The sequence below is a fragment of the Streptomyces chiangmaiensis genome (assembly GCF_036281785.1).
GTDB lineage: Bacteria > Actinomycetota > Actinomycetes > Streptomycetales > Streptomycetaceae > Streptomyces > Streptomyces chiangmaiensis.
On the sequence record NZ_JAYWVC010000011.1, the window covers coordinates 1 to 89,341 of the forward strand.

The 89,341-nt window shown below is 70.1% G+C and carries 67 protein-coding genes, 5 pseudogenes and 2 riboswitches; of the genes and pseudogenes, 28 read left to right on the forward strand and 44 right to left on the reverse strand.

Annotated features, from left to right (window positions below; genetic code table 11):
- Positions 1-67 precede the first annotated feature (67 nt).
- Positions 68-1,009: a 2-hydroxyacid dehydrogenase gene (locus VXC91_RS05740; RefSeq protein ID WP_329505573.1), complete on the reverse strand. Its 942-nt coding sequence runs from the start codon at positions 1,007-1,009 to the stop codon at positions 68-70.
- A 75-nt stretch (positions 1,010-1,084) separates the two neighbouring features.
- Here VXC91_RS05740 and VXC91_RS05745 point away from each other — a divergent pair, with 75 nt between their 5' ends.
- Positions 1,085-2,083, forward strand: coding sequence for an aldo/keto reductase (locus tag VXC91_RS05745; protein ID WP_329505575.1), 999 nt, complete (start codon positions 1,085-1,087; stop codon positions 2,081-2,083).
- Positions 2,084-2,210: 127 nt separating this feature from the next.
- Positions 2,211-3,377 (forward strand): PQQ-dependent sugar dehydrogenase, encoded by a 1,167-nt coding sequence (locus tag VXC91_RS05750; protein ID WP_329505576.1) that lies wholly within the window; start codon positions 2,211-2,213, stop codon positions 3,375-3,377.
- 14 nt (positions 3,378-3,391) lie between these two features.
- Here VXC91_RS05750 and VXC91_RS05755 read toward each other — a convergent pair.
- From VXC91_RS05755 to VXC91_RS05820, 14 genes and pseudogenes are all read right to left on the reverse strand, one after another.
- Positions 3,392-3,745, reverse strand: a pseudogene (locus tag VXC91_RS05755) (helix-turn-helix domain-containing protein); the annotation flags it as partial.
- A 627-nt stretch (positions 3,746-4,372) separates the two neighbouring features.
- Positions 4,373-4,561 (reverse strand): hypothetical protein, encoded by a 189-nt coding sequence (locus VXC91_RS05760; RefSeq protein ID WP_329505577.1) that lies wholly within the window; start codon positions 4,559-4,561, stop codon positions 4,373-4,375.
- Positions 4,562-4,760: 199 nt separating this feature from the next.
- Positions 4,761-5,315: a hypothetical protein gene (locus VXC91_RS05765; RefSeq protein WP_329505578.1), complete on the reverse strand. Its 555-nt coding sequence runs from the start codon at positions 5,313-5,315 to the stop codon at positions 4,761-4,763.
- A gap of 35 nt (positions 5,316-5,350) precedes the next feature.
- Positions 5,351-5,925 (reverse strand): annotated as a pseudogene (locus VXC91_RS05770) (GNAT family N-acetyltransferase).
- A complete protein-coding gene (locus VXC91_RS05775; RefSeq protein ID WP_329505579.1) occupies positions 5,903-8,143 on the reverse strand; it encodes an MMPL family transporter in 2,241 nt (746 codons plus the stop codon). Before VXC91_RS05775 ends, VXC91_RS05770 begins: the two are co-directional and overlap by 23 nt.
- Positions 8,144-8,416: 273 nt before the next feature.
- On the reverse strand, positions 8,417-9,931 hold the full coding sequence (gene gatB, locus VXC91_RS05780) for an Asp-tRNA(Asn)/Glu-tRNA(Gln) amidotransferase subunit GatB (RefSeq protein WP_329505580.1): 1,515 nt from the start codon (positions 9,929-9,931) through the stop codon (positions 8,417-8,419).
- A gap of 15 nt (positions 9,932-9,946) precedes the next feature.
- Positions 9,947-10,189 carry a hypothetical protein gene (locus VXC91_RS05785; RefSeq protein ID WP_329505582.1) on the reverse strand — a complete coding sequence of 81 codons (243 nt, stop codon included), beginning with the start codon at positions 10,187-10,189 and terminating at the stop codon, positions 9,947-9,949.
- A complete protein-coding gene (gatA, locus tag VXC91_RS05790; RefSeq protein WP_329505583.1) occupies positions 10,186-11,688 on the reverse strand; it encodes an Asp-tRNA(Asn)/Glu-tRNA(Gln) amidotransferase subunit GatA in 1,503 nt (500 codons plus the stop codon). The genes VXC91_RS05785 and gatA overlap by 4 nt, the downstream gene beginning before the upstream one ends.
- A 6-nt stretch (positions 11,689-11,694) precedes the next feature.
- Positions 11,695-11,991: an Asp-tRNA(Asn)/Glu-tRNA(Gln) amidotransferase subunit GatC gene (gatC, locus tag VXC91_RS05795; RefSeq protein ID WP_329505585.1), complete on the reverse strand. Its 297-nt coding sequence runs from the start codon at positions 11,989-11,991 to the stop codon at positions 11,695-11,697.
- A gap of 141 nt (positions 11,992-12,132) precedes the next feature.
- Positions 12,133-14,403: a putative bifunctional diguanylate cyclase/phosphodiesterase gene (locus VXC91_RS05800; protein ID WP_329505587.1), complete on the reverse strand. Its 2,271-nt coding sequence runs from the start codon at positions 14,401-14,403 to the stop codon at positions 12,133-12,135.
- Positions 14,404-14,630: 227 nt separating this feature from the next.
- Entirely contained in the window at positions 14,631-16,826 is a 2,196-nt protein-coding gene (gene ligA / locus VXC91_RS05805; protein WP_329505588.1) for an NAD-dependent DNA ligase LigA, read from the reverse strand.
- Positions 16,827-16,841: 15 nt separating this feature from the next.
- On the reverse strand, positions 16,842-17,849 hold the full coding sequence (locus VXC91_RS05810) for a methionine synthase (RefSeq protein WP_329505589.1): 1,008 nt from the start codon (positions 17,847-17,849) through the stop codon (positions 16,842-16,844).
- A 30-nt stretch (positions 17,850-17,879) separates the two neighbouring features.
- A complete protein-coding gene (locus tag VXC91_RS05815) occupies positions 17,880-18,578 on the reverse strand; it encodes an SDR family oxidoreductase (RefSeq protein WP_329505591.1) in 699 nt (232 codons plus the stop codon).
- 15 nt (positions 18,579-18,593) lie between these two features.
- A pseudogene (locus tag VXC91_RS05820) lies at positions 18,594-19,165 on the reverse strand (LOG family protein).
- A gap of 50 nt (positions 19,166-19,215) precedes the next feature.
- On the opposite strand from VXC91_RS05820, the gene VXC91_RS05825 reads away from it, so the two are divergent.
- On the forward strand, positions 19,216-19,539 hold the full coding sequence (locus tag VXC91_RS05825; RefSeq protein ID WP_329505660.1) for a DUF427 domain-containing protein: 324 nt from the start codon (positions 19,216-19,218) through the stop codon (positions 19,537-19,539).
- A gap of 36 nt (positions 19,540-19,575) precedes the next feature.
- Entirely contained in the window at positions 19,576-20,355 is a 780-nt protein-coding gene (locus VXC91_RS05830) for an alpha/beta fold hydrolase (RefSeq protein WP_329505592.1), read from the forward strand.
- 10 nt (positions 20,356-20,365) lie between these two features.
- Here the strand turns inward: VXC91_RS05830 and mnmA are convergent, their stop codons facing one another.
- On the reverse strand, positions 20,366-21,490 hold the full coding sequence (gene mnmA, locus VXC91_RS05835; protein WP_329505593.1) for a tRNA 2-thiouridine(34) synthase MnmA: 1,125 nt from the start codon (positions 21,488-21,490) through the stop codon (positions 20,366-20,368).
- A gap of 61 nt (positions 21,491-21,551) precedes the next feature.
- Here mnmA and VXC91_RS05840 point away from each other — a divergent pair, with 61 nt between their 5' ends.
- A complete protein-coding gene (locus VXC91_RS05840; protein WP_329505594.1) occupies positions 21,552-22,217 on the forward strand; it encodes an N-acetylmuramoyl-L-alanine amidase in 666 nt (221 codons plus the stop codon).
- Between the two features lie 265 nt (positions 22,218-22,482).
- On the opposite strand, the gene VXC91_RS05845 is transcribed toward VXC91_RS05840, so the two are convergent.
- The 3 genes from VXC91_RS05845 to VXC91_RS05855 form a co-directional block, all read right to left on the reverse strand.
- A complete protein-coding gene (locus tag VXC91_RS05845) occupies positions 22,483-23,646 on the reverse strand; it encodes a cysteine desulfurase family protein (RefSeq protein ID WP_329505595.1) in 1,164 nt (387 codons plus the stop codon).
- A gap of 116 nt (positions 23,647-23,762) precedes the next feature.
- Positions 23,763-24,059, reverse strand: a complete 297-nt coding sequence (locus VXC91_RS05850) for a DUF4190 domain-containing protein (RefSeq protein ID WP_408057337.1) — start codon at positions 24,057-24,059, stop codon at positions 23,763-23,765.
- A 38-nt stretch (positions 24,060-24,097) separates the two neighbouring features.
- Complete coding sequence (locus VXC91_RS05855; RefSeq protein WP_329505596.1) at positions 24,098-24,265, reverse strand: hypothetical protein; 168 nt, start codon at positions 24,263-24,265, stop codon at positions 24,098-24,100.
- 128 nt (positions 24,266-24,393) lie between these two features.
- Between VXC91_RS05855 and VXC91_RS05860 the strand changes: the two genes are divergently transcribed.
- The gene (locus VXC91_RS05860; RefSeq protein ID WP_329505597.1) at positions 24,394-25,020 is read left to right on the forward strand and encodes a TetR family transcriptional regulator; all 627 of its coding nucleotides are present in this window, start codon (positions 24,394-24,396) and stop codon (positions 25,018-25,020) included.
- 157 nt (positions 25,021-25,177) lie between these two features.
- Here the strand turns inward: VXC91_RS05860 and VXC91_RS05865 are convergent, their stop codons facing one another.
- Complete coding sequence (locus tag VXC91_RS05865) at positions 25,178-26,041, reverse strand: thioesterase family protein (RefSeq protein ID WP_329505598.1); 864 nt, start codon at positions 26,039-26,041, stop codon at positions 25,178-25,180.
- Between the two features lie 217 nt (positions 26,042-26,258).
- Between VXC91_RS05865 and VXC91_RS05870 the strand changes: the two genes are divergently transcribed.
- Complete coding sequence (locus VXC91_RS05870; protein WP_329505599.1) at positions 26,259-27,485, forward strand: alpha/beta hydrolase; 1,227 nt, start codon at positions 26,259-26,261, stop codon at positions 27,483-27,485.
- Here the strand turns inward: VXC91_RS05870 and VXC91_RS05875 are convergent.
- The 10 genes from VXC91_RS05875 to VXC91_RS05920 form a co-directional block, all read right to left on the reverse strand.
- Positions 27,394-28,050, reverse strand: a complete 657-nt coding sequence (locus tag VXC91_RS05875; protein ID WP_329505662.1) for a trimeric intracellular cation channel family protein — start codon at positions 28,048-28,050, stop codon at positions 27,394-27,396. The genes VXC91_RS05870 and VXC91_RS05875 overlap by 92 nt on opposite strands.
- Before the next feature lie 68 nt (positions 28,051-28,118).
- Complete coding sequence (locus tag VXC91_RS05880) at positions 28,119-29,510, reverse strand: M1 family metallopeptidase (RefSeq protein WP_329505601.1); 1,392 nt, start codon at positions 29,508-29,510, stop codon at positions 28,119-28,121.
- Between the two features lie 97 nt (positions 29,511-29,607).
- Positions 29,608-31,041 (reverse strand): ABC transporter ATP-binding protein, encoded by a 1,434-nt coding sequence (locus VXC91_RS05885; protein ID WP_329505602.1) that lies wholly within the window; start codon positions 31,039-31,041, stop codon positions 29,608-29,610.
- A gap of 14 nt (positions 31,042-31,055) precedes the next feature.
- Positions 31,056-32,177 carry an ABC transporter ATP-binding protein gene (locus tag VXC91_RS05890; RefSeq protein WP_329505603.1) on the reverse strand — a complete coding sequence of 374 codons (1,122 nt, stop codon included), beginning with the start codon at positions 32,175-32,177 and terminating at the stop codon, positions 31,056-31,058.
- Complete coding sequence (locus VXC91_RS05895; RefSeq protein WP_329505604.1) at positions 32,174-33,175, reverse strand: ABC transporter permease; 1,002 nt, start codon at positions 33,173-33,175, stop codon at positions 32,174-32,176. Before VXC91_RS05895 ends, VXC91_RS05890 begins: the two co-directional genes overlap by 4 nt.
- A gap of 115 nt (positions 33,176-33,290) precedes the next feature.
- Positions 33,291-35,024 carry an ABC transporter substrate-binding protein gene (locus VXC91_RS05900; RefSeq protein ID WP_329505663.1) on the reverse strand — a complete coding sequence of 578 codons (1,734 nt, stop codon included), beginning with the start codon at positions 35,022-35,024 and terminating at the stop codon, positions 33,291-33,293.
- A 136-nt stretch (positions 35,025-35,160) separates the two neighbouring features.
- Positions 35,161-36,153: an ABC transporter permease gene (locus VXC91_RS05905; protein ID WP_329505606.1), complete on the reverse strand. Its 993-nt coding sequence runs from the start codon at positions 36,151-36,153 to the stop codon at positions 35,161-35,163.
- A 332-nt stretch (positions 36,154-36,485) separates the two neighbouring features.
- Positions 36,486-37,286, reverse strand: a complete 801-nt coding sequence (locus tag VXC91_RS05910) for an enhanced serine sensitivity protein SseB C-terminal domain-containing protein (protein WP_329505608.1) — start codon at positions 37,284-37,286, stop codon at positions 36,486-36,488.
- A gap of 268 nt (positions 37,287-37,554) precedes the next feature.
- Entirely contained in the window at positions 37,555-38,346 is a 792-nt protein-coding gene (locus tag VXC91_RS05915; RefSeq protein WP_329505610.1) for an enhanced serine sensitivity protein SseB, read from the reverse strand.
- Between the two features lie 63 nt (positions 38,347-38,409).
- Positions 38,410-39,087: an AAA family ATPase gene (locus VXC91_RS05920; RefSeq protein WP_329505611.1), complete on the reverse strand. Its 678-nt coding sequence runs from the start codon at positions 39,085-39,087 to the stop codon at positions 38,410-38,412.
- Positions 39,088-39,256: 169 nt separating this feature from the next.
- A riboswitch (glycine riboswitch) is annotated at positions 39,257-39,357 on the forward strand.
- Positions 39,358-39,469: riboswitch (glycine riboswitch) on the forward strand.
- A gap of 69 nt (positions 39,470-39,538) precedes the next feature.
- Between VXC91_RS05920 and gcvT the strand changes: the two genes are divergently transcribed.
- The 4 genes from gcvT to VXC91_RS05940 all read left to right on the forward strand — a co-directional run bounded on the left by gcvT (position 39,539) and on the right by VXC91_RS05940 (position 43,885).
- Positions 39,539-40,660 carry a glycine cleavage system aminomethyltransferase GcvT gene (gene gcvT / locus VXC91_RS05925; RefSeq protein ID WP_329505612.1) on the forward strand — a complete coding sequence of 374 codons (1,122 nt, stop codon included), beginning with the start codon at positions 39,539-39,541 and terminating at the stop codon, positions 40,658-40,660.
- Between the two features lie 111 nt (positions 40,661-40,771).
- Complete coding sequence (gene gcvH, locus VXC91_RS05930) at positions 40,772-41,149, forward strand: glycine cleavage system protein GcvH (protein WP_329505613.1); 378 nt, start codon at positions 40,772-40,774, stop codon at positions 41,147-41,149.
- A gap of 16 nt (positions 41,150-41,165) precedes the next feature.
- The gene (glyA, locus tag VXC91_RS05935; protein ID WP_329505615.1) at positions 41,166-42,428 is read left to right on the forward strand and encodes a serine hydroxymethyltransferase; all 1,263 of its coding nucleotides are present in this window, start codon (positions 41,166-41,168) and stop codon (positions 42,426-42,428) included.
- A gap of 89 nt (positions 42,429-42,517) precedes the next feature.
- Positions 42,518-43,885, forward strand: coding sequence for an L-serine ammonia-lyase (locus VXC91_RS05940; protein ID WP_329505617.1), 1,368 nt, complete (start codon positions 42,518-42,520; stop codon positions 43,883-43,885).
- A 202-nt stretch (positions 43,886-44,087) separates the two neighbouring features.
- Here the strand turns inward: VXC91_RS05940 and VXC91_RS05945 are convergent, their stop codons facing one another.
- From VXC91_RS05945 to VXC91_RS05955, 3 genes are read right to left on the reverse strand one after another with little or no spacing between them, the layout of a single operon-like run.
- Positions 44,088-45,788, reverse strand: a complete 1,701-nt coding sequence (locus VXC91_RS05945; RefSeq protein WP_329505618.1) for an FAD-binding oxidoreductase — start codon at positions 45,786-45,788, stop codon at positions 44,088-44,090.
- Positions 45,785-46,513 carry a lysophospholipid acyltransferase family protein gene (locus tag VXC91_RS05950; protein WP_329505620.1) on the reverse strand — a complete coding sequence of 243 codons (729 nt, stop codon included), beginning with the start codon at positions 46,511-46,513 and terminating at the stop codon, positions 45,785-45,787. Before VXC91_RS05950 ends, VXC91_RS05945 begins: the two co-directional genes overlap by 4 nt.
- Before the next feature lie 36 nt (positions 46,514-46,549).
- Positions 46,550-47,356 (reverse strand): SDR family NAD(P)-dependent oxidoreductase, encoded by an 807-nt coding sequence (locus VXC91_RS05955; RefSeq protein WP_329505622.1) that lies wholly within the window; start codon positions 47,354-47,356, stop codon positions 46,550-46,552.
- A gap of 808 nt (positions 47,357-48,164) precedes the next feature.
- Here VXC91_RS05955 and VXC91_RS05960 point away from each other — a divergent pair.
- The 4 genes from VXC91_RS05960 to VXC91_RS05975 all read left to right on the forward strand — a co-directional run bounded on the left by VXC91_RS05960 (position 48,165) and on the right by VXC91_RS05975 (position 52,856).
- Positions 48,165-48,992: a hypothetical protein gene (locus VXC91_RS05960; protein WP_329505624.1), complete on the forward strand. Its 828-nt coding sequence runs from the start codon at positions 48,165-48,167 to the stop codon at positions 48,990-48,992.
- Complete coding sequence (locus VXC91_RS05965; RefSeq protein ID WP_329505664.1) at positions 48,992-51,304, forward strand: HAD-IB family phosphatase; 2,313 nt, start codon at positions 48,992-48,994, stop codon at positions 51,302-51,304. The genes VXC91_RS05960 and VXC91_RS05965 overlap by 1 nt, the downstream gene beginning before the upstream one ends.
- Positions 51,304-52,095, forward strand: a complete 792-nt coding sequence (locus tag VXC91_RS05970; RefSeq protein ID WP_329505626.1) for a ferritin-like domain-containing protein — start codon at positions 51,304-51,306, stop codon at positions 52,093-52,095. Before VXC91_RS05965 ends, VXC91_RS05970 begins: the two co-directional genes overlap by 1 nt.
- Before the next feature lie 206 nt (positions 52,096-52,301).
- On the forward strand, positions 52,302-52,856 hold the full coding sequence (locus tag VXC91_RS05975) for a glycoside hydrolase family 25 protein (RefSeq protein WP_329505628.1): 555 nt from the start codon (positions 52,302-52,304) through the stop codon (positions 52,854-52,856).
- A gap of 72 nt (positions 52,857-52,928) precedes the next feature.
- Here VXC91_RS05975 and VXC91_RS05980 read toward each other — a convergent pair.
- The 9 genes and pseudogenes from VXC91_RS05980 to VXC91_RS06020 form a co-directional block, all read right to left on the reverse strand.
- Positions 52,929-53,052, reverse strand: a pseudogene (locus VXC91_RS05980) (NADP oxidoreductase); the annotation flags it as partial.
- A 91-nt stretch (positions 53,053-53,143) separates the two neighbouring features.
- On the reverse strand, positions 53,144-53,356 hold the full coding sequence (locus VXC91_RS05985) for an EF-hand domain-containing protein (protein ID WP_329505630.1): 213 nt from the start codon (positions 53,354-53,356) through the stop codon (positions 53,144-53,146).
- A gap of 59 nt (positions 53,357-53,415) precedes the next feature.
- Positions 53,416-54,327, reverse strand: coding sequence for a MerR family transcriptional regulator (locus tag VXC91_RS05990; RefSeq protein ID WP_329505632.1), 912 nt, complete (start codon positions 54,325-54,327; stop codon positions 53,416-53,418).
- Positions 54,328-54,436: 109 nt separating this feature from the next.
- Entirely contained in the window at positions 54,437-55,612 is a 1,176-nt protein-coding gene (locus tag VXC91_RS05995; protein WP_329505633.1) for a YncE family protein, read from the reverse strand.
- Entirely contained in the window at positions 55,612-56,445 is an 834-nt protein-coding gene (locus VXC91_RS06000; protein ID WP_329505634.1) for a polysaccharide deacetylase family protein, read from the reverse strand. The genes VXC91_RS05995 and VXC91_RS06000 overlap by 1 nt, the downstream gene beginning before the upstream one ends.
- 323 nt (positions 56,446-56,768) lie before the next feature.
- On the reverse strand, positions 56,769-57,272 hold the full coding sequence (locus VXC91_RS06005; RefSeq protein WP_329505636.1) for an ATP-binding protein: 504 nt from the start codon (positions 57,270-57,272) through the stop codon (positions 56,769-56,771).
- A 335-nt stretch (positions 57,273-57,607) separates the two neighbouring features.
- Positions 57,608-58,375, reverse strand: coding sequence for an enoyl-CoA hydratase/isomerase family protein (locus VXC91_RS06010; RefSeq protein ID WP_329505637.1), 768 nt, complete (start codon positions 58,373-58,375; stop codon positions 57,608-57,610).
- An 85-nt stretch (positions 58,376-58,460) separates the two neighbouring features.
- Entirely contained in the window at positions 58,461-59,702 is a 1,242-nt protein-coding gene (locus tag VXC91_RS06015; protein WP_329505639.1) for a L,D-transpeptidase, read from the reverse strand.
- 188 nt (positions 59,703-59,890) lie between these two features.
- The gene (locus VXC91_RS06020) at positions 59,891-61,096 is read right to left on the reverse strand and encodes a L,D-transpeptidase (RefSeq protein WP_329505641.1); all 1,206 of its coding nucleotides are present in this window, start codon (positions 61,094-61,096) and stop codon (positions 59,891-59,893) included.
- Positions 61,097-61,295: 199 nt separating this feature from the next.
- On the opposite strand from VXC91_RS06020, the gene glgX reads away from it, so the two are divergent.
- The 8 genes and pseudogenes from glgX (at position 61,296) to VXC91_RS06060 (ending at position 74,123) form a co-directional block, all read left to right on the forward strand.
- Positions 61,296-63,557 (forward strand): glycogen debranching protein GlgX, encoded by a 2,262-nt coding sequence (gene glgX / locus VXC91_RS06025; RefSeq protein WP_329505643.1) that lies wholly within the window; start codon positions 61,296-61,298, stop codon positions 63,555-63,557.
- A 255-nt stretch (positions 63,558-63,812) separates the two neighbouring features.
- Complete coding sequence (locus tag VXC91_RS06030) at positions 63,813-65,606, forward strand: ABC transporter ATP-binding protein (RefSeq protein ID WP_329505645.1); 1,794 nt, start codon at positions 63,813-63,815, stop codon at positions 65,604-65,606.
- Positions 65,603-67,489: an ABC transporter ATP-binding protein gene (locus VXC91_RS06035; protein WP_329505647.1), complete on the forward strand. Its 1,887-nt coding sequence runs from the start codon at positions 65,603-65,605 to the stop codon at positions 67,487-67,489. Before VXC91_RS06030 ends, VXC91_RS06035 begins: the two co-directional genes overlap by 4 nt.
- Complete coding sequence (locus VXC91_RS06040; protein WP_329505648.1) at positions 67,486-69,204, forward strand: ABC transporter ATP-binding protein; 1,719 nt, start codon at positions 67,486-67,488, stop codon at positions 69,202-69,204. The genes VXC91_RS06035 and VXC91_RS06040 overlap by 4 nt, the downstream gene beginning before the upstream one ends.
- Positions 69,201-71,003: an ABC transporter ATP-binding protein gene (locus VXC91_RS06045; RefSeq protein ID WP_329505649.1), complete on the forward strand. Its 1,803-nt coding sequence runs from the start codon at positions 69,201-69,203 to the stop codon at positions 71,001-71,003. Before VXC91_RS06040 ends, VXC91_RS06045 begins: the two co-directional genes overlap by 4 nt.
- Positions 71,004-71,288: 285 nt before the next feature.
- Positions 71,289-73,325 (forward strand): M4 family metallopeptidase, encoded by a 2,037-nt coding sequence (locus VXC91_RS06050; RefSeq protein WP_329505650.1) that lies wholly within the window; start codon positions 71,289-71,291, stop codon positions 73,323-73,325.
- A 72-nt stretch (positions 73,326-73,397) separates the two neighbouring features.
- Positions 73,398-73,508: pseudogene (locus VXC91_RS06055) on the forward strand (hypothetical protein); the annotation flags it as partial.
- A 108-nt stretch (positions 73,509-73,616) separates the two neighbouring features.
- Positions 73,617-74,123, forward strand: a complete 507-nt coding sequence (locus VXC91_RS06060) for a DUF1990 family protein (RefSeq protein ID WP_329505665.1) — start codon at positions 73,617-73,619, stop codon at positions 74,121-74,123.
- 91 nt (positions 74,124-74,214) lie between these two features.
- On the opposite strand, the gene glgP is transcribed toward VXC91_RS06060, so the two are convergent.
- Positions 74,215-76,839, reverse strand: a complete 2,625-nt coding sequence (glgP, locus tag VXC91_RS06065) for an alpha-glucan family phosphorylase (protein WP_329505667.1) — start codon at positions 76,837-76,839, stop codon at positions 74,215-74,217.
- A gap of 439 nt (positions 76,840-77,278) precedes the next feature.
- Here glgP and VXC91_RS06070 point away from each other — a divergent pair, with 439 nt between their 5' ends.
- The 5 genes from VXC91_RS06070 (at position 77,279) to glgB (ending at position 86,789) form a co-directional block, all read left to right on the forward strand.
- Positions 77,279-78,421 (forward strand): S8 family peptidase, encoded by a 1,143-nt coding sequence (locus tag VXC91_RS06070; protein ID WP_408057338.1) that lies wholly within the window; start codon positions 77,279-77,281, stop codon positions 78,419-78,421.
- A 257-nt stretch (positions 78,422-78,678) separates the two neighbouring features.
- Positions 78,679-80,802: an alpha-1,4-glucan--maltose-1-phosphate maltosyltransferase gene (locus tag VXC91_RS06075; protein ID WP_329505653.1), complete on the forward strand. Its 2,124-nt coding sequence runs from the start codon at positions 78,679-78,681 to the stop codon at positions 80,800-80,802.
- Positions 80,799-82,499, forward strand: a complete 1,701-nt coding sequence (treS, locus tag VXC91_RS06080; RefSeq protein WP_329505655.1) for a maltose alpha-D-glucosyltransferase — start codon at positions 80,799-80,801, stop codon at positions 82,497-82,499. Before VXC91_RS06075 ends, treS begins: the two co-directional genes overlap by 4 nt.
- A gap of 86 nt (positions 82,500-82,585) precedes the next feature.
- Entirely contained in the window at positions 82,586-83,986 is a 1,401-nt protein-coding gene (locus tag VXC91_RS06085; protein WP_329505657.1) for a maltokinase N-terminal cap-like domain-containing protein, read from the forward strand.
- A 31-nt stretch (positions 83,987-84,017) separates the two neighbouring features.
- Positions 84,018-86,789 (forward strand): 1,4-alpha-glucan branching enzyme, encoded by a 2,772-nt coding sequence (gene glgB / locus VXC91_RS06090; RefSeq protein ID WP_329505658.1) that lies wholly within the window; start codon positions 84,018-84,020, stop codon positions 86,787-86,789.
- A 64-nt stretch (positions 86,790-86,853) separates the two neighbouring features.
- Here the strand turns inward: glgB and VXC91_RS06095 are convergent, their stop codons facing one another.
- On the reverse strand, positions 86,854-89,238 hold the full coding sequence (locus VXC91_RS06095) for a HelD family protein (RefSeq protein ID WP_329505659.1): 2,385 nt from the start codon (positions 89,236-89,238) through the stop codon (positions 86,854-86,856).
- Positions 89,239-89,341: the final 103 nt, after the last annotated feature.

Consider the following 89,341-nt stretch of genomic DNA (forward strand, 5'->3'; position numbering starts at 1 on the left):
CTCACATCATGCGCCGTCCGGACCGCGTGCACGCCCCGCGACTCCCCCGTGCCCGCGCCCGGTGGCTCTAGGCGCCGGTCGTCAGCACCACGTTCTGCAACGGCTCCCCCTGCGCGAATCGGTTCAGCTGGGAGCTCAGGAGGCGCTTGACGCGGGGCCAGAACGCCGAGGTGGGACCGCCGACATGCGGACTGATCAGCACGCGGGGCGCATGCCACAGGGGGTGCCCCTTCGGCAGCGGTTCGGGGTCCGTGACGTCGAGGGCGGCCATGAGGCGGCCGGTCTCCAGCTCGGCGAGCAGCGCCCCGGTGTCGACCACCGCCCCGCGCGCCATGTTCACCAGCAGCGACCCGTCCTTCATACGGGCCAGAAAATCGGCGTCGGCCAGCTCTTTCGTTTCTTCCGTGAGCGGCGTGACGAGCACCACGACATCGGCATCGGGAAGAAGTTCCGACAATCGGGAGAGAGGATGCACGGGACCGCGCGCTGTCTCGCGCTCGCGGCGCGCGACGCGCGCCACCCGCGCGACCTCGAACGGCACGAGCCTGTCCTCGATGGCGGCGCCCACGGCCCCGTAACCGACGATGAGGACGGACTTGTCGGCGAGGGCGGGACGGAACCCGGCCCGCCACTCCTCGTGGTCCTGTCCCCGGACGAAGTCGGGGATGCCGCGCAGCGAGGCGAGGATCAGGGCGAGGGCGAGTTCGGCGGTGCTGGCGTCGTGCACTCCGCGCGCATTGCACAACCGCACGCCCTCGGGCAGCCGGGACAGGCCCGGCTCGACGTGGTCGACACCGGCGGAGAGCGTCTGCACGACACGGACGGACGTCATCGCGGCCATGGGGCGCACCGCGACCTCGCTGCCCTTCATGTAGGGAACGGCGTAGAACGCGCAGTCGGCCGGGTCCGCGGGATAATCCGGGCCGCCGTCCCAGAACCGGTACGTGAGGCCCTCGGGCAGACCCTCGATCTCGTCGGTACGGAACGGAAGCCAAACCTCGACAGTCATGGCCAGGAGGCTATGCGAAGCCTCGGACACCGCATTCGTTAGGTTGGGGTGCCAGGAAAGGGAGGGCACGGCCAGGTGGAGCGCAGGACGATCGGCGCCGCGACGCTCGAAGTGGGGGCGGTGGGACTCGGGTGCATGCCGATGAGCTGGGCCTACTCCGGTTCGCGGCAGCGCGGCGACGAGTCCGCACGGACGGTGCACCGGGCACTCGATCTGGGGATGTCGCTGCTCGACACGGCGGACATGTACGGGCCGTTCACCAACGAGCTGCTCGTGGGCCGGGTGCTCAAGGAGCGGCGCGCCGAGGCCTTCGTGTCGACCAAGGTCGGCCTGCTGGTGGGCGAGCAGCACATCGTGGCCAACGGCAGGCCGGGCTACGTGAAACGTGCCTGCGACGCGTCGCTGCGCCGGCTGCAGACGGACGCCATCGACCTCTACCAGCTGCACCGCGCGGATCCCGAGGTCCCCGTCGAGGAGACCTGGGGCGCCATGGCGGAGCTGGTGCGGGCGGGCAAGGTCCGGGCGCTGGGGTGGTGCGCCATGGGTGTACGGGGCGGACGGCGGTCCGGGGCCCGGCTGTACGACGACACGATCCGGCAGCTGGAGCGGGTCCAGCAGGTTTTCCCGGTGAGCGCGGTGGAGGCCGAACTGTCGGTGTGGTCGACGGAGGCCCTGGACGCGCTGCTGCCGTGGTGCGCGGCGCGCGGGGTCGGCTTCCTGGCGGCGATGCCGCTCGGCAACGGCTTCCTGACCGGCACCCTGACACCGGGCGAGGGCTTCGAGCCCGACGATCTACGTGCCCGGCACCCGCGCTTCACGGCCGAGATGATGGCGGAGAACCAGCCGATCGTGGCCGGACTGCGGCAGGTGGCCCGGCGACACGGCGAGGATGTCACCCCCGCGCAGGTGGCACTGGCCTGGGTACTGGCACAGGGACCTCACGTGGTGCCGGTACCGGGGGCCAAGCAGGAGCGCTGGGTCACCGAGAACGCGGCCGCGTCCGCACTGTGCCTGAGCCCGGAGGACCTGTCGGACGTGGCGGTCCTGCCGGCGGCACAAGGGTCGTGGGACTGACACCGGATCCCGCCCTGCACCCGGGCGTGCATGCGACGAGGGCGCCACGGTCTCGATCGCCGCGGCAGGGAACCGTCAAAGGCCCGGGCGGTGTAGGAAAGGAAGAGGGCACCGCGTCGAAGGGACCGTGATCGTGCAACGTCGAGCTGTGACATCCGTGTTGGCCGCGTCCGCACTGCTGCTCGCGGCGGGCTGCTCCTCCGGTGGCGGGGACACGCCGGGCGGCCGGAGCGGCTCGTCGAGCAGCACGGCACCGGAGGCCTCGGACTCCCGGCAGGCGGACGGGCAGCCTCCGCCGGCGACCGGTTCGGTACGGGTGGTGCGCACCGTCGCGGCGGACCTCAAGACGCCCTGGGGCCTCGCGCCGCTGCCCGGCGGCGGACTGCTGCTCGCCGACCGTGACGACGGCACGATCACGCGGATCGACGACAAGACCGGGAAGAAGACGGTCCTGGGCACGGTGCCCGGCGTCTCGGCGGCCGGCGAGGGCGGGCTGCTGGGTCTCGCCCTCTCCCCCGACCATGCCTCGGACCACCTGGTCTACGCGTACCTCACGACGGACTCGGACAACCGCATCGTGCGCATGCTGTACGACCCGAAGAAGCCGTCCGGTGAGCAGCTCGGGGCGCCGGACACGGTCTTCAAGGACATCCCGAAGGGAATGATCCACAACGGCGGCCGGATCGCGTTCGGCCCGGACGGGATGCTCTACGCCGGCACCGGCGAGTCGGGCGACCGGGGTCTGTCCCAGGACCGCGACTCCCTGGGCGGCAAGATCCTGCGCATGACCCCCGAGGGCGAGCCGGCGCCCGGCAACCCCTTCGGGAACTCGGTCGTCTACTCCTACGGTCACCGCAACGTCCAGGGGCTCGCCTGGGACGGCAGACAGCGACTGTTCGCCTCGGAGTTCGGCCAGGACACCTGGGACGAGCTGAACGCGATCAAACCGGGCGACAACTACGGCTGGCCGATCGCCGAGGGGAAGTCCTCCGATCCAACGTTCCACAACCCGATCGCCCAATGGCGCACCGACGAGGCCTCCCCCAGCGGCATCGCCTACGCGGAGGGCTCCATCTGGATGGCGGGCCTGCGCGGAGAGCGGCTGTGGCGCATCCCGCTCAAGGGCACCAAGTCGTCCGCGCCGCCGCAGGCGTTCCTGACGGACACCTACGGCCGTCTCCGCACGGTGGTCTCGGCGGGTGGGAACAAGCTCTGGCTCACGACGAGCAACACCGACGGCCGGGGCACGCCGTCCAAGACCGACGACCGAATCCTGGAGGTGGAGGTGTCGTAGACCGGCACCAGGGGTCACCCCGCGGCCAGGCGGTCCCCGGGCTCCGCCGGGAACAGCCGCAGCCGATGGGCCAGCGCGGCGGCCTCGCCCCGCCCCGAGAGGCCCAGCTTCGCCAGGATGTTGGAGACATGGACGCTGGCCGTCTTCGGGGAGATGAACAGCTCCTCGGCTATCTGGCGGTTGCTGCGCCCGGCCGCGACCAGGCGCAGCACGTCCCGCTCCCGGTTCGTGAGCCCCAGGGACTCGGCCGGATCGACCACGGCGGGCCGCACCGCGCACGTCGGGGTGAGCCGGGCGCGACGGCCGAGCAGGGCGACCGACTCCGCGAGCGGCCGGGCGCCGAGGTGGTCGGCCACCGCGGCGGCCATGGTCTTCCCGACTCCCGCCTCACCCCCGATGAGCAGCGCCTGCGGCTCTCCTCCGCTGCCCGACGCCTCGGAGCCACCCCGCCGGCGCGGACCAGCGCGTCGTGCAACGCCTCCAACTCATGGGCGCGACCGACGAATACGGGGCTCACGGACCTGGTCTCCACGCTCCCGAGGATGACACGGGCCTGCGACAATGCGGGACCGAATATCGCCGGCCGCGCACCGGGCACGTGAGACCGCGGCACCGGGAGGTGGGACACCCTGCCCTGCACCGCCGGGTCCGAAGCCGGGGCGGGGGCGGCACGCGGCGGCACCCGCACGGCGGACGGCGCCTGCGGCGCCACGCGCCGCCCGGCCGGATTCCGGGCCCGGGCCGCCTTCGGCGCCGGGGCCGCCACGGACCCGGCGCCGTCACCGGTCGGCGTCGGCGCACGCCTTCCGAGAACCGCTTCGTCCACGGACTCGCAAGCGGCCGCGGACGAGGGCGCCCCCGCCCGTGACGCCGCAACGTGGTCCGGGCCGGTGGCCCGGGTCCTCGTGGGCCTCGGCGGATCGGGACGGCCGTCTTTCGAGCGGCCGTCCCGAGGGAGCGCGGCGCCCGTCCCGCCGCCCTCCGGCGCCGCGCGTTCACGCGGTGCGGGCGACGCGGCGGGGCCGATGCCGGTCGTGGCTATGGTCGCCGCCTTCCCTTTCGGGCTCCTGGCCGGTCCTGCGGGCGTCGCGGCGCCCACGCAGTGCCTCCCGGCTGAGCCGGTAGAGCTCCGCCTGGCGGATCAGCTCCGCGGAACGGATGTGGTGGAGTTCGTGCTCGAACATGGTTCTTCCCCCAGAGGACGAATCGGTTGTCGATCTCGCTCGTTGCGAGGCCTCAACTTTCGTCCCCCAGGGGGCTACGCCACATCGGGAGAGTGCCGCATCTATCGCGGTGCACGGGGCCTTAGATGCGCGCAGGGGGTCCCAGGGCCTGCGTAAGGATGCGCCGCAAGCCCTAGGACCCCCTCGGGTCTGTCCCGGCTCAGCCGGCGGACGGCAGCCCGAGCAGGACGTCGGTGTACTTCAGTACGGCCAGGAGCAGACCGATGACGCCCAGCGCCACACCGGCCCAGGCCGCCGACTTGATCCAGGCGGCCTGCGGCCGCCTCGGCACCCCGAACGCCGGACGGGCCAGGACCACGACACCCACGAGCAGCGCGGCCAGTGCGAACAGGCCGCCCCACAGCGCGGTGGCCTGCCAGGCGTCGCCGTACACCTCCTGGATCTGCTTGGCGACGCTCGCCGAGGACGAGGTCTGCAGCTGACCCACGAGGTTCTCGCGGGCGGAGGCCACGGTGCCGACCCAGCTGCCGGTCAGGGAGACGATGCCGAGCCCGGCGGACACCACCGCTCCGGCACCCTGGCCCACCCCCGACGGCCCCTCGGGCGCGGTCTCGTCGGACACGTCTTCGTTCCCGGGCTCCTCGACCGTGTCGCCGGCCGTCTTCTCGGCCTCGATGGCCTCCCCCTTCTCCTCGTCGTTCGTCGCCTCGGCGCCGATTACGGCCCCGGCCTCGTCAACTGTCTTGGTTCCCATGCCTCGCACCGTACGGACGCTGTCTGAGAGGTCTCTTAACGATCGTCGCGGGCGCCTCGCGCGCGTGCCGCCCGCCACTCGGGCGCGAGCACCGACCACACTTCGGTGTCCTGGCGTACGCCGCGGTACACGTAGTTCTGCCGCAGCACGCCGTCTCGGCTCATGCCCAGCCGCCGCGCCACATTGATGCTCGGTACGTTGGCGGACGACGCGTACCACTCCACACGGTGGATACCGCGCTCGTCAATCGCCCAGTCGACAAGCACCCGCATCGCACGTGTGATCGGCCCCCGCCCGGTCCCGGCGGGCTCGAGCCGGCAGCCGACCTCGCAGGTGCCGCCCGCCGCGTCGAAGACGCGGAAGAGCACGCCCCGAGGGCTTCCCGTCCAGCCACAGCCCGTGCAGGCTTCCGTTGTCCGCGGCGCACCTGTCGGCGTACGACTGGAGGATCTCCCTGGCGGAGCCCACGTCCGTGGCGCCCGCACCGCACGGGATGTGCTCGGTGATGAAGTCCCGCCCGCGGTCAATGTGCACCAGGAACTCCTCGGCGTGCCACGGCTCCAGCGACCGCAGTCCGGCCCCCGTCGTCATCCAGGGATATCGCGTACATCCCTGTGCGGCTCGTTCGCCAGGACGCCCACCAGCGCGTCCTCGTCCGCGCACTGCTCCGGAATCGTCGCACGGCATTCCGCCGGCTCGATGCACAGACGCGGCAGCCGGCGCTCCAGCCAGGTCGGCAGCCACCAGTTGGCGCCGCCGAGCAGGTGCATCAGGGCGGGGACGAGGAGCGTGCGCAGCACAAAGGCGTCGAGGGCGACCGCCGAGGCGAGCCCGATGCCGAACATGGTGATGACCCGGTCACCGCTGAGCACGAAGGCGAGGAAGACCGAAATCATGATGACGGCCGCAGAGTTGATCACCCGGCCGGTCTCGGCGAGGCCCACGCGCACCGCGCGCCGGTTGTCGCCGGTCTCCAGCCACTCTTCGTACATGCGGCTGACCAGGAACACCTGGTAGTCCATGGAGAGCCCGAAGAGCACCGAGACCATGATCACGGGGAGGAAGGGCTCGATCGGCCCGGCCCGGCCGAGTCCGAGCAGTTCGCTCCCCCAGCCCCACTGGAAGATCGCGACGACCACGCCGAACGCGGCGGCGACCGCGGCCAGGTTCATCACGGCGGCCTTCAGCGGGATGGCGAAGGACCGGAAGGCCAGCAGGAGCAGCACACAGCCGAGGCCGATCACCACGCCCACGAACAGCGGCAGCTTGCCGACGATCACATTCGCAAAGTCGTCATAGACGGCCGTGATCCCGCCGATGTGCAGATCGAGGCTCGTGCCCTGCTCGGCGCGCGGCAGCACCTCGGAGCGCAGCCGTTTCACCAGTTCACTGGTCTGCTGCGACTGCGGGGCGGAGTCCGGTACGACGGTGAGGTAGGCCGTGTTGCCACCGGTGTTGTACGTCACCGGGGTCACCGAGGCGACGCCCGGGGTGGCCGCGAGCGTGCTGTCGAGGTTGTCGAGTGCGAGCTTGTCCTCGGCGCCTCCCACCGGGGTGACCAGGGTGAGCGGGCCGTTGACGCCGGGCCCGAAGCCCTCGGCCATGAGGTCGTAGGCCTGCCGGGTGGTCGACGACTTCGGGTCGTTGCCCTGGTCGGAGGTGCCGAGATGGAGGGAGAGCGTGGGCAGCGCGAGCATGGCCATGACGGCCAGGGCGACGACGCCGAGTTTCTTGGGGTGGCGTTCGACGAAGGCGGACCAGCGGGCGGAGAGCCCGGTCGGCACCTCGGGTTCCGGCCCGTGTTCGTGCAGCCTGCGCCGCTCACGCCTGCTGAGGGCGCGCGGGCCGATGAAGGACAGCAGCGCCGGCAGCAGGGTCACCGAGGCGGCGACCGTGAGCAGGACGGTCAGACTGGCGGCGATCGCGACGCCGTTGAGGAAGCCGAGGCGCAGGATCAGCATGCCGAGGAGTGCGATGCACACGGTCGCACCCGCGAAGACCACGGCCCTTCCAGTGGTGGCGACGGCGTCCTCGGCGGCCTCGTCCACCGGGGTGCCGCGCTTCAGGCTGCGGCGGTGCCGGGTGACGATGAACAGCGCGTAGTCGATGCCGACGCCGAGTCCGATGAGCATGCCGAGCATGGGTGCGAAATCGGCGACGGTCATGGCGTGCCCGAGCAGTCCGATGCCGGAGTACGCCGTGCCGACCCCGATCAGCGCCGTGGCGATGGGCAGCAGGGAGGCGACCAGCGATCCGAAGGCGAGGAACAGGACCAGGGCGGCGACGGCCACTCCGACGATCTCGGCGAGGTGCCCGCCCGTCGACTCGGTGACCCCGACGGCGCTGCCGCCCAGCTCGACCCTCAGGCCGTCGGTCCGGGCGGACTCGGCGGTGTCGACGACGGTCTTGGCCTCGCCCTTACCGATGTCCTCGGCCGACCGTTCGAAGGTGATGGTGGCGTACGCCGTGCGGCCGTCGCGGCTGATCTGGTCGCTGTGGCCGTCCTTGTAGGGGCTGGTGACGGCGGCGACGCCGGGAAGGTCCGCGATCCGGTCCAGGGTGTGGGTCATCGTCTGCTCGACGTCGGCGGCACGCACGCCTTCGGGGCCGGTCTGCCAGACGACGGTGTCACTGTCGCCGCCGAGTCCGGGGAAGCCCTGGTCGAGCAGCCGGGCGGCACGGTGGGACTCGGTGCCCGGGATGCCGTAGTCGCCCGAGTACGAGGAACCCGCCGCGGTGGAGGCGGCGGTGACACCGGCGAAGGCGACCAGCCAGAGCAGAAGGGTGACGAGGCGGTGGCGAACACACCAGCGTGCGAGGTCTGCCAACGGACGTGCCCCCCTGGGAGCGATTCGTGGATCTTTGACCGGGAACAGTCGGCAATGAACTGAACATCCCGGAAAGAACGCATGAGCAATACCCATCACTCTGGCAGCCGGAAGAGATCGTTTGTCGCTTTCGTGGGCTTCGTCACAAAGACAGGAGCAGAATCACAGGAACAATCGCCGCGTCTTCCTTGCTAAATAAGGTTTCAGTAAGCGACACAGGGGCGGCCCATCTCATGCGATGGACCGCCCCTGTAGGCCGTTCTGCGACTGATCTCAGCCCTCGCTGACGCCCAGCTTCTCCAGGATCAGCTCCTTGACACGCGCGGCGTCTGCCTGGCCGCGGGTGGCCTTCATGACCGCGCCGACCAGGGCGCCGGCCGCGGCCACCTTGCCACCGCGGATCTTGTCCGCGATCGCCGGGTTGCCGGCGATCGCCTCGTCGACGGCGGCGGTCAGGGCGCCCTCGTCGGAGACGACCTTCAGCCCGCGCTTCTCGACGACCTCGTCCGGCGTGCCCTCGCCCGCGAGGACGCCCTCGATGACCTGGCGGGCGAGCTTGTCATTCAGATCACCGGACGCCACCAGCTTGGCGACACGGGCGACCTGCTCCGGCGTGATCGGCAGCTCCTCCAGGGTCGTGGCCGACTCGTTCGCGTGGCGGGCGAGCTCGCCCATCCACCACTTGCGAGCGGAGGCCGCGTCGGCGCCCGCCTCGATGGTGGCGACGATCGGGTCGAGCGCACCGGCGTTGAGGATCGCCTGCATGTCGATGGCCGAGATGCCCCACTCCCCGAGCAGCCGGGTGCGGCGCACGAGGGGCAGCTCCGGCAACGAGGCCCGCAGTTCCTCGACCCACTCGCGCGGGGGGGCGACGGGCACCAGGTCGGGCTCGGGGAAGTACCGGTAGTCCTCGGCCTCCTCCTTGGTGCGGCCCGAGGTCGTTGTGCCGGTGTCCTCGTGGAAGTGGCGGGTCTCCTGGATCACCTTGCCGCCGCCGTCGAGCACGGCGGCGTGGCGCTGGATCTCGAAGCGGGCCGCGCGCTCGACGGAACGCAGCGAGTTGACGTTCTTCGTCTCGGAGCGGGTGCCGAACTTCTCGGCGTCCTTCGGCATCAGCGACAGGTTCACGTCACAGCGCATCTGGCCCATCTCCATACGGGCCTCGGAGACGCCGAGCGCCCGAATGAGCTCGCGCAGCTCACGGACGTACGCCTTCGCCACCTCGGGCGCACGCTCGCCCGCGCCGACGATCGGCTTGGTGACGATCTCGATCAGCGGGATGCCGGCGCGGTTGTAGTCGAGCAGCGAGTGGGAGGCGCCGTGGATACGGCCGGTGGCGCCGCCGACGTGAGTCGACTTGCCGGTGTCCTCCTCCATGTGGGCACGCTCGATCTCCACGCGGAAGGTCTCGCCGTCCTCCAGCTGCACGTCGAGGTAGCCGTTGAAGGCGATCGGCTCGTCGTACTGGGAGGTCTGGAAGTTCTTCGGCATGTCCGGATAGAAGTAGTTCTTCCGGGCGAAGCGGCACCACTCGGCGATCTCGCAGTTCAGTGCGAGACCGATCCGGATCGCGGACTCCACGCCGATCGTGTTGACGACGGGGAGCGCACCGGGCAGGCCGAGGCAGGTGGGGCAGGTCTGCGAGTTCGGCTCGGCGCCGAGCGCCGTGGAGCAGCCGCAGAACATCTTGGTCCTGGTGCCGAGTTCGACATGGACCTCAAGGCCCATGACGGGGTCGTACGACGCCAGCGCGTCCTCGTACGACACCAGGTCGGTCATGGTGGTCACGGTGAAACTTCCCTCTCAGCCCAGCAGGACGTCGTCGTCGCCCAGCCGCTTCAGCTCGCGGTAGAGGATCGCGAGGCCGGTGACGATGGCGGCGGCGGACACGGCCGCGTCGAGCAGTCGCAGCGTGTCGTTCTCGAGGCGGGCCTTCTTGGCCTGCTTCGCGACACCGATCGCGCCGAACGCGGTGGTGGCCATGGACAGGTACATACCGGACTTGGACTTCTTGAAGCCCTTGGCCTTGGACAGTGCCGTACTCACAGCGACGGAGCCTCCTCGAGAAGCGGGTGCCCCCACTTTTCCACGAAGGCGGCCTCGACGGCGGCGCCGACCTTGTAGAGGCGTTCGTCCTTCGTCGCCGGGGCGATGATCTGCAGGCCCACCGGGAGGTTGTCCTCCGGCGCGAGGCCGCAGGGCAGCGACATGGCGGCGTTGCCGGCCATGTTGACCGGGATGGTGCACAGGTCCGCCAGGTACATGGCCATCGGGTCATCGGCACGCTCGCCGATCGCGAAGGCGGTGGTCGGGGTCGTCGGCGAGACGATCACGTCGACCTGTTCGAAGGCCTTCTCGAAGTCGCGGGTGATGAGCGTACGGACCTTCTGTGCGGAGCCGTAGTACGCGTCGTAGTAGCCGGAGCTCAGGGCGTACGTGCCGAGCATGATCCGGCGCTTGACCTCGGGGCCGAAGCCCTCCGCACGGGTGAGGGAGGTGACCTCCTCGGCGGAGTGCGCGCCGTCGTCGCCGGCGCGCAGGCCGTAGCGCAGACCGTCGAAACGCGCCAGGTTACTGGAGCACTCGCTCGGGGCGATCAGGTAGTACGCGGCCAGCGCCAGATCGAAGGAAGGGCAGTCCAGCTCGACGATCTCGGCGCCCAGCTCCTTGAGGAGGGCGACGGACTCGTCGAACCGCTGGATGACACCGGACTGGTAGCCCTCGCCGCGGAACTGCGTGACGACACCGACGCGCATGCCCTCCACGCTGCCGCTGCGCGCGGCCTCGACGACCGGCGGGACCGGGACGTCGATCGAGGTGGAGTCGAGCGGGTCGTGTCCGCCGATGACCTCGTGCAGGAGAGCGGCGTCCAGGACCGTACGAGCGCACGGCCCGCCCTGGTCGAGGCTGCTGCTGAAGGCGACCATGCCGTAGCGGGAGACTCCGCCGTACGTCGGCTTGACGCCGACCGTGCCGGTGACGGCGGCGGGCTGGCGGATGGAGCCGCCGGTGTCGGTGCCGATGGCCAGGGGCGCCTGGAACGAGGCGAGCGCCGCGCTGGAGCCGCCGCCGGAGCCGCCCGGGATGCGGGTGAGGTCCCAGGGGTTGCCGGTCGGCCCGTAGGCACTGTTCTCCGTCGACGACCCCATGGCGAACTCGTCCATGTTGGTCTTGCCGAGGATGACGACGTCGGCGTCCTTCAGCTTCTTGGTGAGGGTCGCGTCGTACGGCGGGATCCAGCCCTCGAGGATCTTGGATCCGACCGTCGTGGGCACACCCTTGGTGGTGAAGATGTCCTTGAGCGCGAGCGGCACACCGGCGAGCGGGCCGAGCTTCTCGCCCCGCGCCCTCTTCTCGTCGACGGCGCGGGCCTGCGCCAGCGCACCGTCGCGGTCGACGTGCAGGAAGGCGTGCACCTTCTCGTCGACGGCCTCGATTCGGGCGAGGTGGGCCTCGGTGACCGCGACGGCGGTCAGCTCTCCGGAGGAGATCTTCTCCGCGATCTCGGCAGCGGTGAGCCGGATGATGCTGTTCTTGTCCGTCATGGCGGGCTACTCCTCCCCCAGGATCTGCGGCACCTTGAAACGCTGCTGCTCCTGGGCCGGGGCGCCGGACAGCGCCTGCTCGGGGGTGAGCGACGGACGGACCTCGTCCGAGCGCATGACATTGGTCAGCGGCAGCGGGTGAGAGGTCGGCGGTACGTCTTGGTCGGCGACCTCGCTGACGCGGGCGACCGCGCCGATGATGTCGTCCAGCTGGCCTGCGAAGTGGTCGAGCTCTTCGGGCTTCAGCTCCAGACGCGCCAGCCGGGCGAGGTGGGCGACCTCCTCGCGCGTGATGCCAGGCATGCAGCGATCCTCTGGGGTGAGTGTGTGTGGTTTGGGCCCAATCCTATGGCGCCGGTCCGGATGCCCGCGCCTGGGTTTACCCGTGGCCCACCGCCCGGGGTCCGCTTGCCGCTCGCGGCCGGCCCGCGGACGGGAACCCGGCTACTCGTCGCTCGTCGCCGCGGGAAGTGCCGCCCGGGGCCGTCGCCAGCCCTGCGCGCCGCGCGCGAGCAGCCATGTCGTGGTCTCCTCCGCCGGCATCGCCGCGGCCACCAGCCAGCCCTGCACCGCGTCGCACCCCAGATCGCGCAGCCGCTCCCATGTCTCGTCGTCCTCGACGCCCTCGGCGATGACGAGCAGGCCCAGCGAATGCGCGAGGTCGACCGTGCAGCGCACGATCTCCCCGTCCTCGGCGTCCACCGCCAGCCGTGCCACGAACGAGCGATCGATCTTCAGCTCGCTGACGGGCAGCCGCCGCAGATGCACCAGCGACGAGTACCCGGTGCCGAAGTCGTCCAGCGACATCTTCACGCCGTGCCCGGCCAGCGCGGCCAGCGTGTCCGCGGCCCGCTGCGGGTCCTCCAGGAGCACGTGCTCCGTTATCTCCAGCTGCAGGGCGCCCGCGGGCACCCCGTGCCGCGCCAGCCGGGCGGCCACCGCGCCCGCGAAGCCGGGGGTGTGGACGTCCCGCGGCGAGACGTTGACGGCCACCGGGACCTGCAGCCCCTGCGCCCGCCACCGCGCCACCTGTCCGAGCGCGGTCTCCAGCACGTACTCCGTCAGGTGGGGCATCAGCCCCGAGGACTCCGCTATCGCGATGAACTCGTCCGGCGGCACCTTGCCGCGCTCGGGGTGCACCCACCGCACGAGCGCCTCGAGCCCGGCGACATGCCCGTCGAAGCGCACCTTCGGCTGGTAGTGCAACTCCACCTCGTGCGCTTCCAGCGCGCGCCGCAGATCTCCCAGCAGCCCGAGCCGGTCCGGAGTGTTCGAGTCCCGCTTGGACTCGTACACCTCCACGCCCGTACGGTCCCGCTTCGCCTGGTACATGGCCACGTCGGCCCGCCGCAGCAGTCCCTCCGCGTCGAGCGCATGGTCGGGGAAGACGGCGACGCCGGCGCTGGCCTCCAGGACGAGCGTGAGTCCGTCGAGGTCGAGCGGCGAGCTGAGGGCCGCGACCAGGTTGCGCGCCACCCTCGACGCCGACGTGGTGGAGTCCGCGACGGGCAGTAACACGGCGAACTCGTCGCCTCCGAGCCGCGCGGCCTCCGCCCCGCGCGGCAACGCCAGCCGCAGCCGCTCCGCTATCTGCAGGAGCAGCCGGTCGCCGGCGAGATGGCCCAGCGTGTCGTTCACGGAACGGAAGCGGTCGAGGTCTATCAGCATCAGCGCGGCCCGTGCCCCGATCCGCTCGGCGTCGTCGAGCGCCGTCCAGGTGCGCGCCAGCAGCCACTGCCGGTTCGGCAGCCCGGTCAGCGGATCACGCAACTGCTCCTCGGCGCGGGCCCGGGCTATCCACAGGGTGGAGTCCAGGGCGATGAGCGGTATGGAGAACAGTGGCAGCAGGACCGGGAGCGCGACGGCCACGACACAGATCAGCGGCGCGATGCCGAACAGCGCGACGGCCACAAGTCCCTGGCGGACCAGCGCCGTGCGCTCGACGGCGGGCAGCCCGTCGGTGTGCGGCGCGTGCGCGTACCACAGCAGCAGCCGGGTCACGGCCAGGTACGCGGTGGCCACGAGCACGACCTCGGGCGCGGTGAAGGCAGTCCAGTTCTGCGGGTACCAGGGCGCCTCGACGGTCGGCACACGGCCGAAAAGGGCCAGGACAAGTGCTCCGGCACCTATGCCGAGGATGTCGACCGCACCGTGCAGGATGCCTTGCCGCCAACGGCCCAGCCGGGCTATGCCGACCAGCATGACCACGGTGAGGCTGACCATCCCCGCGGGCAACCAGCCGTACAGCAGCAGGACGGCAAGGGTCAGGGCGGCGCCGGAACCGGTGCCGCCCCACCAGCGGGCGCGCCCGAGCGCGACCAGATGGCCGACGATGATGCCGGTGAGCACGGCCAGCGACCAGCCGACGGTGCCGGAAGGAAAGAGCGCGTGGTGTCCGTCGAACGCGTGATAGACACCGGCCACGAGGACGAGGCCGGCGGTCGCGACGATCGCGGTGGGCAGCGCGGGCCAGGAGCCGTGCTGTTCGCCGTCCTGCCCGTGCAGTGCCACCATCTGCCCGACGACCGGCGTTCCTGCCAGGGCGGGCACTCCCGGTCCGAGTGCCGTGCCGGAGATCCTCCCCTGCACGGCACTCGACGCGGGCGCACCCACGGGCCCCGACGGGCGCGCTGTCCGGCGGCCCGCCCGCCAGGTGCCGGTGATCCGGCATGCGGGCAGCCGTGAGTCCGGGGCGGCGCTCTCGGTCGGTTCCATTCCCGTCCCTCTCACAGCCGGCGGTGCCCACGCCACGCGGCCCGATACCCGACATTCCGTCAGGACCACCGCGTCTGAAAACCCACCACGCCTCCGGGCACGGCAGGCGCACACCTCAACAGTAGGCCGCAGAAGGCTTCCACGGGCAGCGGTCGTCGACGGTTGCCCGAATGCGCCCCGGCCACCCGTATGCATCTGATATGCGTCGAACGGGTGACCTTCGACCACTACTCCGCGGTCGGAAGGGCGACTTCCGCGGCCGCTTCCGGTCCTTGTTCCAACAGAACGGCGAATCCGGCCTCGTCGAGCACGGGAACCTTCACCTGCATGGCCTTGTCGTACTTCGATCCGGGGTTCTCGCCCACGACGACGAACGACGTCTTCTTGGAAACCGAGCCGGTCACTTTCGCACCCCGGCTCTGCAGGGCGTCCGTGGCTCCGTCGCGGGTGAAATGCTCCAGAGTGCCGGTGACGACGACCGTGAGCCCCTCCAGAGGGCGCGGGCCCTCGTCCTGGCCGGAGCCCTCCTCCTCCATGCGGACACCCGCGGCCTTCCACTTGCGGAGGATCTCGCGGTGCCAGTCCTCGGCGAACCACTGCTTGAGGGAGGCGGCGATGATGGGCCCGACCCCGTCGGTGGCGGCCAGCTCCTCCTCGCTCGCCTGCTCGATGCGCTCGATCGAACGGAATTCGCGGGCCAGCGCCTCCGCTGCCACCGGGCCGACGTGACGGATCGACAGGCCGGTGAGCACGCGGGCGAGCGGACGCTCCGTGGCCGCCGCGATGTTGTCCAGCATCGCGATGGCGTTCTTCTTGGGCTCACCCTGCTGGTTGGCGAAGACCATGGCGACCTTCTCTTCGCCGGTCTTCGGGTCACGCTTGGGCAGACCGCTGTCCTGGTCGAGGACATACGCCTTGATGGGCAACAGCTGCTCGACGGTGAGGTCGAACAGATCGCCCTCGTCCTTCAGCGGCGGCTCGGCCGGCTCGAGCGGCTTGGTGAGGGCCGCTGCGGCCACGTACCCGAAGTGCTCGATGTCCAGTGCCTTGCGCCCGGCGAGGTAGAACAGGCGCTCACGCAGCTGGGCCGGGCACGCGCGCGCGTTCGGGCAGCGGAGGTCGATGTCGCCCTCCTTCATCGGCCGCAGGGGCGTACCGCACTCGGGGCACTCAGACGGCATCACGAACTCGCGCTCCGTGCCGTCGCGCAGGTCGACGACCGGGCCGAGGATCTCCGGGATGACGTCACCGGCCTTGCGCAGCACCACCGTGTCCCCGATGAGCACGCCCTTGGCCTTGACGACGTCCTGGTTGTGCAGGGTGGCGAACTCGACCTCCGAGCCCGCGACCGTCACCGGCTCGACCTGCGCGTACGGCGTGACCCTGCCCGTACGGCCCACGCCCACACGGATGTTGATGAGCTTGGTGTTGACCTCCTCGGGGGCGTACTTGTACGCGATCGCCCAGCGGGGGGCGCGCGAGGTGGAGCCGAGACGGCCCTGGAGCGGGATCTCGTCGAGCTTGACCACCACTCCGTCGATCTCGTGCTCCACCGAGTGGCGGTTCTCGCCGAAGTACGCGACGAACTCCCGTACGCCGTCGAGGTCGTCGACCACCTTGTTGTGCTTGGCGGTGGGCAGGCCCCAGGAGTGCAGCAGGTCGTATGCCTCGGACAGACGGGTGAGGCCGTCCTCGAAGCCCTCCAGCGCGCCGATGCCGTGCACCACCATGTGCAGCGGGCGGGTGGCCGTGATGCGCGGGTCCTTCTGGCGCAGGGACCCGGCCGCTGCGTTGCGCGGGTTGGCGAAGGGCTTGTCACCGCCCGCCACGAGGCGGGCGTTCAGCTCCTCGAACTTCTCCATCGGGAAGAAGACCTCGCCCCGGATCTCCACGAGGTCGGGGACGCGGTCGCCGTCGAGGCGGTCCGGAATCTCCGCGATCGTACGGACATTGGGGGTGATGTCCTCGCCGGTGCGGCCGTCGCCGCGGGTCGCCGCGCGGGTGAGGCGGCCGTGCTCATAGGTGAGGTTGACCGCGAGGCCGTCGACCTTCAGTTCGCACAGGAAGTGGTACGCGGAGGTGCCCACCTCCTTGGCGACGCGATCGGCCCAGGCGGCGAGTTCCGCGTCGTCGAAGGCGTTGTCGAGGGAGAGCATGCGCTCGCGGTGCCGGACGGCCGTGAACTCGGTCTCGTACGCGCCCGCGACCTTCTGGGTCGGCGAGTCGGGTGTGCGCAGCTCGGGATACTCCTCCTCCAGTGCCTCCAAGGAGCGCAGGAGCCGGTCGAACTCGGCGTCGCTGACGATGGGGGCGTCCTTCACGTAGTACCGGAAGCGGTGCTCCTCGATCTGCTCAGCGAGCTGCGCGTGCTGCTTCCGTGCCTCGGCGGGCACCGTGGTCTCCGCTTGCTTGTCGCCGGCCACCGTGTTGTCCTCCCGTTACTCTGGGTTGTCCGCGAGGGATCTCGCCGCCCGGACGCAGTGGGCGAGGGCCTTGCGGGCGTAGTCCGGGGAAGCGCCCGCCAGGCCGCACGTCGGCGTGACCGTGACCGCCTTCGCGAGAAGCCCCGGATGCAGTCCCAGCCTGCGCCACAACGTCCTGACACCCATGACGCTACCGGCAGGGTCCGACAACGTGCCGTCCGTGCTCGCCACCACCCCGGCGAAGAGCCGGGTGCCCCCTTCCACCGCCTCTCCGATCACGTCGTCGTCACGCTCGGTGAGCAGCGAGAAGTCGAAGGAGACGGCCGCCGCGCCCGCCCTGCGCAGCAGGGCGAACGGAACGTCCGGCGCGCACGAGTGGACCACGACCGGGCCGTCCGCGTGAACCCCGACGATGTCCCGCAGTGCCGCCTCGGCGACCTGCCGGTCGACGGCCCGGTGGGTCCGGTAGCCACTGGCGGTCCCCACCTGCCCGCGCAGGACGGCGGTGAGCGACGGCTCGTCCAGTTGCAGCACGATCCGCGCGCCGGGCACCCGCCGCCGGACCTCGTCGAGGTGGAGCCGCAGCCCCTCGGCGAGCGACCCGGCGAGGTCGCGGCATGCCCCGGCGTCGGAGAGCGCCGCCTCGCCGTTCCTGAGCTCCAGCGCGGCGGCCAGCGTCCAGGGCCCCACCGCCTGCACCTTCAGCGGCCCCTCGTACTCCTGGGTGAACTCCTCCAGCGCGTCGAGGTCCTCACCGAGCCAGGAGCGGGCCCGCCGGGTGTCCCGCCCCGGCCGGTCCGCGAAGCGCCAGCCACTGGGCTCCACGCGCGCGTACAGGTCGACGAGCATCCCCGCGGTCCGCCCGATCATGTCCGCGCCGGGCCCCCGGGCCGGAAGCTCGGGAAGGAACGGGAAGTCCTCGAAGGTCCCGGTGACGGTCTTGGCCGTCTCCCGCGCGTCCTCTCCGGGCATGGACCCGACACCGGTGGCGGCACCGAACCTGAACTCGCTGTTTTCACTCACCCCGGAAGACTACGGAATCCTCCGGTACGGTCAGCGGCCCGGCCGCACCGTCAGGTCGTTGACCTCCGCGTCCCTCGGCAGGTCCAGGCACATCAGGATCGTCGTCGCCACCGACTCGGGGTCGATCCACTGCGACGCGTCGTACTCTTTGCCCTCCTGCCGGTGGACCTTGGCCTGCATCACCCCGGCCGTGCGGCCGGGGTAGACGGAGGTGACCCGGACGCCGTTCGCGTGCTCCTCGTGGCGCAACGAGTCGGCGAGTGCCTTCAGGCCGTGCTTGGAGGCGGCGTACGCCGACCACTGCGCGTGGGCGTTCAGGCCCGCTCCCGAGTTCGCGAACACCACATGGCCGCGCGCGGCGCGCAACTGGGGCAGGAAGTGGCGGGTCAGCTCGGCGGGCGCGATCAGGTTGACGTTGAGCTGCTGGTGCCAGGACTTCGGGGTCAGCTCGTCCACCCGGCCCAGGTCGACCACGCCGGCGATGTGCAGCAGGGAGTCCACCCGGTCCGGCAGGGTCTGGTGGGAGAACGCCCAGGACAGCCTGTCCGGGTCCGAGAGGTCGCCCACCAGGGTCTTCGCCCCCGGGAACGCGGCCGCCAGCTCCTTCGCGCGCCCCGCGTCGCGCACGTGCAGTACGAGGTCGTCCCCGCGCGCGTGCAGGCGGCGGGCCACGGCCGCGCCGATGCCGGAGCCCGCTCCGGTGATCACATGTGTCGCCATGCCCGCCATGCTCGCACCACGGTGTCAGCGGACGCGGAGCGACTCCTCCAGATACGCCAGGGCTCCCACCGGCTCCTCGGCGAAGAACACCAGCTCCCTGAGCGGCCGCGGCAGGAAGCCCTCGTCCTCCATCCGGCGGAACTGCTCCTTCAGACCGTCGTAGAAGCCGGCCGTGTTCAGCAGGGCCACCGGCTTGTCGGTGTGCCCGTGCTTCTTCAGCTCCAGAATCTCGGTCGCCTCGTCGAGCGTGCCGGTCCCGCCGACCATGATCACGATCGCGTCGGCCCTCTCCAGGAGCAGCCGCTTGCTCCCCCACTGCCTCAAGGGCGTGGGGGCACCCCCATGCCGAGGTCCTTCGCGATCACCATCTCGTCGGCGTCCACCCGTGCCGTGGCCGCCAGGAAGTCGACGGAAACGCCCAGCAGCCCCCCACCCGTCTCCTGCACCCCGTCCGCGACCACCTTCATGAGGCCCACGTCGGAGCCGCCCCACACCAGCGTGTGGCCGCCCTTGCCCAGCAGTTCCGCGAACTGGCGCGCGGGGCGCGTGTATCGGTCGGCGAGGTCGGCGGCGGAGAGGAAGACGCAGATGTTCATGCCGTAACCGTATGCGGGAAGAATCGGCGGCCGACGGGCGCTGTTCGAGTATGGCCGAAGGACACACGATCACCATCGAGCAAGGCGACCAGCACGTGCGCGTGGTGCACGGCGGACAGGTCCTGGCGGAGAGCGACCGGGCTCTTGTGCTGCACGAGACGGGCTGTCCCCCGCGGTACTACATCCCCGCCGAGGACGTACGCCTCGACCTGCTGACGCCTTCCGAGACGCACACCGTCTGCCCCTTCAAGGGCACCGCGTCCTACTGGTCCCTCCCCGACGCGGCGGACCTGGTGTGGGCGTACCCCGCTCCCAAGCCCGACGTCACGAGGATCAAGGACCACCTCTGCTTCTACGAAGTAGAGGTGTCGTGAGCGATTAACGCCGTCGTCTGCGGCAGTCTCACAGGTATGGACAAGCAGACCATCTCGCGCGACGGCACCCGCATCGCATACCAACGCACCGGGCAGGGCCCGGCGGTCGTCCTCGTGAGCGGCGCAATGTCCACGGGCGCCACGGTGGCGCCCCTGGCCGCGCAGCTCTCGGACCGCTTCGACGTCATCGTGTACGACCGCCGGGGCCGCGGCGAGAGCGGCGACACGCAGCCGTACGAGGTGGCCCGCGAGGTGGACGACCTCGCGGCGCTCATCGAGACGACGGACGGCGAGACGGCGCTGTACGGCATCTCGTCGGGCGGTGCGCTGGTGCTGGAGGCCGCGGCGAGCGGTCTGCCCGTGCACCGGGCGGCGGTGTACGAGACACCCTTCGCCGACTACGGGGGCGGCGTTCAGGAGCGCGCGGAGTACACCGGGAATCTCACCGAGGCGCTCGAGCAGGGCCGGCGCGGGGACGCGGTGGAGCTGTTCCTCCGGCTCACCGGCCTGGCCCCCGAGATGATCAACAACGCCCGCCGGTCGCCGATGTGGGCCGACATGGAGGCGATCGCCCCGACCCTCGCGTACGACAACGCCGTGATGGGGGACGGGCTGGTGCCCCGGGACCGGCTGGCCGAGGTCACCGTCCCAGTCCTGGCCGTCGCGGGCGCCGCGAGCCCCGAGTGGCTGCGCAGGGCGACGAAGTCGGTCGCGGAGGCGACGCCCGACGGCACGTACCATGTACTGGAGGGCCAGAACCACATGGTGGAACCGCGAGCGCTCGCACCGGTGCTGGCCGAGTTCTTCTCCCGTTAGGGGCGGGCGGTCACGCCATCGCGCTCGCCGCGCGCGTGGTGGACGCGATCGTCGCCGACCCCACCACACGCGTGCCGTCGTACAGAACGATGGCCTGTCCGGGGGCGACACCCCGGACCGGTTCGGTGAAGTCGACCTGGAGTTCGCCGTCGACGAGTTCCGCGGTGACCTCGGTCTCGCCGCCGTGGGCGCGCAACTGAGCGGTGTAGGTGGCGGAGCCGACCGGGGCGGCGCCGCACCAGCGCGGCTTGATCGCCGTCAGGCCGCTGACGTCCAGGGCGGACGCCGGGCCGACCGTGACCGTGTTGTTCACCGGGGAGATGTCCAGGACGTAGCGCGGCTTGCCGTCGGGTGCGGGGGTGCCGAGCCTGAGGCCCTTGCGCTGGCCGATCGTGAAGCCGTACGCGCCCTCGTGCGTGCCCAGCTTGGCACCGGACTCGTCGACGATGTCGCCCTCGGCCTTGCCGAGCCGTCGGGCGAGGAAGCCCTGCGTGTCGCCGTCCGCGATGAAGCAGATGTCGTGCGAGTCGGGCTTCTTGGCGACCGCGAGGCCCCGGCGCTCGGCCTCCGCACGGATCTCGTCCTTGGTGGTGACCGTGTCGCCGAGCGGGAACATCGCGTGCGCCAACTGCTTGTCGTCGAGGACCCCGAGGACGTACGACTGGTCCTTCGCCATGTCGGAGGCCCGGTGCAGCTCGCGCGTCCCGTCCTCGAGGGTGACGACCTTGGCGTAGTGACCCGTGCAGACCGCGTCGAAGCCGAGGGCGAGGGCCTTGTCGAGCAGCGCGGCGAACTTGATCTTCTCGTTGCAGCGCAGGCACGGGTTCGGGGTGCGCCCGGCCTCGTACTCGGCGACGAAGTCCTCCACCACGTCCTCACGGAACCGATCGGCGAGGTCCCAGACGTAGAACGGGATGCCGATGACGTCCGCGGCGCGGCGGGCGTCGCGCGAGTCCTCGATGGTGCAACAGCCGCGCGCGCCCGTACGGAAGGACTGCGGGTTCGCGGACAGCGCGAGGTGGACGCCGGTGACGTCGTGGCCCGCTTCGGCGGCGCGGGCGGCGGCGACGGCGGAGTCGACCCCGCCGGACATGGCGGCGAGGACGCGGAGGGGACGCTGCGGAGTCTCAGTCATAGCCCTTCAAGAGTACGGGGCCGGAGGGAACCGGAGCGCGCGCGTATCCGTTGAAGATCGCATGGGGGATCGCAGGGCGGGGAAGGACGGCGACCGGCGGCTCGGGCGCAGGGCGCTGATCGTCGGAGGTGCGGCGGCCGCGGTGGGCACGGCCGCGCTGGCGCGGGAGGAGCTCGCACATCTGTGGTGGCGGCTTCCCGGCGTCGAGAAGGACCGCGTGGAGGGCGCGGTCGACTTCCGGGGCGCCCGGTGGGTGGCGGCCTCGCCGGCGAACCTGCGGCGCGCCGACCGGCCCGCCGACTACGGCATAGACCGCGTGGTCATCCACGTCACCCAGGGCGGTTACCGCAGCGCGGTGCGGGCGTTCCAGAACCCGGGGCACGGCGCGGCGGCCCACTACATCGTGCGCGGGGACGGCAGCGTCACGCAGATGATCCGCGAACTGGACGTGGCGTTCCACGCGGGCAACCGGTCGTACAACGAGCGGAGCGTCGGCATCGAGCACGCGGGATTCATCGAGCGCGCCTCCTCGTTCACGGACGCCATGTACGAGGCGTCGGCGCGGCTCACGGCCGCGATCTGCGGGCGCTACGGCATACCCGTCGACCGGGAGCACATCATCGGGCACGTGGAGGTGCCGGGCACGGACCACACGGATCCGGGCCCTCATTGGGACTGGGGCCGCTACATGGGGCTCGTACGGCGGACGCGGACGGCCCGGACGTAACGGCGGACCAGCCGGCCAAGGATGTGACACACATCACACCTCACAGATACTGCGGGCGGCCTTCTCGAAACATGGGTCCGAGGCGTCCCACGCTTCACAAACGACCTGGTGAACGTCGAATAGGCTTCAATGCCGTGGAGTGGAGGCGCACAGCCCCGCATCGGCCGGGATCGGCGTGCACGGCTTCCGCCCGACTCGACCCCACGCCTTGCACCGCCCTCAGGTCAAGCGTCGCGGGACGTGACCCACACCACAGACTCCGCCCTCAGGTGAGCCCCGCCGTGCGGGCTCGCTCCACCGCGGGGCCGATCGCCTTGGCGACCGCCTCCACGTCGGCCTCCGTGGACGTGTGTCCCAGGGAGAAGCGCAGGGTGCCGCGGGCCAGGTCCGGATCGGCGCCGGCGGCCAGCAGGACATGGCTCGGCTGGGCGACCCCGGCCGTGCAGGCGGAGCCCGTGGAGCACTCGATGCCCTGCGCGTCCAGCAGCAGGAGCAGGGAGTCGCCCTCGCAGCCGGGGAACGTGAAGTGGGCGTTGGCCGGGAGCCTGAGCACCGGGTCACCTCCCAGGATCGCGTCCGGGACGGCTGAACGGACCGCCGCGATCAGATCGTCGCGCAGGGCGCCGATCTCGCGGGCGAACCACTCCTGCTGCTCGGCGGCGAGCCGTCCGGCAACGGCGAAGGAGGCGATGGCCGGCACATCGAGGGTGCCGGAGCGCACATGACGTTCCTGTCCGCCGCCGTGCAGTACCGGGACGGGGCTGTACTGGCGGCCGAGGATCAGCGCACCGATACCGTACGGACCGCCGATCTTGTGGCCTGAAACGGTCATCGCGGCGAGCCCGGAGGCCTCGAAGTCGACCGGGACCTGACCGAAGGCCTGGACCGCGTCGGAGTGCACCGGGATGTCGAACTCCCCCGCGACTTCCACGAGTTCACGGACCGGCAGGACCGTGCCGATCTCGTTGTTGGCCCACATGACCGTGACGAGGGCGACGTCCTCGGGGTTGCGGGCGATGGCCTCACGCAGGGCCTCCGGATGGACGCGGCCGTAGGCGTCGACGGGCAGGTATTCGACCGTGGCACCTTCGTGTTCGCCGAGCCAGTGCACCGCGTCGAGGACGGCGTGGTGTTCGACGGGGCTGGAGAGGACTCGGGTGCGGGCCGGGAACGCGTCGCGCCGGGACCAGTACAGCCCCTTCACGGCGAGGTTGTCGCCCTCTGTGCCCCCGGCGGTGAAGACGACCTCGCTCGGGCGGGCAACCAGTGCCTCGGCCAGGGTCTCGCGCGCCTCTTCGACGGTTCGTCTCGCACGGCGGCCGGAAGCATGCAGCGAGGAGGCGTTGCCGGTGATGCCGAGCTGTGCGGTCAGTGCCTCTACCGCCTCGGGAAGCATCGGGGTGGTCGCGGCGTGGTCGAGGTAAGCCATGGTGAGTTTGATTCTACGGGCCTGCCCTTCGCGTCCTGAGCCCCGGAGCCCCTGATACGGGCGCCGGCGGTCGGCCCGTCGTCCGCGGGTCCGGCCGTCGGCGTGCGGGCCGCCGCCTACAGGCTCCAGGACACGGTGTGGTCCAGCTGTATGGCTGTCACGAGGACCACCAGGTCCGCGACGCCCAGGCCCAGACCCAGGATCGCGCGGCCCCGGCGCCCGGTACCGCGCCACAGGGCCACGGTGGCCAGGGTGATCGCGATGGGCCCGAGGAGGACGTTCAGTACGAGGAGGCCGAGCAGGCCCAGGATGAAGGACGCGACGGCCATGCCGTCCGCGTCGCGGCTGTCCTCGGCGCGGGCCGGTGCGACGCCGCCCTTGGTGTGTGCGGTTCGTGCGGCAGTGAGGTGCATGATGCGTCAGCTCCCGACGGTCGGTTCGTGTGCGCGGATCAGTGGGCGGACGTCTGGCGCCTGCGGCCGTGCCGCTCGCGGATCGCGAAGATCACGAGCCACACGGCGATCAGGCCGGCGGCGACGAGGGTGACGGGCAGCGGGGTGTGGGCCACGGTGCCCATCACCATGCCCAGCAGCAGGAGTGCGGCGACGAGGAACAGCATCGGATCCCCTCCGGTATGCCTCTCATGACAGTTCGGTGAACGCTTGTGGTAACGCCTGTTCACTGACTCATGAGTCTAGCGCGTCCGGCGGCTGGTCAATTCCAGAGAACAGTTGTTGACTGCATGGCATGAGTCACACCCTCGGCGTCCGGCAGGCCCAGAAGCAGAAGACCCGGCAGGCGCTCCTGGACGCGGCGTTGGGGCTACTGGAGGAACAGAGCCTGAGCAGCCTGGGCCTGCGCGAGGTCACCCGAGCCGTCGGTGTCGCTCCGACCGCCTTCTACCGGCACTTCCGATCGATCGCGGACCTCGGGGTGGAACTGGTCGAGGAGGCGCTCGGCAGCCTCCACCCGATGATCGAGTCCACGGTTTCCGCGACCGGCGACAGCGACGAACGCATCGCACGCGCCGTCGATCTGATCGCCCGTCACGTCGACGCGTACCCCGCCCACGTGCGCTTCATCGCACGTGAGCGGCACGGCGGTGTCCAGCCGGTGCGGGAGGCGATCCGGCACCAACTGGCCCGGTTCTCCGAGGAGGTGAAAGTGGCGCTGGCCGAACACCCCGAGTCCGCGGGCTGGAGCGATGGGGATCTGCTGATGCTCGCGGGTCTGTACGTCGACCAGATGCTCATGACCGCCTCCCAGTTCCTGGAGGCGATGGAGGGCCCCGCCGAGGAGCGGGAGCGGGTGGCCCGGACGGCGACACAGCGATTGCGGCTCGTCGGCATCGGCCGCCACCACTGGCAGGACTGAACGGGGCGCCCCGGACATCATGTGGTCCGGGGTCGCGACCGGCGCCGAGGCCGTCGAGCGCAGCACGGCCCACGCTCGGCCGCCCGCCGACAGCGGGTCGGCACGGCCGCACCCTCCGGGGTGCGGCTCTCGCTCCGGTTCGCGGGCCGGGCGGGGCTCAGGAGGCGAGCCGGACCCGTGCCAGCTGCCGGGACTGGGCGACCAGACGGTCCGCGCTGTCCCAGACCTCGGCGTCCTCCTCCAGGAAGCCGCCGGCGAGGTTACGCGTGGTGATCGAAACCCGCAGCGGGCCGGGTGCCGGGCGGGACCGCACATGCACGGTCAGCTCGACGGTCGGCACCCAGCCCGAGATCCCGAGCTCGAAGGCGGTGGGCGGCAGGGCGTCCACCGCGAGCAGCAAGGACAGCGGGTCCGCGTCACGGCCGTCGGCCAGCCCGAACCACGCCCTCATCTCACCCTTCCCGGACGGCGAGCCGAGCGCCCAGCCGAGCGTCGTGGGATCGAGCTTGAGCATCAGCCGGTCGGTGATGGCCGAACTGCCGGAGACCGGCGCCGGGCCGTCCTCGGGGCCGAAGCACTGGTCCATGGGCGGGAAGGCGGGGGGCTTCGCGCTTGTGCGGACGTCGTCGGGCAGGGAGTCCAGATCGCCGTACGAGGCGAGGACACGGATCCGTTCGACCTCGTTGCCCTCCTCGTCGTACTGGAAGAGGGACGCCTGGCCGGTGGAGAGGGTGCGGCCGGCGCGGACGACGTCCGTGCGGATCACCGCCGGGCCCGGCTGGGAGGCGGTGAGGTAGTGCGCGGAGATGGTGAACGGGTCGGGGTGCGGCAGGGCGTCCGCGAGGGCGCGACCCAGAACGGCCAGCAGATAGCCGCCGTTGACGGCGTTGATGATCGTCCAGCCGGCGGAGAGATCGATCTCGTGGACGCCGGGCTCCCGGAGGGTGACGGCGGTGTCCCGGTCGAACTCGCTGTCACCGATCGTGGCGCGCGCGGCCTGTGCGGTAGCTGCTTCTGGCATGCCTGAACGGTACAACAAGAAATTACTAAGCAGTAGCTTTCACGGTTGCGGCTGGATGACCTTCCGCCGAACCTGCATGGATCCGGCCATCCATAGGTGAGATTTTGGCAATTTCTCGGTAAGTGTCCGAACTCGTCCGTGACCGATGGCCCCCGCTTTCCCTCTCAGAAGACGTACAGCCTGATCCGCACGTTCACAGGAAGAGCCGGATACGCCGATGAGTCTGACCGGGACGCCGTTCCTCTTCACGTCGATCGCCCTTGTGACAGTCGCCCTCGTCCTGCCGCTGCTCCTGTGGTCCCGGATCCGCGGCCCCGTGCTGCTGCGGCACGCCGGCCGTGTACTGATGCTGCTGTTCGCCCAGATGACGGCGGTCACTCTGGTCTTCGTCCTGGTCAACAACGCCAACAACCTCTACGACAACTGGGCGGACCTCCTCGGCACGGGCAACCACGTACAGCAGGCCGCCGACCTCGGCAAGGACGGCACGGGCGGGATCCAGGTCAAGGCGCTGCCCAAGGTGCACCAGACGTTCTCGCCGGCCGACGGCCCCGGCATGCAGGCGGCCGGCGGGGTGCGCGTCACCCAGCTCAGGGGCCGGGTGTCCGGCATCGAGGCCGAGGTCTACGTCTGGCTGCCGCCGCAGTACGACGAGCCCGCCTACCGCAACAGGAAGTTCCCGGTCGTGGAGCTGCTGTCGGGATACCCCGGCTCGGCGAGGGCTTGGTTCGGATCACTGAAGGTGCACGAGCAGCTACTGCCGCTGATGCGCAACAGGCAGGTGGCACCGTTCATCCTCGTGGCCCCGCGCACCAATCTCATCGCCAAGGTCGACACGGGCTGTGCGAACATCCCGGGCACCGTGAACGCCGACACCTGGCTCAGCATCGACGTGCCCAAGATGGTGACGGACAACTTCCGCGCCGAGTCCGCACCCGACGGCTGGGCGACAGCGGGCTACTCCGCCGGTGCGCACTGCGCCACCAAGCTCGTCGTCGCGCACCCCGACCGCTACCGGGCCGCGATCAGCCTGTCCGGCTACAACGACCCGATCGGCGAACGCCGCTCACTGGCCGCACGGAGCCTCCTGCTGCGCCGGGAGAACAACCCGTACTTCCTGCTGAGGGGCTACCGCACCCCGCCCCGCATCTCCCTGTACCTGTCCGGCCAGCAGGGCGACGGTTACCAGGCCGCCTCGGCGCTGCAGGCGATCGCCAAGCCGCCGACGACGGTCCGGGCGGTGCTGATCCCGCGCAGCGCGGGCGGTCACAACATGGCCCTGTGGCGGCCGCAGATCCCGTACGTGTTCACCTGGCTGACCCAGCGGATGACCGGCAAGGCCGCCGCCGGGACTATTCCTCGGCGACCGTGGAGCGGCGGTTCCAGGCCCGCGGCGCTCGCCAGTGGAACCTCATCGCCAGCAGCCGCAGTACGAAAGCGGTGATCACGGCGAGCCCGGAGGTGAAGGGCGTCAGCACGTCGTAGCGGATGCACATCGCCACCATCGCGGCGCCGACGATCGCGGGTACCGCGTACAGGTCCCTGTCCCACCGCAGCAGTGAGGGCACCTCGTTGGCCAGGACATCGCGCAGGACGCCGCCACCCACGGCTGTGGCCAGGCCCAGGGCGGCGGACGAGGTGAGGCCGAGCCCATGGTCGTAGGCCTTCGTCGTGCCGGCGACGCAGAACAGGCCGAGGCCGGCCGCGTCGAAGACGTTGACGGCGACCTGGATGCGCTCCACCTGCGGGTGGAGGAAGAAGACCAGCAGGGCGGCGAGCAGCGGGGTCAGGAAGTACCCCAGGTCGGTGAAGGCGGCAGGCGGCACGGCACCGATGACCACGTCGCGGAACAGCCCTCCGCCCAGCGCGGTGACCTCGGCGAGCACGGCGATGCCGAAGACGTCGAAGTTCTTTCGGACGGCCAGCAGCGCGCCGGATATCGCGAAGACGAAGATGCCGACGAGATCCAGCGTGTGCTGGACGGAGGGGCTGAACAATTGCTGGAGCACCCCTACATTCTCACCCATCGACGACGGCGCGCCTTACAAAGCAAGGTGAAAACAGTGAAACGCCTCGGTTACAGAGCGGGCTTCCCCGTCGTGAAGAGCCACTTCTGGAACAGGTCGTCGAGCTGCTGTCCGGAGATCTTCTCCGCGAGCCGCATGAAATCGGCGGTGTTCGCGTTGCCGTACCGGTGGAGCTCGGCCCAGGCCGGCAGGAGCTTGAAGAACGCGGTGTCGCCGATGCGCTCGCGCAGCGCCTGGAGGGTCATCGCGCCCCGCTGGTAGACCGCAGAGGCGAACATGGTGTCACGCTGCGGGTCGGCCACCGTGACCTGCCAGAACGAGCTGTCGGCGGGGCGGGCGTCGTACCCCGCGAGGAAGGAGTCGTGCGCCGAGGCGGTGCCCCTGTGCTCGGCCCACAGCCACTGGGCGTATGTCGCGAAGCCCTCGTTGAGCCAGATGTCCTTCCAGCGCTCCACCGAGACCGAGTCGCCGAACCACTGGTGGGCGAGCTCGTGCACGATGGTCGACTCCGAGCGGACGGCCGAATACGCCGGCTTCGACTGCACCTCGAGCGAGAAGCCGGCCTCCGGCATGTCGTCGACGATGGCGCCGGTCTCCTCGAAGGGGTAAGGCCCGAAGATCTTGGACCAGTAGTCGGTGGCCTCGGCGGTGACGGCGTACACGTCGACGTTGTTGCTGTTCGCCAGGACGGGGTCGATGGCGACGTAGATCGGAATGCCCGACGGGGTCTTCCCGGTCTTCACGTCGAACCTGCCGATGGTCGCCGTCGCCAGGTAGGTCGCCATCGGCCTGGACTCGCGCCAGTGGGTCACGGTCCGGCCGTCCTTGTCGTACGTCGACATCAGGCGGCCGTTGGAGACGGCGGTCAGGCCCTTGGGTGCCGTGATACGGATGTCGTAGGTGGCCTTGTCCGCGGGGTGGTCGCTGGACGGGAACCAGGTGGAGGCGGCGTTGGGCTCGCAGGCGACGAAGACTCCGTCGGAGGTCTTCATCCACCCGTAGTTGGAGCCGAAGACGATGGGACCGCCGAGCGGTTCCGGGACCCCGCCGTAGGTGACGGTGACCGTGAAGTCCCGGCCCTTGGGCAGGACGCCGCGCGGGGTGATGCGGATCTCGTCGCCCTCGCGCGTGAACGGGGCGCGTCTGCCGTTCACCTCGATCCCCGTGACCTGAAGCTTCTGCAGGTCGAGGTCGAAGGACGAGAGGCTTCGGGTGGCACGGGCCGTGATCGTCGTACGGCCGTCGAGCCGGTCGGTGTCCGGGTCGTACGCCACGTCGAGCGCGTAGTGGCGGGCGTCGAAGCCGCCGTTGCCCAGTTGCGGGAAGTAGGGGTCACCGATGCCGTCGGCTCCCGGACCGGGAGCGGAGGAGGCGGCGATGGCGAGGAAGGAGGCCGCCGCGGTGACGAGAACCCCTAAGCGTGCCGAACGGGAGAGTGCCATGAGTCGTCCCTTCGAGCGTGCTGTCGATCAGACGGACACGCCAGACTCTGCGCTCTCCCGTTCGGTCATGTGCATGACTTTGCCAACTCGTCATGCGTTACTTGTCGGTTGACTCCTGTCCCGCCGATGCCTCGGGCTTGCCGGAGTCGCCGGATGCCTCGGAGACGCCCCCGCCGGCGGCAGGCTCGGACTCGTCGGATTCCTCGGAGGCGTCGGGCTCCTCCGGGGCGTCGGCCGATGCCTCGGCGTCGGACTCAGCCTCGGCCGCGGCGGCCGTGGACTCCTCCGGCTCGGCGGCCGCGGCTCCCTCGGGCCCGTCAGCCGCGGTCTCCTCGGTGGCGCCCTCGGCCGGCTGCTTCGAGGTGGCCTCGGCCTCCACCTCGGCGGCCACCGCCGCCGACGTCTGGGCCGATTCCTCGAGCACCTCCTCCGGCACCAGCTCCGCCGCTTCCTTGGCGTCGGACAGCAGCACCGTGTCCTGCGGGGCCTGGTCCTCGAAGTTCTCCGGGTGGTGGCAGGCCACCCGCTGCCCCGGCTTCAGCTCGAGGAGCAGCGGCTCGGTCGTCCGGCAGATCTCCGTCGCCTTCCAGCACCGCGTGTGGAAGCGGCAGCCGCTTGGCGGGGAGATCGGCGAGGGCACGTCGCCCCGGAGCAGGATGCGTTCGCTCTTGGCACTCTTGCGCTTCGGGTCCGGGATCGGCACCGCCGACATGAGCGCCTTGGTGTACGGGTGCATCGGCGCCCTGTACAGCGAGTCGCGGTCGGCCAGCTCGACGATCTTGCCGAGGTACATCACCGCGATCCGGTCCGAGACGTGCCGGACGACCGAGAGGTCGTGCGCGATGATCACGTACGTCAGGCCCAGCTCCTGCTGGAGGTCGTCGAGAAGGTTGACGACCTGCGCCTGGATCGACACGTCCAGCGCGGAGACCGGCTCGTCCGCCACCACGAGCTTCGGGTTGAGCGCGAGCGCGCGGGCGATGCCGATGCGCTGGCGCTGGCCGCCGGAGAACTCGTGCGGGTAGCGGTTGTAGTGCTCGGGGTTGAGGCCGACCACCGACAGCAGCCGCTGCACTTCCTTCTTGATGCCGCCCTCGGGAGTGACGCCCTGCAGCTTGAAGGGGGCGCCGATGATCGTGCCGATGGTGTGACGCGGGTTCAGCGAGGAGTACGGGTCCTGGAAGATCATCTGCACATCGCGGCGCAGGGGACGCATCCCGCCGACACCGAGATGCGTGATGTCCTTGCCCTCGAACTCGACCGTGCCGGCGGTCGGTTCGAGCAGCCGGGTGATCAGCCGGCCCATCGTCGACTTGCCGCAGCCCGACTCGCCCACCACGCCGAGCGTCTCACCGGCCTTGACCTCGAAGTCGAGGCCGTCGACCGCGCGCACCGCGCCGACCTGCCGCTGGAGCAGGCCCTTGCGGATCGGGAAGTGCTTCTGGAGCCCGGTCACCTTCAGCAGGGTCTCGCCGGGGGCGGCGTCCTTGGTGGTGACCACGCTGCCGTCGCTCTGGCCAGGAATCGTCACAGCTTTGTCCTCGCTCACAGCTTCGGCGCAATCTCTTCGGTCCAGATACGCTCCCGCTGCTCCTTGCTCATGTGGCAGGCGGCCCAGTGCTGGCTGCCGACCTCGGTCAGTTCGGGGCGGACCGTGCGGGTGAGGTCGTCCTTCGGGATGTCCGCGTACGGGCAGCGCGGGTTGAAGGCGCAGCCGGACGGGACGTTGATGAGGGAGGGCGGCAAGCCCTTGACCGGGATGAGGCGCTCCTGCTGCTCGCGGTCCAGGCGCGGCATCGAGCCGAGCAGGCCCCAGGTGTAGGGGTGGCGGGGCTCGTAGAACACCTTCTCGGCGGGGCCGCGCTCGACGCAACGGCCGCCGTACATCACCAGGATGTTGTCGGCCAGCTCGGCCACCACGCCCAGGTCGTGGGTGATCATGATGACCGCGGAGCCGAACTCCTTCTGCAGGTCCCGGATCAGGTCCAGGATCTGCGCCTGCACGGTGACGTCCAGCGCAGTGGTGGGCTCGTCCGCGATGAGCAGCTCGGGGTTGTTGGCCAGCGCCATGGCGATCATGGCGCGCTGGCGCATACCGCCGGAGAACTCGTGCGGGTAGGAGTCCACCCGCTTGTCCGGCTCGGGGATGCCGACGCGGTCGAGCAGCTCGATGGCGTGCCGACGGGCCGCCTTCTTGTCCACCTTGGTGTGGATCCGGTAGGCCTCGATGATCTGGTGGCCGACCGTGTAGTACGGGTGCATGGCCGACAGCGGATCCTGGAAGATCATCGCCATCTTCTGGCCACGCAGCCGGCGCACGTTGTCCGGGCTCGCCCCGAGCAGCTCCTGGCCGTCCAGCCAGATCTCGCCGCTGATCTCCGGGCGGGACCGGGTGTGGCCGGTGCGGTGCAGGCCCATGATGGCCAGCGAGGTGACGGACTTGCCGGACCCGGACTCGCCCACGATGCCGAGCGTCTTGCCGCGCTCGAGGTCGAAGGACAGCCCGTCGACGGACTTGACCAGGCCGTCGTCGGTCGGGAAGTGCACCTTGAGATCGCGGACCGAGAGGAACGCCGGGGTCGGCGGCTCGATGTCCACGACGAGCCCGGCCGCACCGCCGACGACGGGCTCGACGGTGGACTCGGTGGAGGGGTTCTCGTTGCTCATGTCAGCCTCACACGCGGGTCAACGACCGCGTACAGCAGGTCCACAATCAGGTTCGCCACGACGATGAAGAGGGCGGCGAAGAGTGTCACCCCCATGATGACGGGCAGGTCGCCGCCATCAATGGCCGTGACCGCCTGGTATCCGAGCCCTCTCAGGTTGAACGTCTTCTCCGTCAGCACCGCGCCGCCCAGCAACTGCCCCAGGTCCAGGCCAAAGATGGTGATGATCGGGGTGAGCGTGGCACGCAGCGCGTGCTTGCCGATGACGACGTTCTCCTTGAGGCCCTTGGCCCGGGCCGTGCGGATGTAGTCCTCGCCGAGGATCTCCAGCATCGTCGCTCTGGTGAGGCGCGCGTATGTGGCCGCGAACAGGAAGGCCAGGGTGATCCATGGCAGGAGCAGGTTCTTGGCCCATTCAAGGGGCCCCTGTTCGATCGGTACGTAGTCGATCGAGTCCATCCAGCCCAGGGAGTAGACCACGACCGCGCTGGCCACCAGCCCCGTGAAGTAGATGGGGAGCGAGACGCCGGCCAGGGCCGTGATCATGGTCACGCGGTCCAGGACCGTGCGTCTGCGCAGCGCCGAGATGACGCCGGTGGCGACACCGCCGAGGACCCAGAGCACCGCCGCTCCCACAGCCAGCGAGAACGTGACGGGCAGCGCCTCCTTCAGGGTTTCCCACACGGGCTGCTCGGTCTTGAAGGAGTAGCCGAAGCACGGGGCCGGGCAGTGCGTCTTGTCCGAGCCGTTGTCGTAGTCACGGCCCGCGACGATGCCCTTCATGTACTGGCCGTATTGCACATAGATCGGCTTGTCGAAGCCCATCTTGTGACGGATGCCCTCGATGGCGGTCGCGTTGGTCTCCCGGCCCGCGAACATCAGGGCGGGGTCGGTACCGGTCAGTTTCGGCACCGCGAAGAAGATGCCGAAGGTGACCAGGGAGACCACCCAGAGCATGACGACGACGTTGATCAGACGCCGGATGAGATAGACGATCACTGCAGTCGGCCGATCGGCGGGTGGCTGCCGCCCCTTGTGGGGGCGGCAGCCACCCGCCTGCGGCCTTCACCTGCCCTTCGAACTAGCTATGCGTGGTGAAGGACCCGCATGTCGGTCAGTTGACACCCACGACGGCGAGGTCGAGGCGACCGCCCTGGCCCTCGCTGAGGAAGACGTTCTTCAGTCGGGGGTTCACATAGACCAGCGCCTTGTCGAAGTTGATCGGCAGGTAGAGCGCCTTCTCCATGATGTTGTGGTTGATCTGCTTGTAGAACTCGCCCGCCTCTTCGGGGGACTTGGCGGCCGCGGCCTTGTCGAACAACCCGTTGACGGTCTTGTCGTTGAGCATCGAGTAGTTGTTGTTGCCGTTGTCCAGGATGAACCGGCCGTCGACCAGCGCCTGGAGGAAGCCCGCACCGGTCTGGTAGTCGGCGCCCCAGCCCATGACGATGATGCCGTAGTTCTTCTTCTTCACGTTGTCGGGAGCACCGATCACGGAGGAGGAGAGCTTGCCGTCGTACTGGTCGATGGCGGCGTCGATGCCGACCGCCTTCAGCGAGGCCTGCAGCGACTCGGCGGTCTTGACCTCGGGCTCACGGTTGTTGCGGACCGCGATGGTGGTCTTGAAGCCACCCTCCTTGCCGCAGGCCTTGAGCTCTTCCTTCGCCTTGGCGACGTCCGGCTTGCCGTCCGTCAGGCCGTACGGGTCGTAGGACTTGCCCTCGGAGCCCGCGATCCCGGTGGGCAGCATGTTGGCGCCCAGGTCACCGCTGGTGGGGCCGCCACGCGCGGTCTGCAGCGAGGTCGGCTCGGCCGCGTAGATGACCGCCTTGCGGCAGTGGATGTTGTCGAACGGCTTCACCGTCTGCGGGAAGACCATGTAGCGGATGTAACCCGTGTGCGGGTTGCTCGCGTTGGCCTTCAGCTTCTGGTTCTGCAGGATCTTGATCTTGGCGGCCTGCTGCACACCCGAACCGTTGATGTCGTAGTCGATGGAGCCGCTCAGCAGACGGCTGTCCTCGTCATCCGGGTTCGTGGTGGGCGTGAACTCGATCCGGTCGGGCAGGCCCGTGCGGATCGTGTCGGTCTTCGGGTCCCAGTTGGTGTTGCGGACGAAGACGGCACCCTTGCCCGGCGTGAAGGACTCGACCTTGTAGGGGCCGGACGCCACCGGGTGGTTGTTGTACTTGGCGCCGTCGTCCTTGGCCTTGGGCACCGGCGAGGCGCTGCCCATCGCCAGCATGTACGGGAAGTCCGAGTTGGCGTCCTTCAGCTTGAAGACGATCGTCTTGTCGTCCGGCGTCTGGACGGACTTCAGGCCCAGCTTGTCCGGGTCGGTGTCCTTGTACGGGCCGGGGTACTTCTGACCCTGGTCCAGCACGTTGATCAGGTACGTCGGACCGCCGGACAGCACGTCCTGAGCGAACTGGCGCTCGATGCCGTACTTGACGTCCTTCGAGGTGATCGCCGTGCCGTCGTCGAACTTGATGCCGTCCTTCAGCTTGAAGGTGTAGGTCTTGCCGTCGGCGCTGACCTCCGGCATCGCCGCGGCCAGGTCCGGGACCAGCTGGTTGCCGGCCGCGCCCGGCTTGGAGTCGGTGGCGAGCAGCTGGCGCACGTACAGCCGCTGGATGTCCCACACGAAGCCGTAGTAGGCGCGGGTCGGGTCCATGAAGTCGACGTCCTGGGGGGACATCAGCTTCAGCGTCCCGCCCTTCTTCGTCGACGGGTTGAGGACCTTGCCCTTGGTGAGGGCGTCGAACCCCAACGCCTTGTTCGTGGAGGAGGACTTGTCGTCACTCCCCCCGCCGCCACATGCGGCAGCGGTCAGCGACACAGCCGCGACCATTGCCGCAAGGGCGATCGCCTTCCTTTGACGCTTCACTGTGTTGCAACCTCCGTGAATTGGTATCACCCGTGACACGCGGATGCGGTCAGAGGTATTCATTGCTGCCGCCGGCCGGTAGGCAGGCAGATCGGGTGGTTCAGCTGCCCTTCGGGTCGAGGGCGTCACGCAGCCCGTCGCCGAAGAGGTTGAACGCAAGAACGGTGATGAAGATCGCCAGACCGGGGACCACCATGTACGTCGGGTCCGCCTGGTAGGTGTCGATCGCGTCCGAGAGCATCTTTCCCCAGGAGGCCGTGGGCGGCTTGACGCCCGCGCCCAGGAAGCTCAGGGCCGCCTCGGTGAGGATGTTGGTCGGGATGATCAGCGTGGTGTAGACGAGGATCGGCGCGACCAGGTTGGGCAGCAGCTCCCTACGGAGGATGTAGCCGCGGCCGGCACCCAGGCTGCGGGCCGCCTCGACGAACTCCCGCTCACGCAGCGAAATCGTCTGGCCGCGCACGATACGGCCGATGTAGGGCCAGCCGAAGAAGCCGATGACGACGACGAGGACGCCCATCCGAACCCCGGTGCCGGTCAGGCCCCACAGCGAGTTGGGGACCACGGAGACGAGCGCGATGGTGAAGAGCAGCTGCGGGAAGGCCAGCAGAACGTCCATGGTGCGGCTGATGGCGGTGTCGACCCAGCCGCCGAAGAAGCCGGCCGTGGCGCCGAGCAGGCTGCCCAGGAACACGGAGACGGCGGCCGCGAGGAAGGCCACCAGCAGGGATATCCGGGCGCCGTAGACGATCCGGCTGAACACGTCGCGGCCGTTGGTCGGCTCCACGCCTAGCAGGAAGTCGGAACTCATACCGCCGAAGCTGCCCTTGGGCGTACCGAGGTTCGGGTCGATCAGGTTCTCGTGGAACTCGTTCGGCGGGTGGCCGAACAGGTCCACGATCCACGGCGCGAACACCGCGACCAGGATCAGGAACACCACGATCACACCGCCGGTGAGAGCGATCTTGTCGCGCTTCAGCCGGGTCCAGGCGATACGCCCGGGCGACCTGCCCTCGATCTCCTTGGCCGGGACGTCGGCGGTGACATCGGCGACCGCGGTCTCGGCGGCTGCGTCGTGCATTGGTGCCGTCATCTGGCAGGGACCCCTCTCAACCGGCGATAGCCGGCCCGCACTTGCCGCTGTGGCGGCATGATCAGTCCGTCGTACACAGGGGCGAATGCCCCTTGGAGCGGGAGTCTTCAACGCTTTGGCGATCTGTTGCCAGACTTGACGGTGAATGGATGCCTAAACGTGATGCCGTCTGGGACGTTCCGTTATCCGGACAGCGGGTAACGGGCGTCGAACGACGGCTAGTTAGGGCATTCCAAAACAGAACCGGACTCTTCACCCACATCTATGCGCGCAAAGTGGCATCCATACGGCTTCGGTCTGCCCACCCGACCGGCGGTACCGATCCTTGAGGATCAATAGCCGCTGCCGACCGGCGGATAGCCGTAGCCGCCGGCCGCGGGGGCCTGGACCGGGGCCGCGTGGGACTCACGGTCGTAGAACGGGCGGGCACTGGCGCGAAGCCACATCACCACGGGGTCGTACTCGTCGGACATCGCGACGGTCGACACGGGCAGGCCCTCGGGCACGGCGGCGATCGACTGCTGCATCATCGCGCGCACCGAGTCGACGGCGGGCGGCGAGGTGTCGTACACGTCCAGGCCGATCGCCAGGTACGGCGCGCCGAGGGCGGGCTGCACCCAGGCCCGGCGCAGCGAGCGGACGGCCGGCGTACGGTGCGCGTTCTGTGCGAGGAGGGCGTAGAACTGCGGGATCTCGACGGCCGGTTCGGACAGCCGCAGCGGCCCCGCGGGCTGGCGCTCGAGACCGGTGGCGATCCGGCGCAGGTCCAGCCAGGGAATGCCGACGCCGCCGCCCGGCGCATGCGGGTTGAGCCACAGCCCGTAGTGGTCGGGGTAGAGGGTGCGGGCGACGTCGAGGCCGTCGACCACTTCGTACGAACGGTTCCAGCCGCTGGCCGAGAGTTCCTGGGCGGAGGTGACACACGGTGCGTAGCCGTGGCCGTCCACCTCCATGTTCCCGTACTGGGCGTCCGGGGCACCGGCCTGGCCGTGCCAGAGCAGCATCCAGACCTGGCCGGACGACGGGGTCGCGAGCGCGCGCAGGAGCGCCTCGTAGGCGTCGTAACGCCCGGGCGTCACCTGGCGCAGCATGTGCTCGACCTGCCCGGCCGCTGCCGTGCCCGACGCGCTCACCCTCTACCGCCCCTTCACCACGAACCCGACAACCCCGCAGATGCCTCCGGAGTATGGGCGCGAACCGAGCCGCACCACCCCGACCGAGCCATTCTCCCTTGCCCGGGGACACCACACCCCCATGCGGTCACACCGCGGGGCGGCCCCCGGCCGGACACGAGCTTCCCCCGCTCGGGCCATGAAACCAGGTTAAGGCGCCATCTCGACAGCGACTTGACGCGCGCCGCGCGACATCGTCCGGGCTTCGCGCGCCGCGCTCGCGAGCGGTTCAGTAACCGTACTGGTAGAAGGGCCGCACCCGCTCCCGCATCCAGTCCCCCACCGGGTCCTGTGCCACGTCCAGGAACACCATGTTCACCGGTGTCTTCACCGGCACCCTGCCGAGCGCCCGGCCGAGCGCGTCCAGCGCAAGGGTCCGTCCGTCGGTCCCCGAGGGGCCGAGCTCGACGCCTATGAACATCACCGGGTCGGCGGACTCGATGGCGGCCAGGCCGCGGCGCGCGCTGAGCACCACACCGGTCGCCTCGAACTCGGACGAGGCGGCGGCGAGGAAATCCACCGGTTCGTCCTGCCAGTCGGGTTCGAAGAGGCGGACCCGGCCACCGCTCACGAGCCCGTCCAGTGAGGTCAGCCCGACGCGGCACAGCTCGGCCACCGCGTCCGGCGGCAGCGGCACGCCGACCACTCCGTCGGGGTTGACCGCGATACCGACCTGCGGGGGCAGCCCGCGGGCGAACTCGACGGCGGGAGCGATCGTGTACGACATGTGGTTGCCGACCACCTGGCGGAACTGCTCCTCCGAGCTGAAAACCGGGACGTAGACCTGGCCCTCGATCTCCAGCGTGGGCAGGTCCAGGGGGCCGCTGTGCGGGCCGCCGTCACCGGGCAGCGGCACCCAGAGGAAGCTGCGCCCGAGGACCTCGATGATCCGGCCGCCGGCCCCGGGGACGCCGAGGGAGGCGGAGAGCACCTCCTCCAGCTCGTTGCCCGGCCATCCGCCGTGCGGATGGGGGTGTGCCTGTGGGGGGAAGTCCGCGGGGAGGTCCGCCGGAAAATCCATCTGCTTACCGCCTGCTCAGAACTACTGCCGTGGCAGAAAAGCCTAGCGGTTGCTCCTGGACGGTCACTTCGCCGCGAAGTCGATCCGGCGCAGGACGTCCGCCGCGTCCCGGTCGAGCAGCACCGCCGAGCCGCAGCCCTCCGGCAGTCGGCCCTGCTCGACGGAGCACAGCAAGTGGCGGGTGGCCCTGCGGTGCCTGAGGAACGCGTACCGCGAGACTCCGCGGCCGCGCGCCTGCTGCCCCTCCAGAGCCGTGTCCACGGGGACGTCGAGCACAAGCAGCCGGAGCGTGCCCCCGCGGCGCCGGGCCTCGCGGGCCAGCCAGCCGCGCACCCAGGACTGTGTGCCGCAGTCGTGCACCACCAGCCCGGTGCCCGCGCGCAGCGCGCGGCGCAGACCCGCGTAGTGCGCCATGCGGACGAGGGGGCGGTAGACCGCGTAGGGAAGGAAGCGGGCCAGGCGTGTGTCCCAGCGGTCCCGGGTGTCCTGGGAGTCGACCCGGGCACCCCGCACGGCACGCCGCATCAGAGTGGACTTGCCGCTGCCGGGCAGACCGGTGACGACGACGACGTCGCCCGCTTCGAAGATGAGCCCGTGCGGACTGCGGCCCCCGCGGTCGCGCAGATCGCGGACCACGGCATTCCGCAGCGGTCCGCAGGCCCCCCGCGCCGGGGCACCGGGTTGCTCGGGCACCGCGAGGCCCGAGGTCGTGGCGTACGCCGTGGTCCTGTTCACCGTCATCTCCCTCCCCATGGGTCGGGAAGTTGCCTGCCCGCCGATTGTAAAGAGAAGGTAATGCTCAGGTCTCTCGTTTTCATCCTCGTGCCGCCACAGGCCGGTCACAGATGCGGCCCTGCCACCATCGGACGATGCGTGCAATGATGTGCGCGCCAACTGCATACCGGCCGCTTGAATCCGCGCGGGAGAGTTCCGGCTGCACGCCTGTGCCCGGACGCCGAAGGAGCAAGTCCCTCCCTTGAATCTCTCAGGCCCCGATACCGCGCGGGCGAGGCACATCTGGAAAGCGGGCCCCTTCTGGTGGCTCCACCCAAGGTGCAAACCGTGACCACCCGCCGCGGGAGTCATGGCGAACCTCTCAGGTTCCGATGACAGATGGGGAGGAACGACCTCGCCCTCCCCTGCGCTCGGCTTCGTCCGTGCGAGGGACCCCGTTGCCCTGGGAGCACAACCGATGAGCAGCAACAGCCCCCTGCGCCGTACCGCGCTCGATGCCCTGCATCGTTCGCTGGGCGCGACGATGACCGACTTCGCCGGCTGGGACATGCCCCTGCGGTACGGCTCCGAGCGTGACGAGCACGTCGCCGTACGTACCAAGGCGGGACTGTTCGACCTCTCGCACATGGGTGAGATCACGGTGACCGGGCCCGAGGCGAACCGGCTCCTCGACCACGCCCTGGTCGGCAACATCTCCTCCGTCGGCGTCGGCCGCGCCCGCTACACCATGATCTGCCAGGAGGACGGCGGCATCCTGGACGACCTGATCGTGTACCGGCTCGGGGAGCAGGAGTACATGGTCGTCGCCAACGCCTCCAACGCCCAGGTCGTTCTGGACGCGCTCGGGGAGCGGGCCGCCGGCTTCGATGCCGTGGTGCGCGACGACCGGGACGCCTACGCGCTGATCGCCGTGCAGGGCCCCGAGTCCCCCGGGATCCTGAAGTCCCTGACCGACGCCGACCTCGACGGCCTGAAGTACTACGCGGGGCTGCCCGGCACGGTCGCCGGGGTCCCGGCGCTCATCGCCCGCACCGGCTACACAGGGGAGGACGGCTTCGAGCTGTTCGTGGCCCCCGAGCACGCCGAGAAGCTGTGGCTGGCGCTGACGGAGGCGGGCGCACCGGTGGGTCTCACCCCCTGCGGGCTCTCCTGCCGGGACACGCTGCGCCTGGAGGCGGGCATGCCGCTGTACGGGCACGAGCTCACCACGGCCCTGACCCCCTTCGACGCCGGTCTGGGCCGCGTCGTGAAGTTCGAGAAGGAGGGTGACTTCGTGGGGCGCGCCGCACTGCTGCGGGCCGCCGAGCGCGCCGAGCAGAACCCGCCGCGCGTCCTGGTCGGCCTGATCGCCGAGGGCCGCCGCGTCCCGCGCGCCGGGTACGCAGTCGTCTCCGGCGGTGAGGTGATCGGCGAGGTCACCTCCGGTGCGCCCTCCCCCACGCTGGGCAAGCCCATCGCGATGGCGTACATCGACGCCGCGCACTCCGCTCCCGGCACGCCCGGGGTCGGAGTGGACATCCGGGGCAGCCACGAGCCGTACGAGGTCGTGGCGCTGCCGTTCTACAAGCGCCAGAAGTAGACACTGGGCCCAGGACGGACGGGACTCCGCTCGCGTCCGTCCCCGCTCACGAGCGTCTCCACCAGTCCCCCTTCACCACCACTCCTCCGACCCAACAGGAGAATTCAGGCCATGAGCAACCCCCAGCAGCTGCGTTACAGCAAGGAGCACGAGTGGCTGTCGGCCGCCGAGGACGGCGTCGCGACGGTCGGTATCACGGAGCACGCGGCCAACGCGCTCGGCGATGTCGTGTTCGTCCAGCTCCCGGAGGTCGGTGACACAGTGACCGCGGGCGACACCTGCGGCGAGCTGGAGTCGACCAAGTCGGTGAGCGACCTCTACTCGCCGGTCAGCGGCGAGGTCACGGCGGTCAACGAGGACGTGGTCGACGACCCGTCGCTGGTGAACTCCGCCCCGTTCGAGGGCGGCTGGCTGTTCAAGGTGCGCATCGCGGAGGAGCCCGCGGACCTGCTCTCCGCCGACGAGTACGACGCTCACATCGCCGGCTGAGGAGTAACAGCACCACATGTCGCTTCTGAACACTCCTCTGCACGAGCTCGACCCGGACGTCGCCGCCGCCGTCGACGCCGAGCTGTACCGTCAGCAGTCCACCCTCGAGATGATCGCCTCGGAGAACTTCGCTCCGGTCGCTGTCATGGAGGCGCAGGGCTCGGTCCTCACCAACAAGTACGCCGAGGGCTACCCCGGCCGCCGCTACTACGGCGGCTGTGAGCACGTCGACGTGGTCGAGCAGATCGCCATCGATCGCATCAAGGAGCTCTTCGGCGCCGAGCACGCCAATGTGCAGCCGCACTCCGGCGCGCAGGCCAACGCGGCCGCGATGTTCGCGCTGCTGCAGCCCGGCGACACGATCATGGGTCTCAACCTCGCGCACGGCGGGCACCTGACCCACGGCATGAAGATCAACTTCTCCGGCAAGCTCTACAACGTGGTCGCCTACCATGTCGGCGACGACGGCGTCGTCGACATGGACGAGGTCGAGCGACTGGCCAAGGAGAACCAGCCGAAGCTGATCGTGGCGGGCTGGTCGGCCTACCCGCGGCAGCTGGACTTCGCCGCCTTCCGCCGGATCGCGGACGAGGTCGGGGCGTACCTCATGGTCGACATGGCGCACTTCGCCGGCCTGGTGGCCGCGGGCCTGCACCCGAACCCGGTGCCGCACGCCCATGTGGTCACCACCACGACCCACAAGACGCTGGGCGGCCCGCGCGGTGGCGTGATCCTGTCCACCGCCGAGCTCGCCAAGAAGATCAACTCGGCGGTCTTCCCCGGTCAGCAGGGTGGCCCGCTGGAGCACGTGGTCGCCGCCAAGGCGGTCGCCTTCAAGATCGCGAGCTCCGAGGAGTTCAAGGAGCGGCAGCGGCGGACTCTGGAGGGCGCGAGGATCCTTGCCGAGCGTCTGGTGAAGGACGACGTCAGGGCCGTCGGCGTGGACGTCCTGTCCGGCGGCACCGATGTGCACCTCGTCCTCGTCGACCTGCGCGACTCCGAGCTCGACGGACAGCAGGCCGAGGACCGGCTCCACGAGGTGGGCATCACGGTCAACCGCAACGCGATCCCGAACGACCCGCGCCCGCCGATGGTCACCTCGGGTCTGCGCATCGGCACGCCCGCCCTGGCGACCCGCGGCTTCACGGCCGATGACTTCGCCGAGGTCGCGGACGTCATCGCGGAGGCGCTCAAGCCGTCCTACGACGCACAGGCGCTGAAGGCCCGGGTGACGGCCCTGGCCGACAAGCACCCGCTGTACCCGGACCTCCGGAAGTAAGGCACCTCGGGGCATCGCGCACACTGGAGGCACACTCGTCGTGCGCGGTGCCCCGCCCCCTGCACCACCCCTGTACCTGAGGAGTCACGGTGGCCATCTCGGTCTTCGACCTGTTCTCGATCGGTATCGGCCCGTCCAGCTCCCACACGGTCGGCCCCATGCGCGCGGCGCGCATGTTCGCCCTGCGGCTGCGCAATGAGAGCCTCCTGAACTCGGCCGCGTCCATACGGGCGGAGCTGTACGGCTCGCTCGGCGCCACCGGCCATGGCCACGGCACGCCCAAGGCGGTGCTTCTCGGCCTGGAGGGCGCCTCTCCGCGCACGGTGGACGTGGAGACCGCCGACCGGAGAGCGGAGGACATCAAGGCCGCCGGCCGGATCCGGCTGCTCGGCGAGCACGAGATCGCGTTCTCCTTCGACGACGACCTGATCCTGCACCGGCGCGAGACGCTCCCCTACCACGCGAACGGCATGACGCTGTGGGCGTACGACGCCTCCGGGACCGAGCTGCTGTCGAAGACGTACTACTCCGTGGGCGGCGGCTTCGTCGTCGACGAGGACGCGGTCGGCGCGGACCGCATCAAGCTGGACGACACGGTGCTCAAGTATCCGTTCCGCACGGGCGACGAGCTGCTGCGCCTGACGAAGGAGACGGGCCTGTCGATCTCCTCGCTGATGCTGGACAACGAGCGGGCCTGGCGCACGGAGGAGGAGATCCGCGAGGGCCTGCTGGAGATCTGGCGGGTGATGCAGGCGTGCGTCTCGCGCGGCATGTCCCGTGAGGGCATCCTGCCGGGCGGCCTCAGGGTCCGCCGGCGTGCGGCGGTCACCGCCCGCCAGCTGCGTGCCGAGGGCGACCCGCTGTCCCGCGCCATGGAGTGGATCACCCTCTACGCGATGGCGGTGAACGAGGAGAACGCGGCAGGCGGCCGCGTGGTCACGGCACCGACGAACGGCGCCGCGGGCATCATCCCCGCGGTCCTGCACTACTACATCAACTTCGTGCCCGGCGCCGACGAGGACGGTGTCGTGCGCTTCCTGCTCGCCGCGGGCGCGATCGGCATGCTCTTCAAGGAGAACGCGTCCATCTCCGGGGCGGAGGTCGGCTGCCAGGGCGAGGTCGGCTCGGCCTGCTCGATGGCGGCGGGCGCGCTCGCGGAGGTACTGGGTGGCACGCCCGAACAGGTCGAGAACGCGGCCGAGATCGGCATGGAGCACAACCTCGGCCTGACCTGCGACCCGGTCGGCGGTCTGGTCCAGATCCCCTGCATCGAGCGCAACGGTATGGCTGCGGTCAAGGCCGTCACGGCGGCCCGCATGGCGATGCGCGGCGACGGCAGCCACAAGGTCTCCCTCGACAAGGTCATCAAGACGATGAAGGAGACCGGCGCGGACATGAGCGTGAAGTACAAGGAGACGGCGCGGGGCGGACTGGCGGTCAACATCATCGAGTGCTGAGGGGATGGGCCCTGACCTGCGTGTTCGACTCTTTCAGCGCTGTCAGGGCCTTCGCTGCCTACGCGGCGGGAAGTCCCTGGAATCTCGCGAGGCGACGTCGACCGCGGGTTCCCGATCACGACCAGGTCGGCGCCGCGGTCGCGGCGTGGCCGCGCCGATGCCCGCGAACCGCCCACGCGCGCGGGCCCATGGACCGCCGCGCTCAGACCACGATCTTGCGCGGGTTGAAGTTGCCACCCGGGTCGGCAGCGCCGAAGAGGCCCGACATGACCGCGACACCCTGCGTCGAGATGTCCTCCTCCAGCCACGGCGCGTGCTCCAGGCCCACACCGTGGTGGTGCGAGATTGTGCCGCCGGCATCGACGAACGCCTGCTGGATCGCACGCTTGACCGTGTCGTACTCGCCGAGAGGGTCGTCACCGAACACGAAGGCGAAAGTGAAGTAGAGGCAGGCGCCAGAGTGGTACGAGTGCGACATGTGCGACATCGTCCAGCCCTTGCGGCCGATCTTCTCGTAGGCGCGGCCGGCCGCGTCGTAGACCGCCGCGTGGATGCCACGCAGCTTCGACCACGGACCGGCGGTCTCGCTCACGTCGCCGGCGGCACCGCGGTCGAGCAGGAAGTCGCGGATGTACGGCGTGTCGAACTTCTTCTGGTCGTAGAGCGCACCGGGTCCCTTGCCGACACCGATGCCGTGATGCTTGCGCACGATCCGGTCGGCGAGCGACTTCTGCCGCTTCGCGTGCGCCTCGCCGCCCTCGAAGCCGATGAAGGAGAGGCACATCTCGTCGAGGTTCCAGCCGCGCTTCTTGAGATACGCCATGAGGCCGGCCTGTGCCATCTTCTGGATGCCCTTCGACTCCTTGCTCGTCGCCAGGGAGAAGCCCGTCTCGTGCGCGTCCGAGATGCGGGTGACCGAGGGCGAGACGTCGCTCTCCGCGATCTCCTGCATCGCGGCGAGGCCGTGGTCGAGGTTCTTGAAGAAGTAGGCATAGATGTCACGCCTCTCGGGACACCGGTGCACCTGCACCGTGACCTCGGTGATGACGCCGAGACGCCCCTCCGAGCCCACCACCATCTCCCGCACGCTCGGCCCGGTCGACGCGCTCGGAACGGCACGGATCACGAGGACCCCGCCGGCCCGCACGACACGCAGCCCCTTGACGATGTCCGCGATGTCGCCGTATTTGTCCGACTGCATGCCGGACGAGCGCGTGGCGACCCACCCGCCGAGCGACGAATGGGTGAAGGAGTCGGGGAAGTGCCCCATCGTCCAGCCGTCCCGGTTGAGTTGAGCCTCCAGGTCGGGGCCCAGCGCCCCGGCCTGAATGCGCGCCAGGCCGGATTCGGCGTCGATCTCGAGCACCCGCGAGAGGCGGCCGAGGTCGAGCGAGACGACCACCCGCGACTCGTCCGCGTGCGGCTCGAGGCTGCCCGCGATGTTGCTGCCGCCCCCGAAGGGGATGATCACGGCATCGGCCTCGACGGCCGCCTCGACGACCATCTGCACCTCCGCCTCGTCGGCCGGGTAGACGACCACATCGGGAGTGCGCGCGAACTCGCCGGCCCGGATGCGGACCAGGTCGCGCAGGCTCTTGCCGTACGTGTGGACGACCCGCGACATGTCGTCGACGACGGCGTTCCCGTCTCCGACGATGCCGCTCAGCAGCTTGACGAACGTCTCGGGCGCCCTTGAGGCCGGCACCTTCAACTCCGAGAAGTCGGGCCGTTCGGTGCGCTTGCCCGCCAGGAGGTCGAGACCGACGGCCTTCAGTACGAACGGGGCGAAATCGGGCTTGTCCTCATGGTGGAAGCCGACGCCCTCCACGCCCCAGCCCCACCACTTCATGTGCTTCACATCGCCGGTGCGGACCGCGTCGGCGCGGCGGAGGGGATCGGTCACGAGTGGTCTCCTTCAGGTGCTGCGACGTCAGGTGAGATGGCGTTCGAGCCGAGAATGCGGTGGGAGTTCTCCTCGGCCAGCTTGACGATCGCCGAGCGGATGCGTTCGGTGAACGCGCCGGCCGACTCGCCGGGAAGAGCGGTGAGCGGTTCGCCGAAGACGACCCCTACCGGCTGGCGGCCCCGCTTCGGCCATTTCGATCCGCGCGGGTGAGCCGCGTGCGCGCCGATGATCGCGGCGGGCAGCACCGGCACACCGGCCGACGAGGCGAGCGCCGCCGCCCCCGGCTTGAACGTCCCCGGCGATCCGTCGCGCGAGCGGGTCCCCTCGGGGAAGATCAGGAGCGGCACTCCCCGGTTCAGCAGTGTCTTGGCGCTCACACCGCGCGGGTTGACCCCGGTGCGGTCGACCGGGAAGGCGTTGCAGAAGAGAGCCGTGAGGCCGCGCCGCCACCGCACGTCGAAGAAGTAGTCGGCGGCGGCTCCCGCTGCGAGGTAGCGCGCCAGCCGGCGGGGCAGCGCGCCCAGGATGAGGGGCGCGTCGAGGTGCGAGGTGTGGTTGGCGGCGACGACATACGCGTCCTCGACGTCCTTCAGGCATTCACGTCCCAGTACCGTGACGTCGGTCACGCTCCAGACGACGGCCTTCAACAGCCCCCGCTGCGCGACGAAACGCGCAGCAGCAAGAGGGCGTGAGGTGAAACGGTCGCGTGTCGCCGCGAGCATCCGCTTCCTTTCCGTGCGGCTCGCCCGCACTGACGTTCAGTGGCTGAGACGGTCGCTGCGACCGGACGAGAGCCGTCGTGAGATCCACCGCACTGTACGGCGTGGAAGATGACGTGCGAACCAGATGAGCAACCGGTACCGGACGGTGGGCAGGGAGATCACCCGTCCGCGCCGCACGTCGCGCAGACTCGACGCGACGACTCGGTCGGCGTCCAGCCACAGGAAGTCCGGAATGCTCGACGACCGGATTCCGGCCCGCTCGTGGAATTCGGTGCGGACCCAGCCCGGGCAGAGCGCCGTCACGGTGACGCCCGTTCCGTGCAGCTCGTTCGCCAGCCCCTCCGTGAGCGAGGTGACGAAGGCCTTGACGGCCGAATAGCTCCCCATCGTGACGAACCCGGCTGTGCTGGACACATTGACGATCGCACCGTGCCCGCGTTCGCGCATGGCCCGCCCAGCGGCGCCGGCGAGCACCAGCACCACGCGCCCCATGACCTCGATCGCCCGGTCATGCGGAGCGGTGTCGGCCGAGGTGATCGGTGCGTGCACGCCAAAACCGGCGTTGTTCACGAGCATGTCCACCGGACGGGCGGGGTCCTCCAGCCGGGCGGCGACACGCTCGACGTCCGCGCGATCGGACAGGTCGGCAGGCAGCACCTCGACGGCACGGCCCCGGGACTCGAGCTCGACCGCCATTCGGCCGAGCCGCTCCCGGTCGCGCGCCACCAGGACAAGGTCCCATCCACGGTCTGCCAGAGCGCGCGCGAACGCTGCTCCGATACCCGACGTGGCACCGGTGACAAGTGCGACTCCGGTACGGCTCAGCATAGTTTCATATGACATCTGCTCGACATCCGAACTCCCCGCTCGTAGCTACTCCATGGGGTGGCGAACGGGTCCACGCCTTCGAGCCCGAAACCGGCCTTCCGAGCCACCTGGTTAAGCACCCGCTTCCGCACGGGAACTCTAAGATCCGAGAAAGCTTCCGTGTTCGATGTCGGACGGGCCGACCCAGGTGAATCGCTACGGTCGTGCAGCAGCCGATGGCTGACTCCTCGCGCATGACACACCCTTCTTTTCTCGGCTCATGCCTTTAGACCGGGCACGCATCGATCCTGTGACACGAGCTTCCGCACATGCTCATGCGGACCCGGGAATCGCCCTATGGCCACGGGCCCTCATCGCGCGCTGTGCCGGCGTGGGTTGTCCGGCCGAAAGTGCGCAGTTCTCCGATGGGACGAGGCCCCGCAGCTGAGCGATGCCCAGCAAGGCCCGGCGCACACTGCCTGCACTGACACGCCGAGACACTGCTCCGATACCGCAGGATCTCTCGTTCTTCCCCGCGGAGGCCGGTAGATGCAGGGCTCACGTTGCGGAGGTCGGCGTCGTTGCCAGGGGTGTCGAACCCGGCAGCCGACTGGATCCACCTGCGCTCTGTCCGACAGCGCCCCGGCTGCAGGCCGGCCGTCATGATCGGTCGGTATGCTCTGAATCATCCCTTCAGCCGTACCATCCGCCTCCAGGCGGAACCAGGCCACGTGTCACACATGCGCCGCTTGCCCGGTCTCACGTGATAGCCCCCGACAGCTTTGCGCACGTTCCGGGGCCTCTGCAGAGTTAGCCCCCCGCTCCGGCCCCAGAAAGCCCGTGCATGAACTCAAACGACGAGGCGACGACCGCGCCGCCCGAGACAGCGGGCTTCGATGTGCGTGAATTCGCTCGTACGGCACACGGCAGCCACCGCGGAACGCTCGACCTCGGGTCGCTCGCCGAAGAGCCGCTCGACGCCGAATCCGTGCGGCTCGTTCGCGCGCTGCGCGACATGGAACGTTCGACGCTGCAACGCGTGCGCGACCTCCTCGTGACGGCGACACACAAGGACGCCCGGGTCACCGCGTTCCTCACCACGTGGATGTTCGAGAGATTCTGGATCGCGGACGCCCTCGATGCCGTCCTGGATGCTTCTCCCGCCGCCCGCGGCCTCCCTTCGAGCGCCGGCCCGGCACGGTGGGTACTGGCGGAGCGCCGCGAACGCCGTGGCCCGATCCGTCGCTCCCTCATCGCCAACATCACCGGTACGCAGATCGTCGCCGAACACGTGACGACGAGCCTCGTGGACGAATGGATCACGCAGGCGGCCTACCGGCGTCTGGCCGGGATGTCCCCCGCCGTGGCGTCGATCATCAACCCCCTGGCGGAGATCAAGCAGCGCCACATCCGCTTCCTGGCCGAGGAGTCGGAGCGGCGGCTCGGGGGCTCGGTCCGCGCCCAGCGCATCACCCGTCGTGCCCTCCGGCACTCCGCCTGGCCGCTCGGCTCGGTCGATCGCTCCAAGCACGAGCGCACCTTCTTCGAACGCCATGTCTTCGGCGACCGGAGCGGACGGGCCGAGGCGGGCCGTATCCGCGCGATGGTCGCCGCGCTCCCCGGCATCGGTCCCGGTGTCGCATCCACCGTGGAATCGAGGCTCCTTCCGTGATGCCGCACAGTGCGAAAACCGAACTCGGCAACGCGCACGTCCTGCTCACCGGCGCGACCGGCTTCGTCGGGCAAGCCGTGCTTGAGCGGCTGCTCACCGATCACCCCGCCACCCACATCTCGCTCCTCGTGCGCGGGAAGGGCAGACAGACCGGGCAGGACCGGCTCCGGCAGCTTCTGCGCAAACCCGTGTTCGAGCGCTGGCGGGATGCCGTGGGGGCCGAAGAGGCCAAGCGCATCGTCCGTGAGCGGATCACGGTGCTCGACGGCAGCATGACCAGCATTCCTGAGCTGCCCTCCCACCTTGACGTCGTCATCCACTCGGCGTCGACCGTCTCGTTCGACCCACCCATCCACGAGGCGTTCGACACGAACGTCAACGGCGCCGTAAGCCTCTACCAGGCCCTGCTCGCCTCCGGATCGGACCCGCACGTCGTCCACGTGTCGACCTGCTACGTCGGGGGACTCCGACGCGGTGTGGTGCCCGAGGCCAAACTCAAGCACGACGTCGACTGGCGCACCGAGTGGACCTCGGCGACACAGGCCCACGAGCGCACCGAGCTCACCTCGCGGGAACCGGCGCAGCTCGAGCGGTTCATGTCCCGCGCCCGCGGCAACCACGGCAAGGAGGGCCCGATCGCGGTGGCCCGCGCGAGCGAGAACGCGCGGCGCGAGTGGGTGCGTTCCCACCTCGTCGACGCCGGCCGGCGGCGCGCCCAGAGCCTGGGGTGGACCGACGTCTACACACTCACGAAGGCACTCGCGGAACGTGCCGCGGAAGACCTCTGGGGCGAGGCCGGACACCGGCTTTCGGTGGTCCGGCCCGCGATCATCGAGAGCGCCCTCCAGCATCCGTTCCCCGGCTGGATCGACGGCTTCAAGGTCGCCGATCCGCTGATCTTCGCCTACGGCCGCGGCCAGCTGCCTGACTTCCCGGGGCTGCCCGACTCGATCCTCGATGTCATCCCCGTCGACTTCGTCGTCAACGCCATCCTCGCCGCGGCGGCCAACCCGACCCCTGTCGACGAGCCGAAGTACTTCCACATCGCCTCGGGCGCGTCGAATCCGCTGCCTTTCCACCGCATGTACGAGAACGTACGCGACTACTACATGCAGCACCCGCTGCCCAAGGACGACGGTTTCGTCAGGGTGCCGACCTGGAAGTTCGCGGGCGAACGCAAGTTCAACCGACGTCTTCTGCTGGCGAAGAAAAAGGCCGACCTGTGGGACGCCGGTCTGCGGCTGATGCCGAACAACGACCGTAAGCGCGCTCTCACGGCCGAGAACGCCAAGCTGCGCGCCGGCATCGCCACCCTCAGCAACTTCACCGACCTCTACCGCGCGTATGTGCAGACCGAGATCATCTTCGACGACCGCAACGCCCGCGCGCTGAACAACGCCCTTCCGGCCGAGGTGCGCGAGGACCGTGGCTTCGATGTGGAACGGATCGACTGGGAGGAGTACCTGCAGAAGGTGCACCTCCCCTCCATGAGCGAACTGACAGCGGCCTACCGTCGCCGGAAGGCCACGGCCACCCGGCCGGCGAACGCCTGCCCGAGACCCGAGCTGCCGCAGCGTACCGACGTGCTCGCCGTCTTCGACCTCGAACGGACCGTCGTCGACTCCAACATCGTCGAGCAGTACCTCTGGGTGCGTACCTCGGGCTTCCGCAAGGCGGCCTGGCCGAAGGAGGTCGCGGACCTGCTCGCCTCGCTGCCCGGCTACCTCCGCGCCGAGAAGCGCGACCGCGGCGAGTTCATCCGTGCGTTCCTGCGCCGCTACCGCGGCATGCCCCTCGCCCGTCTCGAGGAGGTCGTGCGGCGCGGCTACGCCGACACGATGCTGCGGCACACGAGCGCGGACGCCCTGGCGCGCATCCGCGAGCACCGAGCGGCGGGTCACCGCACCGTCCTGGTCACCGGCTCCATCGGCCTGCTCGCCGCTCCGCTCGCCGACCTGTTCGACGAGGTCGTCGGCAGCACCATGCACACGAGAGACGGTGTGCTCACCGGCTACCTCGCCAAGCCGCCGCTCGTCGACGAGGCGAGGGCCGCGTGGCTTCGGCGGTACGCCGAGGAGGGCGGCTACGACCTCGCGGCCTCCTACGGCTACGGCGACAGCCACTCCGACCTGCCGTGGCTGTCGCTGCTGGGCAAGCCCTCGGCGATCAACCCCGACGCCGAACTGGCGCGCGAGTCGCACAAGAGGAACTGGGACATCCACCGCTGGAAGAGCGGTGGTTCGGGTGTACGCAGCGAGGTCATCGCTGCCCAGGTGACCATTCCGGCGCGCACCGACGAGAAGAGTGACTGATGGCTTTCGACATAGACAAGTACACGAAGAACTCCACCGGGGTGCAGTGGGCCGACCTCGACCTCGACGAGTTCGAGCGCAACCCGCTGCCCGCGGAGACGCTGCGCACGCTGCGCTACATGTGTGACATCGAATACCACACGGTCTGCTACCTGCGGGATCTGCTGACGACCCCGTCGCACAACGAGCCCGCGGTGGGCGCTTTCATGACGATGTGGAACCGCGAGGAGTTCTGGCACGGCGAAGCGCTCGCGGCCGTGCTCGATCGCCACGGCATCCGAATCGACTTCGACGAGCTCAAGGCGACCCGTCTGAAGCTCGGCTGGAAGGACCGCTTGGGGACGGTGAAGCAGACGGCGATGAGCCGACTCATCGGAAATGACTTCGTCGCCGTGCACATGGCGTGGGGTGCGGCGAACGAGTGGTCGGCGACTGCGGCGTACCACAGGCTCGCGGCGATGGAGAGTCACCCGGTGTTGACACCGCTGCTGAAGCGGATCGCGCAGCAGGAGACGAGGCACGTCGCGTTCTACGCGTCACAGGCGCGTGAACGGCTCGCGGCGAGCAAGAAAGCCCGTGTGTTCGCCCGGTTCGCGCTCGAAAAGGCCTGGGGCCCGGTCGGCTCGGGCGTCATGTCCGAGAGCGAGGTCACGCATGTCATGACCCACCTCTTCGCAGGCCCCGAGGGCCGCAGACTCATCCGCGACATCGACTCGCACATAGCGAAGCTGCCGGGCATGGACGGGCTGCGCATAGTCCAGGACTCCATGGACAAGCGCGGCATCGCTTAATGCGGACGCTCGTCGTACCTCCCGTGGCTGCCGCACCAGTTGGCCACTCTCCCTTCGGAGCCGCCGACCTGGCGTGGGCGAAGGGGAGTTGAGGCGTGCGGAAGCGAGGTCAGGGCTGAACGACCGGCTTTTGGGGCATACCACCCGTGTCATGCTGACCCAGGCATGCATCCCTGTCCCCCACCAGCACTCTTCAGGGAGCCCCCATGCTGCGAGGCGTCGACATCAGCGCCTACCAGTCGTCCTCGTACGACACGGACGGCCTCTCCTTCGTCTTCATCAAGGCGACGGAGGGGCGTTCGTATGTGAACCCCAAACTCACCGCCCAGACGAAGACCGCACGGGACGCCGACTGCGTGGTCGGCTTCTACCACTTCCTGTGGCCCGGCAATATCGCGGCGCAGGCGGACTACTTCGTCGGCAAGGCCCCGGAGAAGGCCGGCGACCTGCTGGCCGTCGACTGGGAGACGACCGACGACGGCACGCACGCGAGCAACGCCGAGAAGGACCAGTTCATCCGCAGGGTCAAGCAACTCCGGCCGCACAACCGCGTCCTTCTCTATGCGAGCCGGCACTTCTGGCTGAACGTCGACACCACCTCGTACGCGGGTGACGGTCTGTGGATCGCGGACTACGTGACGGCGGGCAAGCCCCGCATCAAGGCGAAGTGGCTTTTTCACCAGTACGCCTCCGACCCCGTGGACAAGGATGTCGCCGCCTTCGCCGACAAGGCCGCCCTGCGCGAATGGGCCCGGGGGTGACCGAGACCACCGTGCGCCGAGCCCGGGGCGAAGGCCGGGCCGCACATGCCGTGGAAAGCGTCCGAACCAGCCACGGAACTCCGGCGTGCGCTCGGGCGACGCCTCCACCGGCGCCTCGGTGACCGCGTCGAGGCCCACCCGCAGGCCGTACACCGGGGTGCCGGGCTTGCCGGCGCCAGGAGTCGTCGGTACCGCCCCGAGGTGCGCCGTCGGGGCGCCACGCTCCGGGGCCCGGCATGACGAGGGGTGTCCTTCCCGGCCGGGGAAGGACACCCCTCGTCGTCGGCTCACTTGCTCAGGTAGGTCCAGAACTCGTCGAACGACAGGACCTTGTCGCCGTTGAGGTCGCGGGTCCTGATGACGGCCTCCGCCACCGCGTCGGTGACGTTCCAGTCGCCCCCCTGGGCCAGGGCGGACTTGAACTCGGCGGCAGTGATGAATCCGTCACCGTCCGCATCGATCCGCTCGAAGTGCCTGCGTGCTTCCTCGATGTCCGCCACCGATCCGCCCCTTCTTGGTGCCTTTGCCGTCGTACGGCCGTCCTGCTGACGTGGTCAGATTAACGGCCTGTCCGCGACCTCAGTGCGGCGACCACCCAGGCGAACTCCTCCCGGTGCGGCGGCGCCGGCTGTCCGTTCACGACGCACAGCAGGTCCCGGTAGCGGGCCACCCGTTCGTCGAAGGCCGTCTCCATGCGTTCCAGCACGGCGGCCGGGTCGGCGTCCCCGAGCAGGTCGCGCAGCACCGGATCGGCTTCGGGCGCCTCCGGCGCGATCCCGCGTTCCCGCGCCGCCCCCACCAGCTCGACCAGACGCCTGACGAACCACATGGACGCTCCGGCGGGGACGTCGGGCCCCCGGTCGGCGGCGTTGAACTCGGTCGCCTTCCGCATCGTGGCCCGGAACTCCGGGTCCTGGAGCATCTCGGCCAGCTCCACCCAGGCGTCGACCTGCTCGGGAGTCGGGTCCTCGGGCAGGTCCGCCGCCGTGCGGCGCATCCGTTCCCGGATCGCCGGATCCACGGTGTCGAGCCCGTGGAGCAACTCCTCCACGAACTCCTCCATGATCCGTTTCCGCTCGGCCGCCGACAGCCTCGCCAGCTTGTTCATCAGGGTCATCTCCTCCGCACTCGAGCCGCGTCGTGCCACGGTCGACAGCACCGCCCGGGTCACCTTCAGGGCGCGGATCCGCGCGTCCAGGGCCGCCACGTGCGCGGCCGCCACTTCGGCGACGGTCGTCTCGCCGCCCAGCACCCTGCGGACGTCGTCCAGGCCAAGTCCCAGTTCGCGCAGGGTGCGGATCAGCTCGAGGCGAGCCACGGACCCGGCGTCGTACAGCCGGTAGCCGCCCGAGGAGCGGGCCACCGGGGGCAGGGCACCCTCGTCCGACCAGTAGCGGACGGTGCGGACGGTCAGTCCGGTCGCCCGGGCCAGTTCGCCGATGGTGAAAAGACCGGTGCCGTTTTCGATCACGTCTGCGAGTCTGGGCCTTCCAGTGGGTGGAGACTCAAGCCGAGGAGCCGCACCGGGCCGCGCATCATACGGCGGCGTCCGCCGGGCCGACCCCGCAGTCGCCCGCACATCATCGGAAGACACCCGTGTGCCCCAGTGAGTAGCGGCCCGGCTGCGGGTAGACGGCGAGGCCGTGCGGGCCGCTTCCCACTTTGATGCGGGCGAGTTGACGACCGGTCCGGGTATCGATCGCGTACACCTCGGAGTTGTATCGCCCGGAGAGCCACAGCACGGTGCCGTCCGCCGAGACGCCGCCCATGTCGGGGCTGCCACCCTGGGGCAGTCGCCACTTCGCGACCAGCCGCTTCGTCATGAAGTCGAAGACGGAGACGGTGCCTTCGCCCCGGTTGGAGATGTACATCTCGCGGGAGTCGCGGCTGACGTAGAGGCCGTGCGCGCCCTTGCCGGTGCGCAGGAAGGACGGCACCCCGAAGCGGTCGCCGTCCAGGATCCACAACCCGTCCGCCATCATGTCGGCGATGTAGAACGTCCTGCCGTCCGGCGAGACCTTCACGTCCTGCGGCATGGCGCCGCGGAACGGCAGCTTCTGCCGGCGGGTCACCTCCATCTTCTGGGTGTCCACCTTGAGCAGTTCACCGCTGAACTCGCAGGACACGATGAAGTAGCGGCCGTCGATCGAGAAGTCGGCATGGTTGACGCCGGAGCAGCTCACCGGCACGGACTTCGCCACCTTCATGGTGTGGGCGTCGCGGAAGACCAGCCTGCGGTCCTTGGACGCCATCACCACGGCGTACATGCCGTTGGGTGTGAAATACAGGTTGTAGGGATCGTGCACATCGACCGGCTCACCCGCCTTGCCGGTCCTCGGGTCGATGGGGGTCAGGGAGTTGCCGAGGTCGTTGTTGACCCAGAGTGTCTTCAGATCCCAGGAGGGCACGACGTGCTGGGGCTGTCGGCCGACCGGGATGGTCTCGATGACCTTGTACGTCGCGGGGTCGATGACGGACACGGTGTTGGAGTTGGTGTTGGGGACGTAGACGCGGGAGGGGAAGTCCCTGACCACGGGGGAGAGCCGGTCCGGGCGGTCGGCGGCGTAGAGGTTGTTCGGATCGAGCACCGGAGGCATGCCCGGCAGGGTCTGGACCGTCCTCTGCTGCTGCGCGGGCTTGACGGGGCTCTTGGACGGGTGGGTCTCGCCCTCGTGGGGGGATCCGATGCTGCATCCGGCCAGCGCGGCGAGTGCCGCACCGGCGATCAGCACGCGGGTGACGATCATGGGGTACATCAGCTCAGCAGCTCCGTGGCGGTCACCGCGGTGAGGCCGCGGCGGTCGAGTTCGTGCAGGAGGGCGGGGAAGGCGGTGACCGTGTCCACGTACCCGAGATGCAGGCTCACCACGGACCCGTTGCGGACCTCGTCGACGACTCTGCGGGTGATGGCGACGGCACCGGGCGAGGTGTAGTCGAACGAGTCGACGTCGTACGACAGGACGTGCGGGTAGCCGGCGAGGCCGGCCAGACGCGCGACGGCGTCGGTGGCGCGCGGGGCCCGGGAGGGGCGGAACCAGGTGCCGATGGAGCCGGTGAGCCGCCGCAGGCGGTCGGCGCACCCCCGGATCTCGGCGAGCGCCTCCGACTCGGACATGGTGTTGATGCCGAGGTGGTGCAGGGTGTGGTTGCCGAGGTCGTGACCGCCGTCGAGGAGGCGGCGGGCGACGTCGGGGTAGGCGTCGAGCCAGGTTCCGACCGCGAGCACGGTGACCTTCGCCCCCGCCCCCTCCGCAATGTCGAGGATCGACCGGGTGATGCCGGGGTCTCCCTCGCCGTGGAAGGTGAGCGCCACCCGAGGGCGGTCGCGCGGACCGTGGGTGATCTGGCCCGGCTGTTGCGGATAGGCGCGAGGCGGCGGCGCGGCGACCGAGGCGTGCGGGGTGTCGGTGGCGCGGGACGGCAGGGGCTGTTGTACGACGCCGCCGCTGGGGGCGCAGGCGCCGGCGAACGTACCGACGGCGAGTCCCGCGCCCGTGCGCAGCGCCGTGCGGCGGTCGGGCACCGTAGGCGCGGTGCCCGTCTCGTGGTCCGGCGAAGTGGAAGGGACGGGCGTGGTCACTCTCCCCATTTAAGGGCGAGATGCCACCAAAATCGGCGATTGGCCCGATGGGCGCGGGGCGGGTCGCATGTGCACACACCTTCACATCCGCCCACAAGCCCCGCACAGGTACCGTTGCGTGACCGAGCCCGGTGGTGGATCAGCCACCCTCATCCACGACAGTCGATCATGCGGCAGCCGCCCATTGATCCGGGCACAGGTTCGTCGCAGATGCCGCGGGCACACACCCCCATTCCGTTCCGTGGCAGCCGATGAAGCCCTGGCCGCCCGGCGGCCGGGGGCTTCCGGCATGGGGACCCCGCCGCCCCGCGCGTGGCTCGGCCGGTAGGGGATCAGTGTTCGGCGACCCGCATCTCGAACCAGGTCGTCTTGCCGCGCGGCAGCAGGTCGACGCCCCAGCGGTCGGAAAGCTTGTCGACCAGGAAAAGGCCCCGGCCACTCACGTCCAGCTCCTGAACCGGCATCAGACAGGGCAGACCCCGGGAGGGATCGCGGACCTCGACACGGATCCAGCCCCGGCGCCGGCGCATGCGTAATCCGAACACGCGTGCCCCGGTGTGCCGAACGGCGTTGCCGACGAGTTCGGAGACGAGCAGAACCGCGTCCTCGGTCATCCTCGGGGTGAGCCCCCAGTGCCGCAGAATCACGACCTGGGTGAGCCGTCGCGCGGTGGCGGCGGATTCGGGCCGCGACGGCAGCGGCACCTCCGCCTCCGTGGGGTTCCCGAACAACTCCAGCGCCTTGTGCGCCCGTTCGTCCTCGATCGCCGGCGACCAGCGTGCCGCGGTTGCACTCCCGTGCCGCCGCGGCTGTTCGACACCCTCCAGCCCCGCCATGGACCCATCATGGCCGCCCAGAGGGCCCTCCGGGGCAGTTACGGCGGAATACGCCCCCCGGAAACACACATTCCACACCATTCGCCCGACATATGCCAGATGCAATCCGGAGCCGCCCGCACCCCGACTGACCTGCAAGAACAGGCCAGTCGGGGCAATCGCCGGATACTCTCACCATGACGGCCTTAAGGTTGCCTTAAGGCTGCGATAAATCACCCATCGCGGGACACCGGGTGAGACATGGCGTCAACTGCAAGGGGATCAGGGCGATTTCCTGAATATGTCTCATCCCGGGCTGTGAAGTCACCTGTCCCGCACGGACAGTGACGGACGGTTCAGACGAACTTCGCCTTGCCCGGCCCCTCTTCCACGAAGCTGCGCATCCCGCGCTCACGGTCCTCGGTCGCGAACAGGCCCGCGAACCAGGTCCGCTCCACCGCGAGGCCCGTTTCGATGTCCGTCTCCAGGCCCGTGTCGACGGCCTCCTTGGCGGCGCGCAGCGCGATCGCCGGGCCCTGGGCGAGTTTCGCCGCCCAGGTGTGCGCCTCGGCGTACACGTCGTCGGCCGGCACCACCCGGTCGACCAGGCCCAGCCTCAGCGCTTCGTCCGCCTTCACCATGCGGCCCGTGAAAATCAGGTCCTTGGCCCTGGACGGACCGATCAGACGCGCAAGGCGCTGGGTGCCTCCGGCACCGGGGATCAGGCCGAGCAGAATCTCGGGCTGTCCCAGCTTCGCGTTCTCGGCGGCGATGCGGTAGTCCGCGCACAGCGCCAGCTCGCAACCCCCACCCAGGGCGTAGCCCGTGACGGCGGCGACGACCGGCTTGGGGATGCGGGCGATGGTGGTGAAGGATTCCTGCAGGGCGCGGGAGCGCAGGACCATCGCGGCGTGGTCCATGCCCTGCATCTCCTTGATGTCCGCGCCCGCCGCGAACACCTTCTCCCCGCCGTGGATGATCACGGCGCGCACGTCCTCGCGGCGCGTGACCTCCTCGGCGAGTTCCTTGAGTCGGTCCTGGGTGGCGACGTCCAGCGCGTTCATGGGCGGGCGGTCCAGACGGAGGGTGCCCACGCCCTCGGCGACTTCGAGATGCACAGTCATGCAGGAAGGTTAACGGGCACTAACGACGACGGGCCCGGTGCGCTCGCTCACAGCGGCACACCGGGCCCGGGTCACCGGATCGGGCCTACTTGATCCATTCGGCCCAGGGCATGTTCCAGCCGTTGAGCCCGTTGTCGGGGGCGACCGTCCTGTCGTCGGAGTTCTTCACGACGACGACGTCGCCGATCATCGAGTTGTTGTAGAACCAGGCGGCCGGCACGGACTTCTCGTAGCCGCCGCGCACGTCGCGCAGGCCCACGCAGCCGTGGCTCGCGTTGTAGTTGCCGAAGGCGCCGCCGCCCCAGTAGTTGCCGTGGATGAAGGTGCCGGAGTCGGTCAGGCGCTGGGCGTGCGGCACGTCCTTGATGTCGTACTCGCCGCCGTAGCCGACGGTCTCGCCGTTCATCCGGGTCACGACCAGGCGCTCGCTGATGACCATCTGGCCGTTCCAGGTGTCGTAGCCCGGCTTCCCGGTGGTCACCGGCAGGGTCTTGACGACCTTGCCGTCACGCTTGACGACCATCTTGTGGGTCTTGGCGTCGACGGTGGAGACCTGGCTGCGGCCGATGGTGAAGCTCACGGTCTTGGCCTGCTTGCCGTAGACGCCCGGGCGGCCCTCGACGCCGTCGAGGTTGAGGCGCACGGTGACCTTGGTGCCGGCCTTCCAGTAGTTCTCGGGCCGGAAGTCGAGGCGGTCGTTGCCGAACCAGTGGCCGCGGACGTCGACGGGCGGGTCGGACTTGACGGTGACGGCCTTCTCGACGTCGGACGGGTGGGTGATGCCACGGGTGAACCGGATCGAGAACGGCATACCGACGCCGACGGTGGAACCGTCCTCCGGCCTGAAGTTGCCGATGAAGGTGTTCTTGGGGGTGAGCGTGGTGAAGGAGGACTCCTCCGCGGCGGTGAGACCCGCGGAGTCCTTGGCGACCGCGTGGACCTTGTACGTGGTGGCGGCGGCGAGGTGCGTGGACGGAGTCCAGGTGGCGCCTCCGCCGGTTATCGACCCGGCGACCTCGTTGCCCTTGGAGTCCTCGACCGTGACCTCGGTCAACTTGCCCTTGGCGGCCGTCACTTTGAGGGCACCGCTGGTGTCCACGGCCTTGGCCCCGTTCTTCGGGGCTATGGTCACGACGGCCTGCGACTGCTTGCCGGCGGTCTTGCCGGCGTCGTCGACCTTGGCGCCCCCCGCCCCCGCGCCGGAACCCCCGCCTCCACCGCACGCGGTGGCGGTGAGCAGGAGAGCACCGCATATCAGCGCCACAACCCCGGTCCGCCCACGCACCCGCGCACCAACCGACGCCCCCGATATCGGTCGCCCGTTCAATTGTTTCTCCCCTCGCACGGCCTGTTGAGGCCCGCACTCCAGCGCGACCCGCGCGCGCATTTTGCAAATTAATCACACCCCCTGCCCCGATGACTCCCCGCGATTGTCACTGTTCAGTCCCAAATCGGGACCGCGCGCGGGCGCATCGCGTCCGCTGGTCGTGCACCCCCGTGTGCCCCCGTGCGGCACTACCGCACCGCGCTGCCCGACTTCCACTCGCTCCAGCTCATGTTCCACCCTCCGAGCCCGTTGTCGGGAGCCACCTTCTTGTCATCGCTGTGGACGACCTCGACGACGTCGCCGATGAGACTTCGGTCGAAGAACCAGCCCGCGGGGGTGTCGGATCGGCCGCCCTTGACGTCCTTCAGGCCGACGCACCCGTGGCTGACGTTGACGCGCCCGGGTGCGTCGGGTGCCCAGTAGTTGCCGTGGACGAAGGTTCCCGACTCGGTCAGGCGCATGGCGTGCGGGACGTCGGGGATGTCGTACTCGCCGCCGAAGCCGACCGTTCGGCTGTTCATGCGGGTGACCTCGAGCATCTCCATGACCACCATCCTTCCGTTGTACGTGGTGGTCCTGGGGGCGCCCGCGGTGATCGGCACGGTGGCGATCACCTTGCCGTCGCGGCGGACCTTCATGATGTGCGCGGCCGCGTCCACGAGCGAGACCTGACTGCGCCCGACGGTGAACGAGACGTTCTTGTACTGCAGTCCGTACACCCCGGGCGCACCCTCCACGTCCCGAAGCCGCAGCGCGACGGTCACCCTCGTGCCGGGTCTCCAGTACTGCCGGGGCCGGAAGTCGAGGCGCTTGCCCCCGAACCAGTGGGGACGGATCTCCACGGCCGGCCGGGCGGTCACACGGATCGCGCGCTCGACCGCGGCACGATTCTCGATCCGCCGGTTGAACTGCACGGACACGATCATTCCGGTGCCCACGGTCGCGTGGTTCTCCGGCATGAGATACCCGATGAAGCGCTCGTCGGGGACGAACGTGGTGAAGGTGGCGTGACGGGCCACCCGGCGGCCGTCACCGTCGAGCGCCACCGCGTCGATCGTGTACTTGGCGGCGAGGACCAGCCGGGGGCCGTCGGGCCTCCAGAGGGTCTCGTCGGCGGAGAGATGCCCGGGCACCGGAAAGTCCTGACCGTCCTGGGACCCGACGACGGTCACCGACTCGAGGCGGCCGCTCGGCACCCGGACCCGCAGCCGCCCCCCGGCATGCACATCCTTGCTGCCGTCGTCGGGGGTGACGCGGATGAAGTCGTCGGGCGCGGCCGGCCTGCCGAACACGTCGCCGACCCCGTGCGCGGTGCAGCCGGCCAGAAGGACCACCCAGGTCAGTGCCGCGGCCAGGACGGCCCCTGCGCGCCGTGCGCGCGTCTGTACGTGCATCACGACGATCCCAACGACCCAGCCCCTCCTGGGGAAACGTGAGTGCGAGCCAAGCTCTGGGCAGAACAGGGGGAGGACGACGCGACGACGAGCCGCGCCCGTGAGCCGCAGGGGCGCGTCGGAAGCGAGCAAGCCAGGAGAGGGCGGGACGCCGTGCGCCCTTTTCCATGTCGTCCACCGAGCCGCGGGAGGCATAAAGGTGTCGAGCGCAGCCGAGCGGGAGGCAGTGCAGGAGGAGCGGGCGGACGAGGGGCGGTCCGTGCGCCCGGCCGCCGTGCTGAACGGCAGTCGGCGCCTGCTGCCGCCGGTACCCGTGTGGCCGGGAGCGCCCACACCGCTGGGGGCGCGGTTCCGCGCGGGCCCGGACGGTGTCGTGGGCACCAACTTCGCGCTCTGGGCGGGTGGCGCCGAGGCGGTCGAACTGTGCCTGTTCGACGGGGTGGGCGCCGAGAGCCGCGAGACGCGGGTGCGGCTCACCGAGCTGACCCACGAGATCTGGCACGGCTTCGTGCCGGGCGTGATGCCCGGGCAGCGCTACGGCTACCGGGTGCACGGCCGTTGGGATCCGTGGACCGGCGCGCGGTGGAACCCGGCGAAGCTGCTCCTCGACCCCTACGCGCGTGCCGTGGACGGCGAGTTCGGCCTGCCGCCGGAGGCGTATGGGCATGTGCGGGACTGGCCCGACCAGCGTGTGGCGGACACCGTGCGCGACGAGCGCGATTCCGCGCCCCATGTGCCCAAGGGCGTGGTTGTGCACGATGACGACGACTGGGCCGACGACCGCCGCCCGAAGACGCCGTGGGCGGACTCGGTGATCTACGAACTGCACGTCCGCGGCTTCACCCGGCTGCACCCGGACATCCCCGAGGAACTGCGCGGTACCTACGCCGGTCTGGCGCACCCCGCGGCCGTCGAGCACCTGGTGAAGCTGGGCGTGACGGCCGTGGAACTGCTGCCGGTGCACCAGTTCGCGCACGAGGACCACCTGCTGCGCCGCGGGCTGCGGAACTACTGGGGGTACAACTCGATCGGCTACTTCGCCCCGCACGCGGGCTACGCGTCCTCCGGCACGACGGGCCAGCAGGTCGGCGAGTTCAAGCGGATGGTGCGGGCACTGCACGCGGCGGGGATCGAGGTCATCCTGGACGTCGTCTACAACCACACGGCGGAGGCGGACCAGCTCGGCCCGATGCTGTCCCTGAAGGGTATCGACAACCGCGGCTACTACCGCCTGCAGCCGGACGCCCGCCGGTACGCCGACTACACGGGCTGCGGAAACACGCTGCACGTGGTGCAGCCGCACGTCCTGCGGCTGATCACGGACTCCCTGCGCTACTGGGTGACCGAGATGGGTGTGGACGGCTTCCGCTTCGACCTCGCGGCGGCGCTCGCCAGGTCGATGCACGACGTCGACATGCTCTCCCCGTTCCTGGCGGTGATCGCCCAGGACCCGGTGCTGCACCGGGTGAAGCTGATCGCGGAGCCCTGGGACGTGGGTTCGGGCGGCTACCAGGTCGGCGCGTTCCCGCCCCTGTGGACGGAGTGGAACGACCGCTACCGCAATGCCGTACGGGACTTCTGGCGGGGTGCGCTGCCGGACGTGCGGGACCTGGGCTACCGCCTGTCGGGGTCGAGCGACCTGTACGCCTGGGGTGGCCGCCGGCCCTACGCATCGGTCAACTTCGTGACGGCGCACGACGGTTTCACCCTGCGCGATCTCGTGTCGTACGAGCGCAAGCACAACGAGGCCAACGGCGAGGGCAACCGCGACGGCTCCGACGACAACCGCTCCTGGAACTGCGGCGCGGAGGGCGAGACGGACGACGAGCGCGTACGGGCCCTGCGGCGGCGGCAGTTGCGGAACCTGCTGACCACACTGCTGCTGTCGACGGGTGTCCCGATGCTGGTGGCCGGCGACGAGATGGGCCGCACCCAGCGCGGCAACAACAACGCCTACTGCCAGGACAACGAGATCGGCTGGGTGGACTGGAGCCTGCTTCAGGACCCGGGCTGGCGGGCGCTGTTCGACCTCACCTCGCGTCTGATCGAGTTGCGCCACCACCATCCGGTGCTGCGCCGCCGGGCGTTCTTCTCCGGGCGGGCCCATTCGGCGGACGGCCTCAGGGACCTGGCGTGGTTCACGGCCCGCGGGGCGGAGATGACGGAACGCGACTGGTACGCGCCCGCGGCCACCCTGGGCATGTACCTCTCCGGCCGGGACATTCCGGGCCGGGGCTCCCGGGGCGCACCGGTGATGGACGACAGCTTCCTCGCGGTGCTGCACGCCGGGGACCGCCCGGCCGCCTTCGTGCTGCCGGGGCCGCCGTGGGCGCAGCGGTACGAACTGGTCGTGGACACCTCCCGCGAGGGACAGACCCGGCCACCGGCGACGGTGCACGGGTCGGGCACGACGGTCACGGTGCCTGCGCGGGCGGTACTGCTGCTGCGGGTCGCGGACTGAGGGCGCCCCCGCGACGCCGGGTGGATCGGAAGGGATGCGTGGTCATGGACCGAGGGTCCCGGCCGGGATCGGTCCGGCGCATCGGCCGTCGCGTACCAAGGTGCATCCGCCGATCGGCTGATGCCGGTCCACGACCCCATCGGCCGACGGGTTCGTAGGACCCCTCGGACCCGAAGGTCCTAGGAGCAGCAGCGGATCCGGGTCCGGCCAAAACTCGGTGGGCACTGTCAGTGCCGGTCCGTAGGCTCGCCGTTGATGCCCACACAACGTGTAACGCCCAAGGACCGTTCCGCCGTCCGCGGTCTGCTGCGTCTGTGGCCGTATGTGCGGCCGGTGCGGGCGCGGCTGTTCACCGCTGCGTTCGTCGCGATCGTAGCGTCGTGCGTCGGCCTGGTGATCCCGCTCGTCCTGAAGTGGATGGTGGACGGGCCGGTGGCCGACCGGGATCCGGCCGGCGTATGGCTCGGGGCGCTGTATCTGCTGCTGCTCGGGATCGCCGAGGCCGTGCTGTTCGGAATACGGCGGTGGCTGGTGGCGCGGCCGCTGTCCCGGGTGGAGGCGGACATGCGGGCGGATCTGTACCGGCATCTGCAACGGCTGCCGATCGCCTTCCACGACCGCTGGGCCTCGGGACAGCTGCTGTCGCGGGGCACGACGGATCTGATGCTACTGCGCATGTTCCTCGCCTTCCCGCTGACGTTCTTGCTGGTCAACGCCGTAACCATCCTCGTGGGCGTGATCATCATGCTGCTGCAGGACTGGGCGCTCGGACTGGTCATCCTGGGGCCGGCCATCCCGGTCATGGTCATGTGCGCGGTCTTCGAGCGGCGGTACGCGCAGGTGGCGCGGCGTGCGCAGGACCAGGTGGGCGATCTGACCACCGTGGTCGAGGAGAGCGTGCTGGGGATCCGGATCATCAAGGGGTTCGGGCGCCACCGTACTCAGGCGCGGGCGTTCGGTGAGCTGTCGCGGACGTTGCGCGGCACGGAGCTGGAGAAGGCGCGGCTGCTCGCGTCGATCTGGGCGGTCATCGTCACGCTGCCGGAGGTGGCGATCGGGGCGGCGCTGGTGCTGGGCACCGTGCGGGTGGCGAACGGTGACCTCTCGGCGGGGACCCTGGTCGCCTTCCTGTCCACGGCACTCGCGTTGCGCTGGCCCGTCGACTCGATCGGGTTCCTGCTGGCGATGAGCCAGGAGGCCGCGACGGCCACGGAGCGGTTCTTCGAAGTCATGGACGAGGAGCCGGAATCGGCACGGACCGCGGCGCCGGACAGCCGGTCACCGGGGTCCGACGAGGGTGGGCTCCGGTTCCATGGCGTCCGGTTCCGCTACCCCGACGCCTCCTCCGGCTCGCCCCCCGTCCTCGACCGCATCGACCTCCACATCCGCCCCGGCGAGACGATGGCGCTCGTCGGTGCCACCGGCAGTGGGAAGACCACGCTCACCGCGCTCATCCCCCGGCTGCACGAGCTGACCTCGGGTCGTATCACGCTGGACGGCGAGGACATCACGGCCATGTCCCGCGAGGAGCTGCGCTCGAAGGTGGCCGTCGCCTTCGAGGAGCCCACGCTCTTCTCGGCCACCGTCGGCGACAACGTTCTCATGGGCGCCCCGGGCACGGCGGGCGAGCGGGAGCTCGAACGTGCCCTCGGCATCGCCCAGGCCGAGTTCGTTCCCGCCCTTCCGCAGGGCGCGCAGACCCAGGTCGGCGAGCAGGGGCTCAGTCTCTCCGGCGGCCAGCGGCAGCGCCTCGCGCTGGCCCGCGCGGTCGTCGGCAGCCCCCGCTTCCTCGTGCTCGACGACCCCCTCTCCGCCCTGGACGTGCACACGGAGGCCGCGGTCGAGGCGGCCCTGCGCCGGGTGCTCGCCGGGACCACCGCCCTGGTCGTGGCGCACCGCCCCTCGACCGTGCTGCTCGCCGACCGCGTCGCCCTGCTCTCCGGCGGCCGCATCGCCGCCGTCGGCACCCACCAGGAACTGCTGCGCAGGAACGCCGAGTACGCCCATCTGATGTCCGGAGACTCCGAGGACCACGAGGAGGCCCGATGACGGCGCCCACGGCCACCGCGCCGAACAACAAGGACAACGGGAAGGACGAGGACGCACCCCAGGGCCGTCCCGCACCGCCGCCCGATGCCTTGGACGACCCCTTCGACCGCGACGCCCTCCCCACACCTCCGGGTGCCACGACGGCACTGCTGCGCTCGCTCCTCGCCCCGCTCAGGGCGAGGGTCGTGCTGGCCTGTGTGCTGCTCCTGCTCCAGCAGGCCGCGGTACAGGTGGGCCCGCTGCTGGTGGCGTACGCCATCGACCGCGCCGTGCCGGCGTTCCGGCACGGCGACCACGGTCCGCTGACCGCAGTGGCGGCCGCCTACCTCCTGTCCGCCGCGGCCTCCGGCGGGCTCCAGTACGCGTTCATCGTCGCCTCCGCCCGCGTCAGTCAGGACGGTCTCCTCGATCTGCGCGGCCGGATCTTCCGCCACGCACAGGCGCTGAGCATCGACTTCCACGAGCGCTACACCTCGGGCCGGCTCATCTCCCGCTCCACGACGGACGTCGAGTCGCTGCGCGAACTGCTCAGCGAGGGTCTGCAGGAACTGGTCACGGTCATCCTGTCGTTCGTCTACATCTCGGTGATGCTGCTGTGGCTGGACCTCGACCTGGGCGCGGTGGCCGTGGCGTCCCTGGTGCCGCTGTACTGGCTCGTACGGCTCTACCAGCGCCGGGCGGGCCGCATCTTCCGCCGCCGCTCGACCGCGATCGCGGCGGTGATCGTGAAGTTCGCGGAGACGATGAACGGCATCCGGCCGGTGCGGGCGTTCCGCCGCGAGAAGGCCAACGACGCCGCCTTCCGCGTCCTCAACCAGCGGCATGCGCGGACCAACGGCGACGCGCTCCTGGAGATGGCCCGCTATGTCACCGGCTCCCGGCTGGTAGCCAACACGGCGGTGGCCGGAATCGTGCTGTGGGGCGCCTACCGGGTCGCCGAGGGCTCGCTGGCGCTGGGCGTGCTGGCCGCCGCGGTTCTGTATCTGCGACGTCTGTACGATCCCATCGACCGGCTCGGCATGTTCCTCAACGCCTATCAGTCGGCGGCGGCCTCGCTGGAAAAGATCTCGGGGCTGCTGGCGCAGACTCCGTCGGTGCCCGAACCGCCCGCGCCCGCACAGCTCCCGCCGCTCGAAGGCGAGCACCCGGGGCGTGAAGTCGTGTTCGAGGACGTGCGCTTCGCCTACCGCACGGGCGACGAGGTGCTCCCCCGCTTCTCCCTGACCCTGCCCGCCGGCCGGACGGTCGCGGTCGTCGGCGCGACCGGCGCCGGAAAGTCGACGCTGGCCAAGCTGCTCGCCCGCTTCTACGACCCCTCCGACGGCCGGGTCCTGCTGGACGGCGTGGACCTGCGCGACCTCGGCCCGGCCGAGTTGCGGCGCGGGGTGGTGATGGTGACCCAGGAGGCGTTCCTGTTCTCGGGCACGGTCGCCGACAACATCGCGATCGGCCGCCCCGACGCGTCCCGCGAGGAGATCGAACAGGCGGCCAAGGTCATCGGCGCGCACGATTTCATCAGCGCACTGCCCGAGGGCTACGACACCGACGTACGCAAGCGCGGCGGCCGGATCTCGGCCGGTCAGCGGCAACTCGTCGCATTCGCCCGAGCGTTGCTCGCCGACCCGGCGGTCCTGATCCTCGACGAGGCGACCAGCTCCCTGGACATCCCGGGCGAACGGGCCGTCCAGCGGGCGATGGTGACGGTGCTGCGGGGGCGTACGGCCGTGGTGATCGCCCACCGGTTGTCGACGGTGGAGATCGCGGACCGGGTGCTGGTCATGGAGGACGGCCGTATCGTCGAGGACGGCAGCCCGGCCGCGCTGATCGCGGGAACGGGCCGGTTCGCGGACCTGCACCGGGCCTGGCGGGACAGTCTGGCGTGAGGGGCGTCGACGCGTACGAGGATCCCGGGACGCCCGACCGCCGCGGGGGCTGGTGGTACCTGTGGTGGCTGGTGACCCGTCAGCCGCGCCGGTGCGCCGCCGGGGCGTTGCTGGGCAGTGCGTGGATGGTGCTGCTGGCCGCGACACCGTATCTGATGTCCCGCGCGATCGACGACGGTCTGGAGCCGGGCGACATGGGCGCGCTGTGCGGGTGGACCGTCGCGCTATTTCTGGTGGGGGCGTTCAACGCCTGGCTGAGCATCATGCGGCACCGCACGATGACCCGGGTGCGGATGGACGCCAACTTCCGCACGGTGAAGGTCGTGCTGGGGCAGGCCGTGCGGCTCGGGGCGGCGCTGCCCGGGCGGGTCGGGGCCGGGGAGGTGGTCACGATCGGAGTGGGCGACGTACAGACGATCAGCCAGTCCCTGACCTTCGTCGGACCGGGTGTCGGGGCGGTCGTCGCCTATACGGTGGTCGCCGGTCTGCTGCTGTCGGTCTCCGTGCAGCTCGCCGTGGTGGTCCTGCTCGGTGTCCCCCTGATCGCCCTGCTGGTCGGACCGCTGACGGTGCGGCTGCAGGGGGCTGAGACACGGTACCGGGAGCGGCAGGGCGTGCTGACCGCACGGATCGGCGACCTCGCGGGCGGCCTGCGCGTCCTCAACGGCCTCGGCGGCAAAGGTCTGTTCGCCGACGCCTTCCGCCAGGACTCGCAACGACTGCGGGAGCAGGGGTACCGGGTCGGGGCGGTGACGAGCTGGATCCAGGCGCTGGGGGTGGGGCTGCCGACGCTGTTCCTCGCGACGGTGACCTGGCTGGCGGCCCGGCTGGCCGCGCGCGGCGACATCACCGTGGGGGAGCTCGTTTCGGTGTACGGCTATGTCGCGGTCCTGGTCGGTCCGGTGGCGTTCTTCATCGAGTGCGGCTACCAGCTCAGCCGGGGCGTGGTGGCCGCCCGCCGCGTCGTGCGGCTGCTGAACTTCGAGCCCGTGGCGGACGACGACGGCGCGGACGCTCCCGCGGAGCCGTCGGCCCTGCACGACCCGGAGTCCGGGGTGCGGGTGCCTCCGGGGCGGCTGACCGCGCTGGCCGCCGCCCGCCCCGCCGACGCCGCGGCCGTCGTCGACCGGCTGGGCCGCTACGCCCCGTCGGCGGCGACCTGGGGCGGTGTCCGGCTGGACGCGATCGCCCTGCCGCGGGTGCGTGAACGGATCCTGGTCGCCGACCACGAGGCCGATCTGTTCGCAGGCCCGCTCCGCGAGCTGGTGTGCGGACGCCGGGACCGCGACGAGCGGACCGTCGAGCGTGCGGTGCACGCGGCCGCCGCCGACGACATCGTGCTGGGCCTGCCCGAGGGCCTCGACGCGTATGTGACCGCTCAGGGCCGCAGCCTCTCCGGCGGCCAGCGCCAGCGCGTACGGCTGGTGCGCGCGCTGCTCACCGACCCCGAGGTGCTGCTGGCGGTCGAGCCCACCTCGGCGCTCGACGCCCACACCGAGGCGACGGTGGCCGACCGGCTGCGCGCGGCCCGCAGCGGCCGTACCACCGTCGTCACCACCACCTCGCCGCTCGTGCTGGACCGTGCGGACACCGTGCACTTCCTGGTCGACGGAAAGGTCGCGGCCACCGGCAGCCATCGTGAACTCCTCGCGGCGGACCCCGCTTACCGGGCGCTGGTGGCACGGGACGCGGACGCCGAGGAGGCCGTGCGATGACCGCCGTGGGCCGACTGCCGGTGGCCGAGCCGGTGGATGTGCGGCGCGCCGCCGCACGGCTGGTACGGGCCGACACGGCGGCCTTCGCCACGGCGCTGGCCCTGAACGCGGCGGCCGCCGGCGCCGGGCTCGCCGGGCCGTGGCTGGTCGGTCGCATCATCGACGAGGTCAGTGCCGGACACGGCGTCGGTAGCGTGGACCGGATGGCGCTCGCCATCCTGCTGTGCTCGCTGGCGCAGCTGCTGCTGGCCCGCTGGGCCCGGTACGTGGGGCACCGCTTCGGGGAGCGGACCCTGGCGCGGGTGCGCGAGGAGTTCGTCGACCGGGCCCTGGCGCTGCCCGCGTCCGTGGTGGAACGGGCCGGCACCGGCGATCTGACGGCTCGTGGCACCGCCGACGTGGCCGCCGTCGGCACCACTCTGCGCGACGCCGGTCCCGAGCTGCTCATCAACACCGTCCACGCGGTGTTCGTGCTCGGCGCGGTGTTCGTGCTCGATCCTCTGCTGGGCGCCGTCGGGATCCTCGGGCTCGTGCCCGTCTGGTTCGCGCTGCGCTGGTATCTGCGCCGTGCCCGGGACGGGTATCTCGCCGAGGGCGCGGCGACCTCGGAGGTCGCGGAGATCCTCGCGGCCACCGCGTCCGGCGCCCGTACGGTCGAGGCGTTCCGGCTCCAGGAGCGGCGGACCGCCGCGAGCCGGGAGGCGGTGGAGACCTCCCGGCGCACCCGGCTGTACACGCTCTACCTGCGCACCGTGTTCTTCCCGGTGGTGGAGGTGTCGTACATCCTCCCGGTCGCGGGGGTGCTGCTGGTCGGCGGGGTGCTGCACGCGCACGGGGCCATGAGCCTCGGGGCGGTGGTGGCGGCCGCGCTCTATCTGCGGCAGTTCGCCGAACCGCTCGACCAGATCCTGGTGCGCGTCGAACAGTTGCAGAGCAGCGGCGCCTCCTTCGCCCGGGTGGAGGGGCTGGCCCGGGCCCCGCGCTCCGCGCCGGACGGCGACGGTCCCGGCCCGGCGGACGACCGGATCGATGTGTGCGGGGTGCGTTACTCCTACGACCGCGGAGGCGAGGTGCTGCGCGGCGTGGACCTCACCGTGCGGCCCGGGGAACGACTGGCGGTCGTCGGCCCCTCCGGTGCCGGGAAGACCACGCTGAGCAGACTGCTGGCCGGCATCGACGCGCCCGGCGCGGGCTCGGTGACGGTCGGCGGGGTGCCGATCACCGGTCTCGGTCCCGAGCGGTTGCGCCGCCAGGTCGTCCTGGTGACCCAGGAGCACCACGTCTTCCTGGGCACGGTCCGCGACAATCTGCGGATCGCCGAGCCGTCCGCCACGGACGAGCGGCTGTGGACCGCGCTCGCCGCCGTCGGCGCCGACGGCTGGGTACGGGAGCTGCCCGAGGGCCTGGACACCCCGTTGGGGGCGGACGGACTTCCCCAGGGCCCCTTCGGCGGCCGACCCGGAGGGATCCTTGCCACGGACGGCTCCCAGGCACAGCAACTCGCCCTGGCCCGGGTGGTCCTGGCGGATCCGCACACCCTGATCCTCGACGAGGCGACAGCGCTCCTGGACCCGACGACCGCCCGCCACACCGAGCGTGCGCTGGCCGCGGTGCTGAAAGGCCGAACCGTCATCGCCATCGCGCACCGGCTGCACACCGCGCACGACGCGGACCGTGTGGCCGTGATGGAGGACGGCCGGCTGACCGAACTCGGCCCGCACGACGATCTGGTGGCGGCCGACGGAGCGTACGCCGCGCTGTGGCGCTCCTGGCACGGCGAGCGGACGTCGCCTTCCTGAGGGGAGTCCGTACACCGGGGTCAGCCGAACAGTCCGTATACCGAACGTGACCTCCTGCCCAACGAACGATTTCCGGTCAAGTTGTTGACGCGCTCCTGACAGAAGGCGCACTCGCCTGGCACGCTTCCCACGGCCGCTTCACGGCAACCCCACAGTCTCGCCGCTGCGGTGGCCCGTCACCTTCATGCACCTGGTTCCGCGTTCCGCATGTTCTGCCCGGACGGCTGACCGACCGTCCGGTCTCCCCTGGCCGCGCGACCCGCGGCCACGCAGAAGGAGTCAGTGTTGAGAAGCAGTTCCTCTCGCAGACGCACCTCCCACACCCCCACTCGCAGCGCCGCCGCCTTCGCCCTCGTCGGGGTCTGCGCCCTGCTGGCAGCCGCCGTCCAGTCCGGCGCCGCGAGCGCCGCCGCCCCGGCCACCCTTGCCGCCGGAAAGATCAACCCCGCGCACGCGGCGCTGAAGCTCTCCCCCTCGCAGCGCGCCGAGCTGATCCGCGACGCCGACGCGGCGACGGCGGACACCGCCCGGGCGATAGGCCTCGGCGCCCAGGAGAAGCTGGTCGTCCGTGACGTCGTCAAGGACGGCGACGGCACACTCCACACGCGCTACGAGCGCACCTACGCCGGGCTCCCGGTCCTCGGCGGCGACCTGGTCGTCGACACGGCCGCGTCGGGGCAGACCGAGCAGGTCGTCAAGGCGACCCAGGCCACCGTCAAGGTCGCCTCGCTCACGCCTGCCGTCTCCGCCTCGACGGCGGAGAAGCAGGCGCTGTCCGTCGCCCGGGCGGCGGGGTCGAAGCAGACCGGCGCCGACAGCGCGCCCCGCAAGGTGGTCTGGGCGGCGAGCGGCAAGCCCACCCTCGCGTACGAGACGGTGATCGGTGGCTTCCAGGACGACGGGACGCCGAACGAACTGCATGTCATCAGCGACGCCGCGACCGGCAAGGAGCTCTTCCGGTACCAGGGCGTCAAGAACGGCATCGGCAACACCCAGTACAGCGGACAGGTCACGCTGACCACCACGCAGTCGGGCTCGACGTACACGCTGAACGACGGCTCGCGCGGGGGCCACAAGACGTACAACCTCAACCGCGGCACGTCCGGCACCGGCACGCTGTTCTCGCAGTCGAACGACACCTGGGGCAACGGCACCACGTCGAACGCCGCGACCGCGGGCGCCGACGCCCACTTCGGCGCCGCGACCACCTGGGACTTCTACAAGAGCACCTTCGGCCGCAGCGGCATCAGGAACGACGGCAAGGCGGCCTACTCCCGCGTGCACTACGGCAACTCCTACGTGAACGCGTTCTGGGACGACAGCTGCTTCTGCATGACCTACGGCGACGGCTCGGGCAACGCCGACCCGCTGACGTCCCTGGATGTGGCCGGCCACGAGATGAGCCACGGTGTCACCTCCAACACCGCGGGCCTGAACTACTCCGGCGAGTCCGGCGGCCTCAACGAGGCCACCTCCGACATCTTCGGCACCGGTGTGGAGTTCTACGCGAACAACTCGTCCGACCCGGGCGACTACCTCATCGGCGAGAAGATCGACATCAACGGCAACGGCACCCCGCTGCGCTACATGGACAAACCCAGCAAGGACGGCGCGTCCAAGGACAACTGGTACTCGGGGATCGGATCGGTCGACGTGCACTACTCGTCGGGCCCCGCCAACCACTTCTTCTACCTGCTCAGCGAGGGCAGCGGCGCCAAGGTCATCAACGGCGTGAGCTACAACTCGCCGACCGCGGACGGCCTCCCGGTCACCGGCATCGGCCGCGACAAGGCGCTGCAGATCTGGTACCGCGCGCTCACCACCAAGTTCACCTCGACCACCAACTACGCGGCGGCCCGCACCGGCACACTCGCGGCGGCGGGTGAGCTGTACGGCACCACGAGCGCCGAGTACAAGGCGGTGCAGGACGCGTGGGCCGCGGTCGCGGTCGGTTCCCGCTCCGGCGGTGGCGGCACCTCGTACGAGAGCACGACCCCGGTGTCCATTCCGGACAACGGCCCCGCTGTCACCTCGTCGATCACCGTCTCGGGCAGGACCGGAAACGCACCGAGCAACCTCCAGGTGACCGTCGACATCACACACACCTGGCGGGGCGACCTGGTCATCGACCTGGTGGGCCCCTCGGGCACCACGTACCGCCTGAAGAACTTCAGCTCGTCCGACTCCGCGGACAACGTGCAGGCCACCTACACGGTCAACGCCTCGGCACAAACGGCCAACGGGACCTGGAAGCTGAAGGTCCAGGACCAGGCGGCGCAGGACGTCGGCAGGATCAACAGCTGGAAGCTGACCTTCCCGTAAACCGCTCTGCCGAGCGACACGGACAGGGCGCCGTCCGGGGGTTCGAGCCCCTCGGGCGGCGCCCGTTCCGTCGTGAAGGACGCCGACGGAACGGTCCACACGCCCTACGAGCGCACCTACGCCGGTCTTCCGGTCCTCGGCGGCGATCTGATCGTCCACGAGTCGAAGTCCGGCACGACCGAGAGCGTGACCAGAGCGACGCAGGCGCCCGTCAAGGTGAACCAGTACGCAGATAGGACACGGCGGCCCCCGGCGCGAAGGCGTCGCCGGGGGCCGTCCTACGCTGGGCTCATGTCGTTCACGTACGAGGATGTGGGTGCGACCCGCAAGCCCGGCCACTGCCCCGAGGGCTTCCGTCCCCTGCACGTTCGCACGCGGATCGGCGAGGGCCACGAGGTGTTCCACCGGGCGGCCGAGGCGCTCCTCACCTGGGAGATGCACCGGGCGCTGGGCGTCGGCGTCACCGCGACCGAGGACCGAGCCGCCACCGGGGTCGATGTCACCATCACGCTCGCCGGTGTGATCAAGGCCCCCTGCCGGGTGGTCTGGACGGTCGAGGAACACCGCCGGGTGGGCTGGGCGTACGGAACGCTGCCGGGCCACCCGGAGTGCGGCGAGGAGTCCTTCGTCGTGGACCGCACCGGAGACGGCACGGTCTGGCTGACGATCACGGCCTTCAGCCGCCCGGCCAAGTGGTACACGAGGGCGGGCGGCCCGGCCGCGCGGGGCCTTCAGCACGCCTACGCACGACGGTGCGGTGCGGCGCTGCGGAAGCTGTGCGAGGAGGAGTCCCCCTAGTGCGGCGGACCGGAAAGGTTCACCGGCAAACCTTTCCGGCCACAGCACTAGCGCACCGGCGAGGACGAACCCGGCCGGCCCGTACCCCCGCTCAGCGCATCAGCACCCCGGCCTCCTCCCCCGCCTCCTCCGACGGCACGGCCACCAGGCCCAGCTCCGCACCGGACGCCAGCAGGCGATGCGCCGGCAGGATCCGCACGGTGTAGCCGTACGGCCCGGTCCGGTCCAGCGCCAGCGGCCCCTCGTACACCCAGCGGCCGTCCGGGTCAGGTCCGCCCGCCGGCTTCAGCGCCGTCGCCGTGACGTCCGCGAGGCGGTCGTCCGAGTCGACGCGGCCCGACACCGCCTGGACCTCCACGTCACCGGGCGCCAGCTCGCCGAGGCCGACGCGGACCCGGAGCGCCAGCGTCGTGCCCAGCTCCGCCGTCGCCGATGCCGCCGACGTCTCGAGGTGGTCGACCGTGACACCCGGCCAGGCCGCTCGCACCCGGGCCTTCCACCCCGCCAGCTCCCGCGCCGCGTCCGGCCGCATCGCCCGGTGCGCGTGGGCCGCCGGGGTGTACAGGCGCTCCACGTACTCACGGACCATCCGCCCGGCCAGCACCTTCGGACCCAGGTTCATGAGCGTCCGGCGGACCATCTCGATCCAGCGGTCGGGCAGTCCGCCCTGGCCCCGCTCGTAGAAGCGCGGCGCCACCCGCTGCCCGAGCAGCTCGTACAGCGCATGCGCCTCCAGGTCGTCGCGCCTGTCCTCGTCCGTCCCCGCACCGTCGGCCGTGGGGATCGCCCAGCCGAAGTCCGGCTGGTACCACTCGTCCCACCACCCGTCCAGGACCGACAGGTTGAGGCCGCCGTTGAGTGCCGCCTTCATACCGCTGGTGCCACAGGCCTCCAGCGGGCGCAGGGGGTTGTTCAGCCACACGTCACAGCCCGGATAGAGCTTCTGCGCCATCGCCATGCCGTAGTCCGGGAGGAAGACGATGCGGTGACGCGCGCGCGGGTCGTCCGCGAACCGGACCAGCTCCTGGATCAGGCGCTTTCCGCCGTCGTCCGCCGGGTGCGCCTTCCCGGCCACCACGATCTGGATCGGGCGCTCCGGATGCAGCAGCAGTTCCATCAGCCGGTCCCGGTCTCGCAGCATCAGCGTCAGGCGCTTGTACGACGGCACACGCCGGGCGAACCCGATCGTCAGCACGTCGGGATCCAGCACTCCGTCGATCCAGCCGAGTTCGGCCGTCCCGGCACCCCGCTGCCGACAGGACGCGTACAGACGCTCCCGCACCTCCAGCACCAGCTGCTCGCGCAAGCCCCGGCGCAGGTCCCAGATCTCCTGGTCGGTGATCTCCTCGATCGCATCCCAGCGTTCGGGACCGCCGACCGTCATGGCGTCCGCGGTGCGCTCCGCGCCGATCTGCCGCGCCCCGAGCCGGAACACCTCCGGCGCCACCCAGGTCGGCGCGTGCACCCCGTTGGTCACGGACGTGATCGGAACCTCGTCGGGGTCGAAGCCCGGCCACAGACCCGAGAACATCTCCCGGCTGACGTTGCCGTGCAGCAGGGACACGCCGTTGGCGCGCTGGCCGAGCCTGAGTCCCATCACCGCCATGTTGAACAGATTGGGCTCGCCGCCCGGGTACGTCTCCATCCCGAGCTGCAGGATCCGTTCCACCTCGATCCGTGGCAGTTCCGCGTCCGGGCCGAAGTGCCGGGCCACCAGCTCCCGGTCGAAGCGGTCGATGCCCGCGGGGACGGGGGTGTGGGTGGTGAAGACCGTGCCGGCCCGGACCGCCTCCAGGGCGGAGTCGAAGTCGAGGCCGCCCTCGCACAGCTCGGCGATCCGTTCCAGGCCGAGGAAACCGGCGTGGCCCTCGTTGGTGTGGAACACTTCTGGCTCGGCGTGCCCGGTCAGCCGGCAGTACGTGCGCACCGCGCGCACTCCGCCGATGCCGAGCAGCATCTCCTGCAGCAGCCGGTGCTCGCTGCCGCCGCCGTAGAGCCGGTCGGTGACGCCCCGTTCGCCGAGGTCGTTCTCCTCCACGTCCGAGTCGAGCATGAGCAGTGGCACCCGGCCCACCTGGGCCAGCCAGATGCGGGCCTGGAGCCGGCGGCCGCCCGGCAGTCCGAGCAAGACCCGGGCGTGCGTGCCGTCCGGCTCCCGCAGGGGCACCACGGGCAGTTCGTTCGGGTCGAGCACCGGATAGTGCTCCTGCTGCCAGCCGTCCCGCGAGAGGGTCTGCCGGAAGTAGCCGTGCCGGTACAGCAGGCCCACGCCGATCAGCGGGACGCCGAGGTCGCTGGCCGCCTTCAGATGGTCGCCGGCGAGGATGCCGAGGCCACCGGAGTACTGGGGCAGCGCCGCCGTGATGCCGAACTCGGGCGAGAAGTAGGCGACAGCGGCGGGGAGGTCGGAATCGGACGAGCGGGTCTGGTACCAGCGGTCGCCGCTCAGATAGTCGGCGAGGTCGTCGGTGGCCGCGGCGAGGCGGCGCAGGAAGCGGCGGTCCTCGGCCAGCTCGGCCAGCCGGGCGGGAGGCACGCTCCCCAGCAGCCGCACCGGGTCGCCGCCGGAGGCGGCCCAGCGTTCGGGGTCGACGGACTGGAGGAGGTCACGGGTCTCCGCATGCCACGACCAGCGCAGATTGCGCGCCAGATCGCTCAGCGGGTGAAGGGCTTCGGGGAGGACGGGACGTACGGTGAACCTGCGGATGGCCTTCACGAATTCCACCTTCACGGAGGACGTGCGCGGCATGTCACATCCGACGGTACGCCGCCCGGTTCACCTACCGTCGGGTTTGCACGCAGCCCGGTTCGGAGCCGCCGCGGGGGCCCGCCGCCCCCCGAACCCCCGGCTGTCGGGCCCGAACCGGCCCCTGCAGCGCCGGACGGGCCGCGATCACACGGACCGGGCCGCCCGAAAGACAACGCAACCTTTACATACCGGACCCGACCGATATGGCCGATTCCGCCCTCCTGGGCGACCTTGTGGTGGTTCACGCCGCACGAGAGGCTGCCCCCTGGCGTTCCGGCCGACAGGCAGCCCTGGCGTGGGCGGACTCCGGCCGCGTCACGCCGAGTCGAGGAGGGGAACTCGAGTCATGACACGGACGGGAAACGCGCGTCTGCGCTGGGCAGGCGGCCTCACCGCGGTCACCACCATCGCGGCGCTCTCGGCCCTCAGCCTGCCCGCGCAGGCCGCTCCGGAGGGGGTCGTCCTGGGCGCCGGAGCCCCCGGCGCCGTCAGCGGAAGTTACATCGTCACGCTCAAGGGGGGAACGAAGGCCCCGTCGGACCTCGGCAAGAGCATCGCCGAGAAGTACGGGGCGAAAATAAGCCAAACCTACGGAACCGCGCTCAACGGGTACGCGGTGAGAGTCGACGAGCGACAGGCCCGGCGCCTCGCGGCGGACTCCCGCGTGGCATCGGTCGTCCAGGACACCACAGTCACCCTGGACCACTACCAGAAGAATCCGCCCTCGTGGGGCCTGGACCGTATCGACCAGCGGAACCAGCCGCTCGACCGGGGCTACACCTGGCCCGAACCGGCGGGCGCAGGCGTGACGGTGTACGTCATCGACACCGGGATCCGCATCTCGCACAAGGACTTCGGCGGGCGGGCGAGCTACGGCTGGGACTTCGTGGGCAACGACAGGATCGCGGCCGATGCCAACGGACACGGCACGCACGTGGCCGGAACCATCGCGGGCACCGGGTACGGGGTCGCCAAACAGGCGAAGGTGGTGGCCGTACGCGTTCTGGACGCAACCGGCGCGGGCACCACCGCGCAGGTCATCGCGGGAATCGACTGGGTCACCCGGCATGCGAGGAAGCCCGCGGTGGCGAACCTGAGCCTGGGCGGCTATGCGAACGTCCAACTGGACGCGGCCGTACGCAACTCCATCGCCTCCGGCGTCAGCTACGCGGTCGCCGCCGGCAACGACCGGCTCCCGGCCGGCCTGTACTCCCCGGCCCGCCTCCCCCAGGCCATCACGGTGGGCGCCTCCGACCAGAAGGACGCCCGCGCGAGCTTCTCCAACTGGGGTTCGAGCCTTGACCTGTTCGCTCCCGGCGTCGCCATCACCTCCGACTCCTCCGCGAGCGACACCGCCAAGGCCACCTTCTCCGGTACGTCGATGGCGACACCGCACGTCGCGGGGGCGGCGGCGCTCTATCTCGCCGAACATTCCAAGGCCACTCCGGCTCAGGTGAGCCAGGCGCTCGTGCGGCAGGCGGTGCCCGGGAAGATCAAGGCCGCGGGGGCCGGATCACCGAACAGGCTGCTGCAGGTGGACAGTCCCTGACCGCGGTCGTCCGGACAGGTGTAAAGAAGAATCAACCGGACACGCGTAACCTTGCCGGCCTCGCCCCTGAGGGCGGGGCCGGTCCTTTTCGCTGTCCCGGATGCGGCCGGTCTTGAAGGTAGACATACGCGTGAGTAGTTAACAAAGTGCCGGAATGCCCACCCGCACAGCGTGGGAAGGCTCCTCCGGTAACCCCGCTTGCCCCGCCTTCCGACACCCTCATCCGCCCACCCACGTCGACGCGGACAGGAGCGGTCATGCACCCGACGCACCACTCGCCGGCATCCCCGTCCATCAGCACCGCCACCTCCTCGAAGGAGAAGGCCGACGCCGTGACCCCCGCCCCGCGGACACCCTCCCCGGACCCGAGTCCCATTCCGGCCCCCACAACCGGTCCCACGATCGGGCGAATCCCCGTCCTCGACGTACAACCCCTCGTCCACCAGGGCCGTCGCCCGGCCAAGGCGGTGGTGGGAGAGGAGTTCGAGATCTCCGCCACGGTCTTCCGTGAGGGCCATGACGCGGTCGCCGCCAATGTCGTCCTCAGGGACCCCGAAGGCCGCCCCGGACCCTGGACCCCGATGCGCGAACTCGCCCCCGGCACCGACCGCTGGGGCGCCACCGTCTCCGTACCGAGCGAGGGCCGGTGGACCTACGCCGTGGAGGCGTGGAGTGATCCGGTCACCACCTGGCGGCACCACGCCGAGATCAAGATCCCGGCCGGGATCGACACCGAACTGGTCCTGGAGGAGGGCGCACGTCTGTACGAACGTGCGGCCGCCGACGTCCCGTCGCGCGAGGACGGACGACAGATCCTCCTCGCCGCGGTGGACGCCCTGCGGGACATCGGCCGTCCGGCCGCGTCCCGTCTGGCGGGGGCGTTGACGCCGGAGGTGGAGGGGGTGCTGGTGCGCTTTCCGCTGCGTGAGTGGGTGACGTCTTCGGATGTGCTGGGGTTGGTGGTGGAGCGGGAGCGGGCGTTGTTCGGGTCGTGGTACGAGTTCTTTCCGCGGTCGGAGGGGACGGTGGAGCGGCCGCACGGGACGTTCCGTTCGGCGGCGCGGCGGTTGCCGGTGATCGCGGGGATGGGGTTCGACGTGGTGTATCTGCCGCCGGTGCATCCGATCGGGTCGACGTTTCGCAAGGGGCGGAACAACAGTGTGTCGGCGGGCGCGGGGGACGTGGGGGTGCCGTGGGCGATCGGGTCGCCGGAGGGTGGGCACGATGCGGTGCACCCGGATCTGGGGTCGGTCGAGGATTTCGTGTGGTTCGTGGGGCGGGCGCGGGATCTGGGGCTCGAGGTGGCGCTGGATTTCGCGTTGCAGTGTTCGCCGGATCATCCGTGGGTCGAGAAGCATCCGGAGTGGTTCCGGCATCGGCCGGACGGGTCGGTCGCGTTTGCGGAGAATCCGCCGAAGAAGTATCAGGACATCTATCCGGTGTTCTTCGATGCGGACATGGAGGGGCTGGTGGCGGAGACGCTGCGGGTTCTTCGGTTCTGGATGGGGCATGGGGTGCGGATCTTCCGGGTGGACAATCCGCATACGAAACCGGTGGTGTTCTGGGAGCAGGTACTGGGGGAGATCCGTCGGGGTGATCCTGATGTCATCTTTCTGGCGGAGGCGTTCACCCGGCCGGCGATGATGCGGACGCTGGCGCAGGTGGGGTTCCAGCAGTCGTACACCTATTTCACGTGGCGGAATTCGAAACCGGAGCTGACGGAGTATCTGACGGAGTTGTCGGGGGAGTCGGCGGCGTATATGCGGCCGAACTTCTTTGTGAACACTCCGGACATCCTGCATGCGTATCTGCAGCGTGGGGGGCGGCCGGCGTTCGAGGTGCGGGCGGTGCTGGCGGCGACGCTGTCGCCGACCTGGGGTGTGTATTCGGGCTATGAGCTGTGTGAGAACGTGCCGTTGCGGGAGGGCAGTGAGGAGTATCTGGACTCGGAGAAGTACCAGTTGCGGCCCCGGGACTGGGAGACGGCCGAACGCGAGGGACGCGCCATCACACCGCTGATCACGCGGTTGAACGCGATCCGGCGGGCCAGTCCGGCGTTGCGGCAGTTGCGGAATCTGCATTTCCACCATGCGGACAAGGACGAGGTGATCGTCTACTCCAAGCGTTCGGGTTCGAACACGGTTGTGGTGGTGGCCAACCTCGATCCGCACCACACCCAGGAGGCCACGGTGTCGTTGGACATGCCGCGGCTCGGCCTGGACTGGCACGAGTCGGTGCCGGTGCGTGATGAGCTCACCGGTGTCACCTATCACTGGGGCAGGACCAACTATGTGCGTCTTTCGCCGGGCGAGGCTCCCGCACACGTGCTGACCGTCCTGCGACCGTCCTCACTGCAGACCGGAGGGTCACCCACACGATGATCGTCAACGAGCCCGTCCCGGACACCTTCGAGGACACTCCCGCCGCGGACCGCGACCCGCAGTGGTTCAAGCGTGCCGTCTTCTACGAGGTCCTGGTGCGGTCCTTCCAGGACAGCAACGGTGACGGTGTGGGTGATCTGAAGGGGCTGACCGCGAAGCTGGACTATCTGCAGTGGCTGGGCGTGGACTGCCTGTGGCTGCCGCCGTTCTTCATGTCCCCGCTGCGGGACGGCGGTTACGACGTGTCGGACTACACGGCGGTGCTGCCGGAGTTCGGTGACCTGGCGGACTTCGTGGAGTTCGTGGACGCCGCCCACCAGCGGGGCATGCGGGTGATCATCGACTTCGTGATGAACCACACCAGCGACCAGCACCCGTGGTTCCAGGAATCCCGCGCCCACCCCGAGGGCCCGTACAGCGACTACTACGTGTGGGCAGACGACGACAAGCAGTTCCAGGACGCGCGGATCATCTTCGTCGACACCGAGGCCTCCAACTGGACCTTCGACCCGATCCGCAAGCAGTACTACTGGCACCGCTTCTTCTCCCACCAGCCGGACCTGAACTACGAGAACCCGGCCGTGCAGGAGGAGATGATCTCCGCGCTGAGGTTCTGGCTGGACCTGGGCATCGACGGATTCCGGCTCGATGCCGTGCCCTACCTCTACCAGCAGGAAGGCACCAACTGCGAGAACCTGCCGGCCACGCACGAGTTCCTCAAACGGGTCCGCAAGGAGATCGACGCCCACTACCCGGACACCGTGCTGCTGGCGGAGGCCAACCAGTGGCCCGAGGACGTGGTCGACTACTTCGGCGACTTCCGCAGCGGCGGCGACGAATGCCACATGGCCTTCCACTTCCCCGTCATGCCGCGCATCTTCATGGCGGTGCGCCGCGAGTCGCGTTACCCGGTCTCGGAGATCCTGGCCAAGACCCCGGCGATCCCCTCCAACTGCCAGTGGGGCATCTTCCTGCGCAACCACGACGAGCTGACCTTGGAGATGGTCACCGACGAGGAACGCGACTACATGTGGGCGGAGTACGCCAAGGACCCCCGCATGCGCGCCAACATCGGCATCCGCCGCCGGCTGGCGCCGCTGCTGGACAACGACCGCAACCAGATCGAGTTGTTCACCGCGCTGCTGCTGTCACTGCCCGGCTCGCCGATCCTGTACTACGGGGACGAGATCGGCATGGGCGACAACATCTGGCTCGGGGACCGGGACGCGGTGCGCACGCCGATGCAGTGGACCCCGGACCGCAACGCGGGCTTCTCCTCCTGCGACCCGGGCCGTCTGTATCTGCCCACGATCATGGATCCGGTCTACGGCTACCAGGTCGCCAATGTGGAGGCGTCGATGTCCTCGCCGTCCTCGCTGCTGCACTGGACCCGCCGCATGATCGAGATCCGCAAGCAGAACCCGGCGTTCGGTCTGGGCTCCTACACCGAGTTGTCCTCCTCCAACCCGGCCGTCCTGGCCTTCCTGCGCGAGTACAAGGACGACCTGGTGATGTGCGTGCACAACTTCTCCCGGTTCGCCCAGCCCACCGAACTCGACCTCAGCCGCTTCAACGGCCGCCACCCCGTGGAACTGATCGGCGGAGTCCGCTTCCCCGCCATCGGCGAACTCCCCTACCTCCTCACCCTCGCAGGCCACGGCTTCTACTGGTTCCGACTCCGCAAGGACCCCGCATAGTGCCCCGGGCGGGGCGGTTTCCACCACCCCGCCCGGGGCACGCAGCCAGTGACACCCCGACCGCCCCCGGGGAAAGGACGCACGCCATGTCGGAAGCCGTCACCCACCCCGTCGCGACTCAGCCCCGTCTCCTCTCGTCCCTCTCCCCCCTGCTGAGGGAGTGGCTGCCGCGTCAGCGCTGGTTCGCGGGCAAAGGCCGGCCCGTCACCGGGTTCTCCCTGGTGGCGGCCACCGAACTGCTGCCGCCCGGGGGCACGCTGACCCTGCTCCACCTGCTCGTCCGGGCCCATCAGCCCGACGTCCCTGCCCAGGGTGGCGTGCCGCACCCCAGCGACTGCTACCAGTTGCTGATCGGCGTACGCGAGGCGCTGCCGCCGCGGCTGGCACCCGCACTCATCGGGCATCCGGACGACGGACCGCTCGCCGGGCAGACCGTCTACCAGGCGCTGTACGACTCCCGGGCCACCTCCGTCCTCCTGGAGGCGATCCGCACGCGGGCCCGTATCGGCCGGCTGCGCTTCGAGGGGGACGTGCGCCAGACGATAGAAGTCGGGCTCGCCCCGCGGGTGGTGACCTCGGAGCAGTCCAACTCCTCGGTTGTATACGGAGATACGTTTATCCTCAAGCTTCTGCGGCGTCTGGTCCCGGGCACCAACCCGGACCTGGAGCTGCCGTTGATGCTCGCGCGCGAGAACTGCCCCCGGGTGCCGGCGCCGGCCGGCTGGCTGCTCGCCGACCTCGACGGGCTCGACGACTCGTACGTCCTCGGCGTGCTGCAACCGTATGTGCGGGGCGCGACCGACGGCTGGGAACTCGCGCTGGACGAGCTGGCCAAGGGCGCGGACTTCACAACGGAGGCGCGAGCACTCGGACGGGCGACGGCCGAGGTGCACACGGCGCTGGCCCGGGCCCTGCCGACGGTCACCCTGGGCCACGCCCGGATGCGCCTGCTCGCCGACGGCATGACCGAGCGTCTCGAAGCGGCGGCCCAGGCGGTGCCCGCCCTGCGGCCCTACGTACCCGGGCTGCGGTCCTCGTTCGAGGCGCTGGCGGGTCTGGCCGCCGAGGGGCATGTGTGGACCGCCCAGCGCATCCACGGCGATCTGCACCTGGGCCAGTGTCTGCGCTCACCGTCCGGCTCCTGGTCGCTGATCGATTTCGAGGGCGAGCCGTCCAGGCCGCTGGCCGAGCGGCGGATGCCGCAGCCGGCGGTGCGGGACATCGCGGGGATGCTCCGCTCGTTCGACTACGCCTCGCATTCGGCCGGGCCGCCGGCAGCGGAGTGGGCCGTCGCCTGCCGGTCCGCCTACTGCTGCGGTTACGCGGAGGTCGCCGGGCGCGATCCACGCACCGAACCGGTCCTGCTGCGCGCGTACGAGACGGACAAGGCCGTCTACGAGGTCGTGTACGAGGCCCGGCACCGCCCTGACTGGCTGCCCGTGCCCATGGCCGCCATACACCGCCTGTCCACCGGCGTCACATCGTGATCCACCAACCCCTGCCGAGGAGGCCCTGCCCGTGACCCCCCGTCCTCCGTCCGACGACAGCACCAAGAAGAACGGCGACGGTCCCGAGAGGACCGGTGTGAAGAAGGCGACCGCCGAGAAGAAGACGGCAGCCGCCGCCGAGAAGTCGACGGCCGGCAAGAAGAAGGCGGCGGCGAAGAAGGCGACGGCCGCGCCGAAGAAGGCCGCGGCCGAGAGGGCGGGGGCCGGGACGACGCCTGCGAAGAAGGCTGCCGCGAAGACGGCCACCGCCGGGAAGACCACTGCCAGGACGGCCGCTTCCACGCGCTTCGCCGCCGCGAAGACCGCCGCCGAAGCGGCCCCGGTGAAGAAGAGCGCGGCCAAGAAGACCACTGCCAAGAAGACGACGGCGCAGAAGGCCTCCGCCGGGAAGCCTGCCGGCACGGCGGCCGCCGCCGGAGCCCCTGCCGAGAGCGCCGCTGCCAGGAAGGCGGCCGCGCGTCCGGCCCCGGCGTCGATCGCGCAGGAGGCGGTGGAGCCGGCGGTGAGCAGGACGCCCGCGGAGCAGGGCGCGGTGGTGACCCCCGTGACCGGGGCGGATCCGGAACCGGCCGCTGTGACGACGCCGGAGGTGGCCCGCTCCCCCGCTGTCGGCGCCGGGGACCGAGAGCGGCTGCTCGCCGGCTCCCACCACGATCCGCACGCCGTACTCGGCGCCCACCCGGTGCCCGGCGGGGTCGCCTTCCGGGCCTTCAGGCCCTACGCGCTCTCCGTCACCGTCGTCACCGATTCCCTGCGGGCCGAGTTGCACGACGACGGGGACGGCTTCTTCTCGGGGCTGCTGCCGCTGCGGGGCGTCGCCCCATATCGGCTCCTCGTCGAGTACGAGGGGGCGGTCCAGGACACCGAGGACGCCTATGCCCTCCTGCCCACCCTCGGCGAGCTCGACCTGCATCTGATCGGTGAGGGACGCCACGAGGAGCTGTGGAAGGTGCTCGGCGCCCACCCGATGACGCACCAGGGCGTGACCGGCACCCGGTTCTCGGTGTGGGCGCCGAACGCCCGGGGCGTGCGTGTGTCCGGCGATTTCAACTTCTGGGACGGCACCGGCCACCCCATGCGCTCGCTGGGTTCGAGCGGTGTCTGGGAGCTGTTCGTGCCCGGCGCCGGGCCCGGGACGCTGTACAAGTTCGACATCACCCGCCCCGACGGGTCCAGGACCCAGCGGGCCGACCCCCTCGCGCGCCGCACGGAGGCCCCGCCGAAGACATCCTCGATCGTGACGGACTCCGTCCACGAGTGGCATGACGGGGAGTGGCTCGCGCAGCGGGGGGAGACGCCGGTGCACCAGGCGCCGTTCTCCGTCTACGAGGTGCATCTGCCGTCCTGGCGGCCGGGGCTGACCTACCGGCAACTGGCCGAGCAGCTCCCCGCGTACGTCAGGGACCTGGGCTTCACCCACGTCGAACTGATGCCGGTCGCCGAGCATCCCTTCGGCGGCTCCTGGGGCTACCAGGTCACCGGCTTCTACGCGCCCACCGCCCGCCTGGGCACCCCCGACGACTTCAAGTACCTCATCGACGCGTTGCACCAGGCCGGCATCGGCGTCCTGATGGACTGGGTGCCCGCGCACTTCCCGCGCGACGACTGGGCGCTGGCCGAGTTCGACGGGCATGCCCTGTACGAGCACCAGGACCCGCTGCGGGCCGCACACCCGGACTGGGGCACGCTGGAGTTCGACTACGGCCGGCGCGAGGTGCGCAACTTCCTGGTCGCCAACGCCGTGTACTGGTGCGAGGAGTTCCACATCGACGGCCTGCGTGTGGACGCGGTGGCCTCCATGCTCTACCTGGACTACTCACGCGAGCCCGGCCAGTGGACCCCGAACGTGCACGGCGGCCGGGAGAACCTGGACGCGGTGGCCTTTCTGCAGGAGATGAACGCCACCGTCTACCGCCGATGCCCCGGTGTAGTCACCGTCGCCGAGGAGTCCACCGCCTGGGACGGCGTCACCCGGGCCACGCACCACAGGGGCCCGAGCGGCTTCGGCGGTCTGGGCTTCGGTCTGAAGTGGAACATGGGCTGGATGCACGACTCGCTCCAGTACATGAGCCACGAGCCGGTCCACCGCAAGTACCACCACCACGAGATGACGTTCTCGATGGTGTACGCGTACAGCGAGAACTACGTGCTGCCGATCTCCCACGACGAGGTCGTGCACGGGAAACGGTCGCTGGTGTCGAAGATGCCGGGCGACTGGTGGCAGCAACGTGCCGACCACCGCGCCTACCTGGGCTTCATGTGGGCCCACCCGGGCAAGCAACTCCTGTTCATGGGACAGGAGTTCGCCCAGGGCGCCGAATGGTCCGAGGCCCATGGCCCCGACTGGTGGCTGCTGGACCCGGCCTACGGGGCGGAGGCCGACCACCGGGGCGTGCGTGACCTGGTGCGCGAACTGAACACGGCCTATCGCCGCACCCCGGCACTGTGGCAGCGGGACACCGAGCCGTCCGGCTTCCAGTGGACGGTGGGCGACGCCGCCGACGACAACGTGTTCGCGTTCCTGCGCTACGACGCGGAGGGCACACCCGTCCTTGCCGTGTCCAACTTCTCCCCGGTCGTACGCCACGACTACCGTCTGGGCGTCCCCGACGACATCCCGGCCTGGCACGAACTGCTCAACACCGACCTGGCGCAGTACGGCGGCAGCGACGTCCACAACCCCGACCCGCTGAAGCCGGAACCCACGCCCTGGCACGGCCGCCCGGCGAGCCTCCGTCTGACTCTGCCGCCACTGGCGACGCTCTGGCTCCGCCCGGCGTGACGCTTTCCCTCTCGAGTGTCCGCAGGCGGAACCCCCGGCCTCCGGACACTCGAGAGCGGGCCGCTCAGGCGGAGGTGCCGGGCCGCTCGGGCAGCCCGGTCTCCAGCGCCTTCGGCAGCTTCCCGGTGTGCAGCACACCCAGCCGCTGCGTCGCCCGCGTCAGCGCCACGTAGAGATCACTCGTGCCGTAGCGTCCCGGTTCGACCACCAGAACCGAGTCGAACTCGAGCCCCTTGGACTGGCGCGGATCGAGCAGGACGACGGTCCGGGTCAGATCGGGTTCCGCGCCCGCCGTCACCCCGTCGAGACGTGCGGCCAGCGACCGGTGCAGATCGCGCGGGGCGATCACGGCAAGCCTGCCCGCGGGAGCACCTCCCTGCTCCCGCGGCGCCCCCCGCTCGGACGGAGCCGACGGCGAGGGCGAAGCCGCGCCCCCGAGGGACGCGGTCAGTTCCTCGACCGCCTTCGCCACCGCCCAGGGCAGATCATCGGTGGCACGCACCCAGGGCCTCACCCCTGTGGACCGTACCGAACTCGGCGGGTCGAAGCCGGGGTTCTCCGCACGGACCACGGCCGCCGCCACGTCCATGATCTCGGACGGCGTACGGTAGTTGACGCCGAGGCGCGTGTGCTCCCAGCGGTCCTCGACGTAGGGCTCCAGGATCTCGGACCACGATCCGACGCCGCCGGCCTCGGACGTCTGCGCCGGGTCCCCGACCAGGGTCATCGAGCGGGTGGGGCTGCGCCGCATCAGAAGCCGCCACGCCATCGGCGACAACTCCTGCGCCTCGTCGACGATGATGTGCCCGAACGCCCAGGTGCGGTCGGCCGCCGCGCGCTCGGCGGCGCTGCGGTGGTCCGCCTCCTCCTGCCGATCGGCGAACCGCTCCGCGTCGATGATGTCGTGCGCCGACAGGACCTCCGATCCGTCGGGATCGCTGTCCTCCTTGTCCTCGAACTCGTATGTCCGGGAGGCGTACGACACGTCCAGCACGCCCTGCGCGTAGGCGATCTGCGTCTCCCGCTCGCGCTCCGCGCGCGCCTTCGACACCCGGTCGTCCTCGCCGAGGAGTTCGGCCGCCTCGTCGAGCAGCGGGACATCGGCCGTGGTCCAGGCCCGGGTGACCCGGCGGCGGATGGCGGCCGCGTCCTCGTCGGACACATAGCCCTCCGGATCGGCGAGGAAGTCCGCGACCAGCCGCTGCGGTGTCAGCCGCGGCCACAGCGAGTCGATCGCGGACCACACCTCGGGGTTCACGGCGAGGTCGTCGCGGATCTGGGTGAGGTCGCTCGCGTCGAGGAGGCTGGAACCGTCGTACGGGTCCGTGCCGATGCGCTCGGCGACCATGTCGGTGAGCGTGTTGAGGATGTGGCCCTCGAAGTGCTCGCGGGCGTCGTTGTGCGGCAGCCGGGCCGCACGGGTGCGCTCGCGGGCCACGTTCACCAGGCCGTCGTCGAGCATCAGGACCTCCCGGTCGTGCTCGATGGCGATCACCGGGTCGGGCAGCGACTGCCGGTCGCGTACGACGGCGGCGAGGACATCGGCCATGTCGGCGCGCCCCTTCACGGCGGCCGCCTCGGGGGTGTCGGTCGCGGTCGCCTTCACACCGGGGAACAACTCGCCCATCGTCGCCAGCAGTACGCCGGTCTCACCGAGCGAGGGCAGCACCTGACCGATGTAACCGAGGAACGCCGGGTTCGGGCCGACGACGAGGACCGCGCGGCGGGCGAGCAATTCCCGGTGTTCGTAGAGGAGGTAGGCCGCCCGGTGCAGCGCGACGGCCGTCTTGCCGGTGCCGGGTCCGCCTTCCACCACCAGCACGCCCCGGTACGGCGCGCGGATGATGCGGTCCTGGTCGGCCTGGATGGTCTGCACGATGTCGCTCATGCGGCCGGTGCGGGCCGAGTTCAGAGCGGCAAGCAGCACGGCGTCCCCGGTCGGGTCCTCGTGGCCGGTGCGCTCGCGGTCGCGCAGGTCGAGGATCTCGTCGTGCAGCGACGTCACCCGGCGCCCGTCGGTGGCGATGTGCCGCCTCCGGCGCAGTCCCATCGGTGTGTGTCCGGTGGCCAGATAGAAGGGGCGGGCGACCTCGGCCCGCCAGTCGATCAGGAGCGGTGTCCGGTCCGCGTCGTCGGTGCGCAGCCCGATGCGGCCGATGTGGTGACTCCCCCCGGAGGAGAGGTCGATACGTCCGAAGCAGAGCGCCCCGTCCACGGCGTTCAGCGCCGCCAGCAGTCCCGAGCGTTCGGCGACGAGAATGTCCCGCTCCAGTCGGGCCTGCATGGGCTTGTCGCCCTGCGCCAGCGCGTCCGCGACGGAGGCCTCGGTGTCACCGCGCAGCGCGTCCACGCGCACGTACAACCCGTCGATGAATTCCTGTTCCCGGCGCAAGTCATCGTCTGGAAATTCGGTGTTTGACAATTCCACTCCCGCCCGGATATACTGCATTCGTTGAGCTTTTCGCGACCCGATCCATTGAAGTCGCGAATCATTGAATATACGCAAGGAAATCCCCCGAGCGCAATTGCTCGGGGGATTTCTTCGTACGGGC

Bases quoted from the DNA above. Each gene is read 5' to 3' on its own strand.
- VXC91_RS05740 (WP_329505573.1), bottom strand. From the start codon at position 1,009: ATGACTGTCGAGGTTTGGCTTCCGTTCCGTACCGACGAGATCGAGGGT.
- VXC91_RS05760 (WP_329505577.1), bottom strand. From the start codon at position 4,561: ATGTTCGAGCACGAACTCCACCACATCCGTTCCGCGGAGCTGATCCGC.
- VXC91_RS05765 (WP_329505578.1), bottom strand. From the start codon at position 5,315: ATGGGAACCAAGACAGTTGACGAGGCCGGGGCCGTAATCGGCGCCGAG.
- gatA (WP_329505583.1), bottom strand. From the start codon at position 11,688: ATGACGGACAAGAACAGCATCATCCGGCTCACCGCTGCCGAGATCGCG.
- gatC (WP_329505585.1), bottom strand. From the start codon at position 11,991: ATGCCTGGCATCACGCGCGAGGAGGTCGCCCACCTCGCCCGGCTGGCG.
- VXC91_RS05800 (WP_329505587.1), bottom strand. From the start codon at position 14,403: ATGGAACCGACCGAGAGCGCCGCCCCGGACTCACGGCTGCCCGCATGC.
- VXC91_RS05815 (WP_329505591.1), bottom strand. From the start codon at position 18,578: ATGGCGGGCATGGCGACACATGTGATCACCGGAGCGGGCTCCGGCATC.
- VXC91_RS05825 (WP_329505660.1), top strand. From the start codon at position 19,216: ATGGCCGAAGGACACACGATCACCATCGAGCAAGGCGACCAGCACGTG.
- VXC91_RS05830 (WP_329505592.1), top strand. From the start codon at position 19,576: ATGGACAAGCAGACCATCTCGCGCGACGGCACCCGCATCGCATACCAA.
- mnmA (WP_329505593.1), bottom strand. From the start codon at position 21,490: ATGACTGAGACTCCGCAGCGTCCCCTCCGCGTCCTCGCCGCCATGTCC.
- VXC91_RS05840 (WP_329505594.1), top strand. From the start codon at position 21,552: ATGGGGGATCGCAGGGCGGGGAAGGACGGCGACCGGCGGCTCGGGCGC.
- VXC91_RS05845 (WP_329505595.1), bottom strand. From the start codon at position 23,646: ATGGCTTACCTCGACCACGCCGCGACCACCCCGATGCTTCCCGAGGCG.
- VXC91_RS05850 (WP_408057337.1), bottom strand. From the start codon at position 24,059: ATGCACCTCACTGCCGCACGAACCGCACACACCAAGGGCGGCGTCGCA.
- VXC91_RS05855 (WP_329505596.1), bottom strand. From the start codon at position 24,265: ATGCTGTTCCTCGTCGCCGCACTCCTGCTGCTGGGCATGGTGATGGGC.
- VXC91_RS05860 (WP_329505597.1), top strand. From the start codon at position 24,394: ATGAGTCACACCCTCGGCGTCCGGCAGGCCCAGAAGCAGAAGACCCGG.
- VXC91_RS05865 (WP_329505598.1), bottom strand. From the start codon at position 26,041: ATGCCAGAAGCAGCTACCGCACAGGCCGCGCGCGCCACGATCGGTGAC.
- VXC91_RS05870 (WP_329505599.1), top strand. From the start codon at position 26,259: ATGAGTCTGACCGGGACGCCGTTCCTCTTCACGTCGATCGCCCTTGTG.
- VXC91_RS05880 (WP_329505601.1), bottom strand. From the start codon at position 29,510: ATGGCACTCTCCCGTTCGGCACGCTTAGGGGTTCTCGTCACCGCGGCG.
- VXC91_RS05890 (WP_329505603.1), bottom strand. From the start codon at position 32,177: ATGAGCAACGAGAACCCCTCCACCGAGTCCACCGTCGAGCCCGTCGTC.
- VXC91_RS05900 (WP_329505663.1), bottom strand. From the start codon at position 35,024: ATGGTCGCGGCTGTGTCGCTGACCGCTGCCGCATGTGGCGGCGGGGGG.
- VXC91_RS05905 (WP_329505606.1), bottom strand. From the start codon at position 36,153: ATGACGGCACCAATGCACGACGCAGCCGCCGAGACCGCGGTCGCCGAT.
- VXC91_RS05915 (WP_329505610.1), bottom strand. From the start codon at position 38,346: ATGGATTTTCCGGCGGACCTCCCCGCGGACTTCCCCCCACAGGCACAC.
- VXC91_RS05920 (WP_329505611.1), bottom strand. From the start codon at position 39,087: ATGACGGTGAACAGGACCACGGCGTACGCCACGACCTCGGGCCTCGCG.
- gcvT (WP_329505612.1), top strand. From the start codon at position 39,539: ATGAGCAGCAACAGCCCCCTGCGCCGTACCGCGCTCGATGCCCTGCAT.
- gcvH (WP_329505613.1), top strand. From the start codon at position 40,772: ATGAGCAACCCCCAGCAGCTGCGTTACAGCAAGGAGCACGAGTGGCTG.
- glyA (WP_329505615.1), top strand. From the start codon at position 41,166: ATGTCGCTTCTGAACACTCCTCTGCACGAGCTCGACCCGGACGTCGCC.
- VXC91_RS05950 (WP_329505620.1), bottom strand. From the start codon at position 46,513: ATGCTCGCGGCGACACGCGACCGTTTCACCTCACGCCCTCTTGCTGCT.
- VXC91_RS05955 (WP_329505622.1), bottom strand. From the start codon at position 47,356: ATGTCATATGAAACTATGCTGAGCCGTACCGGAGTCGCACTTGTCACC.
- VXC91_RS05960 (WP_329505624.1), top strand. From the start codon at position 48,165: ATGAACTCAAACGACGAGGCGACGACCGCGCCGCCCGAGACAGCGGGC.
- VXC91_RS05965 (WP_329505664.1), top strand. From the start codon at position 48,992: ATGCCGCACAGTGCGAAAACCGAACTCGGCAACGCGCACGTCCTGCTC.
- VXC91_RS05970 (WP_329505626.1), top strand. From the start codon at position 51,304: ATGGCTTTCGACATAGACAAGTACACGAAGAACTCCACCGGGGTGCAG.
- VXC91_RS05975 (WP_329505628.1), top strand. From the start codon at position 52,302: ATGCTGCGAGGCGTCGACATCAGCGCCTACCAGTCGTCCTCGTACGAC.
- VXC91_RS05995 (WP_329505633.1), bottom strand. From the start codon at position 55,612: ATGTACCCCATGATCGTCACCCGCGTGCTGATCGCCGGTGCGGCACTC.
- VXC91_RS06000 (WP_329505634.1), bottom strand. From the start codon at position 56,445: ATGGGGAGAGTGACCACGCCCGTCCCTTCCACTTCGCCGGACCACGAG.
- VXC91_RS06005 (WP_329505636.1), bottom strand. From the start codon at position 57,272: ATGGCGGGGCTGGAGGGTGTCGAACAGCCGCGGCGGCACGGGAGTGCA.
- VXC91_RS06010 (WP_329505637.1), bottom strand. From the start codon at position 58,375: ATGACTGTGCATCTCGAAGTCGCCGAGGGCGTGGGCACCCTCCGTCTG.
- VXC91_RS06020 (WP_329505641.1), bottom strand. From the start codon at position 61,096: ATGCACGTACAGACGCGCGCACGGCGCGCAGGGGCCGTCCTGGCCGCG.
- VXC91_RS06030 (WP_329505645.1), top strand. From the start codon at position 63,813: ATGCCCACACAACGTGTAACGCCCAAGGACCGTTCCGCCGTCCGCGGT.
- VXC91_RS06035 (WP_329505647.1), top strand. From the start codon at position 65,603: ATGACGGCGCCCACGGCCACCGCGCCGAACAACAAGGACAACGGGAAG.
- VXC91_RS06045 (WP_329505649.1), top strand. From the start codon at position 69,201: ATGACCGCCGTGGGCCGACTGCCGGTGGCCGAGCCGGTGGATGTGCGG.
- VXC91_RS06060 (WP_329505665.1), top strand. From the start codon at position 73,617: ATGTCGTTCACGTACGAGGATGTGGGTGCGACCCGCAAGCCCGGCCAC.
- VXC91_RS06075 (WP_329505653.1), top strand. From the start codon at position 78,679: ATGCACCCGACGCACCACTCGCCGGCATCCCCGTCCATCAGCACCGCC.
- treS (WP_329505655.1), top strand. From the start codon at position 80,799: ATGATCGTCAACGAGCCCGTCCCGGACACCTTCGAGGACACTCCCGCC.
- VXC91_RS06085 (WP_329505657.1), top strand. From the start codon at position 82,586: ATGTCGGAAGCCGTCACCCACCCCGTCGCGACTCAGCCCCGTCTCCTC.
- VXC91_RS06095 (WP_329505659.1), bottom strand. From the start codon at position 89,238: ATGCAGTATATCCGGGCGGGAGTGGAATTGTCAAACACCGAATTTCCA.